We start from the raw sequence: 84,111 nt of genomic DNA, 5'->3' as shown, positions 1-84,111 counted from the left end.
CCCCCCCCCCCCGCCCCCGCCCCCCCCGCCCCCCGCCCCCCCCCCCGGCCCGCCCCCGGCCCCCCCCCCCGCGCCCCCCCCCCCCCCCCCCCCCCCCCCCCCCCCCCCGGGACGTCCCGGACGGGACGCGCTGGGCGGTGCGTCAGACGGTGCGCGCGGTCGGGTCCCAGTCCGCCGGCAGCGGCTCGACCGCTTCCACGGTGCTGGTGACGTCGACGAACTCGCGCCGCTGGATCGACTCGTCGATGGAGACGAGCACGTCCACGACGTGGTGGGCGAGCGCCCCCTGCACGCGGTGCGGGCGCCCGGCGCGGATCGCCCGGGCCATCTCCAGCACGCCGGTGCCGCGGGTGGACAGGGCCTTCGTGGAGGCCAGCAGCTCCCACTCCTCCGAGCCGGTGCGCCGGATGCGCACGTCGCCGTCGAAGTTGTTCGGGTCGGGCACCTCCAGGGTGGCCTCGGTCCCGGTGATCTCCACGAAGCCGTGCCGCTGCAGCGGGGAGTCGAAGCTGAGGATGCTCTGCGAGCTCTGCCCGCTCTCGAACTGCGCGATCGCGCTGACGTGGGTGGGCACCGTGACGTCGAAGCTCTCACCGGCCTTGGGGCCGGAGCCGATGACGCGCGAGGCGCGGGACTTCGAGCCGATCGCGGCCACGGCGGCCACTGGCCCGAACGCCTGCACCAGGAGGGTGAAGTAGTACGGGCCGATGTCGAACAGCGGGCCGGCGCCGGTCTGGAACAGGAACGCCGGGTTGGGGTGCCAGGACTCCGGCCCGGGCGACTGCATGAGCGTCAGCGCGCTCAGCGGTGTGCCGATGTCGCCGCGGTGGATGGCGGCCAGCGAGGCCTGCAGGCCCGCGCCGAGGAAGGTGTCGGGTGCGCAGCCCAGCCGCACCCCGGCCGCCCCGGCCGCCTCGATCAGCTGCCGGCCGCCCTCGCGGTCCAGGGCGACGGGCTTCTCGCTCCACACGTGCTTGCCGGCGGCGATGGCCTGCAGGGACACGTCGACGTGCGCGGCGGGGATCGTGAGGTTGACGACGACCTCGACGTCGTCGTTCGCCAGGACCGCGTCGATGCCGCCGTGGTGCGGCACGCCGTGCTCCTCGGCGCGCGCCTTCGCCGCCTCGGGGAAGAGGTCGCCGATGGCGTGGACCTCCACGTCCGGGAAGCCGGTGAGGTTCTCCAGGTAGGTGCCGGAGATGACGCCGGCGCCGATGATGCCGATGCCGACGGGACCGGTGCGGGGCTCGGGCGCGCTCACGCCTGCACCCCCGCGCCCGTGAGGTAGGCGTAGCCGCCGGCGACGGCGTCGAAGACGTCGCCGCTGGTGTCGTCCAGCTCCACGACGCCCAGCTGCACGCCGGAGGAGGCCGAGAGGATCGCGGCCACGTCGATCGAGCCGGCGCCGAGGGCCACCTGGTTCTTCGTGTCGCGGGTGCCGTCGCCGTCCTTCAGGTGCACGGCCTTCACGCGCTCACCCAGGCGGCCCAGCAGGGCCGCGGGGTCCTGGCCGCCGACGGCGACCCAGTACGTGTCGACCTCCAGGGCGACGGCGTCGTCGAGGGAGTCGGCGAGGACCTCCAGGGCGGTGCGCCCGCCGATGAGGTTCTCCAGCTCGAACCAGTGGTTGTGGTAGCCGATGGTGACGCCGGCGTCGGCGGCGCGGCGCGCGGCGGCGTTCAGCTCGGCGGCGATCGCGGCGACGTCCTCGGCGGTGGTCCAGCGCTCGGGGTCCACGAACGGCTCGACGACGAGCGTGGTGCCGGTGGTGGCGGCCGCGGCCAGCACCTCCTCGACGTCGCCGCCGACGACCTTGGCGTGGGTGCTGGGGGCGCTCAGGCCGTGCGCGGCCAGGGCCGGGGCCAGCTTCGGCGCCCACTCGGTCAGGCCGAACGGCTCGACCTTGCGGAAGCCGATGGAGGCCAGGCGGGCCAGGGTGCCGTCGGTGTCGGCCGCGAGCGCGTCGCGGACCGTGTACAGCTGCACGGAGATCTTGTCGGTGTCGAGCACGTCGTCCTCTCGGGTCCTTCGCCGGGTCCGGTCGGACGGCGCGACCCGCGGGCGACGCTGCACCGAACCGGTTCAGCACACGGTAGGGGGCCGGACCGCCCGGGCGCCACCCCCTCCCGCTGCTCCGCGCGGGTGTCGCGCCGGGATGCCCGTCGGCGCCCCCGGTTACGGTCGGGGCGTGACCGCTGACCTGACCGGGGACGAGCTGCGCTTCCTGCAGGAGACGTTCGAGCTGGCGCGCGCCGGCTCGACCGCGGCCCTGCTGGAGCGCGTCGACGCGGGCGTGCCCGTGGACCTGACGAACTCCTCCGGCGACACCCTGCTGATCCTGGCCGCCTACCACCGCCACGAGGAGCTGGTGCGCGCGCTGCTGGAGCGCGGCGCCGACCACTCCCGCGTCAACGACAAGGGCCAGACGGCGCTGGGCGCGGCCGTCTTCCGCCGGGACGAGCCGGTGGTGCGCGCCCTGCTGGCCGCCGGAGCGGACCCCGAGCTGGGCCGGCAGTCCGGGGTGGCCGTGGCGCAGGTCTTCGAGCTGCCGGAGATGCTGGCGATCCTGCGCGGCGCCTGACGCAGCTGCGGCTGCGACCGCCTCGCAGCGCCGCACCTGCGGCGGATAACCTCGGATCGTGTCGCAGTACCGGATCCGGGAGGTCGCCGAGCTGCTGGGCGTCTCCGACGACACCGCCCGCCGCTGGGCCGACGGCGGCGCCCTGCCCGCCACCCGCGACGACGCCGGACGGCTCGTCGTGGACGGCGCCGCCCTGGCCGCCTTCGCCGTGGAGCACCCCGGCGCCGCCGCACCCGACGCCACCCGGGTGGCGCGCTCGGCGCGCAACCGCTTCGCGGGCCTGGTCACGCGCGTGGTCGCCGACGGCGTCATGGCGCAGGTGGAGATGCAGTGCGGACCGCACCGCGTGGTGTCCCTGATGAGCAGGGAGGCCGCCGAGGAGCTCGGCCTGCGGCCCGGCAGCCGCGCCACCGCCGTCGTCAAGGCCACCACCGTGGTCGTCGAGACCCCGGCCGGGGAGCGGGCGTGAGGACCGCGCGCCGCCGGGTCCCGCTCGCCGCCGCGCTGACCGCCCTGGTCGCCGGGGCCCTCGCGGGGTGCGGCGGCGCCGCCGGCGCGCCGGGGGAGGAGACCCTCACCGTGTTCGCCGCGGCCTCCCTGCAGGAGGTGTTCACCGAGGTGGCGGAGGGCTTCGAGCGCGACCACCCCGGCGTCGACGTCGCGCTCAGCTCCGCCGGGTCCTCCGACCTGGCCACCCAGGTCCTCGAGGGCGCCCCCGCCGACGTGTTCGCCTCCGCCGACGGGGCGACGATGGCCCGCGTCGCCGACGCCGGCCTGCTCGCCGGCGAGCCCGAGGTGTTCGCCACCAACGTCCTGACCGTCGCGACCCCCGCCGGGAACCCCGCCGGCGTCACCTCCTTCGCCGACCTGGCCCGGCCCGGGCTCGCGGTGGTCGTGTGCGCGCCGCAGGTGCCGTGCGGGGCGGCGGCGCAGCGCGTGCAGGAGGCCGCCGGCGTCGCGCTGTCCCCGGTCAGCGAGGAGTCCTCCGTCACCGACGTCCTCGGCAAGGTCACCACCGGCCAGGCCGACGCCGGCCTCGTCTACGCCACCGACGCCGCCCGCGCCGGCGACGCCGTCACCGGCCTGCCGATCCCCGAGGCGGCCGCCGCCGTCAACTCCTACCCCGTCGCCGCGCTGCGCGACGCAGCCGCCCCCGCGCTGGCCGCGGAGTTCGTCGCCGCCGTCATCGGCGCGCAGGGGCGGGCGGTCCTCGTCGACGCCGGCTTCGGGGTCCCCGCCGCGTGAGCCGCCGGGCCGCCCGCGGTGCCCGCGCCGACGCACCGGTGGGCGGCGCGCTGCCCGCGTGGGTGCACGTGCCCGCCGCCGCCGGGGCGCTGCTGGTCCTGGTGCCCCTCGTCGCGGTGGTCGCCCGCGTGGACTGGCCCCGCTTCGGGGCGCTGGTGACCTCCCCGTCCTCCCTGGCGGCGCTGCGCCTGAGCCTGCTGACGGCCACGGCCAGCACCGCCTGCTGCCTGCTGCTGGGCGTGCCGATGGCCCTGGTGCTCGCGCGCGGGCGCTTCCCGGGGCTGCGCGCGCTGCGCGCGCTGGTGCTGCTGCCGCTGGTGCTGCCGCCCGTCATCGGCGGGCTCGCGCTGCTGTACGCGCTGGGCCGGCGCGGTCTGCTCGGCCCGGCCCTGGACGCCGTCGGCGTGCAGGTCGCCTTCAGCACCCTCGCGGTGGTCCTGGCGCAGACCTTCGTCTCGATGCCCTTCCTCGTCCTCAGCCTGGAGGGGGCGCTGCGCACGGCCGGGGAGCGCTACGAGCGCGTCGCCGCCACCCTCGGCGCGCGGCCGGGCCGGGTGCTGGTGCGCGTCACGCTGCCGCTGGTGGCGCCCGGGCTGGCCTCCGGCGCGGTGCTGGCCTTCGCCCGCGCCCTGGGGGAGTTCGGCGCCACCCTCACCTTCGCCGGCAGCCTGCAGGGCGTCACCCGCACCCTGCCCCTGGAGATCTACCTGCAGCGGGAGAGCGACCCGGACGCCGCGGTCGCCCTGTCGCTGCTGCTGGTCGCCGTCAGCGTCCTCGTCGTGGTGGGCGTGCGCGCGCGGCCTGGCCGGGGCGCGCCGTGAGCGCCGGGCTGGAGGTGGCGGTGCGCCACGCCCCGCGCGCCCTGGCCGTCGACCTCGACGTCGCGCCCGGGGAGGTGCTGGCCGTCCTCGGGCCCAACGGCGCGGGCAAGTCCACCCTGCTGGATCTGCTGGCCGGGCTGCTGCGGCCCACCGCCGGCCGCGTCGCGGTCGGCGGGCGGGTCCTGTCCGCCGCGGGCCCCGGCCGCGAGGTGTTCGTGCCCGCCCACCGCCGCGGCGTGGCGCTGCTCGCCCAGGACCCGCTGCTGTTCCCGCACCTCAGCGTCGCGGGCAACGTCGCCTTCGGTCCCCGCAGCGCCGGCGCTGCCCGCCGCGCCGCCCGCGAGCAGGCCGCCCGCTGGCTGGACGCCGTCGGCGCCGGGCACCTCGCCGACCGCAGGCCGCGCGGGCTCTCCGGCGGGCAGGCCCAGCGGGTCGCCCTCGCGCGGGCGCTGGCCACCCGCCCGGGGCTGCTGCTGCTCGACGAGCCGATGGCCGCCCTCGACGTCACCGCCGCCCCCGAGGTGCGCCGGGTGCTGCGCGAGGTGCTGCGCGGCGGGGCCGCCCCCCGCCACGGCACCGTCCTCGTCACCCACGACCTGCTCGACGTCCTCGCCCTGGCCGACACCGTCGCCGTGCTGCAGGACGGCCGCGTCGCCGAGCGCGGCGCGGTGCGCGAGGTCCTCACCCGCCCCCGCAGCGCGTTCGCCGCCCGGACCGCCGGGCTGGTGCTCATCGCCGGCCGCGCCACCGCGGAGGGCCTGCGCACCCCCGACGGCACCCTCGTCGCCGGGGTCGTCGACGACGGCTGCCCGCCGGGGGAGCGGGCGGTCGCCGTCCTGGACCCCGCCGCCGTCGCCGTGCACGCCGCCGACCCCGGCGGCAGCCCCCGCAACCGCTGGCGCGTCACCGTCACGCAGCTGGAGCCGCGCGGGCGGGCCGTGCGCGTGCGCGGGCGCCACGGGCCGCTGGAGCTCTTCGCCGACGTCACCGTGGAGGCGGCCGCCGAGGCGCACCTCGCCCCCGGCGACGAGGTCCACTTCGTCGTCAAGGCCACCGCCGTGCGGGTGCACGCCGCCGGCGGTGGCTGAGGGGGGGCCGAGGGGAGGAGGCGCCGCGCGCCGAACGGCTGACGCGCCGGCGCTCGCGCGTCCCTACGGTCGCCCCGTGCTCGTCCTCGACTCCATCACCCGCCGCTTCGGCGGCCGCCTCGCGCTGGACGCCGTGAGCCTGGCCGTGCCGGACGGGCGCATGGTCGGTTTCGTGGGTGCCAACGGCGCCGGCAAGACCACCACCATGCGCATCGCCCTGGGCGTCCTCGCCCCCGACTCCGGGACCGTGACGTTCCGCGGGCGGGTCCCCGACCTGGCGGTGCACCGCCGGTTCGGCTACATGCCCGAGGAGCGCGGTCTCTACCCCAAGGGCCGGTTGCTGGAACAGCTGGTGTTCCTTGCGCGCCTGCACGGCGTGGACCGCGGCGCCGCCGCCCCCCGCGCGAAGGACCTGCTGGAGCGCCTCGGCCTCGGCGAGCGCACCCAGGACAAGCTGGAGTCCCTGTCGCTGGGCAACCAGCAGCGCGTGCAGGTCGCCGCCGCCCTCGTGCACGACCCGGAGCTGCTCGTCCTGGACGAGCCGTTCTCCGGCCTGGACCCCCTCGCCGTCGACGCCATGGCCGACCTGCTGCGCGAGCGGGTCCGCGCCGGTGTCGGCGTGCTGTTCTCCAGCCACCAGCTGGACCTCGTGGACCGCCTGTGCGACGAGCTCGTCATCCTCGCCGGCGGGCGCGTCGTGGCCGCCGGCGAACCGGAGGAGCTGCGCCGGGGACGCTCCGGGTCGAGGTACGCCCTCGCCGCGAACGGCCCGCTGGACTGGGTGGGCGACGTGCCCGGGGTGCGGCTGGTGGAGTCCTCGCCCGGCCGGGTGGTCGTGGAGGTGGAGGGTTCCGGCGCCGACCAGCGCCTGCTCGCCGAGGCGCTGCACCGCGGGTCGGTGCGCTCCTTCGGGCCCGTCGTGCCGTCCCTGTCCGACCTGTTCTCGGAGGTGTCCCGGTGAACGCGACCGTTCAGCGGCAGTGGTGGCTGGTGGCCGACCGGGAGATGCGCGAGCGCCTGCGGGACAAGGGCTTCGTGTTCTCCACCCTCCTGCTGCTCGTCATCGTGCTGGCGGCGGCGTTCCTGCCGGGCCTGCTGTCCGGCGGCACCGACCGCTACGAGGTGGCGGCCACCTCCACGACCGCACCGCTGCTGGCCGAGCGCCCCGGTGAGGGCGGCGACGTCGAGGTGACGGTCCGCACCGTCGCCGACTCCGCCGCGGCGGAGTCCGCCGTGCGCGCCGGCGACGTCGACGCCGCCGTGCTGCCCGCCGCCGGCGGTGCGGTGGAGGTCGTCGGCGACCGCAACGTCCCCGGTGGCCTGGGTGAGGTCCTCGGCGCGCGGGTGCGGGCGGCGCAGTCGCTGGAGCTGCTGCGCGGGGCGGGCGTCGACGCGGCGACCGCCGAGCGCGCCCTGACCGTCCCGCCGCCCGCGCAGCGCCTGCTCGCCCCCGACGCCGTGGACCCCTTCACCACCTACCTGCTGGGGCTGGCCTTCTCCGTCCTGTTCCTGCAGATCGTCGTCATCTTCGGATACTCCATCGCCCAGAGCGTCGTGATGGAGAAGCAGACCCGCGTGGTGGAACTGCTCGTCACCACCGTCCCGGTGAACCAGCTCCTCGTCGGGAAGATCGTCGGCAACGGGCTGCTGGCGCTGGGGCAGATCGTCCTGCTGGTGGCCGCCGGCCTGGGCGGTCTGGCGGTCGCCGAGCCGGAACTGCTGGACCAGCTGCCCAGCGTCCCCACGGCCGCGGGGTGGTTCGTCGTGTTCTTCGTCGTCGGGTTCGCGATGCTGTCGTGCCTGTGGGCGGCGGCCGGGGCGATGGCCAACCGCCTGGAGGACCTGCAGTCCACCGCCACCCCGGTGCAGATGCTCGTCATGCTGCCGTTCTTCGCGACGTTCGCCGCGAACGACCCCGGAACCCTGCAGACCGTCCTGTCCTACGTGCCGCTGTCCTCGCCGATGGTGATGCCGAAGCGGGTCCTGCAGGGCGACGTCGGCTGGACCGAGCCGCTGCTCGCGCTGCTGGTCATCGCCGTCACCGCCGCGCTGTTCGTGGCGGTCGCCCGGCGGCTGTACGAGAACTCCCTGCTGCAGACCGGCCGCAGCCTGTCGCTGCGCTCGGCGTGGCGGAGGGCGGCGTGACGGAGCAGCCGGTGCGACCGCGCGTCCCGCCCCCGTGGTTCGTGCACACGGCCTGGCGCGTCCACCGGGCGCTGAACCGCCTCAGCGGCGGCCGGTTCCTGTGGACCCCGGCGAACAGGCGCGGGTGGGGTGCGCTGCGCCTGACGACCGTCGGGCGCAGGTCCGGGCAGGAGCGCAGCGTCATCGTCGGCTACCTCGAGGACGGCCCCGACCTCGTCGTGCCCGCCATGAACGGCTGGGAGGAGGGCCACCCCGCGTGGTGGCTGAACCTCCGGGCGAACCCGGACGCCGTCGTCCGGCTGGCGCGCCGGGCCCCGCGGCCGGTCCGCGCGCGCCGCGCCGAGGGGCAGGAGCGCGAGCGGCTGTGGCAGCGCTGGCTCGCGGTCGACCCGGACCTCGGCGCGCACGCCGCCCGGCGCGCCACCGAGACGGACGTGGTGGTCCTCGAACCGCGCGGCGGGACCGCCTGAGCCCCCGCCGGGCGGGCGGCGCCCGCCGGGGTGCGCCGGGGGTCTTCACCAGCGCTGCGCGGTGGGGCGAACGACGACCTCGTTGACGTCGACGTCGCCGGCCTCCCCCAGGGCGTAGGAGATCGCGCGGGCGACCGCGTCGGCGGGGATCGTCGTGGCCCGGTAGTCGCGCATCACCTCGGCGGCCGTCGGGTCGGTGATGTGCGTGGCCAGCTCGCTCTCGACCACCCCCGGCGAGATCGTGGTGATGCGGAAGCGCGGGTCCAGCTCCAGGCGCAACCCCTCCGTGATCGCCCACGCGGCGAACTTCGTCCCCGAGTACACCGCGGACGTGGGGGAGACCTGGTGGGCGCCGATCGAGGCGACCGTGACGAAGTGCCCGCCGCCCTGGCGCTGGAAGTGCGGCAGGGCCGCGGCGATCCCGTGCAGCAGGCCCTTGACGTTCACGTCGAGCATCCGGTGCCACTCGTGCACCAGACCGGCGTCCAGGCGGGACAGCAGCATCACGCCGGCGTTGTTGACGATCGCGTCGACGCGGCCGTGCCGCTGCGCCGCGCCGTCGACCAGGTCGGTGACGCTCGCGGGGTCGGTGACGTCGAGCCGGTGGTGCTCGGCGCTGCCGCCGGCCCGCCGGATCCGGGTGGTCAGCGCCTCCAGGCGGTCGGTGCGCCGCGCACCGAGGACGACGTGGTGGCCCTCGCCCGCCAGGCGCTGCGCGGTGGCCTCGCCGATGCCGCTGCTCGCGCCGGTGACGACGACGACCTTGGCGTCCGCCCCGATCGCGGGGTCCGTGCGGTCGTCGGTGTTCGTGGTGGTGCCGGGGTTCGTGGTCATGGTGACCAGGCTGCGGCGCCGCCGCCGGCCGGGGCAGGCCGCGGTGCGCCTGGGAGCAGCGCACCCACGACGGGTCCCGCCCCGGCCGCCTACCCTCGCCGCATGGCTGCCTCCCCGCTCGGCGACTACCTGCGCGGCCGCCGCGCCGCCGTCCGGCCCGCCGACGTCGACCTGCCCGGCCACGGTCCCCGGCGGGTGCCGGGTCTGCGCCGCGAGGAGGTCGCGGTGCTCGCCGGGGTCAGCGCCGACTACTACGTGCGCCTGGAGCAGGGGCGTGAGCGCTCCCCGTCGGCGCAGGTGCTCGACGCGCTGGCGGACGCCCTCGCCCTGGACGACGACGGGCGCCGGCACCTGTTCCGGCTCGCCGGGCTGGCCCCGCGCCCGGCGGCTCCGGCGCCCGAGCGGGCCGACCCGGCGCTGCTGCAGCTGCTGGACTCCTGGCCGGCCACGCCCGCCCTCCTGCTCGGGCGCGCCTACGACGTGCTGGCCGCCAACCGGCTCGGCTCGGCGCTGTTCAGCGGTTCCCCGCACTCGGGCAACCTGGTCGTGGACGTGTTCCTCGACCCGGCGGCCCGCACGTTCTACGCCGACTGGCCGGCCGCGGCCGCGAGCACCGTCGCCGGCCTGCGGCTGCTGGAGGGCGTCCCGGGCGGTGACCCCCGCGCCCGGGAGCTGGTGCGCCGGCTGCTGCGGGAGAGCGCCGAGTTCGCCGAGCTGTGGGCCCGCAACGAGGCCCGCGGCAAGTCCGCCGGGGCCAAGGGGTTCGTGCACCCGCAGGTGGGGCCGCTCACCCTGCACGCGCAGACCTTCGACGTGCGTTCCGCGCCCGGCCAGCAGCTCGTGGTCTACCACGCCGAACCCGGCAGCGTCAGCGCCCAGTCGCTGGCGCTGCTGGGCAGCCTGGCGGTCACGCCGTAGCGGCGGGCGCCACCGCCCGCCCGCACCCTCAGGCGACCCCGGCCGCCACGGCGTGCAGGTCCCGCACCCGGACGTCCACGGTGTCCAGCCGCACCGTGGTGATCGACGCGGGCGGCAGCGGTTCCCAACCCGTGGTGTCGATGCCCGCGGAGGTGAACACCACCGCCCCGTCCGGCCGGCGCAGCCAGCTCATCCGGTAGTAGCCCTCGGCGTGGTCGCGGGGCAGGTCCGCCGGCGCCAGGCCGCTCGCGCACAGGTCCGCCAGGGGGACGGGTGAGCGTTCGCTGGAGTGCACGACGACCAGCTCGCCGGCGCTCAGCAGGACGGCGTTGAGGCTGGCGCCCGGGAACGCCTCGCGCAGCCGGACCGTCGCGCGGGCCGCGGCCGTCGTCAGGTCCGCGCCCTCGTCGGCGTACCGGCGCACCAGCGCGAAGATCCGCTCGCTGTCGGTGCTGCCGCGCGCGTCCGCCAGGTGCCGCTCGCCGACCACCGCCTCCAGCACCGGCACCGACGGCACCGAGCCGTTGTGGGCGAAGGCGACCCCGCCGTGCAGGAACGGGTGGCTGTTGTCGTGCGCGACCGTCATGCCCGGCGTCGCCAGCCGCAGGTGCACCAGCCGTGCGGTGCTGGGCTGCTCCGTCAACGCCGCCGCCCCGCGGCGCGAGCGCTGCACCGGCAGCGCGTCGCGCACCCGCCGGACCTCGCGGGCCTCGTCGACCCACGCCGTGCCCCACCCGTCGGCGTGCAGGCGCGACAGGGTGCGGAACGCCGCCAGCCGCTCGGTGCCGATGAGGTCCGCGATCGTGGTGGGGCCCGGAGCGGCGAAGGCGAGGAGCCGGCACACGAGGACCTCCAGGGAGCGAGCGGACTGACCCGGGTCATCGGCGCGCCGCGGCGGCGGCTGAACCACCTCAGAGCCGAACGGTGCCCTCCACGCACGTCGTGCTGTCCCCGCCCACCCACACCCCGCCGTCGACGGTGCGCACCCGCACCACCCCGGCCCGGCCCACCCGGGCACCCTGCGTGGCCGTGTAGTCCGGCGGCAGCGCCCCGCTGCCCGTGAGCCACTGGGCGATGCCGGCGTTGAGGCTGCCGGTCACCGGGTCCTCCGGCACCCCCATCCCCGGCACGAACGCGCGCACCTCCACGGCGTGCTCCGAGCCGGCCGGGTGGGCGCCGACCACCCCCAGCGGCAGGTCGCCGAGGGCGGCCGCGTCGACCTCCACGTCCAGCACCGCCCGCGCCGACGCCAGCTGCACCGCCGCCCACCCGGGGCCGTTGTCCACCCACCGGTGGTCCACGACCTCCTCGCGCGCGACGCCCAGCGCCCGCACCGCCCGTTCCAGGACCTCCTCCTCCAGCGGCCCGGTGCGCAGCAGCGGCGGCGCCGCGAAGCACAGCGCGCTCCCGTCGCGGCGCACCGGCACGAGCCCGGCGCCGCACTCCTGCACCACCACGTCCCCGCCGCGGGGGCGCCCGCCGGCCCCCAGCCACGCGTGCGCGGACCCCAGGGTGGGGTGCCCGGCGAACGGCAGTTCCCCGCCGGGGGTGAAGATCCGCAGCCGGTAGTCCGCACCGGGGTCGGTCGGCGGCAGCACGAACGTCGTCTCCGACAGGTTCGTCCACGCCGCGAACCGCTGCATCCCCTCCGCGTCCATCCCCTCCGCGTCCAGCACCACCGCCACCGGGTTGCCCCGGTACGGCGCTGCGGAGAAGACGTCGACCTGCGCGAACGGGCGGGGGCGGGGCACGGGGTTCCTCCTGGGGGGCTGCGCGGTACGGGCTGACAGGATGGCCCGGTGGCGGGCAGCGAGGAGGAGGGCGCGCCGGAGCGCGTCGTGGGCGTCGGCCCCTGGCGGGGCCCGTGGCCCGAGGACCCCCGCTACGACCCCGAGCTGCTGCGCGAGGGCGACCGCCGCAACGTCGTGGACGCCTACCGGTACTGGTCCAACGCCGCGATCGTCGCCGACCTCGACACGCGCCGGCACCCCCTGCACGTCGCGGTGGAGAACTGGCAGCACGACGCGAACATCGGCTCGGTGGTGCGCACCGCCAACGCGGTCAACGCGGCGGGCGCGCACGTCGTGGGGCACAAGCGCTGGAACCGCCGCGGCGCCATGGTCACCGACCGGTACCTGTCCGTGCACCACCACGCCGACGTGGCGGCGCTCGCCGACTGGGCCGCCGGGCGGGGCCTGCCCCTGGTGGGCGTCGACAACGTCGACGGCTCGGTGCCGCTGGAGACGTACGACCTGCCGCGCGCGTGCGTGCTGCTGTTCGGGCAGGAGGGGCCGGGGCTGACGGACGAGGCGGTGGCGCGCTGCACGGACGTGCTGGCGATCGCCCAGTTCGGCTCGACCCGCTCGATCAACGTCGGCGCCGCGGCCGCGGTGGCGATGCACGCCTGGGTGAGGCGCCACGTCTTCGGCCAGCACCCCTGACCTCCGCTGGAGGGGGTGCGGTGGCGGGGCGCCGCCGGCCGCCGAGGGCCGCCGGCCCCGCGACGGTTCCCGGTCGCGGCACCGGCTCTGGCAGGATCCGCACCGGCCTCGACGTCGCGGCCGCACGCCGCTCCCGCACGAGAACGCCCGAGGTGCTCATGGCCACCCCCACCGAACCCGCCCAGCGCCGCTCAGCGCTGGACCGGTACTTCCGGATCGCTGAACGCGGCTCCACCGTCGCCCGCGAGGTCCGCGGCGGCCTGGCCACCTTCTTCACGATGGCCTACATCGTGGTGCTGAACCCGCTGATCATCGGCACCCAGCCCGACAGCACCGGCTCCTTCCTCGGCGGCGGTGACGCCCCGGACCTCGCGGCGGTCGCCGCGGCCACCGCGCTCGTCGCCGGCGTGATGACGATCCTCATGGGTGTCGTCGCCAACTACCCGCTGGCGCTGGCCACCGGCCTGGGCCTGAACGCGTTCGTCGCCTTCGGCGTCGCCGCGCTGCCGGGGATGACGTGGGCGGACGCGATGGGCCTGGTGGTCCTGGAGGGCCTGATCATCCTGGTCCTCGTCCTGACCGGTTTCCGCGAGGCCGTCTTCCACGCCGTGCCGGCGCAGCTGAAGACCGCCATCAGCGTCGGCATCGGCCTGTTCATCACCATCGTCGGCCTCGTCGACGCCGGTTTCGTGCGCTCCGGCAGCGGCACCCCCCTGGAGCTGGGCATCGGCGGCTTCCTCAACGGCTGGCCCACGCTCGTCTTCGTCGTGGGCCTCCTGCTGATGATCGTGCTCATGGCGCGCGGGGTGCGCGGGGCCATCCTCGGCGGCATCGTCGCCGCCACCGTGCTCGCCGTCGTCGTCGAGGCGATCGCCCAGCTGGGGTCGCGCACCGGCGCCGACGGCGAGGTGCGCGACCCGCGCGCCTGGGGCTTGAACGTGCCCGCGCTGCCGAGCTCCTGGGTCGACACCCCGGACTTCTCGCTGCTCGGGCAGTTCAGCCTGCTCGGCTCGTTCGAGCGCATCGGTGTCGTCAGCGTCGTCCTGCTCGTCTTCACGCTCCTGCTGGCCGACTTCTTCGACACGATGGGGACGATGGTCGCCATCGGCAAGGAGGGCGACCTGCTGGACGCCGAGGGCAACCCGCCGGGCACGCGGCGCATCCTCGTCGTGGACTCGATCGCGGCCGCCGCCGGTGGCGCCGCCGGTGTCTCCAGCAACACCAGCTACATCGAGTCGGCCACCGGCGTGGGGGAGGGTGCGCGCACCGGCCTGGCCAGCGTCGTCACCGGGGTGGCGTTCCTGCTGACGACCTTCCTGGCGCCGGTCGTGGCGATCGTGCCCTACGAGGCCGCCACGCCCGCCCTCGTCGTCGTCGGGTTCCTGATGATGACGCAGGTCAAGGGCATCGACTGGGACGACGTGGAGATCGCGCTGCCCGCGTTCCTGACGATCGTGCTGATGCCGTTCACCTACTCGATCAGCGCCGGCATCGGCGCGGGCTTCGTGGCGCACGTCGTGCTGAAGGTCGCGCGCGGCAAGGCCCGCCAGGTGCACCCGCTGATGTGGGTCACGGCCGCCCTGTTCGTCCTCTACTTCGCGATCGACCCCGTCAAGGAGGCGTTCGGCGTCGCCTGACCCCGTCCCGCCGGCGCTCACCACACGTCGCCGCAGCGCCAGTCGCACAGCAGCCGGGCGGTGACGTCCAGCGCGCCGGCGGGGTCGTGGACGTGGACGCCGCCGTCGTCGTCGGGCGTGGCGCGCACCCCCTCGGGGGTCATCACGCCCGTCGGGCCGCTCCACACCCGCCAGCCGCGCGAGCGGTACAGCCGCGCGCCCTCGTCGGAGGCGCCCAGGAACGTCGCCTCGTGGGCCCGGCCGGCGAGGTCCTCCACGACGCCCGTCAGCGCCGCGCCGAGCCCGCGCCGGCGCTCGCCGGGAGCCACCGCGACCGCCTCCACGTAGCCCGCGCGCAACGGGCGGTCCCCGGCGACGAGGTGGCGCTGCACCAGCGCGGCGTGCCCGGCCAGGCGCCCGTCGCGGTGGGCCAGCACGTGCAGGCCGCCGAGGGCGTGGTCGAGGTCGGTGTCGTCGACGTCGCCGGCGAAGGCGTCGTCGAGCAGGAACCGCACCTCGCGCAACCGCCGCGGTCCCAGGTCGGCGGTGTGCACGACGGTCAGGTCCCACGGGGTGTCCACCGCACCAGCCTGCCGCCCCGCCCGGACGCGCGGAACCCCCCGGCGCGGTGCGCGCCGGGGGGTTCCGCGGAGGTGCGGGCCCGTCAGGGCAGGGTCAGCACCATGCCGACCTCGATGCGGGCCGGGTCGTCGCCGATGACCGCGCGGTTGGCGTTCCACAGGTTCGCGTAGCCGCCGGCCACGCCGTTGTTCACCGCGATGCGGTACAGGGTGTCGCCGGGCTGCACGGTGTAGGTGCGCGCGGCCGGAGCGGGCGCCGGGGCGGCGGCGACGGCGACGGGCTCGGGGGCCGGTGCCGGGGCGGGCGCGGGAGCCGGGGCGGGCGCGGGGTTCAGCAGCGCCTGCTCCGCGCCGGCCGGGTCCGCGGCACCGCTCAGGCCCAGGCGGCGGGAGCACGAGGGCCAGGCGCCCCAGCCCTGCCCGGCGAGGACGCGCTCGGCGACGACGATCTGCTGCTCGCGGCTGGCCAGGTCGGCGCGGGGGGCGTACTGCCCGCCGCCGAAGCCGGTCCACGTGCTGGGGCTGAACTGCAGCCCGCCGTAGTAGCCGTTGCCGGTGTTGATGTGCCAGTTGCCGCTGGACTCGCACTGGGCGAGGCGGTCCCACTCCGACACCGGGGCCGCGGAGGCACCGGGAGCGGGGGCGAGGATCGCGGCACCGGCCGCACCGGCGGCGGCTGCGGCGAGCAGACCACGGCGCACGGCACCCGAGCGCTGCTGCTGCTCGGTGCGGTGGCCGGCGGGCGTGCGGGGACGACGGAAGGACAACGCGGGCATCGAGACCTCCAACGCCTGCGAGGTGAGCTGTCGGGTTCGGGTCGAAGGTTGTTGACCCGGCCGCCCGTGGGCGGCTTCACCCCGAGGACCCCCGACCGCGCGGGGCGCGGCGGACGTCCGAGGAACCATGGGTCCCCCGCTCCTGCCCGTTGATCACTGTTCCGGCGCGGGGCGGGCAGGACTCGGCGTGTCCTCGCGACGGGCCCCCGAAAGGACTCGGGAACCTGCCGACCGTAACAAGACGGAGGCTCCGCGTACACCGGCGCGTCGACCGGGCGTCCCCCGCCGGCCCACCGTCCCGCGGGTCAGGGGGTCTGCGTGTGACGCACCTCACGCTCACGACCCCTCGAGGAGGGGCCTCGGCCCGCCGACGGGTCAGCTGTTGGCGAGCAGCTTCGCCACGGCCTCCTCGACGCGCGGCGTGAAGTCACCGGCGCGCTCCCCGGGCCGGCCGTACAGCGGCTCGCCGAACGTCACGCTGATGCGCGGGCGCCCCTTGGAGGGCCAGTTCTGCCGCGGCGGCATGGCCTCGTACGTGCCGCGCAGCGCCACCGGCACCACCGGCACCCCCGCCTCCAGCGCCAGGTACGCCGCACCCTTCTTGAACGGGCGCATCTGGCCCGTGTAGCTGCGCCCGCCCTCCGGGAAGATCACCAGGCTCCAGCCGTCGGCCAGCAGCTTCGAGGAGGCGTTCGCCCCCGGCCCGCCGCGCCGGTCCAGCGGGAACGTGCCGATCACCAGGCCGGAGGGGGCCGAGCGCCACCACACGTCGAAGAAGTAGTCCGCGGCGGCCGCGACGGCCACCCGCCGGCGCCGCCGTGGCCCCAGCGCGTCCAGCAGCACCGGCGTGTCCAGGTGCGAGGAGTGGTTCGCCACAATCACGGCGGGACCGCCGATGCCGTCGAGGACCTCCACGCCGTGCACCTCGATGCGCAGCTCCGCCCGCATCAGCGGCGTCAGCAGGACCCGCTGCAGGCCCGCGCGCACGGCCGACGCCGGCCGCGAGCGCACCCAGTCGTTGCGGTGCACCTTGCGGGGACCACCCCCGCCCGGAGCGCCGCCCGAGGCGGCCGAGGCGGCCGCGCGGCGGCGGGCCGTCGGGAAGGCCCGCGCCAGGCGGCCCAGGCCGTCCTCACCCATCAGGACGATCATGCGGTGACCTCCTCGCGCACGGCTCCGGGCGCGTTCGGCGTTCGTGACGGGCGCACGACGTCATCCTCCCACGCCCCGCCCGCGCCGCCCGGTGACCTCAGTCCGTGCCGGCCAGGACCTGCTGCGGCACCCGCAGCCGGCGGGCGGGGGAGGAGACCGCCCAGTCCGCCACCGGCCAGCGGGCGGCGCGCGCGGCCCGGAACAGCGACACGTCGGGGGAGACGGCCGTGGGGTTGCCCACCGAGCGCAGCAGCGGCAGGTCCGGGTGGGAGTCGGCGTAGGCGTAGCTGGCGGACAGGTCCGCCCCCACCACCTCGGCGTAGCGGCGCAGCCACGCCGCGCGCGCCTCGCCCACCACGGGCGGGGAGGTCAGGAACCCGGTGGCGCGCCGGTGCCCGTCCGGACCGGTCTCCTCCTCCAGGCCGGTGCACACGACCTCGTCGAACAACCCCGCCAGCGGGCGGGTCACCTGGCGCACGTCACCGGTCATGAGGACGGTGCGGTGCCCGGCGTCGCGGTGCGCCTGGATGCGGCGCAGGGCGTCCGAGGACACCTGCTGCAGGAAGCGCGGCGCGAACACGTCGTCCACGTGCGCCTCGAGCGCGTCGAGGTCCACGCCGGCGTAGCCGCGGAACAGCGAGCGCAGGAAGCTGCCGCGGTCGCGGCGCTCGGCGGCGATCCACCCCGGCAGGTTGCGCACCACGCGGGCGAACTCCGCCACCCGCGCCGGCGCGTCCATCTGCGACAGGCGCAGCGTCAGGTAGGTGTCCACCACGGTGCCCGGCAGCAGCGTCCCGGCCAGGTCGAAGACCGCCAGGACCGGTGCGGCGCCCTCGGCGACCGGCTTCAGCTCGCGGGGCCCGCCGCCGGCCTCCGCGGCCTTGCGGCGCCGGCGGATCTCCTCGTACTTGCGCATCTGCCCCGTCACGCTCGGGCAGTGCGTGTCGCGCCAGTACGCCTTCCAGTCCACCACGGCCGTGTCGAAGCCCCACAGCTCCACGTCGGCCGGGTCCAGCGAGCGGTGCAGGGCCAGGGTGTTGTCGTCGACGAAGCGCAGCTCCGCCTCGGTGTACGCCTTGTACAGGTCCATGTAGCGGCGGGCGAACTCCACCTGCCGGCGGGCGCCGTCGAGCTTGCGCGAGGCCCGGCGCACCCGCTCCGAGCGCGGGGCCAGCATCAGCGCGCGGTTGCCCACGCCGGTCAGCAGCTCGCCGGTGCGGACCTTGCGCTCCACGGCGTTCTGCCCCGGGAAGCTCCAGGTCGGCATGACCTCGGGGGAGGAGTCGAAGGGGTGCTCGACGAAGTAGGCCCGGACGTGCTCGTACAGGCCGCGGAACGTGATCGGGTTCCGGTTCCCGGAGGAGACGTGGTAATACGCCGGCTGCGACAGCGGCGGCGGCGTCGCGGCGGCCTTGAGGATCGCGTTGACCACGTGGTCGATCGGCACGACGTCCAGCACCGAGTCGGGGGCGGCGGGGAACTCGGTCAGCTCGCCCTTGCCGTACGCCAGGATGATCGGCTCGGCCATCTTGAAGCCCTCGATCCAGCCCGGGTGCGGGTGGACCAGCGCCGACTCCACGATGCTGGGGCGCAGGATCGTGGTCGGCACCGCCGGGGCGGCGACCTCCTCCACGAACCGCTCACCCATCGCCTTGGTGAACGTGTAGCAGTCCGTCCAGCCCAGGGTGCGGGCGCGCTCCTTGCCGGCGGCCTTCTGCTGCTCGGTCACCCACTCCACGCGGCGGCGCTCGGCGTCGGCGGCCACCGTCAGCGGCCCGGCGCGGCCGTGGTCGCGCTCGGCGGCGCGCAGGAAGCCGCGCAGCCGCGCGTCCAGCCGCGAGTCCTCCTCGATGCGGGCGGCCAGCCGCAGCCCGGCGTCCAGCTCGGTGCGCCAGTCCACGGAGTGGTCCACGGCGCGCTCGGGCACCTCACCGCGGCGCCGGCCGCCCACGTAGGCGGTGGACACGTGCACGTAGTGGACGGGCGCCTCGGGCCTGCTGACGGCCAGGGTGCGCTCCACGAGGTTGCGCGTGCCCACCACGTTCGTGGTGAAGGCGTCCTGGATCAGCGGGTCGAAGGAGACGTCGCCGGCGCAGTGCACCACCACGTCCAGGTCGCCGGGCAGCTCCGGCACCGCCGCCAGGTCGCCCTCCAGGACGCTCACCCGAGTCTTCAGCAGGTCGTCGGGGTCACCGGCCGCGGCGAAGATCTTCTTGCGCAGCAGCGAGCGCATCCGGTCCTCGCCGCTCTGACCCGGCTTGGGCCGCACCAGCGCGACCACGGAGGCGCCGGGGACGTCGACGAGGACGCGCTGCAGCAGCGCCTCGCCGATGAAGCCGGTGACACCGGTCAGGAGGAGGCGCTTGCCGTCGAGCTGGTCAGCCAATCGCACCGGGCGATCCTGCCACGACCGCGGACCCCGCACGGACCCCGCGGACCGGCGCGCGGTGCCGGTGCGGGGACCGCGGCCACTCCCGCACCAGGACCGCACCCGGGGCTCAAGCCCCGGGTGGGCGCCTACGCGCTGCACGAGGTCGTCGGGCAGCCGCACAACCTCATCCGCCACCCCGAGATGCCCCGCGCCGTCTTCGAGCTGCTGCGGGACACCGTCGGCTCCGGCCAGGAGCTGTTCGCCCACGTCAACAACCCGGCCGGCGACGGCGCGAACCACTGGGTGCTGGCGCACGTCACCCCCTTCGACGCGGGCGGGAACGTCGTCGGCCACCGCTCCGACCGCCGCCGCCCCGCCCGTGCGGGCGTGGAGGCGGTCGAACCGCTGTACCGGGACCTGCTGGCCGAGGAGGCGCGCGCCGGTTCCGGCCGCTCCGCTGCCGCCGGGCAGGCCGAGCTGGACCTGCACCGGGCCTTCGTCGCCCGCGTCGCCGAGGTGTGCGACGCGATCGCGGCCGGCGACTTCGAGCGGTGCGTCCCCGGCGTCCCCGGCGTCCCCGGCGTCGAGGCCGTCCCCGAGCTGCTCGCCGCTCAGCACAGCGTCGACCGCGCCGTCGACGCCTCCGGCGCCTTCGTGCGCGAGGCCGGCGCCGTGCTGACGGCCGCGGCGGGCGGTCGGCACCACCGCCGCTACCTGCTGGCGGGTCCGCGGGGCGGCTTCCGCCAGGTCGCCGCGCGCATCGACGAGGCGCGAGGGCGCACGGAGGAGGCCGCGGACGGTGCCGCGGCGACGCGGGGGAGCCGGCGGCGGCTGGCCGACACCTTCGAGGCCGACGTCCTCGGCGTGGCGGAGCAGGTGGCGACCGCCTCGACGGGACTCAGCGCCTCGGCGCAGGGCCTCGCCCCGGCCGCGTCGGCCGCCAGCGTGGAGGCCGAGCAGGCCTCCGGCACCGTGCAGGCGCTGACGCTGGCCTCGGAGGAGATCCAGCGGGTCACCGGCATCCGGGCGCAGGCGCAGGGCGCCGTGCGGGCGATCAGCGGCATCAGCTCCACCGTCGCCGAGGTGAACGGCCTCGGGGACGGCGTGCGCGCGGCCGTGGACGGCGGCGGCGACTGGAGCGGCGCCCAGGACGTCACGGGCCTGTCGCGCCTGGCCGAGGAGCTGCGCGTGAGGATCGACGGGTTCCTGTCCAGCCTGCGCGCCCGACCCCCCGCCCCTCCTCCTCGACCATCGAGGGGGAGGGGCGGGGAACGGTGGGCGCGCCGAGGTGACAGGGCCTGCGCTCGCGGTGATGATCGGGCGGCAACCACCCGGACGTCCCGCGAGGAGGCGGTCGTGCCCACCGCTGTGCCCACCCCGAACGGCAGCGGCACCCGCCGCCGGCCCACCGTCCGCTCGGTCGTCGTCTGGACCCTCGTGGCGCTCGTCGGCGCCGTCGCCTGGACGGTGCTCGCGCTGGCGCGCGGGGAGTCCGTCAACGCCCTGTGGATCCTGTTCGCCGCGCTGGCCTCCTACGCCATCGCCTACCGGTTCTACGCCCGCTTCATCACCTACCGGGTGCTGCGCGCCGACGACTCGCGCGCCACTCCCGCCGAGCGCCTGCACAACGGCGTCGACTACGAGGTCACCGACCGGCGCGTCCTGTTCGGGCACCACTTCGCCGCCATCGCCGGCGCCGGTCCCCTCGTCGGGCCGGTGCTCGCGGCGCAGATGGGCTACCTGCCCGGGACGATCTGGATCGTCGTCGGGGTGATCTTCGCCGGTGCCGTGCAGGACCTGACGGTGCTGTTCTTCTCGATGCGCCGCGACGGCAAGAGCCTGGGGCAGATGGTGCGCGAGGAGATCGGCCCGGTCGGTGGTGCAGCCGCGCTCGTGGCGGTGTTCGCCATCATGATCATCATCCTGGCGGTGCTGGCGCTCATCGTCGTCAACGCCCTGGCGGAGTCGCCGTGGGGCGTGTTCTCCATCGCCCTGACGATCCCCATCGCCCTGTTCATGGGCGTGTACCTGCGCTACCTGCGGCCCGGCCGGGTGCTGGAGGCCACCGGCATCGGCGTGGTGCTGCTGCTGGCCGCCATCGTCGGCGGCGGCTACGTCGAGCAGCTGGGGATCTCCGACAGCCTGACGCTGTCGAAGGAGACGCTCGTGCTGGCGCTCGTCGTGTACGGGTTCGTCGCCTCGGTGCTGCCGGTGTGGCTGCTGCTGACCCCGCGCGACTACCTGTCGACGTTCATGAAGGTCGGCGTCATCGTGCTGCTGGCCGTCAGCCTGCTGATCGCCCGCCCGGTCCTCGCCAACGACGCCGTGACGACGTTCGCCCGCGAGGGGAACGGCCCGGTGTTCGCCGGCTCGCTGTTCCCGTTCGTGTTCATCACCATCGCCTGCGGCGCGCTGTCCGGCTTCCACGCCCTGATCGCCTCCGGCACCACGCCGAAGATGATCGCCAAGGAGCGGCAGGTCCGCCTCATCGGCTACGGCGGCATGCTCATGGAGAGCTTCGTCGCCATCAGCGCGCTCATCGCCGCCTCCGTCATCGACCAGGGCGTCTACTTCGCGATGAACTCCCCGGCCGGCGCCACCGGTGGCACCGCCGAGTCCGCCTCGCAGTTCCTCGCCGGCATCGGCATCAGCACGCCGCCCGAGACGCTGACCGCCACCTCCCAGGCCGTGGAGGAGGAGATCATCTCGCGCACCGGCGGCGCCCCGACCCTCGCGCTGGGCATCTCGCAGATCTTCCACAGCGCGTTCGGCGGCGGCCTGCAGGCGTTCTGGTACCACTTCGCGATCATGTTCGAGGCGCTGTTCATCCTCACCGCCGTCGACGCCGGCACCCGCGTGGGCCGGTTCATGCTGCAGGACACGGTCGGCAACCTGTGGAAGAGGTTCGGCGACCTGTCGTGGCGGCCGGGCAACCTCATCGCCAGCGCCGTCGTCGTCGGCGCCTGGGGGTACTTCCTGTACGCGGGGGTCACCGACCCCCTCGGCGGCATCAACCAGCTGTTCCCGCTGTTCGGCATCGCCAACCAGTTGCTGGCGGCGATCGCCCTGACCCTGGCGACGACCCTGCTCGTCAAGCACGGCCGCGCCCGCTACGCCTGGGTGCCCGGCGTGCCGCTCGTGTGGGACCTCGTGGTCACCATGACGGCGAGCTGGCAGAAGGTCTTCTCCGGCAACCCGGCCATCGGCTACTTCGCCCAGGCCGCGAACTACCGCGAAGCCCTCGACGACGGGCGGGTGCTGGGTGCGGCGCAGGACGCCGACCAGATGCAGCAGGTCGTCACGAACTCCACCGTCAACGGAGTCCTCCAGTCGGTGTTCGCGCTGCTGGTGGTCGTCGTGGCCGTCAACGCCGCCGTCGTCGTGGCCCGCGCCCTGCGCGCCGGTCAGCTGCCGACGACGGAGGTGCCGGCCGTGCCCTCCCGCCTGCACGAGCCGGCCGGCCTGTTCGCCACCGCCGAGGAGCAGCGCGAGCTGGCCGCGGCCCGGCGCGAGGAGGGGGCGCTGCGGTGAGGCGACTGCTGGGCGGGCTGCGCTGGTACCTGCGCGAGGTCGACGGCCGCGCCCGCTGGGAGCGGTACCTGGCCGGGTGCGCCGAGCACGGGCACCCGCCGCTGACCCGCCGCGAGTTCGAGCGACGCCGCGCCGACGCCCGCGCCGGAGCGGTCTCCTCCCGCTGCTGCTGAGCGGTCCTGGGAGACTGCCCCCGTGGTGGACATGGGTCGCGAGGAGTTCGAGGACGCCGTCGCCGACGCCCTCGACGAGATCCCCGAGGAGCTGGCCCGCGCCATGAGCAACGTCGTGGTGCTCGTGGAGGACGACCCGCCCGAGGGGCTGCCGCCCGACCTGCTCGGGCTGTACGAGGGCACCCCGCTGACCGAGCGCGGCACCTGGTGGGCGGCCGGTGCCCTGCCGGACCGCATCACCGTGTTCCGCCGGCCCACCCTCGCCGTCTGCGGCGACCGTGAGCAGGTGGTCGCGGAGGTGCGCGTCACCGTCGTGCACGAGGTCGCCCACCACTTCGGCATCGACGACGCACGCCTGCACGAGCTCGGCTGGGCGTGAGGCGCGGCGGCTCACCGGCCCACGGCCCCCGCGACCCGGTCGGCGGGGGCGGGGGCGGTGGCGTCAGTAGCGGAAGCCGCTGACCAGCTGGTGCAGGGCGGCGGCGGCCTGCGAGACCTCCTGGGCGCTCGTGGCGGTGTGCCCGGCGCCGACGGTGGTCTCGGTGGCGGTGGCCGCGATGCCGGAGATGTTGGCGGAGATCTCCTGGCTGCCGCTGGAGACCTCGGTGACGTTGCGCACCATCTCCGAGGTGGTGGCGGACTGCTCCTCCACGGCCGCGGCGATGGTCGACTGCAGGGCGTCGATGCGCGCGATGACCTCGCTGATGCCGGCGATGGCGCCTGCGGCGGCCGAGGCGTCGGCCTGGGTGGCGCTGACCCGGCCGGTGATCTCCTCGGTGGCGCGCGCGGTCTGCTGCGCCAGCTCCTTGACCTCGCCGGCCACGACGGCGAAGCCCTTGCCCATCTCCCCGGCGCGGGCGGCCTCGATGGTGGCGTTCAGCGCCAGCAGGTTCGTCTGCTCGGCGATGGAGGTGATCAGCTTGACGACCTCGCCGATCTCGCGGGAGGAGGCGGACAGGCGCTCCAGGGTGGCCGAGGCGTCGGCGGCGGAGGTCACCGCGGCGCTGGCGACCTGCGAGGCCTCGGCGGTGGAGGAGGCGATCTCGCGGATCGCGGCGCTCATCTGCTCGCCCGCGGCGGCGACCGTGGCGATGGAGACGGAGATCTCCTCGGTGGCCGTCGAGACCACCTGCGACTGCTGCGCGGACTCCTCTGCACCGGAGGACAGCTGCGTGGCCACGGCGTTGAGCTCCTCGGAGGAGGACGCCAGGGTGGTGGCGTTGCCCACCACCTGGCCCATCACCTCGCCCAGGCGTGCGGTGGAGCGGTCCAGCGCCTGCGCCATCACCCCGACCTCGTCGCGGCTGTCCAGGCCGACGCGCTGGTCCAGGCGCCCCTCGGCCAGGCCCTCCACGACCGCCACCACGCGCGCCAGCGGGCGCGAGACGCTGCGGGCGATCACGACGGCGATGCTCACCGCCAGGGCCAGCGCCAGGGCGGTGGTGGTGGTGATCAGGGTCAGCGCCGCGTCGTAGGCCTGCTGGCCCTCCTCCGAGCGGGCGGCGGCCGCGACCTCCTCCCGCTCCTGCATGGCGTTCATCTCGGCGTTGATCTGCTCGCTGAGCGGCGTCGCGGTCTCAGCGCGCTGGGCGATGAACGTGGCCAGGTCGCCGGCCGCCGCCACGGGGACGAGGTCGTCGCGGGCGACGCGCCAGTCGGCCAGGTGGGTCTCGAAGGCGCGCAGCTGCTCGGCGCTCTGCACCGGCTCGGTGCCCAGGTACTCCGTCCACGCGGCGTCCAGGACGTCGTCGTTGCCGGCCATCCGGTCGGTGATCCTGGCCCGGCCGGCGGCGTCGACCTGCAGGGCCAGGTCGGCGAGGTCCTTGGCGGCGATGTTGAAGCCGTTCTGCGTCATGTCCAGGGCGTGCACGGAGACCACGCCCTCGGCGTACATCGCCTCCAGCCGGTCCTGCGCGCTGCGCAGCTGCACCACGCCGACGACGCCGACGGTCAGCAGCAGCGCGGCCACCACGCCGAAGCCGGCGAACAACTTGGCGGCGACCCTCAGGTCACGCAGGTACCTCATGATCAATGTCCCGTTCCACGTCGGGCCACGCCCCACGGGCACCCGCCCGCAGCGGGTGGCTGCCGGTTCAACCGCTTCGCTGTCCCGGGGGTCCATCGACACGTCGCCGCCCCCGCTTGAGCCCCGGGGCGACCTCCGCGCCGCCCCTGCACCCGACCCGGGGCGCGGCTCGTCGCGCCGGAGCGCGGTCAGCCCCCCGCGGTGCTGGGCGCGGCGACGGCGAGCTCCACCTGCTCGGCGCTCACCGGCCGGGCGTACAGGTACCCCTGGGCCAGTCCGCAGTTCAGCGCGCGCAGCGTCCCCGCCTGCTGCTCGGTCTCGACGCCCTCGGCGATGACGTCCAGGCCGAGGCTGCGGGCCAGCTCCACGATGGTCGCCACCAGCGTGGTCGCCGACCCGCCGCCGGTGAGGTCGCCGACGAAGGACCGGTCGATCTTGACGATGTCCACCGGCAGCCGGCGCAGGTACGACAGGCTGGAGTAGCCGGTGCCGAAGTCGTCGATGGCGATGCGCACGCCCAGCTCGCGCAGCCGCTCCAGCCGCGCGGCGGTGCCGGCGAAGTCGTCCACCAGCAGGCTCTCGGTGATCTCCAGGGTGAGCTGGCGCGCCGGCAGGCCCGAATCGCGCAGCGCGCCGGCGACCACGTCGACGACCTCGTCGTCGGCGAGCTGGAGCGCGGACAGGTTCACGCCGACGGTGAGCGGGCGCCCGTGGCTGCGCGACCACCGCGCCACCTGGTGCACGGCCGTGCGCAGCACCCACGCGCCGATGGCGACGATGTGGCCGCTGCTCTCGGCCAGCGGCACGAACTCCAGCGGCGGCACCGTGCCCCGCACGGGGTGGTGCCAGCGCAGCAGCGCCTCGAAACCCTCCGTCGCCCCACCGGCCAGCTCCACCGTGGCCTGGTAGTGCACCTGCAGCTCACCGCGCTCCACCACGCCGTTCAGGTCCTCCAGCAGGTGCGCGCGCTCGGCGGCCGCCCGCCCCATCGTCGCCGCGTAGGTGACGGCGCGGTCGCCACCGCGCTCCTTGGCCCGCTGCAGCGCCAGGTCGGCGTTGCGCAGCAGCTGCGCGGTGCCGCCCTCGGGGCACTGCTGCGCGCCGATGGTGGTGCGGTCCGCGACCCCCGCGCTGGCCTGCACGGTCAGCTCCTGACCGCCGATCGACAGCGGCTCGCGCACGACGGTGAGGAAACGCTCGGCGGCACGGGTGGCGTTCGCGCCGTCCGTGCCGGCCAGGACCACGGCGAAGGAGTCGCCGTCCAGGCGCCCCACGCGGTCGCCGGCGCGGGCGTCGCAGCGGAGCCGCCGGGCGACGGCCCGCAGGACCTCGTCGCCGGCGGCGCTGCCGCGCGCGTCGTTGACGCTCTTGAACCCGTCCAGGTCCAGCAGCACCACCGCCGTCGGCCCGCCGTCGGCCAGCGCCCGGTCGAGGACCTCACCGAGCTGGGTGCGGTTGGCCAGGCCCGTCAGCGCGTCGTGCAGGCCCTGCTGCTCGTTGAGCCGCCAGGACGCCAGGTGCGCGCAGCTGGCGGCGAGGACGAAACCGGCGTGCAGCAGCGTCCACCGCCACGGGTGGGCCACCGCGTCGTGGTGGGCGTACACGCTGTGCGGGAAGAACGTGCCGAGCACCCCGTGGTGCAGCACGACGATGCCCAGGCCCACGCCGAAGGGCACCCAGTCCTGGTAGAGGGCGACGACGCCGACCATGACGAAGAAGTGGAAGTGCGCCTCGATGAGGCCGCCGGTGAGGTCCACGAGCACCGCCGACGTGGCGAACAGGCTGGCGGTGGCCGCCGCGGACCTGACCGCGCGGCTCCACCGCCGCGGCAGCGCGGCCGCGAGCGGCAGCACCGCCAGCGCCACGAGGGGCAGCACGTGCCCGGGCCGGTGGTCCAGCGCCAGGCCCAGGGGGAACATGGCCAGGGCCTGCGCCGCGGCCAGGGCCAGGATGGCGCGGTGCCGCGGTCCCCACACCCCGGCCGGCAGGCGGCGCCCCTCCGGCAGCAGCGCCGCCGCCGCCCGCAGTGCCCGCCGCACGGTCCACCTCACACCTCCCCGCGTCGGCCGCCGGGCCGGCGGGGTTGAGCGGGGGTGCCCCGGACGGCGGAATCGAGCGGCGGCGCGAGGGGTTGAGGAACGAGTGATCGTCGACCTCCTGAGCTTCGAGATGGCCCGCACGGATTTCGGCGAGCGCCGCTTCAGCGACGCCGCCACCGCTCTGGAACCGCTGCTGGAGCGCAACCCCGACGACCGTGCCCTGCGTGAGCTCCTGGCACGTTCCTACTTCGGCGCTGCGATGCTCGGCAAGGCGGAGGAGCAGGCCCGCGAACTGGTGCGCCGCGCACCCTCCGACGGGTACGCCCACCTGCTGCTGGCCCGCAGCCTGGAGCGGCAGAGCCGCACCGCCGAGGCGCGGGGACACCGCGTCATGGCGCACGTCCTGGGCGCCGACGGCTGACGCCCCCGGGCGCTCAGACCAGCGGCACCAGGTCGCGCACGGAGTCCACGACGCGGTCCGGGCGGAACGGGTACCGCTCCACCTGCTCCGCGCGCGTGGAACCCGTCAGCACCAGGAAGGTGCGCAGACCCGCCTCGATGCCGGCGACGACGTCGGTGTCCATGCGGTCGCCGACCATCGCCGTGGTCTCCGAGTGCGCGGAGATCCGGTTCATGGCGGAGCGGAACATCATCGGGTTCGGCTTGCCGACGAAGTACGGCTCGGCGCCGGTGGCCCGCGTGATGAGCGCGGCCACCGAGCCGGTCGCCGGCAGCGGCCCCTCCGCGGAGGGGCCGGTGGCGTCGGGGTTGGTGGCGATGAACCGCGCCCCGCCCTCGATGAGCCGGATCGCCCGCGTGATCGCCTCGAAGGAGTAGGTGCGGGTCTCGCCGAGCACCACGTAGTCCGGGGACGTGTCGGTGAGGATGAACCCCGCCTCGTGCAGCGCGGTGGTCAGGCCGGACTCGCCGATGACGTACGCCGAGCCGCGCGGCATCTGCCGGGCCAGGAAGTCCGCGGTCGCCAGCGCGGAGGTCCAGATGGACTCCTCCGGCACGCTGATGCCGCTGCGCGCCAGGCGGGCCGCCAGGTCGCGCGGGGTGAAGATGGAGTTGTTCGTCAGCACCAGGAACCGCCGGCCGGTGTCGGCCAGGCGCTGCAGGAACTCCGCCGCACCGGGCAGGGCGCGCTCCTCGTGGACGAGCACGCCGTCCATGTCGGTCAGCCAGCACTCGATGCCGCTGTCGGTGCCCGCGCCGGGCTGCACGTCCGGTGCGCCCCCCTCGGTGACCGCGTCCTCGCTCACGCCGCTCCTCCTCCGCTCCGGCACCGCCGGTGCTCCAGCTCAGTGGTCCAGCTCAGTGGTCCAGGCCCGCCAGCACGGTGGCCGTCCCGGACAGCCCCAGCCGGGTCGCGCCCGCGTCGAGCAGCGCCAGCGCGCTCGCGGTGTCGCGGATGCCGCCGCTGGCCTTGATGCCGAGGCGCCCGCCGACGGTGGCCGCCATGACCTGCACGGCGTGCACGCTCGCGCCGCCGGTGGAGTGGAACCCGGTGGACGTCTTGACGAAGTCGGCGCCGGCGGCCTCCGCGGCGCGGCACACCTCCACGAGCGCGTCGTCGGGCAGGGCCGCGGACTCCACGATGACCTTCAGCACGCCGGGGGCGGGCACGGCCGCCCGCACGGCGGCGATGTCGGCGCGCACGGCCTCGAACTCACCGGCCAGCGCCGCACCCACGTCGATCACCACGTCGACCTCGTGGGCTCCGTCGCGCACGGCCGCTGCGGCCTCGAACGCCTTCACCGCGCTGGTGTGCTTGCCGGACGGGAACCCGCACACGGTCGCCACGACGAGGCCCTCGACGGCCTCGCCGCGGGCGACGGTGAGCATCGGCGGGGACACGCAGATCGCCAGGACCCCCAGCTCGCGGGCGTCCGCGCACAGCGCGAGGACGTCGGCCGCGGTCGCCTCGGGCTTGAGCAGGGTGTGGTCGACGAGGCGGGCGACGTCGCGGCGGGTGCGGCCGGGGGGCGTGGCGGTGGTCACGGTGGCGAGTCTGCCACCGGCCCCGCCCGGCCCGCCCGGCGCGTCAGCCGGTGGTCGTGCCGCGCCCGTCGCCCCGGCTCCCGGTGCGGGCCCCCCGCAGCTCGGGCGCGGTGACGAGGCGGTCCCGCCCGCCGGTCTTGGCGGCGTACAGGGCCTCGTCGGCACGGCGCAGCACGGCGGCGGGCTCCTCGGTGCCGTCCCAGCGGGCCACGCCGATGGAGCAGGTCTGCCCGTGGGGGACCACGGAGCGCAAGGCGTCGACGCGCCGCAGGGTCCCGTCCCGCTCGCGCGAGAGCAGCAGGACCGCGAACTCCTCCCCGCCCCAGCGGGCCAGGAACCCCTCCCCGGCCAGGGCCTCGCCCCAGGCCGCGGTGGCGGACTTCAGCAGCTCGTCGCCGGCCTGGTGCCCGCGGGTGTCGTTGAAGGCCTTGAAGCGGTCCAGGTCCAGCAGCGCCACGTGCAGCTCCTCGCCGGTGCGGGCGGCCGTCGCGCAGGCGCGGGAGAGCTCGTGGTCCCAGGTGCGGCGGTTGGCGGCGCCGGTCAGCGGGTCCGTGCGGGCCAGGGCGGCCAGTTGCACGGCCTGGCTGCGCACCTGCTGCAGCAGGTCCCAGATGCGGGCGACGACCAGGGCGATGAGCAGCACCGAACCCACGGCCAGCCAGGCGGTGGGGGTGGTGCGCCCGGTGAGGGTCAGGACCACGAGGACCAGCGAGGGCAGCACGGCGGCCACCGCCAGCAGCACCAGGCGCGGCACGGTGAGCCCGCGGTCCTCGACGGGTTTCTGCTCCGTCAGCCGGGAGGCGGACTCGCTGGTCGCGGCCAGCGCGTACAGCACGTAGAAGGACTGCCACAGCAGGTTCATCCACAGCGGGGTGTCGTCGCCGCCGTCGACGAGCTGCAGGACGTTGTGGCCGACGTCGGCGGCGAGGGTGGCGGCCGTGCCGCCGGCCAGCAGCCAGAACGCCCTGGTCCGCGCGCCGGGTCCGGTGACCATGCGGGCGAGCAGGAACACCCAGACCACGTCGGCCACCGGGTAGGCGGTGCTCAGCACGCGCACCAGGGCGGTCTGCGTGGTGTCGGTGGCGATGGGCAGCACGACGAAGACGCCGAAGAGGGTGGCGGCGCTGAGCGTCACGATGCTCGCGTCGAGCAGGCTGCCGCGGTGGCCGCTGCCGCCGCGCTGGCGGTTCAGGCTCAGCAGGCCGACGGTCACCGGCACGTACGCCAGCAGGTAGACGGCGTCGGCGGCGGTGGGCCAGGTCTCGTTGCCCGCCAGGTCGAGCGCGGCGAAGAGGACCTCCCCCAGCAGGTACATCCCCTGGGCCAGCAGCAGCCACTGCCACGGGCGGCGCCGCGCCTCGGGGACCCTGCGCACGGCCGCGGCCGTGAGGGCGACGGCCGCCAGCACGGGCACCAGGTAGAGCAGGGTGCCGGCGCGGGTGCCGCCACCCGTCGCGGCGGTGGCCACCGCGCACAGCGGCAGGGTCGCCACCGCGGCGGCCGCGGCGACGGCCGCCGCCCCCGACGCCGCCCGCGGCCGCGCCGGGCCCACCGTCCCGTCCTGCATCACCCCCTTCGGTTCGGCGGTGGCACCACCGTCCTGGAGCCCGGGGGCCGGCGCGTCACACGGGTGGCCCACCCGCTGCCGCCCGGCCGGGGCGCGGGGGAGCGCCGGGTGCGCGGGTTAGGCTCGTGCCCGTGGTGAGCATCCCTGGCCTGAAGCCCGTGCTGGACCGCCCGAGCGCGCCCTCGACGGGACCGGTGCGCACGACGGCCCGGCTGACCGGCTGGGGTCGCACGGCACCGACCACCGCGACCGTCCTGCGCACGCAGGACCTCGACGTGATCGCCGAGGCCGTGCGCACCGCCGGCCCGCGCGGCGTCATCGCCCGCGGCCTGGGCCGCAGCTACGGCGACCCGGCGCAGAACGCCGGCGGCCTGGTGATCGACATGACGGCGCTGGACCGCATCCACGACATCGACGTGGACGCCGCCGTGGCCGACGTGGACGCCGGCTGCTCGCTGGACAAGCTGCTGCGCGCGGTCGTGCCGCACGGGCTGTGGGTGCCGGTGCTGCCGGGCACCCGGCAGGTGACCGTCGGCGGCGCCATCGGCGCCGACATCCACGGCGGCAACCACCACACCCAGGGCACCTTCACCCGCCACGTGCTCTCGCTGGACCTGCTCACCGCCGACGGCGAGGTGCGCACCCTCACCCCCGACGGCCCGGACCGCGAGCTGTTCCTGGCCACCACCGGCGGCATGGGCCTGACCGGCGTGGTGCTGCGCGCGAAGATCCGCCTGGACCGGGTGGAGACGTCCTACTTCATCGCCGACGTCGAGCAGGCCCCCGACTTCGACGAGATGCTCGAGCGGCTGACGAAGAACGACGAGAAGTACACGTACTCCAAGACGTGGTTCGACTCGGTGACCAAGGGCGCGCACATGGGCCGCGGCTTCCTGCTGCGGGGTTCCTCCGCGAAGCTGGACGACCTGCCCGCGAACCTGCGCAAGGACCCGCTGAAGTTCGACGCCCCGCAGCTGGCGACCTTCCCGGACGTCTTCCCGCCGGGGATGCTCAACCGGCTGACGGCCAAGGCGCTCAACGAGTTCTACTACCGCAAGGCCCACACCCAGCAGGGCGTGGTGCAGAACATCACGCAGTTCTACCACCTGCTCGACCTGTTCGCGGACTGGAACCGGGCGTACGGCCCGCGGGGTTTCCTGCAGTACCAGTTCGTCGTGCCGATGGACCGGACCGACCTGCTGAAGGCCAGCATGGAGGCCATCGTCGAGTCCGGGCACATCTCCGCCCTGAACGTCCTCAAGCGCTTCGGCGAGGGCAACGACGCGCCGTTGTCGTTCCCGCGCAAGGGCTGGACGCTGGCGGTGGACCTGCCCGTCAAGCCCGGCCTGGACGCCCTGTGCGACCGGCTCGACGAGATGGTCCTTGAGGCCGGCGGCCGGCTGTACCTGGCGAAGGACTCGCGCACCACCGCCGACCGCTTCGCGCAGATGTACCCGGACCTGCCCGCGTGGCGGAAGGTCCGCGACGAGGTCGACCCCGAGCGCAAGTTCGCCTCCGACCAGTCGCGGCGCCTGCAGCTCGTCGAGGGCTGAGGGCTCTGCCGTGGACGCCGCCGCGGCCCCGGCGCTGAAGGAGTGGGGAGCGGTGGTGCACGCCCTGCTGCAGGGCCGGCAGGCGCTGTTGCTGCGCAAGGGCGGCATCCACGAGAAGCGCTTCAGCGTGGGCGCCTCCCGGTTCGTGCTGTTCCCCACGGTCGCGCACAGCCACGCCGAGTCGGTGCGGCCCGAGCACCGCGACCTGCTGCCGCTGGGCGCTGCCGACGCGGCCGAGGACGACGGCGAGGAACTGGTGGTGCGCGCCGGGGCGGAGGTCGTGGCCGTCGTCCCCGTGGCCCGCCCGGAGGGGGTGGAGGAGCTGGAGGACCTGCACGTGTGGACGAGCGCGTCGGTGCGCTCCTCCCGCGTGGACTTCCGCCCCCGCCACCAGCTGACCGCGCTGGTGGTGCGGGCAGTGGAGCTGCCCGAGCCCGTCCGGCTGCTGCGCCGCCCCGAGCACCGCGGCTGCACGAGCTGGGTGGAGCTGGACGTGCCGTGGCCGCGGGGCACCGGCCGGGTCGTGCACGACGAGGAGCACCTGGCGGCGGTGGAGGCGGCGGTGCGCGAGCGCGTCGGCTGACGCGCCCGGGCCGCTCAGCCCTTCGGCAGCTCCCGCAGCCAGCGCTCCGCCTCGGCGAGCGTCAGGACGGGGCCGTTCTCCCCGAAGGCGATGCGGGCGTCGGGAGCCCCCGGGCGACCGCTCGTCAGCAGGTAACCGGGGTGCCGCGCCGTCGGCGCCTCCAGCGTCCAGCCCTTGGCCTTCGCCGTGCGGCGCAGCGCCTCGAAGCGCTCCTGCTCCTCACCCGACACGGGTGCACCCCTCCTCCAGCTGCCCGCGGGCGGCGAGGTCCCCGGTGCGCACGCCCCCCGTCCGGCCGGTCCGGCACTCGCCGCTGACGTCGGGTCCCAGCGTAACCAGCGCGGGGGTCACCGGGGCCGCCGCGCTCGCCACCCGGTCCGCTCCCGCCGGGTGCGGCCGGCGGCACCCGTCGTCGGGATCGGCCGCCCGCCGCTCAGAACGCATCCCCGGTGCGCCGGTCCATCTGCTGCAGGACGAGGGTGTCGCCGTCGGGATCGGTGAGCTGGGCGTGCCTCACGCCACCGCCGAGGTCCTGCACGGCTCCGACGTCGAGACCGCGGCGCTGCAGCTCGGCGCGGGCCCGGTCGACGTCCTCGACCACCAGGTGCAGGCCGCGCACGGAACCGGGGACCGTGCCGGTGAGCTGCTCCAGGCCGCTGCTGAGCAGGATGGAGCAGGCCGAGCCGGGCGGTGTCAGCTGGACGATCCGCACGCCCTCGCGGGGCCGGGTGTCGACGTCGGTGTGGAAGCCGATCGTCTCGTAGTAGGCCCTGGCGCGGTCGACGTCCCTGACCGGGACCGGCACGAGTTCGAGCTTCATGTCCATCGTGGGCTCCTGTCGGCTCGCGGCCGGTGGTCGGGGAGTGGACCTGTCCCGATCCGGCCTGCGCGGTGGCTGCGCGGTGGCTGTGCGGTCAGGTGGGACGACCGGGCGGGCCCGCCGGAGTCATCGGCCGCCACCGCGTCGGCGTCCGGGTGCGGCGTCCCGGCGACGCCTCCGCCGACGTGACGGCGCCGGTCGCGCACGTGCGGCCCTCGCCCTACGCCCCGCGGGGCGGCCGAGCGGCCGGGTCGTCCCCTGGGCCCAGCGCCGCCGCCCACGCCTCGCGCGTCGTCGTCACCGCCCGGCCGGTCGCGGCCGCCTCGGTGATCGCGGCCGCGACGAGCTGGTCCTGGGCCGCGGCCGCCAGCGGGTAGGGCGCCGGTCCCGCACCGCGCGCCCACGCCGCCGTGCGGGTCAGCACGGTGGCCACCGCGATCTCCTCGTCGGACAGGCGCTCGCCCGGGAACGGGTTGCGGTGCAGCACTTCCCCGTCCAGGGAGAGGTGGTCCAGGGCGAAGCCCTGCACGTCCTGGGCCAGGCCGGTCTGGCGGCGCACGATCGTCGACTCCACCACGGTGGTCGCGTCCACGAGCCGCACGACCCGGTCGTCGGTGATCTCGCCGCGTCCGCCGCGCACCACCAGCCGTCGCGCCCGCAACGGGTTGCGGGTCTGCGTCTCGGTGAAGTCGTACAGGCCGCCGCGGCCGTCACCCGCGTCCAGGACGGCGACCGTGGAGGTGGTGGGGTGCGTACCGGTGTCGCCCGTCCAGCCGCCGCGGTCCACGGGGTTCGCGAGCGGGGACGTGCGCGTCACCGCCACGACGCGCAGCGGTTCGGCGCGCAGCCCGGTGAAGGCCCGGACCAGCGCGACGGCGTGGTGCAGCTGCGTGGAGGAGACCTGCACGTCGCCCACCGCGCCGATGACCCCGCGGCGCACGACCTCCAGGCGTGCGGCGTTCGCGGGGTTGGAGGGGTACTGCTCGGCGACCTGGACCCGCCCGCTCGCCCCCACCTCGTCCCACAGCCGCCGCAGTGCCGCGACGTCCGCGCCCGGCGGGGTCTCGGCCAGCACGGCCGCACCGGCGGCCACCAGTTCAGGCACGAGCCGCGCCCCCGCGGCCGGCGGCGCGGTGGTGACGACGAACTCCGGGCGCGTGGCCAGCAGGCCCTCGGTGCCGGTCACGACCGGCGGCCCGAAGCGGCGGGTCACCTCCCCGGCCGAGCCGGGGTCGCGGGACAGGACCGCGGTGACGTGCAGGTGCTGCGGCAGGCGGCGGGCCAGGCGCAGGAGCATGCCCGCGCGGTAGCCGGTGCCGACGAGCGCGAACCGCGCGGGCCCGCCGGGGCCCGCGGCGCTCACACGCCCACCGTGGAGGCCCGCACCACCAGGCGCGTCGGCATCGTCGTCGTCCCGGCGACCCGGTTCCCGGCGACGGCGTCCAGCAGGAGTTCCCCCGCCCGGCGCCCCATCGCCTCCAGCCCCAGCGCGACCGTCGTCAGCGGCGGGCGCGAGGCCAGGGCGATGACGTCCCAGTCGTCGAAGCCCACGACGGCCACGTCGTCGGGGACGCGGCACCCGGCGTCGCGCAGCCCGTCGCACACCCCGCGGGCGATCTGGTCGCTGCCGCAGGTGATCGCGTCCACGTCGGGGTGGCGTCGCAGCAGCACGTCGGCGGCCAGGCGGCCCCAGCGCTCGCTCCAGTCACCGTGCAGCGGCTCGCTCACCAGGTGCCCGCCGGCCTCCGCGACGACCGCGTCGCGGCGCACCACGGCCGCGTGGTGGTCGGCCGGCCCGGTCACGTGGGCGATGCGGCGCCGGCCCAGGTCCAGCACGTGCCGGACGGCCGCCGCGGCCCCGCCACCCTGGTCCACCACGAGGCTCGTGTCGGCGGGGTCCTGCGAGGGGGTGAAGGCGTACACGACCGGCAGGTGGTCGGGGGCGGCGACCGGCGGGCGGGGTTCGGTCCGCCGGCCGGTGACGATGATCCCGTCCACGCGCCGCGCCAGCAGGGTGCGCAGGTAGTGCTGCTCGCGCAGCGGGTCGTCGCGGCTGTCGCACAGCAGCACGACCATCTCCCCGGCACCCAGGGTGTTCTCCGCGCCCAGCATCACCGGGATGGAGAAGCGGCCGAAGCTGTCGGTGGTGATGAGCCCCACCGTGTAGCTGCGCCCCGAGGACAGCCCGCGACCCAGCGAGTCGGGGGTGAACCCCAGCTGCTCGGCGGCGCGGCGCACGCGCTCGCGGGTCTCGGCGCGCAGCTGCCCGGTGCCGTTGAGCGCCTTGGACGCGGTGCCGGGGGAGACGCCCGCGAGGGCGGCGACGTCCACGATCCGCGGTGGGGCGCTCGTCCCCGGAACGCTCGTTTCCGTCATGCCGCGCCTCCTCGTCGTCGCCGGGCGCCGTACCCGGAGCGGGGATCCTCGACTGTACCTCCCTTGACGGTGCCGACCAGGGGTCGTAGCGTGCGCCGCAGAAAACGTGTTCCGTCGTTTCCGGCGGAAGCGGCGGACGACTCGACGGAGAGCTGATGACCACGACCGCGTCCCCCACCAGCACCACCGCCCCGGCGGCGGTCGCACCGGCCGCCCCCACCGCGGACGCGGCGGTCGTGCTGCGCCCGGTCCCCTCGGGCGAGGCCCGCATCACCGGCGGCTTCTGGCACGAGCGCCAGGACGCCAACCGCCGCCAGGCCATCCGCACCGGTTACGAGAAGCTCGAGACCGCGGGCAACCTGCAGAACCTGCGCATCGCCGCCGGCACCGCCGCCGGCGAGGTGCGCGGGCCGATCTTCATGGACTCCGACGTCTACAAGTGGCTCGAGGCCGCCGCGTGGGAGTACGGCCGCGAGCCCGACGAGGAGGTCCTGGGCTGGATCCGCGAGATCAGCGACGTCGTCGCCGCCGCGCAGGCCGAGGACGGGTACCTCGACTCCGTGCAGCAGGTGCGCGGGAACGGCGCGCGCTACGTCGACCTGCCGTGGAGCCACGAGCACTACTGCGCCGGGCACCTCTTCCAGGCCGCCGTGGCGATCCGCCGCGCCACCGGCGAGACCCGCCTGCTCGACGTCGCCGTCAAGCTCGCCGACCACCTCGTCGCCACCTTCGGCCCCGGCAGGACCGAGGAGGTCGACGGGCACCCGGTCGTCGAGATGGGCCTGGTGGAGCTGTACCGGGAGACCGGGGACCGCGCCTACCTGGACCTCGCGCAGTGGTTCGTCGACGCCCGCGGCCACGGCATCATCGAGCGGCACGGCAAGGAACCCACCTACTTCTCCGACCGCGTGCCGGTGCGCGAGGCGACCACCGTCGAGGGGCACTCGGTGCGCGCGGTGTACCTGACGGCCGGCGCCGCCGACGTCGCGGCCGAGACCGGCGACGCCGAGCTGCTCGCCGCGCTCACCCGGCAGTGGGAGGGCATGACCTCCACCAAGACCTACGTGACCGGCGGCATCGGGGCGCGCTGGGACTTCGAGCAGTTCGGCGACCACTACGAGCTGGGCCCGGACCGCGCCTACGCCGAGAGCTGCGCCGCCATCGGCAGCGTCCAGTGGTCCTGGCGGATGCTGCTGGCCACCGGCGAGACCCGCTACGCCGACCTCGTCGAGCGCACCCTCTACAACGCGTTCCTGCCCGGCGTCTCCCTGGCCGGCACCGAGTACTTCTACGTGAACCCGCTGCAGCTGCGCGACGGCGCCCACCCCGACGAGGAGCGCAGCCCCGCGCACGGCCGCCGCCCCTGGTTCGACTGCGCCTGCTGCCCGCCGAACATCATGCGCACCCTGTCCAGCCTGGACGCCTACGTCGCGACCACCTCCGCCGACGGGGTGCAGCTGCACCAGTTCGCCACCGGATCGGTGCACGCGGACCTGCCCGGTGGTCCCGTCGAGCTGGTCGTGAGCACCGACTACCCGTGGGACGGCACCGTCCGCGTGGAGGTCCGCGAACCCGGCCAGGGGGAGTGGGAGCTCGCGCTGCGCGTGCCCGGCTGGGCCGGGGGTGCCACCGCCGTCGTCGCCGGCGAGCAGGTCGCCGTCACCGCGGGGCAGTACCTGCGCGCGCGCCGCACCTGGGCGGCCGGGGACGTCGTGGAGCTCGTCCTGCCGATGGGCGTGCGGGTCCTGGAGGCCGACCCGCGCGTCGACGCCGTGCGTGGCGCCGTCGTCGTCGAGCGCGGACCGCTCGTCTACTGCGTGGAGCAGCCCGACCTGCCCGCCGGCCTCACCGCCGACGACGTGCGGGTGCGGGTGGCCGAGCTGCGCGGTGCGCGGGCCGAGCACCGCCCCGACCTGCTCGGCGGGGTGTCCGTGCTCCGGCTGCCCGTGCACCGGGCCGTCGGCGCCGCCGCCGGCCCCCTGTACCGGCCCGCCGGGGACGAGGCGCCCGAGCAGGCGCAGGAGGAGGTCGTGGAGGTCCCCGCGGTCCCGTACTACGCCTGGGCCAACCGCGAGGTCGGGTCCATGCGCGTCTGGCTCCCGCGGGCCTGACGCGGACCCCTACGGACAACGAGACGGAGGACAGCGATGAAGCTTCCCCGCAGGGACGTCCTGGGGCTGGGAGGGCTGGCGGCGCTCACCGCGCTGCTGCCCTCCTGCGCCTCCACCCTCCCCGAACCCGACGTCACCGCCGCCGGGTTCGGCGAGGACGCCACCGGCACCGTCCGGCTGTGGTGCCGGGCGGCCACCGTCGGTGGCGTCCGGCAGACCGTCGACGCCTTCAACGCCTCCCAGGACCGGGTGCGGGTCGAGCTGACACCCGTCCTGGACGGGCAGTACGTCACGAAGCTCGCCACGGCCATCCGCGGCGGGAACGTCCCGGACATCGTCGACATCGACGACATCAACTCGATGCTGTTCATCTACCGGGACACCTTCACCGACCTCACCCCGCTGGTGGAGCAGCTCGGCTTCGCCGACCGGCTCAACCCCGGCCAGCTGGGGCTGGCCACCCGCGACGGCCGCCGCTACGGCGTGCCGTACATCGCCGACAACTCCGCGCTCTTCTACAACACCGAGCTGCTGGAGCGGGCCGGGGTGGACGTCGAGACCGCCACCGCCGACCTGGACGGCATGCTCACCGCGGCGCGGGCGGTGGGGGAGCTGGGTGACGGGTCCTACGGCCTGTCCATCGACGGCAACGCCGCGGGCATCCTCGGGTTCGTCGTGCAGCCCCACGTGTGGGCCGCCGGTGAGCACACCGTCGTCGGCGAGGTCGGCGACCAGCAGGGGAACATCCTCGGCAACGACGCCGTCCGGCGCACCTTCGGGTTCTACCGGACGCTGTGGGAGGAGGGCCTCATGCCGCAGGCCAACTTCTCCGGCGACGGTGCCCGGTGGGGCGCGGCCTTCACCGAGGGCACGGTCGCGCTGTTCCCGTCCAACTACGCCGTCGCGGTCCTGGGCGCCTCCCCGGAGATGCAGGCCAAGACGGGCGTGCAGCTGCTGCCCGGGCCGGACGGCGGCCGGGCGACCTTCGCCGGCGGCGACAACCTGTGCATCCCGCGCGGAGCGGCCAACGCCTCGGGGGCGTGGCAGTTCGCGAAGTTCGCGTTGGACCTGCCGCAGCAGACGAACCTGCCCGCGGGCGGTTTCATCCCGGTGCGCTCGGACGCGGCGACCGAGGAGTACCGCTCGACGTACCCGCTGGCGGTGCCCCCGCTGGAACAGATCGAGGAGGCGTACGCACCCGTGACCCTCGCCTACAACCTGCTGTTCAACCAGCAGGACTCGCCCTGGATCGCCGCCTTCCGGCAGGCCGTCTTCGACGGCGACGTCGACGGTGCCCTGGTCACCGGCCAGGAGGGCTTCGACCGCATCCTCGAGCAGGCGCAGCTGTGAGCGCCGTCGCGGACCGCGCCACGGCCACCCGGCCGGCCCGGGGCCGGCGAGCCGCCGCCGGCAGCAGCTCCCGGGGGAACTCCCTCACCCACCCGACCCGCACCGGCCTGCTGCTGGTGCTGCCGGCGCTGGCCTTCGTCGTCGTCTTCGTGCTCGTCCCGCTCGTCTTCGCGGTCTACATGTCGATGACGAACTGGCCGCTCATCGGCTCCTACGAGTTCACGGGCCTGCGCAACTACGTCGGCGTCGCGCAGGACCCGGTGTTCTGGAAGTCGGTCGGCTACACCCTGCTGTACACGGCGATCGTCACGCTCCCGATCCTGGTGGTCGGCTACGCGCTGGCCGTGGTGGTCCGCTCCAACCGGCGCGGGTCCACCTTCTTCCGCACGGTCTTCTTCCTGCCCTACGTCATCGGGCTGACCACGCTCAGCTTCCTCGTGGTGCTGGAGGCCCAGCCGAGCTCGGGCGCGGTGAACATCGTGCTGGAGCGGCTGGGCATCACCGACGGGACGACGGCCTGGCTGGCGGACGGCCCGCTGGCCACCGGCCTGATCTGCGTGATGATCATCTGGGCGGTGTCGGGGCTGACCATGGTGCTGCTCATGGGCGGCATGCAGGGCATCCCGCGCGAGGTGTACGAGTCCGCGGAGATGGACGGCGCGAGCTGGTGGCAGCGTGAGCGCAGCATCACCGTGCCCATGCTGCGGCGCACCATCGCCATGAGCCTGGTCATCTCCGTCATCGGCTCGCTGCTGGCGTTCACCCAGTTCTACGTCCTCACCCGCGGCGGGCCGGGGACGGACACCCAGACCGTCGTCATGTACATCTACCAGCGCGGTTTCGTGCAGCTGCAGCTCGGCGCCGCCTCGGCCCTGTCGATCGTCCTGGTGCTCGTCATCGGCCTCGTCACCGCCGCCCAGTTCCGCCTGCTGCGCGAGAAGGAGTGAGGGAGCCGTCGTGTCTACCACCGTGCCCACCACCGTCGCCACCGCACCGGCCACCGCCCCCTCGCGCCGGACCCGCACCCGCCCCCCCGGGGGCCCGGACAGGTCCCGCGCGGAGAGCCGCACGAAGATCACCCTCTACGTCCTCGGTGGGACCCTGGCGACGCTGGTCTTCCTCGTCCCGCTGGTGTGGTCCGTGCTGCGGTCCTTCCAGCCCAACGACGCCATCGTGTCCACCGCACCCACGTGGGAACAGCTGACCTCCTTCACGGGGGAGAACTTCCGTGCGCTGTTCAGCGGGAACGCCGACATCCTGCGCTCGGTCGGCAACAGCCTCGTCGTGTCGATCGCCACGGCGCTGCTGACGGCCTTCCTGGCCACCCTCGCCGGCTACGGGTTCGGCCGGTTCGGCTTCCGCGGCCGCAACACCCTGTTCGGCCTGGTCGTCGTGACCATGATGGTCCCCTTCCAGGCGATCATCACGCCGCTGTACCTGCAGATGAACGCCATGGGCCTGACCGACTCCCGGCTCGGCCTGGTCCTCTTCTACTCCACCGTGAACCTGCCGTTCGGCGTGTTCGTCATGCGCAACGCCTTCGAGTCGATCCCCGCCGAGATCGAGGACTCCGCGCACGTCGACGGCGCCGGGACGCTGCGCACGCTGACCTCGGTGCTGCGCCCGATGCTCGTGCCCGGCATCGCCACCAGCGCCCTGTACGCCTTCCTGGCGTCCTGGACGGAGTTCCTGGGGGCGCTGACCTTCCTCACGGACGACCGCAAGTACACCCTGCCGCTGTCGCTGGTGAACCTGCAGTCGGGTGCCTACGGGGCGGTGAACTTCGGCTACCTCGTCGCAGGTGCGGTCGTGGCGATGGTCCCGTGCGTGATCCTCTACGTGGCCCTGCAGCGCTTCTACGTCGCCGGTCTCGCCTCCGGCGCCGTCAAGGGCTGACCCGTCCACCCGCCCCGCCCACCCCCGCGGTGATCGAGGAAGCAGCCACTTCCTCGATCACCGCGGGGGTGCTCTCGTGGTGGGGACTTCCGCGGGGGCTTCGGCGGGGAGGCAACCTGGCCGGTGCCTGCGGCGTCTTGAAGGGCAGTCGTCGTGAGGAGGGGCCGTGGAGGGGTCGTTCGAGGAGTTCGTCGCCGCGGGCGGCGGCCGGCTCCTGCGGACCGCGCTGCTGCTCACGGGTGACCGGGCCGCGGCCGAGGACCTGGTGCAGGACGTCCTTGAGCGCGCGTACGTGCGCTGGCGCAGCATCGAGGACCCCCACGCGTACACCCGCACGGCGATGACGCGCGCCGTCACCGACCGGTGGCGGCGGGTGGGGCGGCGCCCGCGGGAGGTGGAGCTGCAGGGCTGGCACGGACGTGCCGTCGCCGACGGCGCCGCGGACCGGGCGGTGCGCGCGGACGTGGTGGACCACCTGCGGAAGCTGCCGCCGCGGCAGCGGGCCGTCATCGTCCTGCGCTACTTCGAGGACTGGTCCGAGGAGCGCATCGCGGACGAGCTGGACATCTCGCGCGGGACCGTCAAGAGCCAGGCCTCCAAGGGCCTGGCGCGGTTGCGCGAGCTCATGAGCGCTGACGAGGAGGCGATGAGCCGGTGGTGAACGAGGTCGAGGAACGGTTGCGGCGCGAGATGGCGGCCGCCGTGCAGGGTGTCGAGACGCCGCCGTGGCTGCCCGCCGCGGCGCGCCGGGGAGGGCGGCGGCGGGCGAGCCGGCGTCGCGCGCTGCTGGTGGCCCCCGCCACCGCGGCGGCGGTGGGAGCGGTGGGCGTGGCCTCCTGGACCGGCTGGCCCCGGCCGGGGTCACCGGCGGTGTCCCCGGCGGCGGTGGGAGCGCCTTCCGCGCGGACCGGAGCGGCCCCGACCGCCGAGCCCGGCGGGCAGGAGGCCCGGCAGGAGGCGGCGCGCGCCGCGGTGGAGCGGGCCAGGGCCCTGGAGGCCTACTTCGCGGCCGGGTACGACTACGACGACGCCGTGGAGCTGTCGAAGGCGTGGAACGTCGAGCCCGGTGAGGCCAAGGCGACCGCCGGTGCGGACCTGCTCGCGGGCCGGCCGGTCCCGCTCGAGCCCAGCGGCGAGCCGTACGTCGTCGAGCCGACGGACCCGGAGCTCGTGGCGTACTTCGGGGCCGGGTACGGCTACGCCGACGCCGTGGAGCTGGGGCGGCTGTGGAACGTCGAGCCCGCGGAGGCCAAGACGACCGCGGGGGCCCACCTGCTGGCCGGCGAAGGGCTGCCGTTCGAGCCCGTCGAGCAGCCCGTTGAGCAGCCCGCCGAGCAGCCGGCCGTGCCGGCGGACGACCGGGCTCCGCAGCGGGACGCGTTCTTCGCGGCCGGGTACGACTACGACGACGCCGTCGAGCTGGGGGAGGCGTGGAACGTGGACGCCTGGGAGGCGAAGGCGCTGGCCGGGGAGCGCCTGCTGGCCGGTGGGACGCTGCCGGTGCAGCCCTGAGCACCTCCAGCGGCGAGCCGGTCCTGCGCCGGCGCACCGGGGTGGAGGTGGAGCTGCTCGCACCGCGCGGGTCCAGCCGTCGGCACCTGGCCGACGAGCTGGCCCGCCGGTGCGGCGGCTCGGTGCGCCCGGTGTTCCACGCCGACAGCGAGACGTCGGCGACGGCGGGCGTCGAGCGGTTCTGGCACCTGACGCCGGGTTTCGAGGTCCTCGGTGCGGACGGCGCGGTCCTGTGCCGCCTGGTGGACGACACCACGATCGTGCAGGACCTGGACCCCTCGGCCGCGCCGCTGCCGGGCTGGTACCGGGTGCTGACCGACGACGCGCGCCTGCTGCGCCTGGTCGCCGCGCACGCCGACCCGGCGGAGAGGATCGGCTCGGTGCTGCAACCGGTGGCGGAGCTGTTCGGCACGCGGGTCGCCGCGGTGGGGGCGGTGTTCCGCGTCGACGACGGTGCGGGGGCGAGCGTGGCGATGGCGGCGCCGCTGCCGGGCGAGCGCGAACGCCCCTGCGAGGTGATCACCCCTCCGCTGGAGGTCGACCACCTGGACGCGCTGGAGGCGCTGCTGGCGCCGGCGCGCGAACTGGGTCTCACCGTGCCCGCCGAGGCGGCGGTGCACCTGCACCTGGACGCGGCGCCGTTCCGCGACGTCGACGTCTTCCGGGGCGTGCTGCGGCTGTTCGGGCCGTGGGGACCCGGGCTGCGGCTCCTGCTGGGCACCAACCCCGCCTGCCGGCGCCTGGGCCCGCTGCCGCCGGAGCTGGTGGCCCTGGCGGAGCGGGAGTGGGCCGGCTGGGAGGAGCTGCGCGACGCCGCGGCCGCCACGGGCGTCTCGAAGTTCCGCGACGTGAACCTCACCCACGTGCTCGGGGTGCGGCCGGGCCCGCCGACGCTGGAGGTGCGGGTCCTGCCGGGCTGTGCCGACGGCCGGGCGATCGTGCGGCGGGCCGCGCTCGTCGAGGCGCTGCTGGAGCGGTTCTGCTCCGGGGAACCGCTGCCTCCGGCCCCCGGGGACGGGGCGGAGGCGGCCGCCGCGCTGCTGGCCCTCGCCGGGCCCGTGCCCGTGCGGCGGTAGCGTCCTGGGCGACAACCGCCGCCGCAGGAGGGGAACCCCCGTGCCGTACTTCGTCGCCACCTACGCCTACACGCCGGACACCACCGCCCGCGACGAGGTGCGCCCCGTGCACCGCGAGTGGCTCGCCGGGCTGGGCGAGCGCCTGGTGCTGTCCGGGCCCACCGACGCCGACGGCGCCGTCCTCGTGTTCGAGGCGGACGACGCGGCCGCCGTGGAGGCGCTGCTGGACGAGGACCCCTTCACCACCGGCGGGATCGTCGCCGAGCGCCGCGTCGTCGGCTGGAACCCGGTCCTGGGGCGCCTCGCCGGTTCCCTCTGACCGGGGGGACGCCACGGACCCGGCGTCAGCGGCGCGCGGACGCGTACAGCTGCCGCACGACGTCGGCGACGTCGGGTTCCTCCACGGACAGGTCCCGCACCTCCGCCAGCCGCGAGACGCCGGCGAGGACCTCGGCGGCGGTGGTGGCGGTGGGGTCGAACGCCAGGCGCTGGCGCAGGCCCTCCGCCTCCACCGCCACCAGGTCCGCGCCGGGCACGTGCAGCGGGGGGACGGGCTCGCGCAGGTCCACCACCAGGACGCGGCGGGCGCCGACGCGGCGCGCCAGGCCGGGCAGGTCCCCGTCGTAGGCGAGGCGCCCGGAGTCCACCACCAGCACGCGGTCGCACAGCCGCTGCACGTCGCCCGTGTCGTGGGTCGTCAGCAGCAGCGTCGTGCCGTGCGTCTCGCGCTCGCTGCGCAGGAAGCGCCGCAGCCGTTCGCTGGAGAGGACGTCCAGGCCGATGGTGGGTTCGTCCAGCAGGAGCAGCTCGGGGGAGTGCAGCAGCGCCGCGGCGACCTCCCCGCGCATCCGCTGCCCGAGCGAGAGCTGCCGCACGGGCGTGGGCAGGAACGCGGCGAGGTCCAGCCGTTCGACGAGGTCGTCCAGGCGCGCCCGGCGGCGTGCAGCGGGCAGGCCGTGGATCGCGGCGAGCAGACGGAACGACTCGGCCAGCGGCAGGTCCCACCACAGCTGGCTGCGCTGGCCGAACACCACGCCGATGCGCCGGGCGAGGTCCCGGCGCTGCGCGGCGGGGTCCATGCCGCACGTGCGCACGGTGCCGGAGGTGGGCACGAGGATGCCGGTGAGCAGCTTCACCGTGGTGGACTTGCCGGCTCCGTTGGCGCCGATGAACCCGACCGACTCGCCGCGCTCCACCCGCAGGGACAGCCCGTCCACGGCGCGCACGACGTGGCGGCGGCGGCGCAGGCGCCCCGCGCTCACCCGCAGGACGTACTCGCGCACCAGGTCCCGCACCTCCAGCGCGGGTCCTCCCGGCCCGTGCGAGGGCCCGTTCACGAGCCGGCACCCGTGTACCGGCGCACCCCGCCGCGCCACAGCAGCAGCGCCACCGCCCACACCGGGGCCGCCGCCGGCGGTGTGCACCACCCCAGCCACGACGGCAGGCCCGCGGGGCCGGGCTGCCCGGTCAGCGCGAGCACCGGCAGGTAGGCCACGAAGCTCGCCGGCACCAGGTAGGTGAACGTCCACCGCAGCGGTCCCGGGTACAGGGAGGCGGGGTTCTGGGCGGCGTTCGCGCCGCCGTAGGTGAAGGCGTTCGCCGCCTCACGGCCCTCCACGAGCCAGAACTGCAGGGCGCCGGCGGCGACGAACAGGGCCGAGAACACCGCGGTGCCGCCCAGCACGGAGGAGGCCAGCAGCCAGACGGCGGCGGCGGAGGGCTCCACGTCCGCCCGCGGCAGCGCGACGACCAGGACGACCAGCGCCACCGCCGCGCGGCCCAGCCGCCGCAGCGACACCTCCGAGGTGGCCAGCTGCGCCAGCAGCGGCAGCGGGCGCAGCAGGAACGCGTCCAGGGTCCCCTCCCGCACGTGCCGGGGCAGTTCGTCGAGGTGCCCGACGAGCAGGTCCGCGAACGCGAACGCGAGGTTCGCCAGTGCGAACACCAGCGCGGCCCGCCACAGGTCCAGCCCGCCCAGGGAGTCGACGCGGGAGAACACGACGTACAGGGTGGCGAACTCGCTGACCCCCACCCCGACGTTCGCCAGCACGTCCGCCGCGAACGACGTGCGGTACGTCAGCTGCGCCCGCACCCGGGAGGCCAGCACCGCCCGGTGCGCCGCGAGCGCGGCCCGGTGCTCGACCACCTCCTCAGCCACCCTGCACCACCAGCTGCCGCGAGCCGGCGGCGAGCAGCACCCGGCCCAGCAGGACGAGCCCCGCCAGCCACGCCACCTGCACGGCCACCATGCCCAGCGCAGCCGTCCCGGTGACCACGCCGGTGAGCACGTCGGCGGGCGCCTGCAGCAGGGAGGGGAACGGGGTGGCCGCCGCCAGGGTCGCCAGCCACGGCGGGAACCACGCCACGGGTACCGCGAGGCCCGTCAGGACGGTCGCGCACACCGTGTACAGCAGCAGGACGCCGCGGACGTCCACCAGCCAGAACGCGGTGAGGCCGACGGCCCAGCGCAGCGCGAAGGAGATCGACACCCCCAGCACCAGGGACAGCGCCCCCAGCAGGTACCCGGCGGGTTCCCCCGGCAGCGTCAGGCCGGTGCTCAGCGCGCCCACGGTCAGCGGCGGCAGGCCGCGCGGCAGCAGCTGGAACGCGGCGCGCCCCAGGTCGTCCGCCCAGGCGGCCAGCTGGGGGTCCACGGGACGGGCGAGGTCCACGGCGATGTCGCCGGTGCGCACCCGCCGGGCCAGCCGGTCGTCGGCGAAGACCGCCAGGGGGGCGAGCAGCGCCTGGCTGAGCCAGGCGAACGTCGCGGCCTGCGCGACGCCGTACCCGGCGACGCTGCCACCGGCGGCGACCACGGTCCCGGTGAGCACCGCGGCCTTCACCGCGCCGAAGACCGTGTTCGCCAGCGCACCGGCCGCCGTCGCGGCGCGGTAGGCGGAGTAGCGGCGGAACCCGGCGACCACCAGGACGGGGTAGGCGGTCACCGGCACGGGCGCCGACACTAGCGGCGGCACCCGGTCCCGGTCAGCGGTTCGCCTTGCCGCCGCGCCCCGGACGCCTACCGTGGGAGTGGAGGGGTCGAACCCACGGGCCCATCGCGAAGGCTCCGCGCCCGATCCAGGAGGGGTTGCCCGTGAGCAGCACCAGGACCTCGACGTCGTCCCGCCTGTCCGTCAAGCGCTCCCCCGTCTCGCTGACGTCCCTGCTCGTGGGGGTCGCGTTCCTCGTGGTGGGTGTCCTCGGCTTCGTCCCGGGGATCACCACCGACTACGGGCAGCTCGGCTGGGCGGGCCCGGACTCCCACGCCCACCTGCTGGGCGTCTTCCAGGTGTCGGTCCTGCACAACCTCCTGCACCTGCTGTTCGGCGTACTCGGGGTGGTCCTGGCCCGCTGGGCGGACGCCGCGAAGGCCTACCTGCTCGTCGGTGGCGCCGCCTACCTGGGCCTGTGGGTCTACGGCCTCGTCGTCGCGCAGGACGCCCGGGCGAACTTCGTGCCGTTGAACGCCGCCGACGACTGGCTGCACCTGGGCCTCGGCGCCGGCATGGTCCTGCTGGGGCTGCTCATGCCGCGCCGCACGTCCACGGGCACCGCGCAGACGTACGCGGGGCCCACCGCCGGCGGCGACGTGCAGTGAGCCGGCGCTGCAGCACCGGCCGGGGTCTCAGCTCAGCGCCCTGGTGTGGCGGCGGAACAGGGCGAGCATGTCGCCGAACAGCAGGGCGGTGTCCACGCGCGTGCACGTGCGCGTCGTCCCGCCAGCGCCTTCGACCCACGTGCTGGACTCCGCTGCCAGTGCTGTGCCGATGATCGGGCAGCTGTCACCCAGGGGCCACACGGCGTCGACCTCGAAACCCTCCGGGAGGGGGAGCTCCACGTACCGGCGCCACAGCCAGGCGCCGAGGTCCCCGCACCCCTCGAGCGCGTCCTGCAACTGGGCCACGCTCCACGCGCACTGCCGGTAGGTCTCCACCGGGAACTGCCAGCGCTCCAGGCCGGTGGTGGCGAGCACCTGTGCGGCGGCGTCGGGGTCGGTGTCCCGGTTGTACTCCGGACCCGCGCCGAGGGTGCCCCCGACCCACGAAAGCGTCATCCGTCCGGCGATCCCCGGGTCCCGCCGCAGCGCGGCGGCGACGTTGGTCAGCGGGCCACCGCACACGAGCACCAGGGTCAGCGGGTCGTCACGACGCGCGGCACGCACGATCGCGTCGGCAGCGTCGGTCGGGCCGTCGCGACCGTCGTCGGGTACGTCCACTCCCGCGTGCACGGGAGGACGCTCGGCCCTGCCGATCAGCTCGACGAGTTCGGTGGCCAGCGCCGCACCGGTCGCTGCGCCACCCTGCGGTGGTCCGAAGGCCGGTGAGAGCAGGGAGCTGGTGACCGCCTCGACGCGGTGCCCGGGCGAGAGCAGGTGGTGGGCGAGGGCGACGAGGCCGTCGGGGTCGCCGGCCCAGTCGTTGTCGACGACCACGCGGCAACGGCGGGCGATGCGGAGCGGCTCGGTGGGCATCAGCGGGCACCACCCGTGCTGCGGGCCGCGCGCAGGCGGACGGCGATGTGGGCGCGACCGGGGAGGTCGACGACGAACCTGCCCGAACGGGTGCCCGGCAGCGTGTCGACGGTCATGTTCCAGGTGTCGATGACGTCGACCTCCCACTCGACGGCCGGGTCGAGGAAGAAGCGCCGGAACCGCGGTCTGTGGATGCCGAAGTAGACGAGGTGGTACTCCTCCGGGACGCCCGCGGCCACGGCGTCCCACGACAGGGGCAGCGGTTCCAGCACACCGCCGGGCGCCTCCTGGACGATCGAGGCGAGGAAGGCGATGCGTGCCGGGCTCGTGCCGTGCAGCGCACCGCCCTTGGCCCACCAGAGCACCTCGTCGGGGTCGAGGTAGGTCTCCCCGTGCCCGACGTAGCCACCGCGCAGGGCGCCCTCCCAGAACCGGCGGGTCATCTCCTCCCCGTCGATGTCGCCCCAGCCCTGATCGATGTCGCCCTCGTAGGCGCACTCGTCCACGACCACCGGTTTGCCCCAGATGGTGCGCCAGTCGGTGACGTTCTCCGCGGTCCGGTAGACGTCGGTGCGCTGCATGCTCACGTGCGTGATCCAGGGCCGGGAGTGGTCGTAGACCTCGCGGCAGTTGTGAATGGAGCGCAGGTGGTCGGTGGCGTCCCAGCGGCGGATGATCGTCGCCCAACGTTCCCAGTCGTCCTCGGTCTTGGTGTGCAGCAGGTCGAACTCGTTGGCCAGCGACCACCACACGTTGCGGAAGGACGACAGCCGGGCGACGGCGTAGCGCACGTAGCGGTCGTCGGTGGCGCTGTCCATGGTGGAGAAGCCCCAGCGGTCGTAGGCGTGGAAGAGGATGAGGTCGGCTTCGACGCCCAGCGCCTCGAGCTGGTCGATGCGCTGCTCCAGGTGCGCCCAGTAGGTGCTGTCGAACCGCGTGGGGTCCCAGCCGCCGTCCTCACCGCGGGCGAAGGGGTAGCGGGCCGGTTCGTCGGTGTTGAAGGTGTAGGACTTGGGGAACAGGCACATGCGCACCTTGTTGAACGGGGAGGTGGCCAGCGTGCGCAGCGTCAGCTCCTGCAGCTGCTCGTCCTGGTGCGTCCACGCGTAGCAGGTGGTGCCGATGGGCAGGTACCTGCTGCCGTCGGCGTAGCGGAAGTGGTGCTGATCCGCCACGCGCACCGGGCCCCGCCGCGGACCCGGCCGCACCTGCAGGTCGCCGCGCACACCGTCGAGGGAGCGGGCGTTGCTCGTCGTCTCGAAGCGCCACGGTCCGGCGCCGTGCGGCAGGAACCGGAGCAGGTAGCGGCCGTCGCCGTCGTAGAAGCCCAGGACGTCGCAGCTGGTGCCGTCGGGTCCGAAGAAGCGGGCTGTCAGCTCCACGTCGGTGAAGGGGTTGCCGTGGGAGGGCCCTCGCATCTCGACCTCGAAGCGCTCCCACACGCCCACGCTGTCCGGGGCGCTGACGGCGGCCGAGCCGGGCTGCACGTCGGCGGGTTCGTAGCGGCGTGTGGGTGCGGGCACCTCCGGTCGCTCGGCGCCGACCGCCTGGACGCCCTCATCAGCACCGTCCGCACCACCGGGCGGTGCGGTGCCGAGGGCTGCCAGCTCGGCCAGCGCCTGCTCGCGCACCTGCGGGCTCAGGGTCTGTTCGGTGTCCAGGATCAGCCCGATCGGGTAGCTCTGGTAGGTGTGCAGTAGCGGTGACTCGACCACCGCCGGTGCGAGCCGGCGCACCACTTCGTCCCCGGCGGGTGAGCGCAGGACCTCCAGCAGGGGCGTGTCGCGGTCGAAGGCGTTGTCGGTGCGGCTCATGGGTCAGCCTTTCACGGCACCCGGCCGGGCGCCGGTCAAGGAGAGCCAGTCGAGGGCTTTGCCGACCAGGCCGACGTGGGTGGAGCCCTCGGAGTCCAGAGCCTCGTGGCCCTGCCACCAGCCGGCGGCAAGGCCGGTGCGGCCGGTGGTCTCGCAGCTGGGCTCGCCGTCGGCCACCCTGTTCAGGGGGAAGCTCACCGGCCCGAGCGGTCGAGCCACGCGTCCAGCTCCGTCAGCTTGGCCACGAGGTCTTCGACGAGCAGGCGGACGTCGACGTGGTCGTAGACCCGGATGGTCCGACCGTCGGCCCCGACGGCCCGCCCGGTGTCATCGAAGCGCTGCGCGGGACGGTGCTCGAAGCGGCTGGATGCCGTCTCCGGCTCGAACAGGGTCTGTAGCGCGGTCAGCAGGACCAGCGGCGAGTCGCCCAGGACGAACGTCTCTCCCGTGCCACGGCCCGTGGCCGCCATGGCGTCGTACACCCGACTCAACGACTCGTACAGGTGGCGGCCGACGGTGCCGGTCCGGGCCACGCGGGTCCGGAGCTCAGCCCGGGAGACGATGCACTGGCGGTAGACGTCCCGGGGTACCTGCCACAGCGGGATGGTGGACTGCTCGAGGACGACCCGGGCGCTGATCGGGTCGATCCCGACGTTGTACTCGACCGGCAGCGCGCCTGCCGGCGGGCGCGGCGCACCGGGGTGCTCGGGGCCGCCGATCCACACCGCGGTCAAGCGCTCGGCGATGCGAGGCTCACGGAGGTAAGCACTCGCCAGCTCCGTCAGCCCGGCCCCGCAGACGACGACGAGAGGTGTGTCGTCGTCGCGCATCGCCTCCTCGATGATCGCGTCTGAGCCTTCGGAGGGCCGCGGGTCGTTCAGCGCCGCGAGCGGGCGCTCGGAGCCGCGGCGCAAGAGGTCGTGTGCGTCCACGTGCATGACGTCGAGGAGGTCGGCGGCTGTGCGCAGGCCCGTCTCGACCGTCTCACCGGGTCGGACCCGCGGTGTCATCGGCACCATGCGGGAGGTGATCACGGCCTTGACGGACTGCGACGGCGAGAGCAGTTGGTGGGCGAGCTGGAAGAGCCCATCGGGGTCTCCGGCGAAGTCGTTGTCGACGACGACCCGGCAGGCCGGCACCGGCCGATCGGGCAACCACGGCGGGGCGGTCAGGGACCAGGAGGCAGCGGGGCGCTGCGGCGCAGGTCCGGGGGCGGTGTCGTCGGCCACGTGGTCGCTCCTGTCGATGCGGTCGTCGGGAAGGTCCTGGCGCGTCGCCGAGCGGCGCTCACAACCAGGAGGGAATGTCCGGGAGGCGGTTCGAGGAGCTCACGAGGTCGTGACCGCCTCGACCGGTGAGCCACCTGACCAGGTCGGCCTGTCGACCTGTCACGGTGACCTGCCGACCCTCCGTCCGGTGCGGAGCAGGACGGTCGACGGCCACCAGGTGGATCGGGACGTCCTCACCGCGACGGTTCCAGGTCTGGAACACGTCCGCCGCCAGCGCGTCGAGGAACTCCGGGGGGAAGTCGTCGAACCGGCCGCCGCCGCCCAGGTCCACGCTGTGGACCCACACCTCCCGCGTCCGCATCCACGCGGTCTCGCGCGCGGGGACGGTGCGGCCCTGCGCGGTGCGCACCGGTGCGTTCCATGCGGCGTCCGGCAGGTCGCGCCACTCCACGTCGAGGTGGACGGTGGAGTGGCTCACCAGGTGACGCAGTGCCCGGGCGGGGAGGGTGGCCCCACGGGCGATCTCCTCCGCTCGGTGCGCCGCGGAGGCGTACATGGGGTGCTCGGTCCCGGTGGCCGCCCACGTCAGCAACCGCGTGAGGGCCCGCGCGTTGTAGCCGACGTGCGCGACGACTTCGGCTCGGCTCCACCCCGGCAGCCGGGACGGCTGCCGGAGGTCCTCGTCGGTCGTCTCGTTCAGGTGCCGGGCGAAGTAGGCCGTGCCCTGGCGCGCCCACGCGAGCTCGCGCGCCGGGGCGGACGGCGAGTCGTACCTCGCACCGCTGCCCTGTCGCTCACGCAGGGCGCGTCTCGCTGACTCGAGGTCGAGTGCCACGGTGCTCGCCCGCTCAGCCGTCACGCGGGTCGGGACCGGTGGCGGGCGACTCCGCGACGACGCTGTTCACCAGTGCGCCGATGCCGTCGACGGTTGTGGTGAGCATCTGCCCGGGGTGCAGGTAGCGACGCGGCGAGCGCGCGTGTCCTACGCCGCCCGGCGTCCCCGTCGCGATGACGTCGCCGGGCTGGAGCGTGACGATCGTGGAGATGTACTCGATCAGAGCGGTGGCGTCGAACACCAGGTCGTCCAGCGGCGTGCGCTGCACGACCTCACCGTCCACCGAGGTCGTGAGCTGAGCGCCCTCGGGGATCTCGTCCGGCGTCACCACCACCGGACCGAAGGGCGTGCTCGCCTCCCACGTCTTGCCCTGCAGCCACTGGGGAGTGCGGTACTGGTAATCACGCATCGTCACGTCGTTGAGGAGCGAGTAACCGGCGATCGCCTCACGGGCCGCATCGCCGCGAGCGCGTCGCACGCGGCTGCCGACGATCACGGCGAGCTCGCCCTCCCAGTCCACCTCGTCGGACTCCGGCGGCAGCACCACCGGGTCGGTGGGCCCGACCAGCGCCTCCGGGTACTTCGCGAACAACGTGGGGTGGGCGGGCAGCTCACGGCCCATCTCGAGGATGTGGGTGCGGTAGTTGAGGCCGACGCACACGATCTTCCCCGGTCGGGGGACCACCGGCGCCAGGTCTGCGCCCTCGAAGGCGTGTCGAGGGCCGGACGCGGATCGGGCGGCGTCGAGCGATGCCCGCTGGAGCAGGTCACCGACGTCGGAGAAGCCGTCGATGACGACGAGCTCCTCACCGTCCACACGGGCTGCCGCCGTGCTGCCGTCCGCCAGTCGCAGCGTGGTCAGTCTCATCGCTCGCCTTCCTCGATGTGCATCCGGTCGAAGTGGAGACGCTCCATGATCGGAGCGTCGGAGAAGTGGAAGAGGTCGAAGTGCGTCTTCGCGCGCAGTGAGCAGGGCACCCACGACGGGACCACGAAGAGGTCCCCGGTCCCGAGGTGGTGTTCGGTGTCGCCGAGCACGACGGAGCCCTCGCCCTGGAACACCTGGTACACGCTGGAGCCGACCTCCCGTCGGCTCGGCGTCGTCGTACCGGCCCGCAGGCGGTGGAACTGCGCGCGGATGGTCGGCATGATGTCGCCACCGGTGGTGGGGTTGACGTACCGCACAGCGGCGTGACCCTGGTCGACGGTCGCCGGGACGCCCTCCTCCTCCAGGAGGAGCTGCTGAGTCAGCGCCTCGTCGGTGTGCTCCCACCGGTAGGCCGCGACGGGGGAGGAGACCGTGTCCCGCAGCCCCGACAGCGGGCGCAGCCCCGGGTGGCACCACAGCCGTTCGCTGCGGGAGAACCGGGGCGTGGCGTCGTCGGTGACGCGTTCGCTCCCGTACTCGAAGAACCCGACGTCGTTCGTCTGGGAGAACGGGATGTCCAGGCCGTCGATCCACGCCATGGGCTGGTCGGTCTCGTTGTGGTGCCCGTGGAAGTTCCACCCCGGCGTCAGGAGCAGGTCACCGCGGCTCATGCGGACCGGGTCACCGTTGACGACCGTCCAGACCCCCTCGCCCTCGACCACGAAGCGGAAGGCGTTCTGGGAGTGGCGGTGCTCCGGTGCGGTCTCGCGGGGCCCCAGGTACTGGATCGCGGCCCACAGCGTCGGGGAGACGTACGCCTTGCCACCCAGTCCGGGGTTCTCCAGGCCGATCGCGCGCCGCTCGCCACCTCGTCCGACCGGAACGAGGTCACCCGCCGTCCGGGCGAGGTCGTAGAGACGATCCCACTTCCACACGTGCGGCACGGCACGCGGTGCAGGCGTCATCGGCATGAGGTCGTCCAGCTGTGTCCACAGCGGCACGAGGTGCTCCCGGTCGAAGCCCTCGTACATGGCATCGAGCTCCGGGCTGCTGTCGAGCGTCATCCGGTTCTCGACCGTGGCGTGTTCGGCGACTTCGTCCGTGCTCATGGCGTTCCTCCCGTCGTCAGGGTCATCAGGTGCGACGCGCGTTCTCGGGTGCTCCCGGCGCGGCGTCTCCGGGCTGTCGCGCGGCTCACGCAGGGGGAGCCGCGCGACGCTCGGTGTCCGCTCCCGGCCCGCTGCTCGGGGAGGAGCCGTCCACGATCGCGTGGACCAGGTAGGCGACGTCGAGCGCCCGCGCGTCCGCACCACCCGGGAATGGCGTCCGCCGCACGCTGTAACCGAAGCTGATCCGGGTGCGCGGGTCGTGGAAGCCGAGACCCCCGCCGGCGCCGTCGTGGCCGAAAGCCCGGTGGCTCCCGAAGGGCAGGTTCGCACTGGGCTTCTGGAAGACGACACCGTAGCGCCGCTCGATGCCGATCACCGCGTCGGTCCCCGCCACCTGGAGCTGGGCGACGCGTGCGAGCGCCTGCTCACTGACGAGCGCAGGACCGGTGAGCCCGACGGTGCACTCCGCGAACAGTCCGGCGATGCCGCGCGCGCTCACGGTCGCGAAGGCGGCTGGGTTGCCGATCTCGCGCGAGCGACGCGACCGGGCGAGCGCCTCCTCCTCGCTGCGCTGCACGGAGAGGCCCGCGAACACCTCGCGCCCCACCTGACCGGGGCTCCGCTCGAACGGCGGCGGTGCGGCAGCTCCGTCGGGGACACGCATCGGTTGCGTCTCGAGCACCCGGTCCTCGAGCTCCGGGGGGAGGCCGACGTAGAAGTCGAGCCCTCGAGGAGCTCGTACCTCCTGTTCGAAGACCTCGTGGAAGGTGGTGCCGGTGACGCGCCTGACGAGCTCTGCGCCCAGGACGCCGATGGTGAGGCCGTGGTACCCGAACGTCGCTCCGGGCCGCCACCAGGGCAGCTGCGTCACCAGTCGGCCGGCTGCTGCCTCCAGGTCGGCGTACTCGTCGTCCGTGAGAGGCGGCTGCGCCTCGGGCAGCCCTGCCTGGTGCGAGAGCAGTTCCCGCACGAGTATCCCAGCCTTTCCCTCGACGCCGAACTCCGGCCAGTAGCGGCTCACTGGAGCGTCGAGGTCCAGTTCGCCGCGGTCGAGGAGCAGCGCCACGACGAATCCCAAGGAGTTCTTCGAGACCGACATGGGGATCATCAGGCTGTCCGGCGTCATGCCCTCGCCCGCGTGCAGGTCGACGATCAGCTCGTCGTGGTGGTAGATCGCGAGCTGGAAGGAGTGCTCGGGGTCCTCCTCCTGTGCGCGGTGCACGAGTTCTTCCACCGACTCGAACCCGGGAGCGACGAAACCTCGCACGGCGTCACACCCCCGCGCGGAAGAGCGGGTCGGTTGCGTCGCCGGGCACGTCGACCCGGGACGCGACGATCGAGTCCGTGCTCCTGGGCACGTCGAACGGAAGGGTCCCCCGGGCAGCTCCCGGCCTCGTCAGCGCTTCCAGCACGGCCTCGTCCGACGATCCGTACACCGCGACGACGGTCGAGGCGTGCGGCACCAGAGGCGTGAGGATGGCGGGACGTTCCAGGTGCACGACGAGGACGACCGGGGCCGCCTCGGCCAGCTCCTGGAGGCGGTCGACGGTGTCCTGGTCGAACTCGAGCGTGCCGGCGTGGAAGGCCGCCTCGAGAGCGAAACCGTCGCGCGGTTCATAGGGTGCCGCTATTCGCGTCACCACAACGTCGGCCGCACCGGGGGCCTCGGCGGCGACGAGTCCGGCGGCCTCGATCACCGCAGCAGGCACTTCGGGCGAGAAGACGCGTGTACCTTTCTCGAGGGGGAGTGCGGTGCGTTCGTGGGGCAGGATCGTCGCCGAGGCCACCTGGGCGCGGTGACCCGCCGCCCGGAACTCCGTCGAGCCCACCACGTCAGGCGCAGCCTGCTCGTCGACGTAGGGGTCGTCGAACAAGCCGAGCTGGAACTTCACGGTGAGTAGGCGACTGACCGACGCGTCAATCCGCTCCACGGGTATGCGACCGGACTCGACGAGCTCGATGATCCAGCTGGGATCGTCCTCGCCCCCCAACTGGTCCACGCCTGCGTCGAGCGCGCGGGTCACGCGGTCGAGCTCGCTCAGGTCCTCGACGCCCCAGCACCTCGGCGGCAACTGCTTGCCCTGGATGCGTGACTCGGTGATGAGCCCCCAGTCCGAGCAGACGACTCCCTGGAAACCGAGCTTCTCGCGCAGCAGCCCGGTGAGGATCTGGCGGTTGAAGCCGAAACCCACCTCCTCGATGCGTTCCCCGTCCAGCTCCAGCCCCACGGGTACGCCGTACGAGGGCATCACGGCCGAGACCCCGCGGGCGAGCACCCTGGTGAAGGGCTCGAGGTGGTACTCGAACATGCCGCCGGGGTAGTCCTGCTCCTTGCCGTACTGGAAGTGCGGATCCTCGCCGTCGCGTTGCGGACCTCCTCCGGGGAAGTGCTTCGCCATGCAAGCCACGCTCGTCGACGACAGCCCCCCTGCACCCTCGAAGCCGTCGACGTACGCGATGCCGAGCCGTGCGGCGAGATCCGCACTCTGACCGAAGGTGCTGTACTGCCGCGCCCAACGGGGCTCGGTGGCCACGTCGAGCGTGGGGTGCAGCGCCGAGCGGATGCCCAGTGCCACGTACTCCTGTCGCGCGATGTCGGCGAACTCCCGCACCGCGTCTTCGTCCGCGAGGGCACCGAGGCCGATGGGTTCCGGCCACGCCGACAGGTGCTCGGAGCTGAACGAAGCACCCCAGTTCTCGGTGAAGGAGTGCCGCGGGTCGGTGGAAATCGTCACGGGAATTCCGAGCCGCGTGTTCTCTGCCAGTCGCTGGACCTGGTTCGACCACCGCGCCATGGCCAGTGGGTCGGGAATCCGGTGGACGTTGAGGTGCGTCACCGACCGGTTCTGCACGAACTCCTCGACGCTGAGGCGCCCGCCCGCGATCGGTTCGCCGTCCAGGTGGCCGTCGACCGTCACGCTGACGATGGAGTGGATCATGAGGCCGGCCTTCTCGGCGAGCGTCATGCGCGACAGCAGGTCGCGCACGCGGTCCGCGACCGGCAGGTCGGGGTTCTCGTACGGATCCATGGTGCCGTTGCCGTTGAGGTCGCGGTACCGGGTGCCGTCGGGGTTCGTCGAGTAGGTGGCGGTCATGGCGTCCCTCTGTCGGTGCCCGGCTCGGCCGGGGGGGTGCGGTCGTCGCCGTGCGGCCGCGACGCGGTCTCGCCCGGCGAAAGCTCGGGGGCGTTCGTGATGAGATCGATCAACAGGGCCATCCGGCGGCGCAGGTCCACCGACGGCTCGTAGAGCCACTGCAGCTGGAGCCCGTCCAGCGCGGCCAGCAGGAGCGAGGCGACGTCTTCGCGATCCAGCCACGCGGGGAGGTCGTACCTGTCGCCGGCGTGTGCCTGCATGCGCTGAAGGATCCGCTCGCGCACACGCTCGTACCGCACGCGGATGAGCTCCCGTGCCGGGTTGTCCTCCGTGAGCCCTTCCGCGGTGATCACCATGAGGAACTGCACCCACGTCGGGTCCTCGATGTTGCGGGCGACGAGCGAGTCGTAGCCGGCGAACGGAGAGGCCTCGCCGAGGCCGAGGCGGGTCACGATCTCGGCGTCCTCCGCGAAGCGCTGCTGGACGACCGCGTCGAGCAGAGCGTCTTTGGAAGCGTAGTGGTGGAGGATCCCCGCTTGAGTGATGCCGACCTGTGCGGCGATCGCCGCGATGGACGCACCGTGGTAACCGTGCTTCGCGAACTCCTGCGCTGCGGCGGTGATGATGGCAGCGCGCCGGTTTTCACCACGCGGACTGCGACGTCGGATCTTCTCGCTCACCTGGTCAGTCTGCCGCAGGTGCACCTGCGATCACCGCCTCAAGTCGTGCGCGCCGCTCGCGCTGGGCGACGGGGTCGGGCAGCGGCGCTGACATCAGCAGCCGGCGCGTGTATGGGTGGTCGGGTGTGGAAGTGATCTTGTCGACCGACCCGGACTCGACCAGTCGCCCCCGGTTCAGGACCAGCACTCGGTGGCTGATGTGCCGGATGACGGACAGGTCGTGGGAGACGAAGAGGTAGGCGCACTCCGTCTGGCGCTGCAGCTCGATGAACAGGTCGAGCACGCGCTGCTGGGTGGACAGGTCGAGCGCCGACACCGGTTCGTCGCACACGATGAGCCGCGGCCGCAGTGCGAGTGCGCGTGCGATGGCGATCCGCTGGCGCTGGCCCCCGGAGAACTCCCGCGGCAGCCTGTCGGCAGCATCTCGGGGCAGCCGCACGCGGTCCAGCAGTTCACGCACTCGGCGGGAGGCCTCGCTGCGTCCCACGCCCTGCGCGCGGAGCGGTTCGGCCAGGATGTCCTCGATGCTCAGGGAGGGGTTGAGCGATGTGTACGGGTCCTGGAAGACGACCTGGATGTCGCGACTCAGCGCCCGGCGAGTGGTGCATGACGCGTGCGTGATGTCCTGACCCCGGAACGCGATGGTGCCGCGGGAGGGCTTGACGAGGCCCAGGATCGTCCGCCCGATCGTCGTCTTTCCAGATCCGGATTCGCCGACGAGACCCACCGTCTCCCCGGGCGCGATGTCGAAGGAGATGTCGTCGAGCGCCGTGAAGACCTGGCGGTGCCGCCGGAAGTCCACCCCGAGTCGGTCGACGACGAGCAGGGGCTCGCTCACAGCGCGACCTCCTTGGCGTCCAGTTGCGTGCGGGAGGGGCCGCCCTCGAGCGTGGAACCCAGCAGCATCCGCGTGTAGGGGTGCCTCGGGCGATCGAACAACGACTCTGCGTCGTCGAGCTCGACGATCGTTCCGCGGTTCATGACGGCCACCCGGTCGCAGATGTCCGCGACGACGCCGAAGTTGTGCGTCACGATGATCACACCCATGTCGAACTCGTCCCGCAGTTCCCGCAACAGGCGCAGTACATCCGCCTGGACCGTCACGTCGAGCGCGGTCGTGGGTTCGTCGGCGATGAGCAAGCGCGGCTGGCAGGAGACCGCGCCGGCGATGAGCACGCGCTGCGCCATCCCCCCGGAGACCTCGTGCGGGTACGAGTCGTACGTCCGCCGGGGATCGCGGATGCCGACCCGGTCAAGCAGTTCGAGTGCCCGCTGGTGTGCCGTCGCACGACTGATCCCCAAGCGCCTCACCATCGGCGTCGTGAGCTGGGCGCCGATCTTGAACGACGGGTCGAGGTTGCTCATGGGCTCCTGCGGGACGTAGGCGATCCCGGTCCCCCGCAGCGAGCGGATCGCTGAACTCGGCTTGCTCGTGAGCTCCTCGCCCTGGAACACGATGCTGCCTCCGGTGACGCGGCCACCGGCGGACAGCAGTCCCAGGACGGCGAACGCGGTCTGCGTCTTGCCCGAGCCGGACTCCCCGACGAGCCCGAGCACCTCGCCCGTGCGCACGTCCAGGCTGACGTCGTGGACCACCGTCTTCTGCACCGGCGGCTGGCCGTAGGCGATCTGGAGGTTCCTGACGCTGAGCAGCGCGTCCGGCGCCGGCGGCGGGGTCGGGATCGGAGTGACATCGTCCTCGGGGCGCTGTGTCACGGTGCTCGACCGCGGCCCGTCAGGGGCAGGAGCCGGCGTGAGCTCCGGCACCGCCTGCGTGGCTGCGGCGGCGGCTCCCGTGGCCGCTGCTGCACGTGGGTTGCGAGGGCGCCCGGGCGTGCGCAGGCCCCTCTCCTCCAGGGCGTCTCGCAGCCCGTTGCCGATCATCACCAGGGACGCGCAGGTGAGCCCGATGGCGAGGGACGGCCAGAGGATGGAGACCGGGTCGCGGTAGATGTTGCGGAAGCCCTCGTTGAGCATGTTGCCCCAGGAAGGCACGGTGTTGTCTCCCACGCCCAGGAACTCGAGCCCGGACTGGATGGCCAGGGCGATCCCGAGGAGCAGGGACGACTGGATGATGATCGGGGCCCGCACGACCGTGAGGATGTGGCGGCCGATGATCGCCGTGTCCCGCAGTCCCGAGACCCGGGCGGCGTCGACGTAGAGCTCGCGCCGCACGTTGATGACGGCTGTCCGCACGACCCGGTAGAACGCAGGGGAGAGGATGACGCCGAAGATGACCATCGCGTACCAGATGGACGGCCCGAGCACGGCTCGCGCGGCCAGGAGCACCACGATGCCCGGCATCGACTGGACCAGGCTCGACACCCAGACCGACGCCGAGTCGAACCAGCCGCCGTAGTAACCCGCCAGGAGACCACCGGGGATGCCGATCAGCGCTGCCAGGGCCAGCGCGAGGGCCGCGCCCAGCAGACTGACGCGGCCGCCGTGGAGCAGGCGGGCCCAGGTGTCCCGCCCCGCGGAGTCGGTGCCCAGCAGGTGGCCGGGGGACGACGGCGGCAGGTAGGCGTCCCGGATCGACGCCGTGGAGGGATCCGTCGCGGCGAGGAGCGGAGCCAGGGTGGCGCCCAGGACGATCACCGCCAGCACGATGAGGGATCCCGCCGCCAACGGGCTCGACAGGAACCGGCCGATCACGGACTCGCGCGCGGACGAGGTGGGTGTCACAGCGGTCATGCCAGCCTCGCTTTCGGGTTGAGGACGCCGACGACGATGTCGACGAGGAGGTTGACGGTCGCCACGATGACCGCCGTCACGAGGATCAAGCCCATGACGACGGGGATGTCGCCGCGTGAGGTGTACTGGATCGCGACCGTGCCGAGGCCCGGAAGGGCGAAGATCTGCTCGACGATGATCGCCCCGCCGAGCAGGCCGACGAACTGCAGGCCGAGCACCGTGACCCCCGTGCCGGAGGCGTTGCGGAGAGCGTGCTTGAAGATGATCTCCGTCTCGCTCAGGCCGCGGCTGCGCAGCGTCCGGACGTAGTCCGCTCGCAGCACATCGATCATGGCGCCGCGCACCTGCTGCGCCGTGGCGGCGATGGCACCCACCGAGATGGCGGCGATCGGGAGGAGCATGGACTTCGCCCAGCCGGCGGGGTCCGTCGTGATCGGCACGTACCCGGTCGCCGGGAGCAGTTCGAGGTTGATGGCGAGCACCACGACCAGGAAGAGCCCGACCAGGAACCCCGGGACGGCGTACCCGATGACCGACAGCAACTGGACCAGGCGGTCCAGCCACCCGCGGTGCACCGCGGCCGCGACACCGAGGCTGAACGCGATGATCGCCGATACGACGGTGACGGCGACGAGCAGGGTGAGCGTGACGGGCAACCGCGTGAGCAGCGCGTCGAGCACGTTCTGGGGGGTGAAGTAGGAGTGACCGAAATCACCGCTCAGAGCGCCCTGGAGCCACTCGACGTAGCGCACGGCCAGCGGTCGCTCCAGACCCAGTTCGGCCGTTTTCGCGGCGACCTGCTCCTCGGTGGCCTGATCACCGAGGATCGCCCGCGCGATGCCCTCCGAGGACAGGTACAGGAGTGAGAACGCGATCGCGGAGATCGCGAGCATCTGCGAGAGCGCCAGCGCGATTCGCTTGGCGATGAAGGTGAGCACCTGGGGGACCTCTCCGCTCGGGGTGGGCTCCTGCCGTGGTGACGGGAGGCCCACCCTCGCTCAGCTGGCGGGCGAGTAGTTGTAGATCGACGGGACCGCCTGCTGAGCCTGCAGCTCGACGTCGACCGTGTCGTCAGTGGCGTACGTCGACTGGGCGGTCGAGAACACGCCGAACCAGTTGTTGTCGATCAGCCACTGGTTGAGCTGCTGGCCGATCTGCGTCCGCTCCTCGTCCGAGCTGGCGTTCTGGAAGGTGTCGATCAGTTGAGACAGCTCGGGGTCGGTGGACCCCAGGGCGTTCCACGGCGCATCCTCGGCGACGTACTGCTGGATGGTGGTCCAGTCGTTGAACATCGCCAGCGTCATGTAGGTGACTTCGTGCTTCCCTCCGAGGATGGCGGGGATGAACTGGCCCGGCCCGAACTCGGTGCGTGTCATGGTGATGCCGACGTCGGCGAGGTCCTGCTCGATGCCGGCGTAGACGGCCGGGGGGAACACCGGGCTGATCGGCATGTCCAGCGTAAGACCGTCTGCGTACCCGGCCTCGGCGAGGAGCTCGCGGGCGCGCTGGGGGTCGTGGGTGAAACGTTCATCGCCCTCGTACTCGTCGAGGTGGGATAGCGCCTCTTCGGGGAAAATCTGGTTCGTCACCTCGCCGAGACCCGCGCCGGTCGACTCCAGCAGTCCTTCCTTGTCGATGGCGACCGTGATCGCCTCGCGCACCCGAGAGTCGGCGAGCGCCGGGTTGAGCGCGCCTGCGCGGTCGAAGTAGACGAGTCCGGTCCAGTTCAGCGGGGCGTGCTGGACCTCGAAGCCGGCCGACTCCAGTTCCGCGGCGGTCGTGGGCGAGTTGAAGACGGCCGCGTCGATCTGGCCGGACCGCAGCGCGTTGACGCGGGCGGTCTCGTCGGTCAGCACCATGAACTGCACCGAGTCGTAGGGGAGCTGTTCGCCCCAGTAGTCGTCGTTCCGGACGAAGGTGTACTGAGAACCGACGATCGAGTCGTCTAGGAGGTACGGTCCGGATCCGACCGGCTGGCCGGCGATCGCCTCCGAGCCCAGCGCGTCCGGGCTCGCCATCAGCCCCAGAGCGCTCGCGAGCGAGAACTCGAGCGACGGGTCCGGCTCCGACAGGTTGATTGCGAGTGTGGTCGCATCGACGACCTCGGCCGACTCGATGAGGGCGGCCTGGTTGGCCTGGGGGCCGCCGGCGGACACGAAGTGCTCGATGTTGGCCTTCGCGGCCTCGGCGTCGAAGGGAGCGCCGTCGCTGAAGGTGACGTCGTTCCGCAACGTCAGCGTCAGGCGGGTCCGGCTCTCGTCGTACTCCCACTCCGTCGCCAGGAACGGTTCCAGGCTGCCGTCGGGCGCGCGCTTGATCAGCGTGTCGTACACGGCCTGGTAGTAGGGGAAGGCGTTGCCCTCCTGCGCCGCAGCAGGCGCGAACGACGTCGGCTCGACGAAGGCGCCGAGCGTCAGCAGCGGGGCGGTCCCCTCCGCGCCGGAGGCAGCGGCCTGGTCGGGTTCGCCGGCGCCGCCCGAGCAGGCTGCCAGGGAGAGGGTGAGGGCGCCGGCCGTGACTGCCTGCAGCAACCTCGTCATACGTCGCGACATGTCCGTCCTTACTTCATCGTCAGGCGGGTGGGTGATGCCCGTTGGGATCCTGCGGGCCTGCAAGGCGCGCGGCGTCGCGCGCTCGAACCAGCTGCCTGTTCAGCATAGCGCCCTAAACTGACCGCACGCTAGGTTTGTGGTGCTTCGGCTGACCAGCGGGCGACGGAGGGCGATGCGCACATCGGTGAAGACACCTCCGTGGCACGCGGTCGTCGCCGGGCGGGGCGTCCTGCTCGACGGGGTGGTCGGCAGTTTCGCTCCAGGGCTGCTCGCCGGTGCGTCGATGCGTGCGCCTTCCTGTCCGTGCACGCAGTGTTCGCCGGCGGGCCGCCCGCTTCGAGTGAGGTGCCCGTGACGATCCCGGGGGCGCTGCGCTGCCTCTCACCCGGCACTCACAGGCAGTTCCCAACGCGATGGGGGACGACGGCATGACGACACCCCGCTCCACGGTAGGCCGTGCGCCTACGGACCCGCACCTGCAACGAGGGTCGACGACCCGTGTGGTGGTCGACGGTCGCCCCTGTCTCGTCCGCGGCGTCGAGTTGCACGACTCGATGCCGTCCGAACGGACGGGGCTCGACCGCGCCCTGCGGCACGCGGTCGCCCTCGGCGCCAACACCATGCAGGCGGCCGTCACGTGGCAGGCCGTCGAACCCCGGGAAGGCGAGTTCGACACGATTTCCGTGACCGAGGTCATCGACGCCGCGCGCTGCCGGAGCGCGGTTGATCCTGCTCTGGTTCGGCGCGTGGATGAACGGCACGTCGACCTACGCCCCGGCCTGGGTCGCCGGGGACTGGGATCGCCATCCGCGCTGCATCATGGAGGACGGGACCGTCTCCGCCACGCTCAGCCCGTTCGGCGGTAGCGATCTCGACCTGGCTGCGTTCCGGCGGCTCATGGAGTTCGTCGAGGACTACGGCCGCGACGAGCGAACCGTTCTCATGGTTCAGGTGGAGAACGAGGTGGGTCTGCTGGAGTTCTCGAGGGACCACTCTGCAGCGGCTGCGACCCTCTTCGCGAGCGAGCTGCCGAGCGATCTCCGTGGAGCGCTCGCTGAACGACCAGGGTTCGAGGCGGCTCGCACGTGGGCGGACGTGGGCGCGGATCCGCTCGTCAGGGGACGAGGTCTTCATGGACTGGGGCTTCGCCTCTCGCGTGGAGCGGGTCGCCGAGGCAGGTCGTACCGTCTCGTCCCTGCCCTTCTTCGTCAACGTCTGGCTCGATGGGGACGTCGATCTCGACCTGCCCGGTTTTGAGCTCGCCGGAGGCGGAGAGCCAGGCGGCTACCCGAGCGGGGGCCCTTCCCGCGCGTCGCAGACGTGTGGACCTCGGTCGCGCCCACCATCGATCCGCACACGCCGGACCTGTACTTCGGCGAGCCTGCTGAGGTGTTCGACGCGTTCTCGGCGATGAGCGGTGCGCTGTTCGTCCCCGAGCTCAGGCGGGACGTCGTCGGAGTCGGGGCCGTCTTCCTCGCTGTCCGGGAGCATGCTGCGATCGGCGCCTCCCCCTTCGGGGTGGACTTCGCGCCCCTCGAGGAACTGGCCGACGCGTACCGCCTCCTCGAGGCGGCGGAACCACTGCTGGCCCGTGACGGCGGCGACCGCGCCGTCGTCCGATTCAGCGACGTCGTCATGTCGGTCACACGATCCAGCGCTGTCGGGGTGGAACCGTCAGGCAGCCACGGTTACGGCCGGATCGTGAGGATCGACGAAGACGACTACTTGGTGGTCGGGCGTGGACTGAGGATGGCTCTGAGCTGTGCGGACCCGGTGTGGCGAGTCGCCATCGATCAGGTGCGGGAGTTGACGATCGACGCGGGTCGCTGCCGACCCGGGCGCCTCCTCGGCGGCGACGGGGTGGGAGCGGGTTTGGCACAGGGGTCGGCGACCCCCGCGCTTCGTGCGGGGGTCGCCGACCGGCGTGCACCGGTCGGTGGAGCTCGTGCAGCCGTTCGCCGTCCGGGCTCAGCGGCGGACGGCGTCGATCTTGAGCATCCGGGCGATGACGGTGTCGAGTTCGTCGTCGCGGAAGATCTTCTTCCAGTCGTCCTTGACGATGGACTCGCGGCCGTAGTCCATGGCGATGTGGCAGGCCTCGGAGAACGGGTTGGAGCCGCGCAGCGCGTTGGTCAGGGCGATGCCGGCGTGGCCCCACAGCATCGCCCGGGCGGCCTCGGCGGGCACGCCCACGGTGTTCACCGTCTCGTCCAGCGCTTCCTTGAGCAGGGCGCCGATCATGCAGGCGATGGTCTCCACCAGGGTGGGTTCCAGGACGGCGAGCTGCTTCACGCTGACCCAGTGCACCTGGATGACGGGGGCGTAGATGGTGGTGATGACCTGCTCGGCGACCGCCCGCACCCCCTCGTCGTCTACTTCGAGGGCGGCGACGACCTCCTGAGGGGCGGCGATGCCGCCGAAGGTGTCGGCGTACTCCTCGTCCGTGCGCCGCTCCAGGAAAACCGAGGGGTGGCAGGGGTGCGCCACGGCCTGCGCGACGCCGTCGCGGGAGGCGAGCAGGCCGGCGTAGGCGGCGGCCGGGTCCAGGGTCAGCAGGATCGAGCCGTCCTTCATGCGCGGCACGAGGTCCTCGGAGACCTTGCCGAGCACGACGTCCGGAACGGCCAGGACCACGACGTCGGCGCCGTCGACGGCCGCGTGCGCGTCGACGACCTCGCGGCCGGCGGCGCGGACGCGCTCCTGCCCGGCGGGGGAGTTCTCCGCGTAGCGGACGGTGAAGGCGCTGGTGTCGAGGTTGTTCGACACGCGCATGCCCATCTTGCCGCCGGCGCCGATGACCGCCACGGTCAGGGCACCGGTGCCGGTGGTCGTGGTGGGTTCAGCCAGGTCGGTCATCGCTGGTGCTCCTCGGGCGGGTTCGAGTCGGGGGTCGGGCGGGTCAGGCGGGCGAGGGTGGTGGCCGTCCAGGCGGCCTCGGTGCGGGCGGTGGTCTGCGGATCGCCCTGCCAGGGCAGCCAGTGCTCGGCGATGCGGCTGATGCCGCGGTGCACGGGGTCCACGGCCGCGAAGACGGCGTCGTGGTCGAGCAGGCCCTCGCCCAGCGGCACTCCGGTGAGGGTGAAACCCACCCAGCCCTCGGCCCGGGTGAAGGTGAAGTCCTTCACGTGCCAGTTCTTCACGTGCGGGGCGCAGCGGGCGACCACGTCGGGGGGGTTCTCCAGCGCCGCCACGGTGTTGGCCGGGTCCAGGCAGATCCCCAGGTGCGTGTCGCCGAGGGCCTCGACGACGTCCACCAGGGCGGTGGTGGGCACCTGCTCGTAGGTCTCCAGCGCCAGCGTCACACCGGCGCGGGCGTAGTCGGGCAGGACCTCGCGCAGCCGGCGCTCAGTCTCGCTGCGGTCGGGGCGGTCCTCGGGGTCGGCGGGGCCGGCGGTCCACATGCTGCGCACCAGGCGGGCGCCGAGGGCCTCGGCGATCCCCAGGTGGCGGCGCAGGTGGTCGGGGCGGGTGCCGCGGGTGCCCACCTCCAGCGCCAGGCCGAGCTCCGCCGCGGCGCGGCGCAGGTCCGCCAGCCCGGCGCGGTCCAGCCGGTCCAGGCGGGGGTCGTCGCAGACCTGGAACACCTCGGCACCGAGGTGGGCGGCGTCCTCGAACTGCTCGGTGATGCTCATCGGGCGCTCCACCCGGTCGGAAGAGCGCCAGAAGTACGCGTAGGTCCCCGAACCCGCACCGGTGCGGGTGGTCCCGCTCGGTGCGGGTGGCGCGGGTGCGCCGGAGGGTGCGGTGTCCACGCTGACTCCCGGGAAGGTCGCCCTGCTCGCCCGGCGGAGCGCCGGAGAGGGGTGGTGCGCGGCCCCGGTCCTGCCGACCCGGCCGACGGCTGCTGCGCCGTGCGACGAGTCTGCGACACGAGCGAGGAGTGCGTCAACCGGTTGACCAGAAAAAGGTCAACCGGTTTGCTGGTGCTCTGCTCGGCGGTAGCGTGGTGCCCCGCCGGGATGCTTCGACGACGAGGACGGGTGAGCATGGGCGGACGACTTCACGGCAAGCGCGCTCTGGTGACGGGAGCGGCCTCCGGCATCGGGCGGGCCGTGGCCACCCGCTTCGCAGCGGAGGGTGCGCAGGTGGTGTTCGCCGACCGAGACCTGGACGGCGCGCGGGAGGCGGCGCGGCAGCTCCCCGGTGCGGTGGCGGTGCGCGTGGACGTCACCGACGAGGACAGCGTGCGCGACGCCTACGAGGAGGTGCTCACCGACGGAGCACCCCTGGACGTGGTCGTCGCCAACGCCGGCGTGCAGCTGTTCGGGCAGGACGCGCCCGTCGCGGAGCTGGACCTCGACGTCTGGCGGCGCACCCTCGAGGTGAACCTGACGGGGACGTTCCTGACCGTCAAGCACGCCGTGCGCGCCATGACCGGGCGCGACGGCGCGAACAGGGGCGGGTCGATCATCTGCACCGGCAGCCCCACCGGCCTGAACGGCGAGGGCAAGGACTTCACCGCCTACTCCTCCTCCAAGGCCGGCGTGCACGGGCTGGTGCGCACGGTCGCCGCCGCCTACGCGCACGAGGGCATCCGGGTGAACACCGTCGTGCCGGGCTACACCGAGACCCCGCTGGTGAGCGCCATCTCGGGCGACGAGACCTCGCGGGCGGCGATCGTCTCGCGCACCCCCCTCGGCCGTGCGGGAACCCCTGCGGACGTGGAGGGGATCATGGTGTACCTCGCCGGCGACGAGGCGTCCTTCGCCACCGGCGCGGTCTTCCGCGTCGACGGCGGGATGACGTCGCTGTGAGCGCGGACGTCCCCGGTCCGGTCGCGGACCCGGTGGACGCCTGGCTCGACGACGAACCGGCAGCGCGCCCCCTCCAGGTCGGGGACTGGAACCTCACCCTGCGCGGCACGCACCTGGACGACGTCACCCACCGCGGGCGGCGCCTGCTCAGTTCCCTGCGCGTGGTGGTGCGCGACCACGACTGGCGCACCGTGCCCGCCCGGCTCCGCACGTGTGAGGTCACCACGGGGGACGAGCACCCGCAGGTGCTCCTCGAGGCGGAGCACGAGGCTCTGGGGGCGCGCGTGCGCTGGCGGGGCGTGCTCACCGCGCAGGGCGAGCGCCTGCTGTTCACCGTCGAGGGTCGTGCCGCGAGCACGTTCCAGCGCAATCGGACGGGGATCGTCGTCCTGCACCCCCCGCACCTCGCGGGCACCGCGCTGCGCGTGCTGCACCCGGACGGCACCAGCACCACCACCGCCTTCCCGGTCGCCATCGCCCCGCACCAGCCCGCCCGGGACGTCGCGGGGCTGGCGTGGACCGCGGACGGGACCGACGCGTCCATGACCTTCGCGGGGGACGTGTTCGAGATGGAGGACCAGCGCAACTGGACCGACGCCTCGTTCAAGACGTACAGCACCCCGCTGGACCTGCCGTTCCCCGTGCCGGTCGCGCCCGGCGACCGCTTCACGCAGGCGGTCGAGCTGACGGTGAGCGGCTCCGGTGCGCCGGAGGCGCCCGGGGCGGGCACGACCGCTCCCGCCGACCGCGCCGACGCCGGTCCCACCCGGGTGCAGCTCACCCCGACCGGGCGTCCGGTGCCGCAGCTCCAGGTGGGGGCCTCCACCGCTCCCGGGGACGTCACCGGCCCCGCCCGGTGGTGGACCGGGCCCGTGCTGGTCGAGCTCGCCGCCACCGGCCGCGCCTGGCCCGGCGTGCTGGCCCGCGCTCGCCGTGAGGCCGCCGCCGCACCGCTGGACGTGCGCATCACCGCCGAGGACCCCGCGCAGCTCGAGCCCGTCCTCGCGGCGCTCCGGCGTGGGCCGGGGCCTGTGCCCACCGTCGCCCGGATCGCCGCCTACGACGCCGTCGGGCACACCACGACGCCCGCGCTGTGGGAGCACCTCCTGCGGCACGCCGGCCACCTGCCGCTGGCCGGCGGCACGAGCGCGCACTTCACCGAGCTGAACCGGCGCCACGCCGACCTCCCCGCGGACCTGCCGGCGCTGACCTTCTCCAGCACCCCGCAGATGCACGACACCGGCCGGCGCCAGCTGCTGGAGTCCCTCGCCGTGCAGCGCCTGACCGCCGAGCAGGCCGTCGCGATCGCCGGTGACCGCCCGGTGCACATCGGTCCCGTCACCCTGCGCCCGCGCTTCAACGCGGTGGCCACCTCCCCCCGACCGCCCGCGGACGCCGACGTCGTCCCCGAGGGCACCGGGCCGCACCACGTGTGGCAGGCCGACGACCCGCGCCAGGCCGGCCGCGGCTTCGCCGCCTGGCTCATCGCCTCCTTCCAGGCGTTCTCGGCGGCCGGCGTCGCCTCGATCACCTACGCCGAGACGTGGGGGCCCAGGGGCTTCGGCACGGCCGACGGCACCGCGTTCCCCGCCGCTGAGCCGCTGCAGTGGCTCCACGAGGTGAGCGGCTGGGAGCTGCTGGGAGCCCCTCTGCTGCCGGGCGTCGGGATCGTCGCGGCCCGGCGGCACGGCCGGGTCGTCGTCCTCCTCTCGGAGCTCACCGGCTCCGCCCGGCACCTCGACGTCGCCGGCCGGCTCGTGCACCTGCGACCGTGGGGCACCACCCGCTGCGAGGGCGCGTCGCCCCCTCCGGGGACGACCCTCGACGGCGGGCCCTCCGCGGTGCTCCCTGGGCTAGCGTGACGACGTGCCGGCCTTTCGAGACGACGACCCAGCCCGGCTGAAGCTGGATCTGCAGGCTCTCCCGCGAGGGTCCGCGGTCGCAGAGGTCGCTCGCCAGATGACCTCGCTCATCGCCCAGGGGCAGTTCCCCCCCGGGTCCCGGTTGCCTCCCGAACGCCGGCTGGCGGAGTCCCTCGGCGTGGGCCGCTCGGCGGTGCGCGAGGCGCTGGCGGCGCTGGAGATCCTCGGTCTGGTGCAGGTGCGTCCCGGCTCGGGCACCTACATCCGCGACAGCATGTCCGAGCTGCTGCCCACCACGCTCAGCTGGGGCCTGATGCTCTCCGCCGAGCACACCGCGCACCTGTCGGAGGTGCGCAGCGCCCTGGAGGTGCGCGCGGCCGTCCTGGCCGCCGAGCGCGGCGACGAGGACACCCTGGAGCTCCTGCGCGTGCACCTGGAGACGATGGAGGCCAGCACGGAGGACCTGCCCGCCTTCATCGAGGCGGACGCCGGTTTCCACCTGCAGCTGGCCCGGGCGGCGGGCAACGAGGTGATGAGCGACCTGCTGCAGACCGTGCGCTCGTTGCTGCGGGTCTGGGTCGAGCGAGGCCTGCGCAGCAGCGAGCAGGCCGTGACCGCCTGCCGCGAGCACCGGGCGGTGTACGAGGCGATCGCCGCCCACGACCCGCGAGCGGCGGAGGCCGCCATGAACGTCCACATGCGCACCGCCGGCGACCGCGTGGAGCACGCCGACGCCCTGCCGGTGAGCGGTGAAGGACCTACCGCTGAACGCAGCGCCTGAACGCCACCGCAGGAGGAACCCGTGAGCAAGACGCCTCGAACCGTCCGCCTCGTCGTGGACACCGACGCCAAGAACGAGGCGGACGACCAGTACGCGGTCGTTCACGCGCTGCTGTCCGAGACGCTCGACGTGCGCGGAATCGTGCCGGCCCACTTCGGGGACGCGCGCTCGGCGACGAGCATGGCCGACAGCCGCGCCGAGGTGGAACTGCTGCTGGAGCTGCTCGGACGCACCGGTTCGGTCCGGGTCGCGGACGGGGCCCCGGTCGCGCTGCCGGACGAGCGCACCCCCGTGGACAGCCCCGGTGCCCGCCTGATCGTGCAGGAGGCGCTGGCCGACGACGGCCGCCCCCTGTTCGTGGCGTTCCTGGGCCCGCTGACCGACATGGCCTCGGCGCTGCTGCTGGAGCCGCGGATCGCGGAACGGGACCTCACGGTGGTGTGGATCGGCGGGCCGTCCTACGACGGGGTCTGGGACGGGCCGAAGCCGGAGTTCAACCTCAGCAACGACGTGCACGCCGCGAACGTCGTGTTCGGCAGCGGTGCCGAGCTGTGGCAGGTGCCGCGCTCGGTGTACACGCGCGTCGGCGTCGGGTACGCGGAGCTGGAGGAGCGCGTGGCCCCCTGCGGGCGCATCGGCCGGTACCTCGTGGACCAGCTCGTCGGGTGGAACGACGAGCACCACCCCCGGGCCATCGAGCACCGCTCCCTGGGGGACTCGCCCGCCGTCGGGGCGGTGCTGAACCCGCAGGGCGCGGTGTGGCGCCGGCGGGTGGCGCCCCGGTTCACCGAGGAGTGCACGATGACCGGGGGCACCGACCCGGGGCGCACGCTGCTGGTGTGCGAGGAGTTCGACACCCGTTACCTGCTGGAGGACTTCTTCGCGAAGCTCCGGCGGGCTACCGCGGGCTGACGTCCCCGGTCACCGCGCTGAACCGCTGACCCCGGCCGGGGACCACGCCCCGCCCGTCGTCCCGCCCGCCGCCGGGTTCCAGCACGGTGCCGGTGAACGCGAACGGGATCCCTGCGGCCAGGGCGGGGCTCGGCCGGTCCATCAGCTGCAGGTGCAGGTGGGGTTCGCTGGAGTTCCCCGAGTTCCCGCACTCCCCGAGCACCTCCCCGGCCGCGACGACGTCGCCGGGGCGCACCCGCAGCGATCCGCGGCGCAGGTGCGCGTAGCAGGCGAAACTGCCGTCGCCGTGGTCGACGACGACGTGGTTGCCGATGACGAGTCGCCAGCTGACCAGGTCGCGCAGCGCGCCCTCCAGGAAGAGGAACGGCAGCGCCAGCCAGCTGTTGCGGGAGCGGTGGTCGCGGGCCCGGCCGGAGGCGCGCACCACCCGCCCGCCGGCCCCGGCGAGGATCGGCTGACCGAACGGGGGAACCGCTGCGGCGGCAGGAGACCACCGCCGACGCCGAACGGCGGCCGGGAACCGTCGGCCGGGTCGGCGAGCAGGTCGACGGCGTAGGTCTGCCCGTAGCCGTGGGTGCCGTGGCTGGGCACGCGGTCGGCGGGCGTGGACAGCGCCTGCCAGCGCCCGGTGACGACCGGACCGATCAGCCGCGCGGGCGGCCGGGGGCCGCCCCCGAACACCGTCAGCGCCACCACGAGGACGACGAGCACGACGAGGGCGGGCACCACGAGCGGTTCCAGCAGCCGCGGCACCCCCGGCCCGGGCAGCACCTCCAGCGCCACCAGCACGACGACGAGCAGGCACAGGCCGCGGTTCGCGGCGCCGCGCAGCCGGGCCAGCGCCCGCACCCACCCGGGCAGCGCGGGGGCGGATCCGGTGGTGCGCAGCGGAGCGGGGGTTCGAGGGCTCACGTCGGCCTCCACGCAGGGGTCGGGGGTTCGGGGTGCTTCAGCGCTCGGCGGCCAGCAGCAGGACGAGCAGGGGCACCACGCGCGGGGCGGGCACCTCGTAGCGGCCGCGGCCGGTGCTGCGCAACCAGCCGGCGGCGACGAGCTGGCGCAGGTGGTGGTGCAGCTGCCCGGTGGTGCCCACGCCCTCCAGGCGCGACAGGTCCCCGGTGGAGGTGGTGCCGCGCAGGACGTGCTGCACCAGCAGCAGCCGCACGGGGTGGGCCAGGGCGTCCAGGGCGCCGGCGCGCGCCGACCAGTCGGCCTCCAGCAGCGCCTCGGTGGTCGAACCCTGCTGCCACTCGTACGTCAGGTCTCCCGGCAGCCGCACCGTGCCGGTCATCAGCACGCCGCCGTCCTCACCGACGCGCCCGCGCAGGCCCTCCAGGGCCCAGAACCGCTCGCCGTCCAGGCCCGCCCGCGCGCCGCCGGCGCCCGCCCGCAGCAGCGCGAGGACCTCGTCGAGCTTGTCGGAGACGGTCGGCTCCTGCCCCTCCGCAGACTCGGCCACACGCCCAAAGTACGGATGCACGACGCTGAACGTCAAGCACTACCCGGGCTTCTCGCGTCGGAGTACGCATTCACGTAGTTCCAGGTGTGGTGGTGACCACACCGGCGGGCGGCGGCCGGGAACGTCCCCGCGAGGCGTCACACTGGTGCCGTGACGATGACCGACCCCGCTGTGGTGACCGGCGCCGCCCCGGCACCCGCCACCGACGACGCGGCCGCCGCCCGGCTCGCGGACCGCCTCGCCGCCGCGCTCGGCACCCCCGCCGGCTCCGGCGTCGTGGACGCCTCCACCCGCCGCCGCGCCGAGTACACGACCGACGCCTCCAACTACCGCGTCGTGCCGCAGGTCGTCGTCTTCCCCCGCTCGATCGAGGACGTCGAGGCCGTGTTCGCCGTGTGCCGCGAGCTGGGCGTGCCGTTCACCAGCCGGGGGGCGGGCACCTCCGTGGCGGGCAACGCCGTCGGCACCGGCGTCGTCCTGGACTTCTCCCGGCACCTGAACCGCGTCCTGGAGATCGACGCGGAGGGTGCCACCGCGCTCATCGAGCCGGGCGTGATCCTCGACGACCTGCAGCGCGAGGCCGCCCCGCACGGCCTGCGCTTCGGCCCGGACCCCTCCACCCACGCCCGCTGCACCGTCGGCGGCATGATCGGCAACGACGCCTGCGGTTCGCACGCCCTCGCCTACGGCCGCACCAGCCACAACGTCCTCGCGCTCGAGGTCCTCGACGGGCACGGGCGCCGGTTCTGGACCGACGAGCCGCCCGCCGACCTGCTCGCCGGGCTGGAGGCGGTGGCCGGCCGCCACCTCGCCACCATCCGCACGGGGTTCGGCACGTTCGGCCGGCAGGTGTCCGGCTACGCGCTGGAGCACCTGCTGCCCGAGACCGGCGGCCCGCGCGGCACCGCCCTGGCCCGGCTGCTCACCGGCTCCGAAGGCACCCTCGCCACGATCCTGCGCGCCCGCGTGCGGCTCGTGCGGCAGTCCCCGTCCACGACGTTCGTCGTCCTCGGCTACGACTCCATGCACGAGGCCGCCGACGCCACCCCCGCCCTGCTGACCCACCGCCCGCTCGCGGTGGAGGGCATCGACCGCCGCCTGGCCGACGCCGTCGTCCGCCGCGGCGGGTCCGTCGACGGGCTGCCCACGGGCAACGGGTGGCTGTTCGTGGAGATGGGCGGTGAGACCCCCGAGGAGTCCCTGGCCGCCGCCGGCGCGATGGTCGCCGACTCGGGGGCGCTGGACTCCGTCGTCATCCCCACCGCCGCCGACGCCCGCGCCCTCTGGCGCATCCGCGAGGACGGCGCCGGCCTGGCCGGGCGCTCGCCGGAGGGCCAGCCCGCCTGGCCCGGCTGGGAGGACGCCGCCGTGCCGCCGGAGAGGCTGGGACAGTACCTGCGCGAGTTCGACGCGCTCATGGCCTCCCACGGCGTCGACGGACTGGCCTACGGGCACTTCGGCGACGGCTGCATCCACGTGCGCATCGACTTCCCGCTCTACGACGACGGCGGCGCCGAGCGCACCCGTGCGTTCCTGGAGGACGCCGCGCGCCTGGTCGCGAAGCACGGCGGCTCCCTGTCCGGCGAGCACGGCGACGGCCGCGCCCGCGGCGCCCTGCTGCCGCTGATGTACGACGCGGACTCCATCGCCGCGTTCGAGGAGGTCAAGCGCGCCTTCGACCCCGCCGACCTGCTCAACCCCGGCGTCCTCGTGCGGCCCGCGCCGCTCGACGCGGACCTGCGCGTCCCCGCCGCCCGCCCCGCCCACGCGCTGGGGATGCCGCTGAAGTTCGCGTACTCCCACGACGGCGGGGACCTGACCCGCGCGGTGCACCGCTGCGTCGGCGTGGGCAAGTGCCGCGCCGACTCCGGCGGCGTCATGTGCCCCAGCTACCTGGCCACCGGTGACGAGAAGGACTCCACGCGCGGGCGCGCCCGGCTGCTGCAGGAGATGGCCAACGGCACGCTCGTCACCGACGGCTGGCGCTCCGAGGAGGTCCACGAGGTCCTGGACCTGTGCCTGTCCTGCAAGGGGTGCACCGTCGACTGCCCCGCGGGCGTGGACATGCCCACGTACAAGGCGGAGTTCCTCGACAAGCACTACGCCGGGCGGCTGCGGCCGATGAACCACTACCTGCTCGGCTGGCTGCCGCGCTGGTCGAGGCTGGCCACGCTGCACCGGTTCGAGGCGAAGCTCGTCAACGCACTCACCGGCGTGCCCGCGCTGGCGGCCCTCGCCAAGCGCGTCGGCGGCATCGCGCAGGAGCGGCCGCTGCCGAGGTTCGCCGAGCAGACGTTCCGCGCCTGGTTCGGCAAGCGCCCGGTGCGCACCGGTGGGCAGCCCGTCGTGCTGTGGGTGGACTCCTTCACCGAGCACTTCTCGCCCGAGGTCGGCAAGGCCGCGGTGACGCTGCTGGAGCACCTCGGTTTCGACGTCACCGTCACCACCGAGCGGGTCTGCTGCGGGCTGACGTGGGTGTCCACCGGCCAGCTCGACGGCGCCAAGAAGCAGTTGCGCGCCTCCCTGGACGCGCTCAGCGCCCCCGGCCTGCCCGCCGACGCGCCGGTCGTCGGCCTGGAACCCTCCTGCACCGCGCTGCTGCGCGAGGACGCCGCGGAACTGCTGCCCGGTGACCCGCGCGCCCACGCGCTGAAGACCCGGGTGAAGACGCTCTCCGAGCTCATCGCCGAGCAGCGGCCGGACTGGGTCCCGCCGCGCCTGGACCCCGACGGAGACGTGCGCGCCGTCGTGCAGCCGCACTGCCACCAGCACGCCGTCATGGGTTTCGCGCCCGACGCCGCGCTGCTGGCCAAGGCCGGGGTGGACGCCCAGGTCCTGTCCGGCTGCTGCGGCCTCGCCGGGAACTTCGGCGCCGAGGACGGGCACTACGACGTCTCGGTGAAGGTCGCCGAGCACGCGCTGCTGCCGGCTCTGCGCGGCATCGAGCAGGACCCGGGCGCAGTGGTCGTGGCCGACGGCTACTCCTGCCGCACCCAGTCCGACAACCTCGCCGGGGTGCGCCCGAAGCACCTGGCGGAACTGCTCGTCGAGGCGCTGCAGCGGCAGGGCTGAGGGTCCGACCGCCGTGCGGGCGCCCGGGCTCCGTGGCACGGTGGCGGGCGTGGACGGCGTGACGCTCTGGTGGGACGGCTGGGCACCTGTCGTGCGGGCGCTGGTCGTCGGGACGCTCGGGTACCTCTGGATCGTGGGCGTCCTGCGGATCAGCGGGCCGCGGAACATGGCGAAGATGACGCCCTTCGACTTCGTGCTGACGGTGACCCTCGGGTCGGCCTTCGGGCGGGTGCTCACCTCGAAGGACACCTCGCTCGCCACGGCCCTGGTGGTCTTCACCCTGCTGGTGGTCCTGCAGTGGGCGATGGCGTTCCTGCGCCAGCGGTCCGCGCTCGTGAACCGGCTCGTGGCGACGAGCCCCGTCCTCCTGTTCCACGACGGGCGGTTCGTGCGCGAGACGATGCGCAGGCACCGGTTCACCGAGGCCGACATCCACTCCGCGGCCCGGGAGAACGGCCTCGGCTCGCTGGAGGGCGTGGCCGCCGTCGTCCTCCAGGCGGACGGGGAGTTCTCGGTGATCGAGAAGAGCTCGATGCGGGACGGATCGTCGGTGGACCCGTTCGTCGTGCGGGACTGAGCCTCCGTCCGGCCGAGCTGCTGCACGACCCGTGCGTGTCCGGCGGGTCGTCGAAGGTGCGGCACGACGCGGGTGATGGATCACGTCGCCGCGGGAGCGGGCGGAGGGGGACACGGGTGTTGGCTCACCGCGGTCCTCGGCGGAGGGACCACGCGCCGACCGCGGCGGTCAGCGGCACGAGTGGCCGGTACGCCACCCGCAGCACGCGTGCACCGATGGAGGAGTGGCGTTCTTCGAGGTCGACACGGGCGCGCAGGTGTTCCTTGGGGCCGTAGGTGCTCGGTGGAGGTGTGAGGTGCACTTCGACGCGGTGCAGGTGCTTGATGCTCTTGTAGCCGTACTGCCGCGGCGACACGAGCCGCAGGGGTGCGCCGTGGGCGAGGGTGAGCGGCTCGCCGTCGAGGCGGTCGGCGAGCACCACGTCGGGAGCGAGCGCGTCCTCGAGCAGCAGCACGGCACGTGTGCCGTCCAGCCCTTCCGCGACGACGCACCGCGCTTCGGCGGCCGGTCCGCACGCCGGCGCGACGACGTCGTGCCAGAAGGAGCGGAAGGGGAGCCCGCTCCAGCGAAGGCCGCGTGTCGTCCACGTCGTGACGCAGTGGAAGTCGGCCACCACCTCCGCCCGCCGAGCCGGTGGCACGGCCTCGTGCAGGGGGAGTCGGAGCTCGTGCTCGACGGCTCCGGTGACGGTGATCACGGGCTCGGCCGGTAGTCGCGGCGGACGCCTCAGCGGGTCGTCCGAGAAGCGCGGGAAGACGCCGAGTTCGCGTTGGCCCGGCGGGAGGCCGGCGCCCCGGTGCCGGGGCAGCAGGTCGCGCAGGCGGTGCTGCGCCGGGTGTCGTGGCGGTGTCACGGCTGGGCCGGTCTTCCGCCGGGCACCCGCCCCGACCGCCAGAGCAGGACGGTCAGCGCGGCGGCCACGGGCGTCCACAGCACCCGCTCCGGGAGCGAGGGCGAGGCGAGGTTCATCACCGTCCCCAGGGCCGTGACGCAGGCGGCGCCGGTGAGGACCCGTCGCCGGGCGCGCGGGGGCACGAGCGCCGAACCGGCCGTCACGGCCAGCAGTGCGTAGGCGACCGCGGAACCCGCGCTGGCCGCGCGCAGCCCGGGCGGCAGGGCGCCGGGGTTCGCACCGCCCCAGGCGGCGGCCCCCCCACGGCGCGCCCGCGGCGAGCGCGACCTGGAACGCGGCCACACCGCCGCACAGGGCGCGGGCGGCGACGGCCGATCGGCCGGGACGGGGGGGAGGGGGTGCGGGGAGCGGCATGCCTGGAAGATAGGGGTATCTAGCAGATATGCTCAAGGGGTGGCAAGGACCCCCCAGACGCAGCTGGCCGTGCTCGGCGCCCTGTCGATCGAGCCCATGACGGGCTACCGGTTGCGCGCCGAGATCGTGCAGACGCTGGGCCACTTCTGGCACGAGAGCTTCGGCCAGGTCTACCCGGCGCTGTCCGCCCTGGAGGAGGCCGGGCTGGTCGAGCGCGAGCGCGGCGGCGATCGGGCGACCGGTCGCTCCGGCAACGTCTTCCGCCTCACCGCGGCCGGCCGGGAACGCCTGCGCGAGCTCCTGGCCGAGCCGTTCCAGCAGCCCTCCCCGCGCGACCCGCTCCTGCTGCGCCTGTTCTTCGCCCACCACGTCGACCCCGCGCTCGTGCGCGGCTGGCTCACCGAGGCGCTGGCCGGGGCGGAGCGCGCCTGCGAGCACTACGACGAGCTGCGCGCCGAGATCGAGCGGGAACCCGACTTCGCCACCCGCGGGGTGTTCCGCCTGCTGACCGTCTCGGCCGGCCGGCACGCCGCCCGGGCGCGGGCGGACTGGGCGCGCGAGGCGCTGGAGCTGCTGGAGGCGGCCGGGGACGGGAGGGGGCGGCGTGCGGATCGTGATCGCTGAGGACGACGCGCTGCTGCGCGAGGGGCTGACGCTGCTGCTGCGTGCGGAGTCCCTCGACGTGGTGGCCGCGACCGGCAACGCCTCGGAGTTCCTGGCGGCCGTCGACGCGCACCGGCCGGAGGTGGCCGTCGTCGACGTGCGCATGCCGCCCACCTTCACCGACGAGGGGGTCCTGGCCGCCGTCGAGGCGCGGCGCCGCCACCCCGGCCTGGCGGTGCTGGTGCTGTCCGCCCACGTCGAGCAGACCTTCGCGACCGAGCTGCTGGTGGGCGGGGCGGGCGGGCTGGGCTACCTGCTCAAGGAGCGCGTCGGCCACGTCCAGCAGTTCCTCGACGCCCTGCGGCGCGTGGTGGCGGGGGGCACGGCCATCGACCCGGAGGTCGTCGCGCAGCTGCTGACCCGCGTCCACGCCGACCGGGGCCTGGACCGCCTCAGCCCGCGGGAGCTGGAGGTGCTGGCGCTGATGGCCGAGGGGATGGGCAACGGCGCGATCGCCCGGCGGCTGGTCGTCACCGAGGGAGCCGTCCACAAGCACATCCGCGCCGTCTTCGCCAAGCTGGACCTGGCGCCCGCCGACGACAGCGACCGGCGCGTCACCGCCGTGCTGCGCTACCTGGAGCGCTCGGGGTGAGCCCGACCGCGCGTCACGCCCGCGCGGGCAGGGTGACGCGGACGGTGGTGGGCCCCCCGGGCGGGCTGTGCAGGGACATCGTGCCGTCCAGGGCCTCGACGCGGCGCCGGATGCCCTCCAGGCCGGTGCCCGCGCGCTCGTCGGCGCCCCCCGCGCCGTCGTCGTGGACCTCCACCACCAGCCGGCCCGCGTCGGTGCGCAGGTGCACCCGGACGTGCGTGGCCCGGCTGTGCTTGGCGGTGTTCGTCAGGGCCTCGGCCACGGTGAAGTGGGCGGCCGCGGCCACGGCGGCCGCCACGGGGGGCAGCGGCTCCTCCCGCACGCTGCACGGCACGGGGCTGTGCGCCGCCAGGCCGGCCACGGAACCGGCCAGGCCCCGGTCGGCCAGGGCCGGCGGGTAGATGCTGCGCACCACGCCCCGCAGGTCCGCCAGCGCCTCCTCGGCGGCGGTGCGCGCCGCCAGGACCACGGGCAGCGCGGTGGCCGGGTCGCGCGCGAGGGCGCGCTCGGCGATGCCCAGGTGCATCGCCACGGCCACGATCCGGTTCTGGACGCCGTCGTGCAGGTCGCGCTCGATGCGCCGCAGCTCCACGGCGTGGGCGTCGACGGCCGCGGCCCTGGTGGCGGTGACCTGCGCCAGCCGCTGGGCCAGCGCCGCGGGCGGCGGCGTCAGGCGGGCGGCGTTCAGGCGCAGGTACCCGCGTGCCAGGGGCGGGACGACGAGCGCGCCCACCGCGGCGTACCCGGCACCGATCAGGACCGTCAGGCCCGCCTGCCCCCACGAGGCCACCGGTGTGTTCAGCGTGGAGACGGTGCCGGGGAACAACGGCCACGCGGCGGCCAGCGCGAGGTTCTGCACGAGCCCGATCGGTGCGCTCAGGGCTGCGACCCCGGCCAGCGTGCCGGCGGTGGCGTGCAGCACCAGCCAGCCGAGGTCGCGGCGCACCGCGGGTGCCGCCGGCTCGTCGGCGAGCGCGCCGGGCGGCGACGGCGGGAGCCCCAGGTGGCGCCCGGTGCGCCGCCGCTCGAACTCGGCCAGCGCACCGACCGCGCGCACCAGGCGCGGCACCAGGGGCCAGGTGACGACCAGGGCCGCGCACGCGACCAGCGCGAGCAGCAGGGCGCCGGCCGCCAGGCCCGTCGCGGTGCCGTCCACGAGGAACCGGAAACCGCGCAGGTGCCCCTGCCACCGACCGGTCGCGGTCAGCGCCTCGTCCACGCCGACATGCTCCCGGCCCCGCCGCGGCGTTGTCGAGCCCCCGTGGCGGGGGGCGACGGGGCCGTCCGTGCGCCGGTTCAGGCGACCGGTGCCGGTTCGCCCAGGAACCCCAGCAGGGCGTCGGTGACCTCCCGGGCGTGGGTCCACAGCAGCCCGTGCGGGGCGCCCTCGACCTCGACGTACGTCGCCGAGGGCAACTGCCGCAGCGTCTGGCGGGCGGTGGCGTCGATCGGCAGGATCCGGTCCTCGGTGCCGTGCAGGACCAGCACCGGCACGTCGAACTCCAGCAGGTCCTCGCGGAAGTCCGTGAGCCAGGTCGGCACGCACGCGGAGGCGGCGTGCGGCGCGGACGCGGCGGCCACCGCCCAGCTGGCGTCCACGGCCGCCTGGCTGATCCGCTCGCCCAGCGTCCGGTCGAGGTTGTAGAAGTCGGCGAGGAAGCTCTCGAAGTACGCGTAGCGGTCGGCGGTGACGGCGCCCAGGATCCCCTCGAAGACCGCCCCGTCCACCCCGGTGGGGTTGTCGTCGGTCTTCAGCAGGAACGGCTGCAGCGAGGCCAGCAGCGCCACCTTCGCCACCCGCTCGGAGCCGTAGCGCCCCAGGTAGCGCGTCACCTCGCCGGAACCCATGGAGAAACCCACGAGCACGACGTCGCGCAGGTCCAGGGCGGTCAGGAGCGCGTCCAGGTCGGCGGCGAAGGTGTCGTAGTCGTAGCCGGTGGTGGGCCTGCTGGAGCGGCCGAAACCGCGCCGGTCGTAGGTGATGACGCGGTAGCCCGCCTCCAGCAGCGCCGGCTGCTGCTTCTCCCACGAGTCCCCGTCCAGGGGGTAGCCGTGGATGAGCACGACGGGCTGGCCGGTGCCGTGGTCCTCGTAGTGCAGTTCGACCGGGGCGCTGTTCTCGGTGCCGACGGTGGTGCTGGGCATGGGGCCTCGTCCCTCTCGGTGGTGGTTCCGCGGCGCTGGGCGTCCGGGGTGGCACAGACGCTAGGAGGGCGGGACGGGGGCGGTCGATGGCGCTGGCTCCCGTACCGGGGGTACAGCCTGCTGCACCTCCCGGCCGGGGTACGGGTGTGCTCGGCCGCCCCTCGGCCGTGGCACGCTGACGCGGTGGCAGCACCTCCCCGTCCCGCCGCGGTGCGCCGCGGCTCGAACCTGCCCCGCGTCGGCGACTACAACAAGGTCGTCGTCCTGGACGCCGTGCGCCGGCACGCCGAGGGCCTCAGCCGCGTGGAGCTGGCCGCCCTGACGGGCCTGTCGGCGCAGACCGTCTCCAACATCTGCCGGCACCTCATCGAGCAGGAGCTCGTCGTCGAGGCCGGCAAGCAGGGCGGGGGGCCGGGCAAGCCCCGCACGATCCTGCAGCTGGCCCCCTCGGGCCGCTACGCCGTCGGCGTGCACCTGGACCCGGTCGTCGTGACCACCGTCGTCCTCGACCTGCGCGGCGGTGTCGTCGCACGTTCCGACGTGCCGCTGGCCCCCGAGGCGCCCCCGGAGGAGACGCTGGCGCTCGTCGCTGCGGAGGTGACGTCCACCGTGCGGGTCTCGGGGGTTCCGGCGGACCGCCTCGTCGGGCTCGGCGTGGCGGTGCCCGGGCCCGTCGACGGGCCGGCCGGGGAGGTCGTGGGCGCGCCGAACCTGCCCGGCTGGGCCCGGGTGCCGGTGCGCCGCGCGCTGTCCGAGGCCACCGGTCTGCCCGTGCTGCTCGACAAGGACGTCGTCGCGGCGGCCGTGGCCGAGATGTGGGCCGGCGGTGCCGGGCCGACGGGCAGCTTCGCCTTCGTCTACCTCGGCACGGGCATCGGCACCGGCCTGGTGCTGCGCGGGGAGGTGCTGCGCGGCTCGTCCGGCAACGCCGGCGAGGTCGGTCACCTGGCCGCGGACGGCGAGGGGCCGGTGTGCGAGTGCGGGCAGCGCGGGTGCCTGGGGGAGCGGAACGCGCCCCGGTCGCTGGTGCTGCAGGCGCAGGCGGCGGGGCTGGGGCCGTGGCCGCTGGACGACGTGCTCGGTGTCGACCGTGCCCTGGGGGAGGTGTGCCGCCTCGCCGACGAGGGGGTGCCCGCGGCCGTCGAGGTCGTCGACGCCGCCGCGGCCCGGGTGGCGCGCGCGGTCTCGGGCGTGCAGAACCTCCTGGACCTGGACCTCGTCGTCTTCGGCGGGCCGCTGTGGCCGCGGCTGGAGCGCCGCTTCCTGGAGGTGGTGCCCCCGCTGGTGCGGGCCCGCGAGGTGGCCGCACCGCTGCACGCGGTGCAGATCGGCGGCACCCGGGTGGGGCGCGACGTGGCCGCGGTGGGCGCCGCCTGCCTGGTCCTCGACGACGCGTTCAGCCCCCGGTCCTCGGTGCTGCTCGTCAGCTCTTGACGGACGCAAGTCCAATTGATTTACATACTCCGTGGCGGGTCGACGGTGACCCCCCTGGCATGCGGAGGAGCACCATGGCGCGCAGACGGCACTTCCTCGCGACGGCCGCGGCCGCGACCCTCGCCCTGACGGCCTGCGGGGGAGCGAACAGCGGCGGGGACGACGACGGGACCATCCGGGTCGCCTACCAGCGGACGGCCCAGTTCACCCAGCTCGAGGACGTCCTCGAGAAGGCCAAGACCGAGTACGAGGCGGCGAACGAGGGGAAGACCGTCGAACTGGTCCCCATCGAGGCCGAGCAGGACCAGTACTTCACCAAGCTGGCCCTGATGAACCGCTCGGCCTCCACGGCGCCCGACGTCATCTACGAGGACAGCTTCCAGGTCCGCTCCGACGCCGCCGCCGGCTACCTCGCCCCCGTCGACGACATGCTCGCCGAGTGGGAGGACTGGCCCCAGTTCGACGAGACCGCCAAGCAGGCGGGCCTCGGCGACGACGGCAAGACCTACGGGGTCTCCATGGGCACCGACACGCGCGGCATCTACTTCAACAAGCGGATCTTCGAGCAGGCCGGGCTGCCCACCGACTGGCAGCCCACCACCTGGGACGACGTGCTCGCCGCCGCCCGCACCGTCAAGGAACGCGTGCCCGGCGTCATCCCGCTGAACGTCTACGCCGGACGCGCCGCGGGCGAGGCGACCTCCATGCAGGGCTTCGAGATGCTGCTCTACGGCACCGGCGACGAGCTGTACGACGCCGACACCCAGAAGTGGATCACCGGCTCCCAGGGGTTCCGCGACGCGCTCGGCTTCTACGACACCGTCTACTCCGAGGGACTGGGCCCCGAGACCTCGCTCATGCTCGACGCGGCCCTCGGCGCCCGCATCAGCACCGAGCTGCTCCCGCAGGGCGAGCTCGCCATGGCGATCGACGGTTCCTGGCTGCCCGGCGCGTGGATCTCCGGGGAGAACGAGTGGCCGGAGTGGGAGCAGACCATGGGCATCGCCGCCATGCCCACGCAGGACGGCCAGGACCCCGGCCGCACCTCGATGTCCGGCGGCTGGCTCCTGTCGGTCGGCTCGACGGCCGCCGACCCCCAGGCGGCGTTCGACTTCATCACGGTCGCCCTCAACCGCGAGAACGCCCTGAAGTACGACACCGAGAACAGCCAGATCGCGGTGCGCAAGGACGTCGCCCAGGACCCGGAGTACCTGGCGTACAACCCGTCCTTCGAGTTCTTCTCCTCCCTCGTGCCCGTGACCCACTTCCGCCCGGCCACCCCGGACTACTCGCAGATCTCCGCGAACATCCAGGTCGCCGCCGAGGCCGTCGCCACCGGCAGCCAGACCCCCGAGGAGGCCGCGGCCGCCTACGACGAAGGGCTCGTCGGCATCGTCGGCGAGGACCGCACGCAGGCGGCGGGCTGACCGTGGCGACCGCCGTCACCACCCACGGCCCGGGGGGGGGGGGGGGGGGGGGGCCCCCGGGGGGGGGGGGGGGGGGGGGGGGGGGGGGGGGGGGGGGGGGGGGGGGGGGGGGGGGGGCGGGGGCGGGGCCGCGGGGTGGGGGCGGCGGCGCGGCGCCCGCGCG

At 74.3% G+C, this 84,111-nt stretch carries 80 protein-coding genes, 1 pseudogene and 1 riboswitch; of the genes and pseudogenes, 38 read left to right on the top strand and 43 right to left on the bottom strand.

The window, feature by feature from the left end:
* Nucleotides 1–142: 142 nt before the first annotated feature.
* Together ACRYR8_RS05535 and ACRYR8_RS05530 are read right to left on the bottom strand one after the other, a co-directional pair.
* The gene (locus ACRYR8_RS05535) at nucleotides 143–1,261 is read right to left on the bottom strand and encodes a Gfo/Idh/MocA family protein (RefSeq protein ID WP_432483079.1); all 1,119 of its coding nucleotides are present in this window, start codon (nucleotides 1,259–1,261) and stop codon (nucleotides 143–145) included.
* Complete coding sequence (locus ACRYR8_RS05530; protein WP_432483078.1) at nucleotides 1,258–2,010, bottom strand: sugar phosphate isomerase/epimerase family protein; 753 nt, start codon at nucleotides 2,008–2,010, stop codon at nucleotides 1,258–1,260. Before ACRYR8_RS05530 ends, ACRYR8_RS05535 begins: the two co-directional genes overlap by 4 nt.
* A gap of 178 nt (nucleotides 2,011–2,188) precedes the next feature.
* Here ACRYR8_RS05530 and ACRYR8_RS05525 point away from each other — a divergent pair, with 178 nt between their 5' ends.
* The 8 genes from ACRYR8_RS05525 (at nucleotide 2,189) to ACRYR8_RS05490 (ending at nucleotide 8,350) form a co-directional block, all read left to right on the top strand.
* Nucleotides 2,189–2,581 carry an ankyrin repeat domain-containing protein gene (locus ACRYR8_RS05525; RefSeq protein WP_432483077.1) on the top strand — a complete coding sequence of 131 codons (393 nt, stop codon included), beginning with the start codon at nucleotides 2,189–2,191 and terminating at the stop codon, nucleotides 2,579–2,581.
* Between the two features lie 58 nt (nucleotides 2,582–2,639).
* Nucleotides 2,640–3,050, top strand: a complete 411-nt coding sequence (locus ACRYR8_RS05520; protein WP_432483076.1) for a TOBE domain-containing protein — start codon at nucleotides 2,640–2,642, stop codon at nucleotides 3,048–3,050.
* Nucleotides 3,047–3,826 (top strand): molybdate ABC transporter substrate-binding protein, encoded by a 780-nt coding sequence (gene modA, locus ACRYR8_RS05515; RefSeq protein ID WP_432483075.1) that lies wholly within the window; start codon nucleotides 3,047–3,049, stop codon nucleotides 3,824–3,826. The genes ACRYR8_RS05520 and modA overlap by 4 nt, the downstream gene beginning before the upstream one ends.
* Nucleotides 3,823–4,647 (top strand): ABC transporter permease, encoded by an 825-nt coding sequence (locus tag ACRYR8_RS05510; RefSeq protein WP_432483074.1) that lies wholly within the window; start codon nucleotides 3,823–3,825, stop codon nucleotides 4,645–4,647. The genes modA and ACRYR8_RS05510 overlap by 4 nt, the downstream gene beginning before the upstream one ends.
* Nucleotides 4,644–5,735 carry a sulfate/molybdate ABC transporter ATP-binding protein gene (locus tag ACRYR8_RS05505; protein WP_432483073.1) on the top strand — a complete coding sequence of 364 codons (1,092 nt, stop codon included), beginning with the start codon at nucleotides 4,644–4,646 and terminating at the stop codon, nucleotides 5,733–5,735. The genes ACRYR8_RS05510 and ACRYR8_RS05505 overlap by 4 nt, the downstream gene beginning before the upstream one ends.
* A 76-nt stretch (nucleotides 5,736–5,811) precedes the next feature.
* Nucleotides 5,812–6,696, top strand: a complete 885-nt coding sequence (locus ACRYR8_RS05500; protein WP_432483072.1) for an ABC transporter ATP-binding protein — start codon at nucleotides 5,812–5,814, stop codon at nucleotides 6,694–6,696.
* Nucleotides 6,693–7,880: an ABC transporter permease gene (locus ACRYR8_RS05495; protein ID WP_432483071.1), complete on the top strand. Its 1,188-nt coding sequence runs from the start codon at nucleotides 6,693–6,695 to the stop codon at nucleotides 7,878–7,880. The genes ACRYR8_RS05500 and ACRYR8_RS05495 overlap by 4 nt, the downstream gene beginning before the upstream one ends.
* A complete protein-coding gene (locus ACRYR8_RS05490; protein WP_432483070.1) occupies nucleotides 7,877–8,350 on the top strand; it encodes a nitroreductase/quinone reductase family protein in 474 nt (157 codons plus the stop codon). Before ACRYR8_RS05495 ends, ACRYR8_RS05490 begins: the two co-directional genes overlap by 4 nt.
* 45 nt (nucleotides 8,351–8,395) lie before the next feature.
* Here ACRYR8_RS05490 and ACRYR8_RS05485 read toward each other — a convergent pair whose 3' ends face one another.
* Nucleotides 8,396–9,184: an SDR family oxidoreductase gene (locus ACRYR8_RS05485; RefSeq protein WP_432483069.1), complete on the bottom strand. Its 789-nt coding sequence runs from the start codon at nucleotides 9,182–9,184 to the stop codon at nucleotides 8,396–8,398.
* Nucleotides 9,185–9,286: 102 nt separating this feature from the next.
* On the opposite strand from ACRYR8_RS05485, the gene ACRYR8_RS05480 reads away from it, so the two are divergent.
* Nucleotides 9,287–10,102 carry a helix-turn-helix domain-containing protein gene (locus tag ACRYR8_RS05480; RefSeq protein ID WP_432483068.1) on the top strand — a complete coding sequence of 272 codons (816 nt, stop codon included), beginning with the start codon at nucleotides 9,287–9,289 and terminating at the stop codon, nucleotides 10,100–10,102.
* A gap of 28 nt (nucleotides 10,103–10,130) precedes the next feature.
* On the opposite strand, the gene ACRYR8_RS05475 is transcribed toward ACRYR8_RS05480, so the two are convergent.
* Both ACRYR8_RS05475 and ACRYR8_RS05470 read right to left on the bottom strand, forming a co-directional pair.
* Nucleotides 10,131–10,946 carry a class II glutamine amidotransferase gene (locus tag ACRYR8_RS05475; RefSeq protein WP_432483067.1) on the bottom strand — a complete coding sequence of 272 codons (816 nt, stop codon included), beginning with the start codon at nucleotides 10,944–10,946 and terminating at the stop codon, nucleotides 10,131–10,133.
* 67 nt (nucleotides 10,947–11,013) lie between these two features.
* The gene (locus tag ACRYR8_RS05470) at nucleotides 11,014–11,853 is read right to left on the bottom strand and encodes a PhzF family protein (protein WP_432483066.1); all 840 of its coding nucleotides are present in this window, start codon (nucleotides 11,851–11,853) and stop codon (nucleotides 11,014–11,016) included.
* A gap of 48 nt (nucleotides 11,854–11,901) precedes the next feature.
* On the opposite strand from ACRYR8_RS05470, the gene ACRYR8_RS05465 reads away from it, so the two are divergent.
* Nucleotides 11,902–12,543 (top strand): TrmH family RNA methyltransferase, encoded by a 642-nt coding sequence (locus ACRYR8_RS05465; protein ID WP_432483065.1) that lies wholly within the window; start codon nucleotides 11,902–11,904, stop codon nucleotides 12,541–12,543.
* Between the two features lie 158 nt (nucleotides 12,544–12,701).
* Nucleotides 12,702–14,180, top strand: a complete 1,479-nt coding sequence (locus ACRYR8_RS05460; RefSeq protein WP_432483064.1) for an NCS2 family permease — start codon at nucleotides 12,702–12,704, stop codon at nucleotides 14,178–14,180.
* A gap of 17 nt (nucleotides 14,181–14,197) precedes the next feature.
* Here ACRYR8_RS05460 and ACRYR8_RS05455 read toward each other — a convergent pair whose 3' ends face one another.
* The 4 genes from ACRYR8_RS05455 to ACRYR8_RS05440 form a co-directional block, all read right to left on the bottom strand.
* The gene (locus tag ACRYR8_RS05455; protein WP_432483063.1) at nucleotides 14,198–14,740 is read right to left on the bottom strand and encodes a GNAT family N-acetyltransferase; all 543 of its coding nucleotides are present in this window, start codon (nucleotides 14,738–14,740) and stop codon (nucleotides 14,198–14,200) included.
* An 83-nt stretch (nucleotides 14,741–14,823) separates the two neighbouring features.
* Entirely contained in the window at nucleotides 14,824–15,516 is a 693-nt protein-coding gene (locus ACRYR8_RS05450) for a transglycosylase family protein (protein WP_432483062.1), read from the bottom strand.
* Nucleotides 15,514–15,714: riboswitch (cyclic di-AMP (ydaO/yuaA leader) on the bottom strand. Its footprint overlaps the gene before it by 3 nt.
* Before the next feature lie 177 nt (nucleotides 15,715–15,891).
* On the bottom strand, nucleotides 15,892–16,668 hold the full coding sequence (locus tag ACRYR8_RS05445) for a lysophospholipid acyltransferase family protein (RefSeq protein ID WP_432483061.1): 777 nt from the start codon (nucleotides 16,666–16,668) through the stop codon (nucleotides 15,892–15,894).
* A gap of 97 nt (nucleotides 16,669–16,765) precedes the next feature.
* Nucleotides 16,766–19,060 carry an SDR family oxidoreductase gene (locus ACRYR8_RS05440; RefSeq protein ID WP_432483060.1) on the bottom strand — a complete coding sequence of 765 codons (2,295 nt, stop codon included), beginning with the start codon at nucleotides 19,058–19,060 and terminating at the stop codon, nucleotides 16,766–16,768.
* A gap of 1,347 nt (nucleotides 19,061–20,407) precedes the next feature.
* On the opposite strand from ACRYR8_RS05440, the gene ACRYR8_RS05435 reads away from it, so the two are divergent.
* Genes ACRYR8_RS05435 through ACRYR8_RS05425 form a run of 3 tightly spaced genes read left to right on the top strand, consistent with a single transcriptional unit; the run spans nucleotide 20,408 to nucleotide 23,122 of the window.
* A complete protein-coding gene (locus ACRYR8_RS05435) occupies nucleotides 20,408–22,570 on the top strand; it encodes a carbon starvation CstA family protein (protein WP_432483086.1) in 2,163 nt (720 codons plus the stop codon).
* Complete coding sequence (locus ACRYR8_RS05430) at nucleotides 22,567–22,743, top strand: CstA-like transporter-associated (seleno)protein (RefSeq protein WP_432483059.1); 177 nt, start codon at nucleotides 22,567–22,569, stop codon at nucleotides 22,741–22,743. The genes ACRYR8_RS05435 and ACRYR8_RS05430 overlap by 4 nt, the downstream gene beginning before the upstream one ends.
* Before the next feature lie 31 nt (nucleotides 22,744–22,774).
* Nucleotides 22,775–23,122, top strand: a complete 348-nt coding sequence (locus ACRYR8_RS05425) for a metallopeptidase family protein (protein WP_432483085.1) — start codon at nucleotides 22,775–22,777, stop codon at nucleotides 23,120–23,122.
* Between the two features lie 63 nt (nucleotides 23,123–23,185).
* Here the strand turns inward: ACRYR8_RS05425 and ACRYR8_RS05420 are convergent, their stop codons facing one another.
* Both ACRYR8_RS05420 and ACRYR8_RS05415 read right to left on the bottom strand, forming a co-directional pair.
* Nucleotides 23,186–24,769 (bottom strand): methyl-accepting chemotaxis protein, encoded by a 1,584-nt coding sequence (locus ACRYR8_RS05420; protein WP_432483058.1) that lies wholly within the window; start codon nucleotides 24,767–24,769, stop codon nucleotides 23,186–23,188.
* A 188-nt stretch (nucleotides 24,770–24,957) separates the two neighbouring features.
* Nucleotides 24,958–26,820, bottom strand: a complete 1,863-nt coding sequence (locus ACRYR8_RS05415; protein WP_432483057.1) for a putative bifunctional diguanylate cyclase/phosphodiesterase — start codon at nucleotides 26,818–26,820, stop codon at nucleotides 24,958–24,960.
* Nucleotides 26,821–26,911: 91 nt separating this feature from the next.
* Here ACRYR8_RS05415 and ACRYR8_RS05410 point away from each other — a divergent pair, with 91 nt between their 5' ends.
* Complete coding sequence (locus ACRYR8_RS05410) at nucleotides 26,912–27,229, top strand: tetratricopeptide repeat protein (protein WP_432483056.1); 318 nt, start codon at nucleotides 26,912–26,914, stop codon at nucleotides 27,227–27,229.
* 13 nt (nucleotides 27,230–27,242) lie between these two features.
* Here the strand turns inward: ACRYR8_RS05410 and ACRYR8_RS05405 are convergent, their stop codons facing one another.
* From ACRYR8_RS05405 to ACRYR8_RS05395, 3 genes are all read right to left on the bottom strand, one after another.
* Nucleotides 27,243–27,983 carry an HAD-IIA family hydrolase gene (locus ACRYR8_RS05405; protein ID WP_432483084.1) on the bottom strand — a complete coding sequence of 247 codons (741 nt, stop codon included), beginning with the start codon at nucleotides 27,981–27,983 and terminating at the stop codon, nucleotides 27,243–27,245.
* A 142-nt stretch (nucleotides 27,984–28,125) separates the two neighbouring features.
* On the bottom strand, nucleotides 28,126–28,812 hold the full coding sequence (deoC, locus tag ACRYR8_RS05400) for a deoxyribose-phosphate aldolase (protein WP_432483055.1): 687 nt from the start codon (nucleotides 28,810–28,812) through the stop codon (nucleotides 28,126–28,128).
* A gap of 43 nt (nucleotides 28,813–28,855) precedes the next feature.
* Entirely contained in the window at nucleotides 28,856–30,379 is a 1,524-nt protein-coding gene (locus tag ACRYR8_RS05395; protein ID WP_432483054.1) for a GGDEF domain-containing protein, read from the bottom strand.
* A gap of 161 nt (nucleotides 30,380–30,540) precedes the next feature.
* On the opposite strand from ACRYR8_RS05395, the gene ACRYR8_RS05390 reads away from it, so the two are divergent.
* Entirely contained in the window at nucleotides 30,541–31,932 is a 1,392-nt protein-coding gene (locus ACRYR8_RS05390; RefSeq protein WP_432483083.1) for a decaprenylphosphoryl-beta-D-ribose oxidase, read from the top strand.
* A 10-nt stretch (nucleotides 31,933–31,942) separates the two neighbouring features.
* On the top strand, nucleotides 31,943–32,515 hold the full coding sequence (locus ACRYR8_RS05385) for a DUF1802 family protein (RefSeq protein WP_432483053.1): 573 nt from the start codon (nucleotides 31,943–31,945) through the stop codon (nucleotides 32,513–32,515).
* Between the two features lie 14 nt (nucleotides 32,516–32,529).
* Here ACRYR8_RS05385 and ACRYR8_RS05380 read toward each other — a convergent pair whose 3' ends face one another.
* The 4 genes from ACRYR8_RS05380 to ACRYR8_RS05365 all read right to left on the bottom strand — a co-directional run bounded on the left by ACRYR8_RS05380 (nucleotide 32,530) and on the right by ACRYR8_RS05365 (nucleotide 35,711).
* Entirely contained in the window at nucleotides 32,530–32,745 is a 216-nt protein-coding gene (locus ACRYR8_RS05380) for a hypothetical protein (RefSeq protein ID WP_432483052.1), read from the bottom strand.
* Between the two features lie 203 nt (nucleotides 32,746–32,948).
* Entirely contained in the window at nucleotides 32,949–33,341 is a 393-nt protein-coding gene (locus ACRYR8_RS05375; protein ID WP_432483051.1) for a VOC family protein, read from the bottom strand.
* 214 nt (nucleotides 33,342–33,555) lie between these two features.
* Nucleotides 33,556–34,698 carry a Gfo/Idh/MocA family oxidoreductase gene (locus tag ACRYR8_RS05370; RefSeq protein ID WP_432483050.1) on the bottom strand — a complete coding sequence of 381 codons (1,143 nt, stop codon included), beginning with the start codon at nucleotides 34,696–34,698 and terminating at the stop codon, nucleotides 33,556–33,558.
* The gene (locus ACRYR8_RS05365) at nucleotides 34,695–35,711 is read right to left on the bottom strand and encodes a LacI family DNA-binding transcriptional regulator (protein ID WP_432483049.1); all 1,017 of its coding nucleotides are present in this window, start codon (nucleotides 35,709–35,711) and stop codon (nucleotides 34,695–34,697) included. The genes ACRYR8_RS05370 and ACRYR8_RS05365 overlap by 4 nt, the downstream gene beginning before the upstream one ends.
* A gap of 155 nt (nucleotides 35,712–35,866) precedes the next feature.
* Between ACRYR8_RS05365 and ACRYR8_RS05360 the strand changes: the two genes are divergently transcribed.
* The 8 genes from ACRYR8_RS05360 to ACRYR8_RS05325 all read left to right on the top strand — a co-directional run bounded on the left by ACRYR8_RS05360 (nucleotide 35,867) and on the right by ACRYR8_RS05325 (nucleotide 43,975).
* A complete protein-coding gene (locus ACRYR8_RS05360) occupies nucleotides 35,867–37,822 on the top strand; it encodes a glycoside hydrolase family 127 protein (protein WP_432483048.1) in 1,956 nt (651 codons plus the stop codon).
* Nucleotides 37,823–37,858: 36 nt separating this feature from the next.
* Nucleotides 37,859–39,172, top strand: a complete 1,314-nt coding sequence (locus ACRYR8_RS05355; RefSeq protein ID WP_432483047.1) for an ABC transporter substrate-binding protein — start codon at nucleotides 37,859–37,861, stop codon at nucleotides 39,170–39,172.
* Nucleotides 39,169–40,119 (top strand): carbohydrate ABC transporter permease, encoded by a 951-nt coding sequence (locus tag ACRYR8_RS05350; RefSeq protein WP_432483046.1) that lies wholly within the window; start codon nucleotides 39,169–39,171, stop codon nucleotides 40,117–40,119. Before ACRYR8_RS05355 ends, ACRYR8_RS05350 begins: the two co-directional genes overlap by 4 nt.
* 10 nt (nucleotides 40,120–40,129) lie before the next feature.
* Nucleotides 40,130–41,068, top strand: a complete 939-nt coding sequence (locus ACRYR8_RS05345) for a carbohydrate ABC transporter permease (RefSeq protein ID WP_432483045.1) — start codon at nucleotides 40,130–40,132, stop codon at nucleotides 41,066–41,068.
* A 166-nt stretch (nucleotides 41,069–41,234) separates the two neighbouring features.
* A complete protein-coding gene (locus tag ACRYR8_RS05340) occupies nucleotides 41,235–41,729 on the top strand; it encodes a SigE family RNA polymerase sigma factor (RefSeq protein WP_432483044.1) in 495 nt (164 codons plus the stop codon).
* The gene (locus ACRYR8_RS05335; RefSeq protein WP_432483043.1) at nucleotides 41,726–42,580 is read left to right on the top strand and encodes a hypothetical protein; all 855 of its coding nucleotides are present in this window, start codon (nucleotides 41,726–41,728) and stop codon (nucleotides 42,578–42,580) included. The genes ACRYR8_RS05340 and ACRYR8_RS05335 overlap by 4 nt, the downstream gene beginning before the upstream one ends.
* Nucleotides 42,577–43,656, top strand: coding sequence for an amidoligase family protein (locus tag ACRYR8_RS05330; protein ID WP_432483082.1), 1,080 nt, complete (start codon nucleotides 42,577–42,579; stop codon nucleotides 43,654–43,656). Before ACRYR8_RS05335 ends, ACRYR8_RS05330 begins: the two co-directional genes overlap by 4 nt.
* A gap of 40 nt (nucleotides 43,657–43,696) precedes the next feature.
* A complete protein-coding gene (locus ACRYR8_RS05325) occupies nucleotides 43,697–43,975 on the top strand; it encodes a YciI family protein (protein WP_432483042.1) in 279 nt (92 codons plus the stop codon).
* Nucleotides 43,976–44,000: 25 nt separating this feature from the next.
* On the opposite strand, the gene ACRYR8_RS05320 is transcribed toward ACRYR8_RS05325, so the two are convergent.
* Genes ACRYR8_RS05320 through ACRYR8_RS05310 form a run of 3 tightly spaced genes read right to left on the bottom strand, consistent with a single transcriptional unit; the run spans nucleotide 44,001 to nucleotide 46,607 of the window.
* Nucleotides 44,001–44,993 (bottom strand): ABC transporter ATP-binding protein, encoded by a 993-nt coding sequence (locus ACRYR8_RS05320; RefSeq protein ID WP_432483041.1) that lies wholly within the window; start codon nucleotides 44,991–44,993, stop codon nucleotides 44,001–44,003.
* Nucleotides 44,990–45,814, bottom strand: a complete 825-nt coding sequence (locus ACRYR8_RS05315; RefSeq protein WP_432483040.1) for an ABC transporter permease — start codon at nucleotides 45,812–45,814, stop codon at nucleotides 44,990–44,992. The genes ACRYR8_RS05320 and ACRYR8_RS05315 overlap by 4 nt, the downstream gene beginning before the upstream one ends.
* Nucleotides 45,807–46,607, bottom strand: coding sequence for an ABC transporter permease (locus tag ACRYR8_RS05310; protein ID WP_432483039.1), 801 nt, complete (start codon nucleotides 46,605–46,607; stop codon nucleotides 45,807–45,809). The genes ACRYR8_RS05315 and ACRYR8_RS05310 overlap by 8 nt, the downstream gene beginning before the upstream one ends.
* A gap of 143 nt (nucleotides 46,608–46,750) precedes the next feature.
* On the opposite strand from ACRYR8_RS05310, the gene ACRYR8_RS05305 reads away from it, so the two are divergent.
* Nucleotides 46,751–47,254 (top strand): DUF4383 domain-containing protein, encoded by a 504-nt coding sequence (locus ACRYR8_RS05305; protein ID WP_432483038.1) that lies wholly within the window; start codon nucleotides 46,751–46,753, stop codon nucleotides 47,252–47,254.
* Nucleotides 47,255–47,281: 27 nt separating this feature from the next.
* On the opposite strand, the gene ACRYR8_RS05300 is transcribed toward ACRYR8_RS05305, so the two are convergent.
* The 14 genes from ACRYR8_RS05300 to ACRYR8_RS05235 form a co-directional block, all read right to left on the bottom strand.
* Nucleotides 47,282–48,127 carry a nucleoside hydrolase gene (locus tag ACRYR8_RS05300; protein ID WP_432483037.1) on the bottom strand — a complete coding sequence of 282 codons (846 nt, stop codon included), beginning with the start codon at nucleotides 48,125–48,127 and terminating at the stop codon, nucleotides 47,282–47,284.
* On the bottom strand, nucleotides 48,127–49,941 hold the full coding sequence (locus ACRYR8_RS05295) for a DUF5605 domain-containing protein (RefSeq protein WP_432483036.1): 1,815 nt from the start codon (nucleotides 49,939–49,941) through the stop codon (nucleotides 48,127–48,129). The genes ACRYR8_RS05300 and ACRYR8_RS05295 overlap by 1 nt, the downstream gene beginning before the upstream one ends.
* A gap of 3 nt (nucleotides 49,942–49,944) precedes the next feature.
* Nucleotides 49,945–50,139 carry a hypothetical protein gene (locus ACRYR8_RS05290; RefSeq protein ID WP_432483035.1) on the bottom strand — a complete coding sequence of 65 codons (195 nt, stop codon included), beginning with the start codon at nucleotides 50,137–50,139 and terminating at the stop codon, nucleotides 49,945–49,947.
* Nucleotides 50,136–51,170 carry a nucleoside hydrolase gene (locus ACRYR8_RS05285; RefSeq protein ID WP_432483034.1) on the bottom strand — a complete coding sequence of 345 codons (1,035 nt, stop codon included), beginning with the start codon at nucleotides 51,168–51,170 and terminating at the stop codon, nucleotides 50,136–50,138. Before ACRYR8_RS05285 ends, ACRYR8_RS05290 begins: the two co-directional genes overlap by 4 nt.
* 58 nt (nucleotides 51,171–51,228) lie before the next feature.
* Nucleotides 51,229–52,005 carry a maleylpyruvate isomerase family mycothiol-dependent enzyme gene (locus tag ACRYR8_RS05280; protein WP_432483033.1) on the bottom strand — a complete coding sequence of 259 codons (777 nt, stop codon included), beginning with the start codon at nucleotides 52,003–52,005 and terminating at the stop codon, nucleotides 51,229–51,231.
* A gap of 13 nt (nucleotides 52,006–52,018) precedes the next feature.
* Entirely contained in the window at nucleotides 52,019–52,873 is an 855-nt protein-coding gene (locus ACRYR8_RS05275) for a fumarylacetoacetate hydrolase family protein (protein WP_432483032.1), read from the bottom strand.
* Entirely contained in the window at nucleotides 52,870–53,937 is a 1,068-nt protein-coding gene (locus ACRYR8_RS05270) for a cupin domain-containing protein (RefSeq protein ID WP_432483081.1), read from the bottom strand. The genes ACRYR8_RS05275 and ACRYR8_RS05270 overlap by 4 nt, the downstream gene beginning before the upstream one ends.
* A 130-nt stretch (nucleotides 53,938–54,067) precedes the next feature.
* Entirely contained in the window at nucleotides 54,068–55,204 is a 1,137-nt protein-coding gene (locus ACRYR8_RS05265; protein WP_432483031.1) for a serine hydrolase domain-containing protein, read from the bottom strand.
* 49 nt (nucleotides 55,205–55,253) lie between these two features.
* On the bottom strand, nucleotides 55,254–57,077 hold the full coding sequence (locus tag ACRYR8_RS05260) for a glycoside hydrolase family 3 protein (RefSeq protein WP_432483030.1): 1,824 nt from the start codon (nucleotides 57,075–57,077) through the stop codon (nucleotides 55,254–55,256).
* Nucleotides 57,074–57,757, bottom strand: a complete 684-nt coding sequence (locus ACRYR8_RS05255; protein ID WP_432483029.1) for a TetR/AcrR family transcriptional regulator — start codon at nucleotides 57,755–57,757, stop codon at nucleotides 57,074–57,076. The genes ACRYR8_RS05260 and ACRYR8_RS05255 overlap by 4 nt, the downstream gene beginning before the upstream one ends.
* Before the next feature lie 4 nt (nucleotides 57,758–57,761).
* Nucleotides 57,762–58,595, bottom strand: a complete 834-nt coding sequence (locus ACRYR8_RS05250) for an ATP-binding cassette domain-containing protein (RefSeq protein WP_432483028.1) — start codon at nucleotides 58,593–58,595, stop codon at nucleotides 57,762–57,764.
* Nucleotides 58,592–60,451 carry a dipeptide/oligopeptide/nickel ABC transporter permease/ATP-binding protein gene (locus ACRYR8_RS05245; protein ID WP_432483027.1) on the bottom strand — a complete coding sequence of 620 codons (1,860 nt, stop codon included), beginning with the start codon at nucleotides 60,449–60,451 and terminating at the stop codon, nucleotides 58,592–58,594. Before ACRYR8_RS05245 ends, ACRYR8_RS05250 begins: the two co-directional genes overlap by 4 nt.
* Nucleotides 60,448–61,389, bottom strand: a complete 942-nt coding sequence (locus ACRYR8_RS05240; RefSeq protein WP_432483026.1) for an ABC transporter permease — start codon at nucleotides 61,387–61,389, stop codon at nucleotides 60,448–60,450. The genes ACRYR8_RS05245 and ACRYR8_RS05240 overlap by 4 nt, the downstream gene beginning before the upstream one ends.
* Before the next feature lie 60 nt (nucleotides 61,390–61,449).
* Nucleotides 61,450–63,003, bottom strand: coding sequence for an ABC transporter substrate-binding protein (locus ACRYR8_RS05235; RefSeq protein WP_432483025.1), 1,554 nt, complete (start codon nucleotides 63,001–63,003; stop codon nucleotides 61,450–61,452).
* 723 nt (nucleotides 63,004–63,726) lie between these two features.
* Here ACRYR8_RS05235 and ACRYR8_RS05230 point away from each other — a divergent pair.
* Complete coding sequence (locus ACRYR8_RS05230) at nucleotides 63,727–64,260, top strand: hypothetical protein (RefSeq protein WP_432483024.1); 534 nt, start codon at nucleotides 63,727–63,729, stop codon at nucleotides 64,258–64,260.
* Between the two features lie 153 nt (nucleotides 64,261–64,413).
* Nucleotides 64,414–64,854, top strand: a pseudogene (locus tag ACRYR8_RS05225) (DUF5597 domain-containing protein); the annotation flags it as partial.
* A gap of 117 nt (nucleotides 64,855–64,971) precedes the next feature.
* Here the strand turns inward: ACRYR8_RS05225 and ACRYR8_RS05220 are convergent.
* Together ACRYR8_RS05220 and ACRYR8_RS05215 are read right to left on the bottom strand one after the other, a co-directional pair.
* Nucleotides 64,972–65,859, bottom strand: a complete 888-nt coding sequence (locus ACRYR8_RS05220; protein WP_432483023.1) for a phosphogluconate dehydrogenase C-terminal domain-containing protein — start codon at nucleotides 65,857–65,859, stop codon at nucleotides 64,972–64,974.
* Nucleotides 65,856–66,755, bottom strand: a complete 900-nt coding sequence (locus ACRYR8_RS05215) for a sugar phosphate isomerase/epimerase family protein (RefSeq protein ID WP_432483022.1) — start codon at nucleotides 66,753–66,755, stop codon at nucleotides 65,856–65,858. Before ACRYR8_RS05215 ends, ACRYR8_RS05220 begins: the two co-directional genes overlap by 4 nt.
* 234 nt (nucleotides 66,756–66,989) lie before the next feature.
* On the opposite strand from ACRYR8_RS05215, the gene ACRYR8_RS05210 reads away from it, so the two are divergent.
* From ACRYR8_RS05210 to ACRYR8_RS05195, 4 genes are read left to right on the top strand one after another with little or no spacing between them, the layout of a single operon-like run.
* The gene (locus ACRYR8_RS05210) at nucleotides 66,990–67,757 is read left to right on the top strand and encodes an SDR family NAD(P)-dependent oxidoreductase (RefSeq protein ID WP_432483021.1); all 768 of its coding nucleotides are present in this window, start codon (nucleotides 66,990–66,992) and stop codon (nucleotides 67,755–67,757) included.
* Nucleotides 67,754–69,619 (top strand): D-apionate lactonase family protein, encoded by a 1,866-nt coding sequence (locus tag ACRYR8_RS05205; protein WP_432483020.1) that lies wholly within the window; start codon nucleotides 67,754–67,756, stop codon nucleotides 69,617–69,619. Before ACRYR8_RS05210 ends, ACRYR8_RS05205 begins: the two co-directional genes overlap by 4 nt.
* 4 nt (nucleotides 69,620–69,623) lie before the next feature.
* Entirely contained in the window at nucleotides 69,624–70,400 is a 777-nt protein-coding gene (locus ACRYR8_RS05200) for a FadR/GntR family transcriptional regulator (RefSeq protein ID WP_432483019.1), read from the top strand.
* 21 nt (nucleotides 70,401–70,421) lie between these two features.
* On the top strand, nucleotides 70,422–71,312 hold the full coding sequence (locus ACRYR8_RS05195; RefSeq protein WP_432483018.1) for a nucleoside hydrolase: 891 nt from the start codon (nucleotides 70,422–70,424) through the stop codon (nucleotides 71,310–71,312).
* Here ACRYR8_RS05195 and ACRYR8_RS05190 read toward each other — a convergent pair.
* Both ACRYR8_RS05190 and ACRYR8_RS05185 read right to left on the bottom strand, forming a co-directional pair.
* Nucleotides 71,299–71,736 (bottom strand): M23 family metallopeptidase, encoded by a 438-nt coding sequence (locus ACRYR8_RS05190; protein ID WP_432483017.1) that lies wholly within the window; start codon nucleotides 71,734–71,736, stop codon nucleotides 71,299–71,301. The two genes, ACRYR8_RS05195 and ACRYR8_RS05190, sit on opposite strands and share 14 nt — an antisense overlap.
* 525 nt (nucleotides 71,737–72,261) lie before the next feature.
* The gene (locus ACRYR8_RS05185) at nucleotides 72,262–72,771 is read right to left on the bottom strand and encodes an ArsR/SmtB family transcription factor (RefSeq protein WP_432483016.1); all 510 of its coding nucleotides are present in this window, start codon (nucleotides 72,769–72,771) and stop codon (nucleotides 72,262–72,264) included.
* 156 nt (nucleotides 72,772–72,927) lie between these two features.
* Here ACRYR8_RS05185 and ACRYR8_RS05180 point away from each other — a divergent pair, with 156 nt between their 5' ends.
* Complete coding sequence (locus ACRYR8_RS05180) at nucleotides 72,928–75,843, top strand: FAD-binding and (Fe-S)-binding domain-containing protein (protein WP_432483080.1); 2,916 nt, start codon at nucleotides 72,928–72,930, stop codon at nucleotides 75,841–75,843.
* A gap of 49 nt (nucleotides 75,844–75,892) precedes the next feature.
* Nucleotides 75,893–76,420 (top strand): DUF421 domain-containing protein, encoded by a 528-nt coding sequence (locus ACRYR8_RS05175; protein ID WP_432483015.1) that lies wholly within the window; start codon nucleotides 75,893–75,895, stop codon nucleotides 76,418–76,420.
* Nucleotides 76,421–76,544: 124 nt separating this feature from the next.
* Here the strand turns inward: ACRYR8_RS05175 and ACRYR8_RS05170 are convergent, their stop codons facing one another.
* Both ACRYR8_RS05170 and ACRYR8_RS05165 read right to left on the bottom strand, forming a co-directional pair.
* Complete coding sequence (locus ACRYR8_RS05170; protein WP_432483014.1) at nucleotides 76,545–77,117, bottom strand: molybdopterin-dependent oxidoreductase; 573 nt, start codon at nucleotides 77,115–77,117, stop codon at nucleotides 76,545–76,547.
* A 152-nt stretch (nucleotides 77,118–77,269) separates the two neighbouring features.
* On the bottom strand, nucleotides 77,270–77,617 hold the full coding sequence (locus ACRYR8_RS05165) for a hypothetical protein (protein WP_432483013.1): 348 nt from the start codon (nucleotides 77,615–77,617) through the stop codon (nucleotides 77,270–77,272).
* 109 nt (nucleotides 77,618–77,726) lie between these two features.
* Here ACRYR8_RS05165 and ACRYR8_RS05160 point away from each other — a divergent pair, with 109 nt between their 5' ends.
* Nucleotides 77,727–78,311 (top strand): PadR family transcriptional regulator, encoded by a 585-nt coding sequence (locus ACRYR8_RS05160; RefSeq protein WP_432483012.1) that lies wholly within the window; start codon nucleotides 77,727–77,729, stop codon nucleotides 78,309–78,311.
* Nucleotides 78,292–78,942, top strand: coding sequence for a response regulator transcription factor (locus ACRYR8_RS05155; RefSeq protein WP_432483011.1), 651 nt, complete (start codon nucleotides 78,292–78,294; stop codon nucleotides 78,940–78,942). The genes ACRYR8_RS05160 and ACRYR8_RS05155 overlap by 20 nt, the downstream gene beginning before the upstream one ends.
* Nucleotides 78,943–78,955: 13 nt before the next feature.
* Here ACRYR8_RS05155 and ACRYR8_RS05150 read toward each other — a convergent pair whose 3' ends face one another.
* Together ACRYR8_RS05150 and ACRYR8_RS05145 are read right to left on the bottom strand one after the other, a co-directional pair.
* On the bottom strand, nucleotides 78,956–80,161 hold the full coding sequence (locus ACRYR8_RS05150; protein WP_432483010.1) for a sensor histidine kinase: 1,206 nt from the start codon (nucleotides 80,159–80,161) through the stop codon (nucleotides 78,956–78,958).
* A gap of 77 nt (nucleotides 80,162–80,238) precedes the next feature.
* Nucleotides 80,239–81,087, bottom strand: a complete 849-nt coding sequence (locus tag ACRYR8_RS05145) for an alpha/beta fold hydrolase (protein ID WP_432483009.1) — start codon at nucleotides 81,085–81,087, stop codon at nucleotides 80,239–80,241.
* A gap of 183 nt (nucleotides 81,088–81,270) precedes the next feature.
* On the opposite strand from ACRYR8_RS05145, the gene ACRYR8_RS05140 reads away from it, so the two are divergent.
* Together ACRYR8_RS05140 and ACRYR8_RS05135 are read left to right on the top strand one after the other, a co-directional pair.
* On the top strand, nucleotides 81,271–82,521 hold the full coding sequence (locus ACRYR8_RS05140; protein WP_432483008.1) for an ROK family transcriptional regulator: 1,251 nt from the start codon (nucleotides 81,271–81,273) through the stop codon (nucleotides 82,519–82,521).
* Nucleotides 82,522–82,595: 74 nt separating this feature from the next.
* A complete protein-coding gene (locus ACRYR8_RS05135) occupies nucleotides 82,596–83,948 on the top strand; it encodes an extracellular solute-binding protein (RefSeq protein WP_432483007.1) in 1,353 nt (450 codons plus the stop codon).
* Nucleotides 83,949–84,111: the final 163 nt, after the last annotated feature.

The organism is Kineococcus esterisolvens, assembly GCF_050871405.1.
Classification (GTDB): Bacteria; Actinomycetota; Actinomycetes; order Actinomycetales; family Kineococcaceae; genus Kineococcus.
The sequence above is the reverse complement of the archived record's forward strand: the minus strand, read 5'-3'. Positions and strand labels throughout refer to the sequence as shown.

What these genes read in the sequence shown, in the direction of transcription:
- ACRYR8_RS05485 (WP_432483069.1), bottom strand. Translation starts at nt 9,184, where the DNA reads ATGACCACGAACCCCGGCACCACCACGAACACCGACGACCGCACGGAC.
- ACRYR8_RS05480 (WP_432483068.1), top strand. Translation starts at nt 9,287, where the DNA reads ATGGCTGCCTCCCCGCTCGGCGACTACCTGCGCGGCCGCCGCGCCGCC.
- ACRYR8_RS05460 (WP_432483064.1), top strand. Translation starts at nt 12,702, where the DNA reads ATGGCCACCCCCACCGAACCCGCCCAGCGCCGCTCAGCGCTGGACCGG.
- ACRYR8_RS05450 (WP_432483062.1), bottom strand. Translation starts at nt 15,516, where the DNA reads ATGCCCGCGTTGTCCTTCCGTCGTCCCCGCACGCCCGCCGGCCACCGC.
- ACRYR8_RS05445 (WP_432483061.1), bottom strand. Translation starts at nt 16,668, where the DNA reads ATGATCGTCCTGATGGGTGAGGACGGCCTGGGCCGCCTGGCGCGGGCC.
- ACRYR8_RS05425 (WP_432483085.1), top strand. Translation starts at nt 22,775, where the DNA reads ATGGGTCGCGAGGAGTTCGAGGACGCCGTCGCCGACGCCCTCGACGAG.
- ACRYR8_RS05420 (WP_432483058.1), bottom strand. Translation starts at nt 24,769, where the DNA reads ATGAGGTACCTGCGTGACCTGAGGGTCGCCGCCAAGTTGTTCGCCGGC.
- ACRYR8_RS05405 (WP_432483084.1), bottom strand. Translation starts at nt 27,983, where the DNA reads ATGGACGGCGTGCTCGTCCACGAGGAGCGCGCCCTGCCCGGTGCGGCG.
- ACRYR8_RS05395 (WP_432483054.1), bottom strand. Translation starts at nt 30,379, where the DNA reads ATGCAGGACGGGACGGTGGGCCCGGCGCGGCCGCGGGCGGCGTCGGGG.
- ACRYR8_RS05375 (WP_432483051.1), bottom strand. Translation starts at nt 33,341, where the DNA reads ATGGACATGAAGCTCGAACTCGTGCCGGTCCCGGTCAGGGACGTCGAC.
- ACRYR8_RS05365 (WP_432483049.1), bottom strand. Translation starts at nt 35,711, where the DNA reads ATGACGGAAACGAGCGTTCCGGGGACGAGCGCCCCACCGCGGATCGTG.
- ACRYR8_RS05360 (WP_432483048.1), top strand. Translation starts at nt 35,867, where the DNA reads ATGACCACGACCGCGTCCCCCACCAGCACCACCGCCCCGGCGGCGGTC.
- ACRYR8_RS05355 (WP_432483047.1), top strand. Translation starts at nt 37,859, where the DNA reads ATGAAGCTTCCCCGCAGGGACGTCCTGGGGCTGGGAGGGCTGGCGGCG.
- ACRYR8_RS05300 (WP_432483037.1), bottom strand. Translation starts at nt 48,127, where the DNA reads ATGCCCACCGAGCCGCTCCGCATCGCCCGCCGTTGCCGCGTGGTCGTC.
- ACRYR8_RS05295 (WP_432483036.1), bottom strand. Translation starts at nt 49,941, where the DNA reads ATGAGCCGCACCGACAACGCCTTCGACCGCGACACGCCCCTGCTGGAG.
- ACRYR8_RS05275 (WP_432483032.1), bottom strand. Translation starts at nt 52,873, where the DNA reads ATGAGACTGACCACGCTGCGACTGGCGGACGGCAGCACGGCGGCAGCC.
- ACRYR8_RS05270 (WP_432483081.1), bottom strand. Translation starts at nt 53,937, where the DNA reads ATGACGCTCGACAGCAGCCCGGAGCTCGATGCCATGTACGAGGGCTTC.
- ACRYR8_RS05260 (WP_432483030.1), bottom strand. Translation starts at nt 57,077, where the DNA reads ATGACCGCCACCTACTCGACGAACCCCGACGGCACCCGGTACCGCGAC.
- ACRYR8_RS05245 (WP_432483027.1), bottom strand. Translation starts at nt 60,451, where the DNA reads ATGACCGCTGTGACACCCACCTCGTCCGCGCGCGAGTCCGTGATCGGC.
- ACRYR8_RS05235 (WP_432483025.1), bottom strand. Translation starts at nt 63,003, where the DNA reads ATGTCGCGACGTATGACGAGGTTGCTGCAGGCAGTCACGGCCGGCGCC.
- ACRYR8_RS05220 (WP_432483023.1), bottom strand. Translation starts at nt 65,859, where the DNA reads ATGACCGACCTGGCTGAACCCACCACGACCACCGGCACCGGTGCCCTG.
- ACRYR8_RS05210 (WP_432483021.1), top strand. Translation starts at nt 66,990, where the DNA reads ATGGGCGGACGACTTCACGGCAAGCGCGCTCTGGTGACGGGAGCGGCC.
- ACRYR8_RS05180 (WP_432483080.1), top strand. Translation starts at nt 72,928, where the DNA reads ATGACCGACCCCGCTGTGGTGACCGGCGCCGCCCCGGCACCCGCCACC.
- ACRYR8_RS05145 (WP_432483009.1), bottom strand. Translation starts at nt 81,087, where the DNA reads ATGCCCAGCACCACCGTCGGCACCGAGAACAGCGCCCCGGTCGAACTG.
- ACRYR8_RS05135 (WP_432483007.1), top strand. Translation starts at nt 82,596, where the DNA reads ATGGCGCGCAGACGGCACTTCCTCGCGACGGCCGCGGCCGCGACCCTC.